Source organism: Noviherbaspirillum cavernae (assembly GCF_003590875.1).
Lineage (GTDB): Bacteria > Pseudomonadota > Gammaproteobacteria > Burkholderiales > Burkholderiaceae_D > Noviherbaspirillum > Noviherbaspirillum cavernae.
On sequence record NZ_QYUN01000002.1, the window covers coordinates 2,122,177 to 2,237,519 of the forward strand.

The 115,343-nt window shown below is 57.0% G+C and carries 106 protein-coding genes, 6 tRNA genes and 1 pseudogene (2 of these 113 only partly in view); 42 read left to right on the plus strand and 71 right to left on the minus strand.

Annotated elements, in window-relative coordinates:
* The 3 genes in view from D3870_RS09845 to D3870_RS09855 are tightly spaced (at most 2 nt apart) and all read left to right on the plus strand, a layout consistent with a single transcriptional unit that may run on beyond the window.
* Positions 1–833 carry the 3' portion of a ParB/RepB/Spo0J family partition protein gene (locus D3870_RS09845; RefSeq protein ID WP_119738701.1) on the plus strand. The gene continues 898 nt to the left of window position 1, outside the view, so the window shows 833 of its 1,731 coding nt (coding positions 899–1,731); its start codon lies beyond the left edge, outside the window; its stop codon occupies positions 831–833.
* 2 nt (positions 834–835) lie between these two features.
* Entirely contained in the window at positions 836–1,036 is a 201-nt protein-coding gene (locus D3870_RS09850) for a hypothetical protein (RefSeq protein WP_147375766.1), read from the plus strand.
* On the plus strand, positions 1,033–1,308 hold the full coding sequence (locus tag D3870_RS09855; RefSeq protein WP_119738705.1) for a hypothetical protein: 276 nt from the start codon (positions 1,033–1,035) through the stop codon (positions 1,306–1,308). The genes D3870_RS09850 and D3870_RS09855 overlap by 4 nt, the downstream gene beginning before the upstream one ends.
* A 238-nt stretch (positions 1,309–1,546) precedes the next feature.
* Here the strand turns inward: D3870_RS09855 and phaR are convergent, their stop codons facing one another.
* Positions 1,547–2,104, minus strand: coding sequence for a polyhydroxyalkanoate synthesis repressor PhaR (gene phaR, locus D3870_RS09860; RefSeq protein ID WP_119738707.1), 558 nt, complete (start codon positions 2,102–2,104; stop codon positions 1,547–1,549).
* 189 nt (positions 2,105–2,293) lie between these two features.
* Positions 2,294–4,009: a class I poly(R)-hydroxyalkanoic acid synthase gene (phaC, locus tag D3870_RS09865; protein WP_242489924.1), complete on the minus strand. Its 1,716-nt coding sequence runs from the start codon at positions 4,007–4,009 to the stop codon at positions 2,294–2,296.
* A gap of 54 nt (positions 4,010–4,063) precedes the next feature.
* On the opposite strand from phaC, the gene D3870_RS09870 reads away from it, so the two are divergent.
* On the plus strand, positions 4,064–4,300 hold the full coding sequence (locus D3870_RS09870; RefSeq protein WP_119738711.1) for a hypothetical protein: 237 nt from the start codon (positions 4,064–4,066) through the stop codon (positions 4,298–4,300).
* Positions 4,301–4,355: 55 nt separating this feature from the next.
* On the opposite strand, the gene pgeF is transcribed toward D3870_RS09870, so the two are convergent.
* Together pgeF and D3870_RS09880 are read right to left on the minus strand one after the other, a co-directional pair.
* The gene (gene pgeF / locus D3870_RS09875; protein WP_119738713.1) at positions 4,356–5,108 is read right to left on the minus strand and encodes a peptidoglycan editing factor PgeF; all 753 of its coding nucleotides are present in this window, start codon (positions 5,106–5,108) and stop codon (positions 4,356–4,358) included.
* A gap of 20 nt (positions 5,109–5,128) precedes the next feature.
* On the minus strand, positions 5,129–6,130 hold the full coding sequence (locus D3870_RS09880) for an RluA family pseudouridine synthase (RefSeq protein ID WP_242489925.1): 1,002 nt from the start codon (positions 6,128–6,130) through the stop codon (positions 5,129–5,131).
* An 80-nt stretch (positions 6,131–6,210) separates the two neighbouring features.
* On the opposite strand from D3870_RS09880, the gene D3870_RS09885 reads away from it, so the two are divergent.
* A complete protein-coding gene (locus tag D3870_RS09885) occupies positions 6,211–7,008 on the plus strand; it encodes an outer membrane protein assembly factor BamD (RefSeq protein ID WP_242490058.1) in 798 nt (265 codons plus the stop codon).
* A gap of 82 nt (positions 7,009–7,090) precedes the next feature.
* On the opposite strand, the gene yaaA is transcribed toward D3870_RS09885, so the two are convergent.
* The gene (gene yaaA, locus D3870_RS09890; RefSeq protein ID WP_119738719.1) at positions 7,091–7,867 is read right to left on the minus strand and encodes a peroxide stress protein YaaA; all 777 of its coding nucleotides are present in this window, start codon (positions 7,865–7,867) and stop codon (positions 7,091–7,093) included.
* Here yaaA and D3870_RS09895 point away from each other — a divergent pair.
* The 6 genes from D3870_RS09895 (at position 7,866) to D3870_RS09920 (ending at position 10,247) form a co-directional block, all read left to right on the plus strand.
* The gene (locus D3870_RS09895; protein WP_242489926.1) at positions 7,866–8,339 is read left to right on the plus strand and encodes a putative toxin-antitoxin system toxin component, PIN family; all 474 of its coding nucleotides are present in this window, start codon (positions 7,866–7,868) and stop codon (positions 8,337–8,339) included. The two genes, yaaA and D3870_RS09895, sit on opposite strands and share 2 nt — an antisense overlap.
* 48 nt (positions 8,340–8,387) lie before the next feature.
* Positions 8,388–9,575, plus strand: coding sequence for a pyridoxal phosphate-dependent aminotransferase (locus D3870_RS09900; RefSeq protein WP_119738721.1), 1,188 nt, complete (start codon positions 8,388–8,390; stop codon positions 9,573–9,575).
* 77 nt (positions 9,576–9,652) lie between these two features.
* Positions 9,653–9,728 (plus strand) — tRNA-Gly (locus D3870_RS09905).
* A gap of 90 nt (positions 9,729–9,818) precedes the next feature.
* A tRNA-Gly gene (locus D3870_RS09910) sits at positions 9,819–9,894 on the plus strand.
* A gap of 123 nt (positions 9,895–10,017) precedes the next feature.
* A tRNA-Cys gene (locus D3870_RS09915) sits at positions 10,018–10,091 on the plus strand.
* Positions 10,092–10,154: 63 nt separating this feature from the next.
* Positions 10,155–10,247, plus strand: a tRNA-Leu gene (locus tag D3870_RS09920).
* A gap of 230 nt (positions 10,248–10,477) precedes the next feature.
* Here the strand turns inward: D3870_RS09920 and D3870_RS09925 are convergent.
* Both D3870_RS09925 and pcaQ read right to left on the minus strand, forming a co-directional pair.
* The gene (locus tag D3870_RS09925; protein WP_119738722.1) at positions 10,478–11,725 is read right to left on the minus strand and encodes a putative Na+/H+ antiporter; all 1,248 of its coding nucleotides are present in this window, start codon (positions 11,723–11,725) and stop codon (positions 10,478–10,480) included.
* A 455-nt stretch (positions 11,726–12,180) separates the two neighbouring features.
* Positions 12,181–13,125, minus strand: coding sequence for a pca operon transcription factor PcaQ (gene pcaQ, locus D3870_RS09930; protein WP_119738724.1), 945 nt, complete (start codon positions 13,123–13,125; stop codon positions 12,181–12,183).
* A 110-nt stretch (positions 13,126–13,235) separates the two neighbouring features.
* Between pcaQ and pcaH the strand changes: the two genes are divergently transcribed.
* Positions 13,236–13,976 (plus strand): protocatechuate 3,4-dioxygenase subunit beta, encoded by a 741-nt coding sequence (gene pcaH / locus D3870_RS09935; protein WP_119738726.1) that lies wholly within the window; start codon positions 13,236–13,238, stop codon positions 13,974–13,976.
* Positions 13,976–14,611 carry a protocatechuate 3,4-dioxygenase subunit alpha gene (gene pcaG / locus D3870_RS09940; RefSeq protein ID WP_119738727.1) on the plus strand — a complete coding sequence of 212 codons (636 nt, stop codon included), beginning with the start codon at positions 13,976–13,978 and terminating at the stop codon, positions 14,609–14,611. Before pcaH ends, pcaG begins: the two co-directional genes overlap by 1 nt.
* A gap of 548 nt (positions 14,612–15,159) precedes the next feature.
* On the opposite strand, the pseudogene D3870_RS09945 reads toward pcaG, so the two are convergent.
* Both D3870_RS09945 and D3870_RS09950 read right to left on the minus strand, forming a co-directional pair.
* Positions 15,160–15,687 (minus strand): annotated as a pseudogene (locus tag D3870_RS09945) (IS630 family transposase); the annotation flags it as partial.
* 38 nt (positions 15,688–15,725) lie between these two features.
* Entirely contained in the window at positions 15,726–16,112 is a 387-nt protein-coding gene (locus D3870_RS09950) for a winged helix-turn-helix domain-containing protein (protein WP_119736216.1), read from the minus strand.
* Between D3870_RS09950 and D3870_RS09955 the strand changes: the two genes are divergently transcribed.
* The gene (locus D3870_RS09955) at positions 16,111–16,527 is read left to right on the plus strand and encodes a helix-turn-helix domain-containing protein (RefSeq protein WP_199710604.1); all 417 of its coding nucleotides are present in this window, start codon (positions 16,111–16,113) and stop codon (positions 16,525–16,527) included. The genes D3870_RS09950 and D3870_RS09955 overlap by 2 nt on opposite strands.
* 1,685 nt (positions 16,528–18,212) lie before the next feature.
* On the opposite strand, the gene D3870_RS09960 is transcribed toward D3870_RS09955, so the two are convergent.
* A complete protein-coding gene (locus tag D3870_RS09960; RefSeq protein ID WP_119738729.1) occupies positions 18,213–18,482 on the minus strand; it encodes a DUF6471 domain-containing protein in 270 nt (89 codons plus the stop codon).
* Positions 18,483–18,606: 124 nt separating this feature from the next.
* Here D3870_RS09960 and D3870_RS09965 point away from each other — a divergent pair, with 124 nt between their 5' ends.
* Genes D3870_RS09965 through D3870_RS09975 form a run of 3 tightly spaced genes read left to right on the plus strand, consistent with a single transcriptional unit; the run spans position 18,607 to position 23,715 of the window.
* On the plus strand, positions 18,607–21,309 hold the full coding sequence (locus tag D3870_RS09965; RefSeq protein WP_119741921.1) for a Mu transposase C-terminal domain-containing protein: 2,703 nt from the start codon (positions 18,607–18,609) through the stop codon (positions 21,307–21,309).
* Between the two features lie 10 nt (positions 21,310–21,319).
* A complete protein-coding gene (locus D3870_RS09970; protein WP_119738731.1) occupies positions 21,320–22,369 on the plus strand; it encodes an AAA family ATPase in 1,050 nt (349 codons plus the stop codon).
* Positions 22,366–23,715, plus strand: coding sequence for a helix-turn-helix domain-containing protein (locus D3870_RS09975; RefSeq protein ID WP_119738733.1), 1,350 nt, complete (start codon positions 22,366–22,368; stop codon positions 23,713–23,715). Before D3870_RS09970 ends, D3870_RS09975 begins: the two co-directional genes overlap by 4 nt.
* 208 nt (positions 23,716–23,923) lie before the next feature.
* Here the strand turns inward: D3870_RS09975 and D3870_RS09980 are convergent.
* The 6 genes from D3870_RS09980 to D3870_RS10005 all read right to left on the minus strand — a co-directional run bounded on the left by D3870_RS09980 (position 23,924) and on the right by D3870_RS10005 (position 28,705).
* A tRNA-Ser gene (locus tag D3870_RS09980) sits at positions 23,924–24,011 on the minus strand.
* A gap of 125 nt (positions 24,012–24,136) precedes the next feature.
* Positions 24,137–25,378, minus strand: a complete 1,242-nt coding sequence (gene hemW / locus D3870_RS09985; RefSeq protein ID WP_119738735.1) for a radical SAM family heme chaperone HemW — start codon at positions 25,376–25,378, stop codon at positions 24,137–24,139.
* Positions 25,375–25,959, minus strand: a complete 585-nt coding sequence (gene rdgB / locus D3870_RS09990; RefSeq protein WP_119738736.1) for an RdgB/HAM1 family non-canonical purine NTP pyrophosphatase — start codon at positions 25,957–25,959, stop codon at positions 25,375–25,377. Before rdgB ends, hemW begins: the two co-directional genes overlap by 4 nt.
* Positions 25,960–26,008: 49 nt before the next feature.
* A complete protein-coding gene (gene rph, locus D3870_RS09995; RefSeq protein ID WP_119738738.1) occupies positions 26,009–26,743 on the minus strand; it encodes a ribonuclease PH in 735 nt (244 codons plus the stop codon).
* Positions 26,744–26,754: 11 nt separating this feature from the next.
* Positions 26,755–27,684, minus strand: a complete 930-nt coding sequence (locus tag D3870_RS10000; protein ID WP_119738740.1) for a PP2C family protein-serine/threonine phosphatase — start codon at positions 27,682–27,684, stop codon at positions 26,755–26,757.
* Between the two features lie 13 nt (positions 27,685–27,697).
* On the minus strand, positions 27,698–28,705 hold the full coding sequence (locus tag D3870_RS10005) for a serine/threonine protein kinase (protein ID WP_119738742.1): 1,008 nt from the start codon (positions 28,703–28,705) through the stop codon (positions 27,698–27,700).
* Between the two features lie 89 nt (positions 28,706–28,794).
* Here D3870_RS10005 and D3870_RS10010 point away from each other — a divergent pair, with 89 nt between their 5' ends.
* The 4 genes from D3870_RS10010 to D3870_RS10025 are packed head-to-tail and all read left to right on the plus strand — an operon-like array spanning position 28,795 to position 32,916.
* The gene (locus tag D3870_RS10010) at positions 28,795–29,694 is read left to right on the plus strand and encodes a YicC/YloC family endoribonuclease (RefSeq protein WP_119738744.1); all 900 of its coding nucleotides are present in this window, start codon (positions 28,795–28,797) and stop codon (positions 29,692–29,694) included.
* A gap of 41 nt (positions 29,695–29,735) precedes the next feature.
* On the plus strand, positions 29,736–30,380 hold the full coding sequence (gmk, locus tag D3870_RS10015; RefSeq protein WP_119738746.1) for a guanylate kinase: 645 nt from the start codon (positions 29,736–29,738) through the stop codon (positions 30,378–30,380).
* A gap of 22 nt (positions 30,381–30,402) precedes the next feature.
* Complete coding sequence (gene rpoZ, locus D3870_RS10020) at positions 30,403–30,606, plus strand: DNA-directed RNA polymerase subunit omega (RefSeq protein ID WP_119738747.1); 204 nt, start codon at positions 30,403–30,405, stop codon at positions 30,604–30,606.
* 36 nt (positions 30,607–30,642) lie between these two features.
* Complete coding sequence (locus D3870_RS10025) at positions 30,643–32,916, plus strand: RelA/SpoT family protein (protein ID WP_119738749.1); 2,274 nt, start codon at positions 30,643–30,645, stop codon at positions 32,914–32,916.
* A 53-nt stretch (positions 32,917–32,969) separates the two neighbouring features.
* Here D3870_RS10025 and D3870_RS10030 read toward each other — a convergent pair whose 3' ends face one another.
* The 5 genes from D3870_RS10030 to cadR form a co-directional block, all read right to left on the minus strand.
* Complete coding sequence (locus tag D3870_RS10030) at positions 32,970–34,343, minus strand: DUF3422 family protein (RefSeq protein WP_119738751.1); 1,374 nt, start codon at positions 34,341–34,343, stop codon at positions 32,970–32,972.
* 159 nt (positions 34,344–34,502) lie between these two features.
* On the minus strand, positions 34,503–35,054 hold the full coding sequence (greB, locus tag D3870_RS10035) for a transcription elongation factor GreB (protein ID WP_119738753.1): 552 nt from the start codon (positions 35,052–35,054) through the stop codon (positions 34,503–34,505).
* A 57-nt stretch (positions 35,055–35,111) separates the two neighbouring features.
* A complete protein-coding gene (locus D3870_RS10040; protein ID WP_119738755.1) occupies positions 35,112–36,395 on the minus strand; it encodes an EAL and HDOD domain-containing protein in 1,284 nt (427 codons plus the stop codon).
* Positions 36,396–36,598: 203 nt separating this feature from the next.
* Positions 36,599–37,519, minus strand: coding sequence for a 23S rRNA (adenine(2030)-N(6))-methyltransferase RlmJ (locus tag D3870_RS10045; protein ID WP_119738757.1), 921 nt, complete (start codon positions 37,517–37,519; stop codon positions 36,599–36,601).
* 74 nt (positions 37,520–37,593) lie between these two features.
* A complete protein-coding gene (gene cadR, locus D3870_RS10050; RefSeq protein ID WP_119741923.1) occupies positions 37,594–38,022 on the minus strand; it encodes a Cd(II)/Pb(II)-responsive transcriptional regulator in 429 nt (142 codons plus the stop codon).
* A gap of 85 nt (positions 38,023–38,107) precedes the next feature.
* Between cadR and D3870_RS10055 the strand changes: the two genes are divergently transcribed.
* Positions 38,108–38,767 carry a cation efflux transmembrane domain-containing protein gene (locus tag D3870_RS10055; protein ID WP_119738759.1) on the plus strand — a complete coding sequence of 220 codons (660 nt, stop codon included), beginning with the start codon at positions 38,108–38,110 and terminating at the stop codon, positions 38,765–38,767.
* Positions 38,768–39,016: 249 nt separating this feature from the next.
* Here D3870_RS10055 and aceA read toward each other — a convergent pair whose 3' ends face one another.
* Positions 39,017–40,315 carry an isocitrate lyase gene (aceA, locus tag D3870_RS10060; RefSeq protein WP_119738760.1) on the minus strand — a complete coding sequence of 433 codons (1,299 nt, stop codon included), beginning with the start codon at positions 40,313–40,315 and terminating at the stop codon, positions 39,017–39,019.
* A gap of 400 nt (positions 40,316–40,715) precedes the next feature.
* Between aceA and D3870_RS10065 the strand changes: the two genes are divergently transcribed.
* Positions 40,716–41,159: a PaaI family thioesterase gene (locus D3870_RS10065; protein ID WP_199710606.1), complete on the plus strand. Its 444-nt coding sequence runs from the start codon at positions 40,716–40,718 to the stop codon at positions 41,157–41,159.
* A gap of 36 nt (positions 41,160–41,195) precedes the next feature.
* On the opposite strand, the gene metE is transcribed toward D3870_RS10065, so the two are convergent.
* Positions 41,196–43,487 carry a 5-methyltetrahydropteroyltriglutamate--homocysteine S-methyltransferase gene (metE, locus tag D3870_RS10070; protein ID WP_119738762.1) on the minus strand — a complete coding sequence of 764 codons (2,292 nt, stop codon included), beginning with the start codon at positions 43,485–43,487 and terminating at the stop codon, positions 41,196–41,198.
* A gap of 99 nt (positions 43,488–43,586) precedes the next feature.
* Between metE and D3870_RS10075 the strand changes: the two genes are divergently transcribed.
* A complete protein-coding gene (locus tag D3870_RS10075; protein ID WP_119738764.1) occupies positions 43,587–44,507 on the plus strand; it encodes a LysR family transcriptional regulator in 921 nt (306 codons plus the stop codon).
* Positions 44,508–44,728: 221 nt separating this feature from the next.
* On the opposite strand, the gene D3870_RS10080 is transcribed toward D3870_RS10075, so the two are convergent.
* Positions 44,729–45,973: an MFS transporter gene (locus tag D3870_RS10080; protein ID WP_119738766.1), complete on the minus strand. Its 1,245-nt coding sequence runs from the start codon at positions 45,971–45,973 to the stop codon at positions 44,729–44,731.
* Positions 45,974–46,076: 103 nt separating this feature from the next.
* Between D3870_RS10080 and D3870_RS10085 the strand changes: the two genes are divergently transcribed.
* Positions 46,077–46,865 carry an AraC family transcriptional regulator gene (locus D3870_RS10085; RefSeq protein WP_340638440.1) on the plus strand — a complete coding sequence of 263 codons (789 nt, stop codon included), beginning with the start codon at positions 46,077–46,079 and terminating at the stop codon, positions 46,863–46,865.
* 139 nt (positions 46,866–47,004) lie between these two features.
* Here D3870_RS10085 and D3870_RS10090 read toward each other — a convergent pair whose 3' ends face one another.
* The 9 genes from D3870_RS10090 to kbl form a co-directional block, all read right to left on the minus strand.
* Positions 47,005–48,675, minus strand: a complete 1,671-nt coding sequence (locus D3870_RS10090) for a sensor domain-containing diguanylate cyclase (protein WP_119738770.1) — start codon at positions 48,673–48,675, stop codon at positions 47,005–47,007.
* A gap of 231 nt (positions 48,676–48,906) precedes the next feature.
* Positions 48,907–51,486, minus strand: a complete 2,580-nt coding sequence (gene clpB, locus D3870_RS10095; RefSeq protein ID WP_119738772.1) for an ATP-dependent chaperone ClpB — start codon at positions 51,484–51,486, stop codon at positions 48,907–48,909.
* 131 nt (positions 51,487–51,617) lie between these two features.
* Positions 51,618–51,992, minus strand: coding sequence for a fluoride efflux transporter CrcB (gene crcB / locus D3870_RS10100; protein ID WP_119738774.1), 375 nt, complete (start codon positions 51,990–51,992; stop codon positions 51,618–51,620).
* Complete coding sequence (moaE, locus tag D3870_RS10105) at positions 51,989–52,468, minus strand: molybdopterin synthase catalytic subunit MoaE (protein WP_119738776.1); 480 nt, start codon at positions 52,466–52,468, stop codon at positions 51,989–51,991. The genes crcB and moaE overlap by 4 nt, the downstream gene beginning before the upstream one ends.
* Before the next feature lie 24 nt (positions 52,469–52,492).
* Positions 52,493–52,750: a molybdopterin converting factor subunit 1 gene (gene moaD / locus D3870_RS10110; RefSeq protein WP_119738778.1), complete on the minus strand. Its 258-nt coding sequence runs from the start codon at positions 52,748–52,750 to the stop codon at positions 52,493–52,495.
* A 22-nt stretch (positions 52,751–52,772) separates the two neighbouring features.
* Positions 52,773–54,002 (minus strand): molybdopterin molybdotransferase MoeA, encoded by a 1,230-nt coding sequence (locus tag D3870_RS10115; RefSeq protein ID WP_242489928.1) that lies wholly within the window; start codon positions 54,000–54,002, stop codon positions 52,773–52,775.
* 96 nt (positions 54,003–54,098) lie between these two features.
* Positions 54,099–55,559: a threonine synthase gene (gene thrC, locus D3870_RS10120; RefSeq protein ID WP_119738780.1), complete on the minus strand. Its 1,461-nt coding sequence runs from the start codon at positions 55,557–55,559 to the stop codon at positions 54,099–54,101.
* A 156-nt stretch (positions 55,560–55,715) separates the two neighbouring features.
* Complete coding sequence (locus D3870_RS10125) at positions 55,716–56,687, minus strand: NAD-dependent epimerase/dehydratase family protein (protein WP_119741927.1); 972 nt, start codon at positions 56,685–56,687, stop codon at positions 55,716–55,718.
* 10 nt (positions 56,688–56,697) lie between these two features.
* On the minus strand, positions 56,698–57,906 hold the full coding sequence (gene kbl, locus D3870_RS10130; RefSeq protein ID WP_119738782.1) for a glycine C-acetyltransferase: 1,209 nt from the start codon (positions 57,904–57,906) through the stop codon (positions 56,698–56,700).
* Between the two features lie 179 nt (positions 57,907–58,085).
* Between kbl and D3870_RS10135 the strand changes: the two genes are divergently transcribed.
* Positions 58,086–58,658, plus strand: coding sequence for a helix-turn-helix domain-containing protein (locus tag D3870_RS10135; protein WP_119738784.1), 573 nt, complete (start codon positions 58,086–58,088; stop codon positions 58,656–58,658).
* Between the two features lie 27 nt (positions 58,659–58,685).
* On the opposite strand, the gene D3870_RS10140 is transcribed toward D3870_RS10135, so the two are convergent.
* On the minus strand, positions 58,686–59,996 hold the full coding sequence (locus D3870_RS10140) for a homoserine dehydrogenase (RefSeq protein ID WP_119738786.1): 1,311 nt from the start codon (positions 59,994–59,996) through the stop codon (positions 58,686–58,688).
* Positions 59,997–60,061: 65 nt separating this feature from the next.
* A complete protein-coding gene (locus D3870_RS10145) occupies positions 60,062–61,294 on the minus strand; it encodes a pyridoxal phosphate-dependent aminotransferase (protein WP_119738788.1) in 1,233 nt (410 codons plus the stop codon).
* Between the two features lie 303 nt (positions 61,295–61,597).
* On the opposite strand from D3870_RS10145, the gene D3870_RS10150 reads away from it, so the two are divergent.
* The 10 genes from D3870_RS10150 to D3870_RS10195 all read left to right on the plus strand — a co-directional run bounded on the left by D3870_RS10150 (position 61,598) and on the right by D3870_RS10195 (position 71,687).
* Positions 61,598–61,978: an Mth938-like domain-containing protein gene (locus tag D3870_RS10150; RefSeq protein WP_119738790.1), complete on the plus strand. Its 381-nt coding sequence runs from the start codon at positions 61,598–61,600 to the stop codon at positions 61,976–61,978.
* A 15-nt stretch (positions 61,979–61,993) separates the two neighbouring features.
* Positions 61,994–63,655: a glycosyltransferase family 39 protein gene (locus D3870_RS10155; protein ID WP_119738792.1), complete on the plus strand. Its 1,662-nt coding sequence runs from the start codon at positions 61,994–61,996 to the stop codon at positions 63,653–63,655.
* 10 nt (positions 63,656–63,665) lie between these two features.
* Positions 63,666–64,037, plus strand: coding sequence for an EamA family transporter (locus D3870_RS10160; protein ID WP_119738794.1), 372 nt, complete (start codon positions 63,666–63,668; stop codon positions 64,035–64,037).
* 21 nt (positions 64,038–64,058) lie between these two features.
* The gene (locus D3870_RS10165) at positions 64,059–65,183 is read left to right on the plus strand and encodes a DegT/DnrJ/EryC1/StrS family aminotransferase (protein WP_119738796.1); all 1,125 of its coding nucleotides are present in this window, start codon (positions 64,059–64,061) and stop codon (positions 65,181–65,183) included.
* Positions 65,184–65,195: 12 nt separating this feature from the next.
* Positions 65,196–66,170 (plus strand): glycosyltransferase, encoded by a 975-nt coding sequence (locus D3870_RS10170; protein WP_119738798.1) that lies wholly within the window; start codon positions 65,196–65,198, stop codon positions 66,168–66,170.
* A gap of 6 nt (positions 66,171–66,176) precedes the next feature.
* Complete coding sequence (locus D3870_RS10175; protein WP_119738800.1) at positions 66,177–67,082, plus strand: formyltransferase; 906 nt, start codon at positions 66,177–66,179, stop codon at positions 67,080–67,082.
* 33 nt (positions 67,083–67,115) lie between these two features.
* Complete coding sequence (locus D3870_RS10180) at positions 67,116–68,171, plus strand: bifunctional UDP-4-keto-pentose/UDP-xylose synthase (protein ID WP_119738802.1); 1,056 nt, start codon at positions 67,116–67,118, stop codon at positions 68,169–68,171.
* Positions 68,172–68,175: 4 nt separating this feature from the next.
* Positions 68,176–69,135, plus strand: coding sequence for a polysaccharide deacetylase family protein (locus D3870_RS10185; protein ID WP_119738804.1), 960 nt, complete (start codon positions 68,176–68,178; stop codon positions 69,133–69,135).
* A gap of 208 nt (positions 69,136–69,343) precedes the next feature.
* Positions 69,344–69,820, plus strand: coding sequence for a peroxiredoxin (locus D3870_RS10190; RefSeq protein ID WP_119741929.1), 477 nt, complete (start codon positions 69,344–69,346; stop codon positions 69,818–69,820).
* 208 nt (positions 69,821–70,028) lie between these two features.
* Positions 70,029–71,687, plus strand: a complete 1,659-nt coding sequence (locus D3870_RS10195; protein ID WP_199710610.1) for a PhoH family protein — start codon at positions 70,029–70,031, stop codon at positions 71,685–71,687.
* Between the two features lie 131 nt (positions 71,688–71,818).
* Here D3870_RS10195 and D3870_RS10200 read toward each other — a convergent pair whose 3' ends face one another.
* Positions 71,819–72,466 (minus strand): PH domain-containing protein, encoded by a 648-nt coding sequence (locus D3870_RS10200; protein ID WP_242489929.1) that lies wholly within the window; start codon positions 72,464–72,466, stop codon positions 71,819–71,821.
* A gap of 200 nt (positions 72,467–72,666) precedes the next feature.
* Between D3870_RS10200 and D3870_RS10205 the strand changes: the two genes are divergently transcribed.
* Both D3870_RS10205 and ppnN read left to right on the plus strand, forming a co-directional pair.
* Positions 72,667–73,533, plus strand: coding sequence for a PhzF family phenazine biosynthesis protein (locus D3870_RS10205; RefSeq protein ID WP_119741933.1), 867 nt, complete (start codon positions 72,667–72,669; stop codon positions 73,531–73,533).
* Between the two features lie 145 nt (positions 73,534–73,678).
* Positions 73,679–75,049 (plus strand): nucleotide 5'-monophosphate nucleosidase PpnN, encoded by a 1,371-nt coding sequence (gene ppnN, locus D3870_RS10210; protein WP_119738808.1) that lies wholly within the window; start codon positions 73,679–73,681, stop codon positions 75,047–75,049.
* A gap of 367 nt (positions 75,050–75,416) precedes the next feature.
* Here the strand turns inward: ppnN and D3870_RS10215 are convergent, their stop codons facing one another.
* From D3870_RS10215 to D3870_RS10300, 18 genes are all read right to left on the minus strand, one after another.
* Positions 75,417–76,553 carry an ABC transporter substrate-binding protein gene (locus D3870_RS10215; RefSeq protein ID WP_119738810.1) on the minus strand — a complete coding sequence of 379 codons (1,137 nt, stop codon included), beginning with the start codon at positions 76,551–76,553 and terminating at the stop codon, positions 75,417–75,419.
* Between the two features lie 4 nt (positions 76,554–76,557).
* Positions 76,558–77,598, minus strand: coding sequence for a branched-chain amino acid ABC transporter permease (locus D3870_RS10220; protein ID WP_119738812.1), 1,041 nt, complete (start codon positions 77,596–77,598; stop codon positions 76,558–76,560).
* A gap of 28 nt (positions 77,599–77,626) precedes the next feature.
* A complete protein-coding gene (locus D3870_RS10225) occupies positions 77,627–78,511 on the minus strand; it encodes a branched-chain amino acid ABC transporter permease (protein ID WP_119738814.1) in 885 nt (294 codons plus the stop codon).
* Between the two features lie 165 nt (positions 78,512–78,676).
* Entirely contained in the window at positions 78,677–79,891 is a 1,215-nt protein-coding gene (locus D3870_RS10230) for an ABC transporter substrate-binding protein (RefSeq protein WP_119738815.1), read from the minus strand.
* A 49-nt stretch (positions 79,892–79,940) separates the two neighbouring features.
* Complete coding sequence (locus D3870_RS10235) at positions 79,941–80,648, minus strand: ABC transporter ATP-binding protein (RefSeq protein ID WP_119738817.1); 708 nt, start codon at positions 80,646–80,648, stop codon at positions 79,941–79,943.
* On the minus strand, positions 80,645–81,421 hold the full coding sequence (locus tag D3870_RS10240) for an ABC transporter ATP-binding protein (protein ID WP_119738819.1): 777 nt from the start codon (positions 81,419–81,421) through the stop codon (positions 80,645–80,647). Before D3870_RS10240 ends, D3870_RS10235 begins: the two co-directional genes overlap by 4 nt.
* Positions 81,422–81,516: 95 nt before the next feature.
* Positions 81,517–83,670: a 3-hydroxybutyrate oligomer hydrolase family protein gene (locus D3870_RS10245; protein ID WP_119738821.1), complete on the minus strand. Its 2,154-nt coding sequence runs from the start codon at positions 83,668–83,670 to the stop codon at positions 81,517–81,519.
* 93 nt (positions 83,671–83,763) lie between these two features.
* A complete protein-coding gene (gene fabG, locus D3870_RS10250) occupies positions 83,764–84,501 on the minus strand; it encodes a 3-oxoacyl-ACP reductase FabG (protein ID WP_119738823.1) in 738 nt (245 codons plus the stop codon).
* 292 nt (positions 84,502–84,793) lie between these two features.
* Positions 84,794–86,239, minus strand: coding sequence for a sigma-54 interaction domain-containing protein (locus D3870_RS10255; RefSeq protein ID WP_119738825.1), 1,446 nt, complete (start codon positions 86,237–86,239; stop codon positions 84,794–84,796).
* A gap of 259 nt (positions 86,240–86,498) precedes the next feature.
* Positions 86,499–86,897, minus strand: a complete 399-nt coding sequence (locus D3870_RS10260) for a MerR family transcriptional regulator (RefSeq protein ID WP_119738827.1) — start codon at positions 86,895–86,897, stop codon at positions 86,499–86,501.
* 8 nt (positions 86,898–86,905) lie between these two features.
* Complete coding sequence (locus D3870_RS10265) at positions 86,906–87,319, minus strand: integration host factor subunit alpha (protein ID WP_119738829.1); 414 nt, start codon at positions 87,317–87,319, stop codon at positions 86,906–86,908.
* Between the two features lie 32 nt (positions 87,320–87,351).
* Positions 87,352–89,778 (minus strand): phenylalanine--tRNA ligase subunit beta, encoded by a 2,427-nt coding sequence (gene pheT, locus D3870_RS10270; RefSeq protein ID WP_119738831.1) that lies wholly within the window; start codon positions 89,776–89,778, stop codon positions 87,352–87,354.
* A gap of 77 nt (positions 89,779–89,855) precedes the next feature.
* The gene (gene pheS / locus D3870_RS10275; protein ID WP_119738833.1) at positions 89,856–90,872 is read right to left on the minus strand and encodes a phenylalanine--tRNA ligase subunit alpha; all 1,017 of its coding nucleotides are present in this window, start codon (positions 90,870–90,872) and stop codon (positions 89,856–89,858) included.
* Positions 90,873–90,982: 110 nt separating this feature from the next.
* Positions 90,983–91,342 carry a 50S ribosomal protein L20 gene (gene rplT, locus D3870_RS10280; protein WP_119738834.1) on the minus strand — a complete coding sequence of 120 codons (360 nt, stop codon included), beginning with the start codon at positions 91,340–91,342 and terminating at the stop codon, positions 90,983–90,985.
* Positions 91,343–91,361: 19 nt separating this feature from the next.
* Positions 91,362–91,559 (minus strand): 50S ribosomal protein L35, encoded by a 198-nt coding sequence (rpmI, locus tag D3870_RS10285; RefSeq protein ID WP_119738836.1) that lies wholly within the window; start codon positions 91,557–91,559, stop codon positions 91,362–91,364.
* A gap of 171 nt (positions 91,560–91,730) precedes the next feature.
* Complete coding sequence (gene infC / locus D3870_RS10290) at positions 91,731–92,252, minus strand: translation initiation factor IF-3 (protein WP_119738838.1); 522 nt, start codon at positions 92,250–92,252, stop codon at positions 91,731–91,733.
* A 60-nt stretch (positions 92,253–92,312) separates the two neighbouring features.
* Complete coding sequence (gene thrS, locus D3870_RS10295) at positions 92,313–94,220, minus strand: threonine--tRNA ligase (protein WP_119738840.1); 1,908 nt, start codon at positions 94,218–94,220, stop codon at positions 92,313–92,315.
* 210 nt (positions 94,221–94,430) lie between these two features.
* Positions 94,431–94,507: transfer RNA gene (locus D3870_RS10300), tRNA-Val, on the minus strand.
* Positions 94,508–94,773: 266 nt separating this feature from the next.
* Between D3870_RS10300 and D3870_RS10305 the strand changes: the two genes are divergently transcribed.
* Positions 94,774–95,697, plus strand: a complete 924-nt coding sequence (locus D3870_RS10305; RefSeq protein WP_119741935.1) for a cation diffusion facilitator family transporter — start codon at positions 94,774–94,776, stop codon at positions 95,695–95,697.
* Between the two features lie 9 nt (positions 95,698–95,706).
* On the opposite strand, the gene D3870_RS10310 is transcribed toward D3870_RS10305, so the two are convergent.
* From D3870_RS10310 to D3870_RS10320, 3 genes are read right to left on the minus strand one after another with little or no spacing between them, the layout of a single operon-like run.
* Positions 95,707–97,971 carry a RelA/SpoT family protein gene (locus D3870_RS10310; RefSeq protein ID WP_119738842.1) on the minus strand — a complete coding sequence of 755 codons (2,265 nt, stop codon included), beginning with the start codon at positions 97,969–97,971 and terminating at the stop codon, positions 95,707–95,709.
* A gap of 7 nt (positions 97,972–97,978) precedes the next feature.
* Positions 97,979–98,329 carry a RidA family protein gene (locus D3870_RS10315; RefSeq protein ID WP_119738844.1) on the minus strand — a complete coding sequence of 117 codons (351 nt, stop codon included), beginning with the start codon at positions 98,327–98,329 and terminating at the stop codon, positions 97,979–97,981.
* A gap of 43 nt (positions 98,330–98,372) precedes the next feature.
* Complete coding sequence (locus D3870_RS10320) at positions 98,373–99,239, minus strand: alpha/beta fold hydrolase (protein WP_119738846.1); 867 nt, start codon at positions 99,237–99,239, stop codon at positions 98,373–98,375.
* A 101-nt stretch (positions 99,240–99,340) separates the two neighbouring features.
* Between D3870_RS10320 and D3870_RS10325 the strand changes: the two genes are divergently transcribed.
* A complete protein-coding gene (locus tag D3870_RS10325) occupies positions 99,341–100,135 on the plus strand; it encodes a 3-hydroxybutyrate dehydrogenase (protein WP_119738847.1) in 795 nt (264 codons plus the stop codon).
* A gap of 169 nt (positions 100,136–100,304) precedes the next feature.
* Here D3870_RS10325 and D3870_RS10330 read toward each other — a convergent pair whose 3' ends face one another.
* Positions 100,305–100,958 (minus strand): 3-oxoacid CoA-transferase subunit B, encoded by a 654-nt coding sequence (locus D3870_RS10330; protein ID WP_119738849.1) that lies wholly within the window; start codon positions 100,956–100,958, stop codon positions 100,305–100,307.
* A 13-nt stretch (positions 100,959–100,971) separates the two neighbouring features.
* A complete protein-coding gene (locus D3870_RS10335) occupies positions 100,972–101,670 on the minus strand; it encodes a CoA transferase subunit A (protein WP_119738851.1) in 699 nt (232 codons plus the stop codon).
* A 211-nt stretch (positions 101,671–101,881) separates the two neighbouring features.
* Here D3870_RS10335 and D3870_RS10340 point away from each other — a divergent pair, with 211 nt between their 5' ends.
* Positions 101,882–102,442, plus strand: a complete 561-nt coding sequence (locus D3870_RS10340) for a LuxR C-terminal-related transcriptional regulator (RefSeq protein WP_119738853.1) — start codon at positions 101,882–101,884, stop codon at positions 102,440–102,442.
* A 17-nt stretch (positions 102,443–102,459) separates the two neighbouring features.
* Here the strand turns inward: D3870_RS10340 and D3870_RS10345 are convergent, their stop codons facing one another.
* Together D3870_RS10345 and D3870_RS10350 are read right to left on the minus strand one after the other, a co-directional pair.
* On the minus strand, positions 102,460–102,876 hold the full coding sequence (locus tag D3870_RS10345; RefSeq protein WP_119738855.1) for an acyl-CoA thioesterase: 417 nt from the start codon (positions 102,874–102,876) through the stop codon (positions 102,460–102,462).
* Between the two features lie 27 nt (positions 102,877–102,903).
* Positions 102,904–103,680, minus strand: coding sequence for an SDR family oxidoreductase (locus D3870_RS10350; RefSeq protein WP_119738857.1), 777 nt, complete (start codon positions 103,678–103,680; stop codon positions 102,904–102,906).
* Positions 103,681–103,846: 166 nt separating this feature from the next.
* Here D3870_RS10350 and D3870_RS10355 point away from each other — a divergent pair, with 166 nt between their 5' ends.
* Positions 103,847–105,541, plus strand: coding sequence for an electron transfer flavoprotein-ubiquinone oxidoreductase (locus D3870_RS10355; RefSeq protein WP_119738859.1), 1,695 nt, complete (start codon positions 103,847–103,849; stop codon positions 105,539–105,541).
* 108 nt (positions 105,542–105,649) lie between these two features.
* On the opposite strand, the gene D3870_RS10360 is transcribed toward D3870_RS10355, so the two are convergent.
* The 10 genes from D3870_RS10360 to nuoG all read right to left on the minus strand — a co-directional run.
* Complete coding sequence (locus D3870_RS10360; RefSeq protein WP_119738860.1) at positions 105,650–106,204, minus strand: NUDIX domain-containing protein; 555 nt, start codon at positions 106,202–106,204, stop codon at positions 105,650–105,652.
* Positions 106,205–106,270: 66 nt separating this feature from the next.
* Positions 106,271–106,576 (minus strand): DUF2818 family protein, encoded by a 306-nt coding sequence (locus tag D3870_RS10365; protein WP_119738862.1) that lies wholly within the window; start codon positions 106,574–106,576, stop codon positions 106,271–106,273.
* Between the two features lie 9 nt (positions 106,577–106,585).
* Positions 106,586–108,070, minus strand: a complete 1,485-nt coding sequence (gene nuoN, locus D3870_RS10370) for an NADH-quinone oxidoreductase subunit NuoN (protein WP_119738864.1) — start codon at positions 108,068–108,070, stop codon at positions 106,586–106,588.
* 48 nt (positions 108,071–108,118) lie between these two features.
* A complete protein-coding gene (locus D3870_RS10375; protein ID WP_119738866.1) occupies positions 108,119–109,609 on the minus strand; it encodes an NADH-quinone oxidoreductase subunit M in 1,491 nt (496 codons plus the stop codon).
* Positions 109,610–109,635: 26 nt separating this feature from the next.
* Positions 109,636–111,681 (minus strand): NADH-quinone oxidoreductase subunit L, encoded by a 2,046-nt coding sequence (gene nuoL / locus D3870_RS10380; RefSeq protein WP_119738868.1) that lies wholly within the window; start codon positions 111,679–111,681, stop codon positions 109,636–109,638.
* Positions 111,682–111,708: 27 nt separating this feature from the next.
* Positions 111,709–112,017, minus strand: a complete 309-nt coding sequence (nuoK, locus tag D3870_RS10385; RefSeq protein WP_119738869.1) for an NADH-quinone oxidoreductase subunit NuoK — start codon at positions 112,015–112,017, stop codon at positions 111,709–111,711.
* Positions 112,018–112,029: 12 nt separating this feature from the next.
* Positions 112,030–112,674 carry an NADH-quinone oxidoreductase subunit J gene (locus tag D3870_RS10390; protein ID WP_119738871.1) on the minus strand — a complete coding sequence of 215 codons (645 nt, stop codon included), beginning with the start codon at positions 112,672–112,674 and terminating at the stop codon, positions 112,030–112,032.
* 45 nt (positions 112,675–112,719) lie between these two features.
* Positions 112,720–113,208 carry an NADH-quinone oxidoreductase subunit NuoI gene (gene nuoI / locus D3870_RS10395; protein WP_119738873.1) on the minus strand — a complete coding sequence of 163 codons (489 nt, stop codon included), beginning with the start codon at positions 113,206–113,208 and terminating at the stop codon, positions 112,720–112,722.
* A 21-nt stretch (positions 113,209–113,229) separates the two neighbouring features.
* A complete protein-coding gene (gene nuoH, locus D3870_RS10400) occupies positions 113,230–114,297 on the minus strand; it encodes an NADH-quinone oxidoreductase subunit NuoH (protein WP_119738875.1) in 1,068 nt (355 codons plus the stop codon).
* Positions 114,297–115,343, minus strand: partial view of an NADH-quinone oxidoreductase subunit NuoG gene (gene nuoG, locus D3870_RS10405; RefSeq protein ID WP_119738877.1) — the end only. Its footprint extends 1,293 nt past the window's final position; 1,047 of the gene's 2,340 nt are visible here — the last part of the coding sequence; its start codon lies beyond the right edge, outside the window — the gene reads right to left on this strand; it ends in the stop codon at positions 114,297–114,299. Before nuoG ends, nuoH begins: the two co-directional genes overlap by 1 nt.

Consider the following 115,343-nt stretch of genomic DNA (forward strand, 5'->3'; position numbering starts at 1 on the left):
CCGAGCTGGTTCCTGCCGACATCCCCGTGTGGCGCTTCGACCGCATCGCCGATCACACCATCGAATACAAGAAGGCCGAGGATGTGTTGACACAGGAGCAGCTACCAAAGCCAGCGGCCTTCGTGCGCATCGACGGCAAGGTGCAGGCCATGTACGAGGAAACCGCAATGCAAGCTGCCTTGGAGAAAGCCTGCATCTGCGAATCCCAAGAGGCCCATGATGCGCGCCTGGAGGCGGAGCGCGATCAGGTTGCAGAGGCCGAGGAAGAAGCCAAACAGCAAGCGAGCAAAGCTGCTCGCGAACGGCGTGAAAGGCTGGCCGAAGACGAAACCGCCGCGCGCATCGCCGCCTATCGCAAGGTCCGCGAGACGATGCAGCACGGATTGTCGCTCGAGGCTTGGAGGCTCATCGCCAAGGAGCTGCTTCTGGGCGATTACTACGTCTCTGTACCTGCCAACGAACTCCCGGAAATCTATACATGGACGGGGGCCGATGAGGATGCGCTAATCGCTTACGTGGAGAGCGCCACGGTTGGACAGCTCCAGCTAATGCTCATGGACATGGTTTTCGGTGAATCGCTGGCCATCAAGGCATGGGCGCTCGACGAGGATGACAAGGTCAACCTGCAAGACGAGAAACATCAATCGTTCGCCGCACTCTGCGACGCCGCGACGGTCGATATCGACGCTGTCCGATCATCCCTGCAACAAGCCTCTGAAGACAAGGTGTCGAAACCGAAGAAGGCCAAATCGAAGGACAGCGCGAAAGCCGCCGGCATCGTGCCCGCTCCCAATGTCGCTTGGCCATTTCCAACTGGAACGCGAGGAGAATGATCTTGATCAAGGAGTTCAACTTCCTGACGTCACGCACGCAGCTCGTGCAAGCTGCTGACACCCTGCGACGTCAGAACCCCGCTCGCTCCGAGGCATGGATACAGCTCAACGCCAGGCGCATCGCTTTGGATCAGGACATCACCAAAGAGCTGCGCGCGCCGGAACGCACGGCAGCCGCCAAGATGGAGGAAAAGCAAAGATGATAGGCTCGTCTCCGACAAACACTCTCGAACATGCCATCGTCAGCGGGGTGAGCCATGAGGGCCTGACAATCAAGCTCAAGGATGGACGCTCTGCACGCCTCGCCATTATTGACGACCGTGACAACATCATCGAAGTCGGCGAAGCGGTCGCGAAGGAGGCATGGAATGTCACACTTGCCGTTTATAAAAATTTCCTCATCGGCCAAGGACATCTCCGAGTGTTCAGCAGCCCACCGGGCTTGCCGATACCGCATGCGAAGATAGCCAAATAGCCCGCTGCAGCAAACAAAAAAGCCCAAGAAGACACGTGCTTCTTGGGCTTTTTTGCATCCGTCGGCTCGGTTTATTTTAAGACTCCTTCAGGCAACCAAGGGAAACGAAGCCGACTTTGGGTGCAATTTGAGAGTCTTGAGACATAAAAAAAGGGTACAAAGCGAATCCGCTATTGTACCCTCTTCATTCGTCGCCTCCTGTTCAAGCGGGCGAACCTGGCAACCGTGTATCGTCGCCTTATTTCTTGTTTATATCGTTCGTATTGAACGGGAATGTTCCAAACATGTTTTTAGTCTGGCTTTGCATCTGATCCTGCATTTGCATGAACAGATTCTTGCTCTGTTCGATGTAGTTGCTCATCATGCCTTGCATCATCGGGCCCTGCACATTCATGAATTGCGTCCACATCTCGGGGCTGAAGGGTTTGCCTTCGTAGAAACCTTTTGAATTCTCGGCCAGCTTGTTCTGGATGTCGATAAAGGCCTGGATATTCTTCTCAAGGTAGGAACCCATCATGCCCTGCATCGCATGACCGTAGTAGCGGATGATCTGCGACAAAGCGCCGCTCGAGAACATCGGCGTACCGTTCGACTCTTCTTCAAGAATGATCTGCAACAGGATGCTGCGCGTCAGATCCTCTTCGCTCTTGGCGTCAACAACGGTGAACTCTTCATTGTCGAGTACCAACTGTTTGACGTCGGAGAGCGTAATGTAGGAACTTGTCTGCGTATCGTAGAGACGGCGATTCGGATACTTCTTGATCAAGCGCTCGGAAATCTTTTTTGCACTATTCATCGAAAATCCCTGTTTATTGCGTCGCAACGCGTTCTACCTGTTTAGAAAAAAAGCGAACATCCGTTCGCCTCCCTGCATTTATTATAGTGCGAAAAATCAAAGATTTAGCACTATTCGCGCGTCCGTTCGCGTTATTGCAAGGCAGCATTGATGAGCGCTCCAATCGCCGCACACAGCGTCTTCCACAAATCATTCAGCCCTGACTTTGACATATCGCCCCGGTGCCGGCTCGATTGCCTCGTATCGTTTGTTTCCGAAAGTGCGAGGCGCCTTGATCTGCCTGCCGCCATTTTCTGCCAGAAATGCTGCCCACTCCGGCCACCAGCTGCCGGGATTCTCGGTCGCGCCCTGCATCCATTCTTCGGCACTGGAAGCGGACTCGTCGTTCACCCAGTAGCTGCGCTTCTTCTTCGTCGCCGGATTGATGACTCCCGCGATATGACCCGACGCGCCGAGAACGAACTTGTTGCGATTGCGTTTTTTGGGATTGAGCAGAGTTGTCGATTCGAAGGCAGCCCTCCATGGAACGATATGATCCTCGCGCGATCCATAAATGAACGCTGGCGCATTGATCTTCGACAGATCGATTTTTTGTCCAAGCACAGTCAGCTTGTTTCGTTTCACCAGGTGGTTTTCCAGATACAGATTGCGCAGATACCAGCAGAACATCGGACCAGGCAGATTGGTGGCATCCGCATTCCAGTACAACAGATCAAACGGCGGCGGGTCCTCGCCTTTCAGGTAATTCGACTTGACGTAATTCCAGACCAGATCATTGGGTCGCAAGCTGGAAAACGCCGCCGTGAAGTCCCGCCCCGGCATCAGGCCGCCCTTGCCGATGCTTTGCTCGCGCAGTGCGATCTGCGCTTCATCGATGAAGACCTCAATCACGCCGGCGTCGGAAAAATCCAGAAAAGTGGTCAGCAAGGTCAGGCTGGAGAGCGGTGTCTCGTCTCGCCCATAGAGCACCGCCAGCGCGGCAGCGAGCAGCGTGCCGCCGACACAAAAGCCGAGTGCATTGATCTGCTCCTGCCCGGAGATGTCCTGCACGACATCGATCGCCTTCATCACGCCATGCTCGATATAGTCGTCCCAGGTGGCATGCGCCATGGACTCATCCGGGTTGCGCCACGAAACGAGGAACACGGTATTGCCCTGCTCCACCGCGTAACGCACCAGCGAATTCTCCGGTTGCAAGTCCAGAATGTAGTATTTGTTGATGCATGGCGGCACCACGAGCAAGGGTATCTCGAAGACCGTTTTCGTCAGCGGCTTGTATTGCAATAACTGGAAGAACTCGTTTTCGAACACCACCGCGCCTTCGGTGGCGGCCACATTTCTGCCGACCTCGAACGCTTTTTCATCGCTCTGGGAAATATGGCCCTTCTGCATGTCCGCCAGCATGTTGGCGATACCCTTGGCGAGGCTTTCCCCTTTGGTTTCGACAATCTTTTGCTGCGCTTCCGGATTGGTGACCAGGAAATTGGCCGGCGACATGGCATCGACAAGCTGCTGGACCGCGAAGCGGATTTTTTGTTTTGCTTTCGGCGCAGCTTGCGTTGCATCGGCCATCGCCATCAGGAAACGCGCGTTGAGCAAATATGATGCTGCGCTGAAGGAGTGCAGGATATGCGCTTGCCATTCCGGCGCGGCGAAACGACGATCAGCCACAGCAGGCGCCTTCGACATCCAGACGTTTTGCCAAAGCTCTCCGAGTTGCTGCATGTAATCGTTCTGCAGCTGTGCGAGTGCTGCCGGATCGATGCTTGCGCCAAGCTCATTGATCGTCGCGACGACCGGTGCCGCATCGACCGGCTGCTGCTTGAGCCAAGCCTGCCAAACTGTGGCATCGGCTAACTGCAGCATCCATGGCGGCGGCGAGGCTTGGGGAGTGAACATGTTCATCCTGAGAACTCCTTTTTGGCGTATCGTTACGGTTCGTCTTGCGGATCCAATCCTATGTACATCGTCGCCATCGCATGGATATATGTCGTACTCATGATGTCCATCACCGAGCATTCCGCCGTTGCCGGCATTGTGACCTTCCTGCTCTATGGCGTATTGCCGTTGACAATCATTCTATACTTGATGGATACACCGCGGCGCAAACGCAACCGCGCAGCACGCGAGAAATCGCAAGAGAAACAAGCGGCGCCATCGGATGCCACCGATACGCCGTCCGATACGAATACGTGAAGGCCTTTGACGACACCATCCGGCGCACGGCATGTTCGCCGGATGGATGCGTGAACTACTTGAGCCAGATCAATGAGGCCATTCGTCCGGTGACCCGGTCACGCCGATAGGAATAGAAACGATCCTTGTCGTTGACCGTACAAAAACCACCGCCGTCTACCTTGCTCACCCCAACCTTGCCCAACACCATGCGAGCGAGTCTGTAGATATCCGCAAGATATTTTCCGGGCCGGGAGGGGATTGCGACAAAAGCGGAGCGCATGGCCATATCGCGCTGCGTGAATGCGGTCACCACATCCTCGCCCACTTCGAATGTCTGCGGCCCGATGGCCGGGCCGAGCCATGCAACGATATCATCGGCGCCGGCGTTGCGCATGCGGGCCACCGTGTTTTCAAGCACGCCGCCAACCAAGCCTCGCCAACCGGCATGCGCTGCGCCGACTACCCGGCCCGAGCTGTCACAAAGGAGGACCGGCAGGCAATCTGCAGTTTGAATCACGCACACCACACCGGGTTCCGTAGCGATGCTGGCATCAGCATCCGGCGAGCCGGCCGCCGTCGCGGCATCCACCACGGTAATACCATGTACTTGATTCAGCCATGCCGGCTCCGCCGGCAGCAATGTGCGCAGCAAGGCGCGGTTCAGCCGTACATCATCGGGATTGTCGCCGACGTGCGTTCCGAGGTTCATCCCGCCACTACCGGCGACGTCGTCATAAGGCGCATGACTGACGCCGCCGCGTCGAAGCGTCGAGAACGCAGCCACGTTGGCTGGGACATCAACCCAATCCGGAACAATCACATCCATGGCATCGCAGCTTGAAAAGGTTAATCCACATTGTCGGCGTCAATGCCGGCACTGACCAGCAGCGCCGACAAGTCGTCCGGCAGCGGCGCGCTCCATGCACATTCGTCGCCCGATGCTGGATGAATCAATCCCAGCCGGTACGCATGCAATGCCTGACGTCCGAACGTCGAAGCCAGATGCGGCTTGCCATACAGGGGATCACCCACCAGCGGAAAGCCCATTGACTGCATATGCACCCGGATCTGATGCGTGCGGCCCGTCTCAAGCTGGCAACGCACCAGACTGACGGCACGTCCATCGATCGATCCTGTCGCAAGGCGTTGATAGTGCGTGATTGCCGGTTTGGCACTGGGGCTTGTTGATACCGCCATCTTGATGCGGTCGCGCGGATGCCGTCCGATCGCCGCCTCGATCCTGCCCGTCACTTGCGGCAAGCCCCAGACAAGCGCCAGGTATTCGCGCTTGACGCTGCGCGCCTGCAGTTGGCGCACGAGGTCGGTCTGCGCCTCCAGCGTCCTGGCAACAACCATCAAGCCGCTGGTTTCCTTGTCGAGCCGGTGCACAATGCCTGCGCGCGGCACGCCGCCATTCGCTGGAAAACGATGCAGCAAGCCGTTGAGCAAGGTGCCGGACCAATTGCCTGCAGCCGGATGCACCACCAGGCCGGCAGGCTTGTTGATGACAATCAGCGCGGAATCTTCATGCACAATGGACAAGTCCATCGGCTCGGGCTTGTAGGCCTGTTCGTCGGGTGCGGACTGCGGCTGGATGATCAGGGTTTCGTCACCCAGCACCAGCGTCTTGGCGCGTGCCGTATCACCATCCATGGTGACATGACCGGCATCGATCCATTGCTGGATGCGGCTGCGCGAATACTGCGGGATGAGCTGCGAAAGTGCCTTGTCGAGGCGTACACCGCACATCTCCGAAGTCAGTTTCAGTACAATGGGAGCCGCTTCCAGCGAGACGGAGACGTCTTCATCCCCATCCTCAAGCTCGGTTTCAGGTAAGGTTTTGGTCAAAATCGGCGTTTCGGTTGATATCGCTGCAAGTTCCCATCGGCTATAATCGTTCTCTTGTCCAGATGCAATCTTGCAACGTCATGCAAAATAAATCGTTGAAATTCGCTGCCCTTGTTTTCGCATTGTCCCTGTCGGGATGCGGTTTGCTTCCCGATAAGGTTGATGAGACAGCAGGATGGTCAGCCTCCAAATTATACTCGGAGGCCCGCGACGAATTATCGAGCGGTAACTATGAAAAAGCAGTCCAGCACTTCGAAAAGCTGGAATCGCGCTATCCGTTCGGCACATATGCACAACAGGCGCAGATGGAAGTCGCCTATGCATACTATCGTCAAGGCGATCAGCCCCAAGCATTGGCCGCTGTCGAGCGTTTCATCAAGCTGCATCCGAATCACCCGAATGTGGATTACATGTACTACCTGCGCGGCCTCATCAACTTCAATGATCAGGCCGGTTTTCTCAGCTTTATCACCAAGCAGGATCCGAGCGAGCGGGACTCCAAGGCTGCGCGCGAAGCCTTCGATTCGTTCAAACAACTTGCCGAGCGTTTCCCGGACAGCATCTACACCAAGGATGCGATTGCGCGCATGAAGTATCTGGTCAATGCGCTGGCCAAATATGAGGTGCACGTCGCCAATTACTACTACCGGCGCGGAGCATATGTGGCTGCCGCCAATCGTGCGCAACAAGCGGTTACCGATTACCGTGAAGCACCTGCAGTCGAAGAGGCATTGTTCGTCATGATGCGTTCATACGACGCCCTTGGAATGAAGGACTTGCGCGACGACGCAGAGCGTGTGCTGAGACAGAATTTTCCGCAAAGCGTGTTCTTCAGCGGCGGCCGCGCCAGTGATAAGCCATGGTGGAAGATCTGGTGATTGCTGAGCTGCGCAAATGAACTGAAATGAAAAAGCCTCGCATTGCGAGGCTTTTTCATTATTTGCACCGGCCAAAGTTGTATCAACTTGCCAATCGCCGGCGGAATAACCAGCGTGTTTCTGTCGAACCTTGTGGTTCGAACGCATATCCGTCAATGCCGAACGCTTTCAGCTTCTCCGGCTTCGTGATGCCCTTCACCGCCGCATAACGCGCCATCAAGCCGCGCGCACGTTTTGCGTAAAACGAAATAATCTTGTATTTGCCATCCTTCCAGTCTTCGAATACCGGCGTGATGACCGGCGCATTCAACAACTTCGGTTTGACGACCTTGAAATACTCTTCTGATGCGAGATTGACCAAGGCAGTCAATTCGCGTTCCGCCATAGCATCGTTCAATGTCCTTGTGACAATTTCACCCCAAAAGGCGTACAAATCCTTGCCTCGCGGATTCGCAAGCCGTGTGCCCATTTCCAGGCGATACGGCTGCATCAGATCGAGAGGCCGCAAGACACCGTACAAGCCGGATAAAATGCGCAGATGCGACTGGGCATAGTCCAGTTGATTCTTGCTCAACGATGGTGCATCAAGTCCCTCATAGACGTCGCCATTGAAGGCCAGTACCGCCTGCTTGGCATTTTCGGTCGTGAATTGAGGCGACCAGGATGCATAACGACCAACGTTCAGTGCCGCCAATGCATCCGACACTCCCATCAGGCCGGACACTTGCACAGGCGACAGCCGTCTGAGCGTATCGATCAGCTCGGCCGAGTGCTTGATGAAATCAGGCTGGGTATGGGTATCGGTAATGGGAGGCGTGTCGTAGTCGAGCGACTTGGCAGGCGATAAAACAATCAACATGAATGAATTCACCGAGAAAAGAATTTCCGCAATGATACCCAAGCGCGTCGTATTGGACACCAATGTCTGTCTGGATTTATTCGTCTTTCGAGACCCTCGCTGGAATGCGCTGCTGGCGACGCTCAGGGCGCGCAAGATAGAGGCTGTCACACGAAGCGATTGCCGCATGGAATGGCTCGCCGTTCTCGAGTATCCGCATTTGCCGCTGGACGTCGATTCGCGCCCGCGCGTGATGCTGGAATTCGATGATCTGATCACCTGCATCGATGCGCCGGATATGCGTCCGCGCATGGATGTCCGACTTCCCCTCTGCAGTGACCCGGATGATCAAAAATTTCTTGAACTGGCACGCGATTCGGCCGCGCACGTCCTGATCACAAAAGACAAGGCATTGCTCAAGCTTGCAAGGAAGACCGCCCGTGCCGGTCTGTTCGATATCATCCGTCCCGAGGCGTGGCAACCGGACCCGTAGCAAGACGCTACAATGCAATTTTGCATTCCCTTCCTCGATCGATCCAGCATGAACAAGCCCCTCACTATTGCTTCCGACGCGCACTTGGCCACGCTCGAATCAAAGCTGCCGCATGTCGGCACCACGATTTTCACCGTCATGTCAGCGCTCGCCGTGGAAAAGGGGGCAGTCAATCTTGGCCAGGGATTCCCGGATTTCGACTGCGATCCCAAACTGATCGACGCGGTAACGGCAGCCATGAAGAGCGGCTTGAATCAATATCCGCCGATGGCGGGTGTGCCCGCATTGCGCGAGGCGATTGCCGCCAAGCTTGAAAAAATTTACGGTCACAAGTACGACGCCGCGACTGAAATCACCGTCACAGCTGGTGCGACGCAAGCACTCCTGACGGCGATTCTGTGCATTGTGCATGCCGGCGACGAAGTCATCATCATCGAGCCGGTCTACGACAGCTATGTACCGGCGATCGAACTGGCTGGCGGAAAACCTGTGCCGGTACAAATGACGATGGGAGCTGAAGGCTATTCCGTGCCTTGGGACCGGGTGGCCGCGGCAGTCACCCCCAGAACGCGACTGATCATGATCAACTCGCCGCACAATCCCACCGGCTCGGTGCTGCACGAAGCCGACATGCGCGCCCTGGAAGACATCGTGCGCGGCACCAACATCCTGATCGTGTCCGATGAGGTCTACGAGCACATGGTGTATGACGGTGCACGCCATGAGTCGGTGTGTCGCTATCCGGAGCTCGCGGGACGCTCGTTTGTCGTGTCCAGCTTCGGCAAAACATACCATGTCACCGGCTGGAAAATCGGTTACGTGGCCGCGCCTGCGCCGCTCGCGGCCGAATTCCGCAAAGTCCACCAGTTCAACGTCTTCACCGTCAACACGCCGGTACAACATGGCATCGCGACATACATGGCAGATCCAGTCCCCTACCTTGATCTGCCGCTGTTCTACCAGCGCAAACGCGACCTGTTCCGTGATGGATTGAAGAATACGCGTTTCCGCCTGCTTCCTTCGGACGGAACCTACTTCCAATGCGTCGACTACTCCGCGATTTCCGACATGCCGGAAACGGAGTTCGCAAAATGGCTGACAACGGAAATCGGCGTCGCTGCAATACCGGTGTCAGCGTTTTATAACGAGCCCAAGGAATCCGGCATTGTCCGTTTCTGCTATGCGAAGAAGGATGACACCTTGCGTCTTGCGCTGGAAAGATTGACGAAGGTCTAAGGGCGTGAAGCAATGAATACGATGCCCACTGCTTGACAAGAAATATCATTGCTCTATAATGCGTTCCTGTCGTTGATGCGGGAGTAGCTCAGTTGGTAGAGCGCAACCTTGCCAAGGTTGAGGTCGAGAGTTCGAGACTCTTCTCCCGCTCCAGATTTGCAAAAGGAAGCTGACCAAGCTTCCTTTTTTATTAAGAGACGACTGCTTCAAATGACCAGTGGCGCACTGGAGTAGTAAATACATGCGGGAGTAGCTCAGTTGGTAGAGCGCAACCTTGCCAAGGTTGAGGTCGAGAGTTCGAGACTCTTCTCCCGCTCCAGGTTCACGAAGGGAAGCTTACCCAGCTTCCTTTTTTATTGTTGAACGATTGTTTGAAAAGGTATTCGGCAGATCGGCAAGCCAGCAGCATGCTTTCGATTTTGTCGGTACAATACCGACCCATGGCGGGGTAGCAAAGTGGTTATGCAGCGGCCTGCAAAGCCGTAGACGCCGGTTCGATCCCGACCCCCGCCTCCAGATCCCGAAAAAAGCGCCGTGTGCGCTTTTTTCGCTTGTGCAGTGTTATCAAACCTGCTTCAGGCCCGAGTGGTGAAATTGGTAGACACAGCGGACTTAAAATCCGCCGCTTACCCGAGAGGGGGCGTACCGGTTCGATTCCGGTCTCGGGCACCAGTCACTTTCAATCCCGCCTCATGCCATTGCGAAGCCGCATGCTTTTCAGCACTGCGGATTCCTTGTTGTCTCCATATCGCTCGAGTGCAAGAGCTGTGAACAGCAAAGGAAAAGCGGACAGCATGTGGATGGGAGACGAATCGCCGAAGGGTCATCGGACTACAGAACAAATACGGAAAAGCCGATGCAAGCCTGCATATCCGATCCCGTTCATCCCTGACTGCCCTTTCCTACAAAAGAAAAAACACGACAGCCACCACGGTCGGCAGCAATGCCCCGAGCAGCATGCCGCCGATGCCGATCGCCCCATCGTTGAAGCCTTTCCTGAGTAACGCCACCCCGGCTGGATTCGGTGCGTTGGCAATCACGGTGAGCCCTCCTCCCGCCACTGCGCCGGCAACCAGCATGTATTTCGCCTCATCCGTCATGCCTTCGATCAGTGAGCCGAGATACGTCAGGGCGGCATTGTCGGTAATCGCGGTAAGGCCGAGAGCGCCGAAAAACAACGCGGTCGGCTCAAGGCTGGAGACAATGGGCTGCAGCCACCATTGCTGCATGCCGCCCAACACGACGAGACCTGCCAGAAAAAAACCGACCAGCAGCCCCTCTTTCAGAATCAGCGGACTCTGGTATTGCGCATAGGCCGTGGTGAATCCAAGGAAGAACAGGAACACGCCGATGAAGATCACCGGGTGATGCGCGAAGACGACCACGACAAGCAAAAACAGGAAATGTATCGCGCTGACCAGCAGCGGGACTTTCAATTCGCCACGCACGTCATGCTCCTTCTCATCATTGAGGTGCGGGCGCAGCAGGAACGTGATCACCGTAGCATTGATCAGCACGGCGATGCTTGCTCTCCAGCCGAAATTGGCCACCATGAAAGCACTGTCCCAGTTCCATGCCGCAGCGACCATCAATACCGGCGGCGCGGCAAATGAGGTCAATGTGCCGCCGATCGATACATTAACAAGCAGCGTGCCCAATGCCCCGTATTTCAACCACTCCGGCGGCCCCTGTCGAAACACCAGCGGCGCCAGCATCAGCGCAACCAGCGTCATGGCGGCGGGTTCCGTGATCAGCGAACCGATGAGTGGCACTAACGCGAAACAAAGCCACGTCCGCGCAACCACGGTCCTTGCCGGCACCAATCTGGCCAATGCAGCAACCATGCTCTTGACTGCCTCCAGCACCGGCCGCGAAGCCGCCACCACCATGACGACAAACACGAATAAAGGTTCGGTGTACTGCCTCGACTCCACATACGCGAGCGCCTCTTTACCGCCCTGCATCAGCGCCATGACGGCAATGAGAACGAACGCCCATAATCCGAACACGACTTCAATCTCACCAAGGAGATGGAACAGGCCCGCATGTTTTTCACTGCGCTCGGCGAGACGCTCGAACGATTTCGCGGCAAACGTGTGAATGAGCGCAAACGCAAAAAGAATTGCGGCAATGATGTCGATGTTGTTCATTTGTTGTTCGAGTTGTGAGACCGCGAATGTTGATTCTTGGCCGACCGCTTCATGTGAAGGCTCGTGCCGATGACACGCGTGTGCAATGGGCATCATAACCGCTTGCAGAAATTCCATTCTTGGAAAAGCGTAAGACGCCTGGCAGTCATTCGATCGGTCAAGGCACGGCACTTGCCGCATCAAAAGCCGAAACAGTGATTGCGCGGAACGACGTGTACTCGCCAAGCTTGCCGACAATTTCAGACATGCGCGAAATCCAGCACAAGCCGGAATCCGGCAGTGTGCAACGTCTGTGATGCGCGTTACGAGAGCGCCGAATCAAGAGCGTGGCTGGAACCTGGGCGGTGCACGAAGCCTGCCAACCGCTCCTTCCCCTCCTTCGCGCGCTTCGTTCGAATACCCGAAGCGGCCATGCCGACCAACACACCTTCTTGAATGAACAGCCGAATGCGCCATCAGCCACTACGCGCCGAACGGCGCGTAGCTGCCGTCTCCCGCAGCATCCTGACGAATTCCCGCGCCAGCGTTGTCAGAGTGCCTTCGCTCCGAAGCAGCAACCCCACGGGCTCTTCCGTTCCTTCTGTCGGCACTGCAAGCTGGACCAATGTGCGATCGGCGAGATCTTCCCGTGCCGCACCGGCCGGCGTGAACCACACGGCATCCGAATGTCTGGTGATCTGCCGTGCGACCGATACGGACAGGGTTTCGGTGGAATTGGCCGGGATCGCGAGGCCGCGCGACTGCAGATAGCTTTCCGCGTTATGTCTCGGAATCGTGCCCTTGGGAGAAATGACGAAGGAGTGCGCCACAATGTCGCTCAGTGAAACCGAAGGCCGCGCAGCGAGCGGATGTCCATTCCTGACCGCAAACACCAGCGGTTCGACATAGAGCAGTTCAAAAGACAGACCGGCCATCATCTGCGGGTCTGCCATCCGTCCCAGTACAAAATCCACTTCGCCCGCCGTCAGCATTTGCAGCAGGGGTGCATTCGCAGCCGTTTGTATCAGCACTTTCGCCTGCGGATGGCGTTGCCGGAATAGCGGCAGGACGGCCGGGATCAAATCGGGGGCGACGGTAGGCAGCGCGCCGATATAGATGGATTCATGTGCCGGCTTTTGCTCCTGACCGACCGCATTCGTCACGGCATCCAGCGCCTCGAGAACAGACACCGCATGGGGCAGAAATGCCTCCCCATCCCGCGTCAAGCGCGCACCGAGACGGTTCCTCTCCAGCAGTTTCACACCGACGATTTCCTCCAGTTCGGAGAGTGTTTTCGAGATGGCGGGCTGGGTCAGATGCAGCTTGTCGGCAGCCTTGCGCAAATTGCGCTCCTGGGCAGCCGCCAGAAAACAATGCAGGTGGCGCAAACGAATCCTGCTTCGGAAGAGATCTTTTTCCATAATTAAAAGTTATTGCAAAACGCATTTTATTTCAATTTACATGAATATTTTTCACATATAAAGTCCGCTCACTGACGATTCAGTACCACGACGCCATCGAGGAGAGCCCCATGTCAAATGCCATCCAACAGTTCGGCGAGTTCCTGCAGCGCGACAAAACTGTCCACCCGCCTGCCTACACGCCCAACTACAAAACCAGTGTGCTGCGTTCACCGAAGAACGCGCTGATTTCCCTGCAAAACTCGCTGTCCGAAATCACCGGTCCGATATTTCGCCCGGACGAACTCGGCCCGCTCGACAATGATCTGATCCTGAACTACGCGAAGGAAGGCTTGCCCATCGGCGAGCGCATCGTCGTGCATGGCTATGTGGTGGACGAATTCGGCCAGCCGGTGCGCAATGCGCTGGTCGAGGTTTGGCAGGCCAATGCCGGCGGCCGTTACCGTCACAAGAAAGACCAGTACATTGTGCCGATCGACCCGAACTTCGGCGGCTGCGGCCGCATGCTGACCGACGACAACGGCTACTACTATTACCGCACCATCAAGCCCGGCCCCTACCCTTGGCGCAACCAGGTCAATGACTGGCGACCGGCGCACATCCATTACGCGATCTCCGGTTCCGGCTGGGCGCAGCGCCTTATCACGCAAATGTATTTCGAAGCCGACCCGATGATTGCGGATTGCCCGATCGTGAAATCGATCAACAATGAAGAAGCCGTGCGCGGCCTGATTGCGACGCTCGACCGCGGCGCCTTCATTCAGCTCGACAGCCTCGCGTACCGCTTCGACATCGTGTTGCGCGGCGCACGCGCCACACTGTTTGAAAACAAGATTCAGGGAGGTAAGTAATGTTCAAAGGACTGAACCAGGTGACCCGCCTGAAGGAAACGGCATCGCAAACCGCCGGCCCATACGTGCACATCGGCCTCGCGCCCAAGCAGGCTGGCTTCGACATTTTTGAAAAGAATTTCACCAACGTCCTCACCACCCCGAACACGAAGGGCGAACGCATCCGCGTCGAAGGGCGCGTGATCGACGGCTCGGGCACACCATTGCGCGACGTGCTGATCGAAATCTGGCAGACCAATTCCGCCGGCCGCTACAACCATCCCGCCGACCGCCAAGACAAGCCGCTGGAGGAAGATTTTCGCGGCTGGGGCCGCGGCTCCTCCGATTTCGAAACGGGCCTGTACACCTTCGAGACAGTCAAGCCAGGACAGGTCGAGGGGCGCAGCGGCCGTGTGATGGCGCCGCACATCAACTTCTGGATCGTCGCTCGCGGCATCAACATCGGACTCAATACGCGCATGTATTTTTCCGACGAAGAGGATGCCAACGCAAAGGATCCGGTGCTGAATCTGATTGAATGGGAAGTGCGCCGCAAGACCCTGATCGCGCAGCGCTCGGAGAAGAATGGCGAGGTGGTGTACCGCTTCGACATCCGCATCCAGGGCGAGGATGAGACCGTGTTCTTCGATATCTGATTTGCCAGGCAGGAACGTGTCGGCTGTGCGATGTTCCGGCATGAAAGAAAAACGGCCCCGCAATGGGGCCGTTTTCATTTGGCGGAGACTGTGAGAAACAGCAACACATCTCTCAACGCACGTATTTATGCGGGTTTGCGGCCAATCCACCCTGAAAATGTATGCGCTTTTGTATGCGGTTCATACATCGTCATCGCGATGATTATTGCACGGTGACGCCCCACCATCAATGAGTCCTGTGGTATCACTGAAGATCATCCAACGCCCCTCCTCACCTCAACACATGACCACTCCCAAGAATCTCCCTTGCCCCTCCTGCCGACAATCCGAAGGCATTCCCTTGGCTTGGGGTGAGCCGGACGAAACGGAATGGAAGGAGTGGTCTGCTGCTGAAGAGCGCGGGGAGTTAATCGTGGCGGGATGCTGCATTGAGCATGGTGAGGATGGGAGACTGCTGACCCACCAATGTAAGTCGTGCGGGAATCGGTGGGTGGTCTGAAGGACCCGAAAATGTTTTAGTCACTACACAACCTGCGACTAGAGCGGTTTCAGCCTGACTTGCCATAGCCAGAATGGCAAATGTATCGTTCACATTCGGCGGCATTGAATTGATCGAGCAGGGCGCCGAAGGCACACCAGAGGGTATCCATCGTGCGAGCTGCAGTTTTTCTGAGGAGCGTTTTGAACTTGGCAAAGACTTGTTCGATGGGGTTGTAGTCGGGGCTGTAAGGCGGCAGATAACGCACTTGTGCACCAGCGGTCTCGATGGCAGCAGCAATGCCGACGACCTTGTGCGAGCCGAGATTGTCCATCACCACGATATCGCCCGGTTGCAGCACAGGGGCCAGTACCTGTTGTACCCAGGTGCGAAAGGCATTGCCATTGATCGGGCCATCGAACACGCAAGGCGCCACCAGGCCGCCGGTACGCAAGGCGCAGACGAAGGTGGTCGTATGCCAGTGGCCGCAAGGCGCTTGCCCGAGACAGCGAGTGCCTTTCACGGAGCGTCCTCGGGCCGGCGTCATGCTGGTGCCGGCCCAGGTCTCATCCAGAAATACCAGGTGGCGCACGTCAAAGCAGCCCTGCTCGGCGGCCCAGTCACAACGCGCCTGCGCTACGTCCGGGCGCTCCTGCTCGGCGGCATGGAGCGTCTTTTTTTAAGGCTCAGCCCAAGCCGGGCCAGCGTCTTCCACATGGTAGTCACGCTCACCTGAACGCCATGCTCGGCATGCAGCCATTGGCACAACTGTTCCAGCGTTTGATCATTGATGGCTTGTACGCGCGCGGCCAGCACGTCTTCCAGTCCGCTCAGTTTCAACGGCACATGGTTGTGCTGGACACCCGCCGTATCATCCCCGAGTCGGTGCCGCCGCGAACGGGCCCTTGCCACGTACGATTTGCTTACCCTGAAGCGGGTCGCCACCTCGGCTATGGAACCGCTCGCGTTTAGCACGCGATCCCGTAAATCTTGCCCGTAGGCTTGTCCTGGATGCCACGCCATGACCGTGTCTCCTGCCGCTGCCAATCCCATTCGATCCTGCACCGATCCCGTAGTTCAACAGCTTTGTGACGCAGGTCAGGACAAAATTGCTCTAAAGGCTCAAACGCTAGGCGAGATGGAAGTGGAGTTAGGGAGCCGATTGAAGACGCTCCGCGTGCATCGCAATCTGGACCAAGCAACGCTTTCAGCGCGCGCGGGCATCAGCGTGCGTGCCTTGCGCAATCTCGAGAGTGGCAGTGGCTCGTCATTGCGTACTCTTATCCAGGTAATTCGGGCTCTTGGGCGCGAACAATGGCTGGGAACCATTGCTCCTGTCCCGACCATCAATCCGCTCGCTGATGCTGACCAGGGCGGCCAAACCACGCCAGCGCGCGAGCAAGCCAAGACTCAAGACGTCGGGCTGAGTCAACTTTGACTCTCTGCTCGCAACATTTCGCAAGACCAGAAAATGATGGATTTCTGAACACACGCACGATTCCATCGCCGCCAAGCCGTCCCACATCAGGTGCATGCGAGAATAATATCCATCCATGGCTGCCATTGCCTGAACGAGAAATCTCCAAAGTCAGCATCATGTCTCAGTCATGCGTGAAGTGTGCGCTATACATCGATGCAAGGAGGGAGAGAACAACTTCCATCCTGCCGCTCCGTTGGACGCGCCGCAGGCACCAGCAACGGAGGGATAGCCGGACTGGGGGAAAGTTTTGAGAACCGGCAGAGGGTGGCGAAGCTAGCGCCCTCAAACGAACGGCTGGCGGGCGACGCGGCTCCGGCGGGCAGTATTGCTGATGGGCGAGTCCGAAGGCTTATCCTGAGTTATTCAGGAGGGCTGGGCTCAGCCCCACCAGCAGGCAGCCAAGCTAGTTTGGAAACGCAAACCAGCTTGGCTGAGCCTAGATGCAACGGGATAGGCATCCCAACTCCTCCAATATTGAAGCAAGGCAGTCGGCGCTCGTCTGTCAAGACATCCGAATCGAAATCCATCGACCAGCTTCGATTGGGGGCTGGGCCGCTAAGTGCTGAGACGCAACCCGCGCAGTCAAGCACGGTCTCGTAGGATATGCCGCTGCCGCGACAATGCGATGGATTTGGGAAATCGCTGCAAGATACACTACGCTGCTATCGGTTCCCTTACACTGGTCGCCATTTCCTGCGTTAACACAAGTGCTTGTTCGCGGTATTGCCGCCCTTTTTCCCATTGCGGGTGACTGGTTCTGTACGCCGGAATACCATTGGCCTTGAACGACCACAATGCCCTAGGCACAAGCCGTCGGCTGTCGGTAACACAAAAAAAACTCCTTGATTTCTTCGAAGCTGTCTGTACATCTGGTCGGGCTGCCTGACCATATGATTCAAACGGGGAATATTTGCGATTTGGCAGGGATTTATTGCTGTCATCGGCAATTCGGGACCGCCCAGCTTGAAAACCCCTCCACCATTGCCTACGGCATAGAGGCACGCCGGTGCAACGCCGGCACGTAGCACCACGATGAACCTTTATTCGTCTTGCTCGGTCGTGCCCCTATTTATGAGAGGTACGAACGCGGGAGCTGGCGATGAAAGAGGTCTGGCGTTTGCGTTGTAATACCATTTCGAATGGCGATTTCGTCTAATGGGGGAAGTATCCCCTTAAGGGAGTCAAGACTTACTGAAGTCCGAACCGCGGAACGCCCTGACTACTGAACGAGGATATGAAGAACCTCGTTTTCCATCGTCGATAGCTCGCCAGTTATCTCTTAAGTCTTGCGACGCAATCGGCCTCCCGATGTCCAGTAGTTACGATGCAATGAAAGGCGGACGTTTTCAGGCAGAAATGACGATATTATCGCTCCATTGCTTACAAGCAATCAAAATTAAGCATGATGTTGCTCATTCTTTAGCATCTTGCAATTTACATTGAAAAATAGATAATCTTTTCAAGCCGACTGGCTTCAAATTTGACACAGCAAGCTTACCTATCCTGCTTTCACGAAGGCAGGTGAGTTCTCCATTTAGTGAAGGGGTACGAATGGGGAAATCATGGATAAGCATGCACAAATTGAGCTGCGTCAACTTTCCTCTGCCAATGCAGAGCCGAGTCATTTATCTTTTTCAGTCCATCTAGTTCGTGCAGATAGGAAGAGCCGCGGTCCCCATAGCCTGAAAACAGGCCAGCATAAATGCGGCAGAGAAGCGCTTGCGATTGACCTTCCTGTTCAGCCTGTCCGGACTCTCGAAAATCCCCATTGCATCAAGTCGGCGCGAAAGCTCCTTGTAGCCGATTTTCCGCTGCTTCATTTCCTGTACCAACGCGTCCCTAGCCGCCTCTTCCCAGACGGTCCAAATCGCGGACTGCGGCCGGCCATCTACTTGTGTCGTTTTTTCTGTCATCGAGATGGTTCTAATGGCTTAAGCCTTGTCGCGACCAACAATTTCGGTCATATACGACTGAAATGGCATATTAGCGCAAATGCGCTTCCTATACGCCAGCTCAGGAATCTTTTGGAAATCGCTGATGCTGGATAAAACTCAACTCGTCGATTTGTTCGACCGTCTCGGAATGCCACGGGCTGGCCGCGACCTCGTTTTGAGAGCGCGGACCCATGCCCCGGTTCGAGACGTGAAATCGCGATGCGGCAATGTCATTACCTTATTGGCAAGCCGAAAAATGGGATGTGAAATCCGGACTGAAAGCCGCCACATCGAATTTGCTGCCGCGGTCGACAAGGAATATGACCCGAGCGTGCTCGAGTATTACGCGCAGCCCTGCGAGCTAAAGCTCGAACTGGTCGACTATGCGACTGGCGAGATTCGAAACATTCGCCATTTCCCCGACTTTTTGGATATCCGTGAGGACGGATTCACGCTGGAGGAGTGGAAAAGCAGCGATAAGCTGACCCGGCTCGCCGAAAAATACCCATACCGTTACGTGAAAGGAAACGACGGCTGCTGGCGTTCGCCGCAAATTGAGAAGCAACTGGCCGACATCGGCATCCGCTATCGCATCTGCACTGACGACGATATTCCCCGTCGCCGCGTCGAAAACCTCCTGCACCTGGCAGATTATTTTCATCCGGGTGCAGACCCCTGCCCCGAACATTTTCTAGCCCGCCTCAACGCTGCACTGCAAGAGCATGGCGCGATTTATTTTGCCGAGCTATGCGCTCGTCCTTATGACTTTTCAGCAGATGCGCTGTACAAGGCGGTTGCAGACAATCTGGTCGTTGCCGACCTGGACCGCGAGGCACTCACCAATCAACATCACGCTCGACTTTATCGAGATGTGACCCTGCGTGAATTCCTGGCCGGAGAAGTCCGACACGACGTAGTCCCCGGCCAAGAGAGGTTCGTGCAAAACATTGCGGTAGGAGCGCGATTTCAGTATGAATCGCAGGAACTGACCATCTCGCTGGTCGGGGAAAAAGAAGTCATCTGTACACAGCGCGGCGGCACAATCGTTACCTTAAGTCGTACCTGGCTGGAAGAAGCGTTTACAGCGGGACAAATCACGCCATTGACGGGACCTACTGCCCAGCAGCTCGATTTGACGCGTTACACAAAGGAAGAGCTCGATATAGCCTTGCGCCGGCATGCAATTCTGCAATCGCAGTCCACCCACGCTACTGTCAGCGAGCGTACGCAGCGACGGTGGCTCGCCAAACAGAACGCAGCCTTAGCCAATGGCGGCAATGAGGTCATCGCGCTCGTCCCTCGCACCAACGGACGAGGAAATCGCTCCGACCGCCTGAGCGACCAGCAAGAGCACCCTCTCAGCCACATCATTCAAACAAAATGGCGCAGCCATGAAGCGATTAATTACAAGGCTTGCTATCGTGAACTTCAGGCAGCCTGTACCACCGCAAACATCAAAGCGCCATCCTACCCAACGTTGATTGCGCGTATTAAGGCGGAAGAGACATCCCACGATTTGCGCATTCGACACGGCAAGCGCATGGCGTATCAGATGAGCGAGTTTGTCGATGTGCTGTATGTCGATACCCCTGTCCATGGCAGTCGCCCATTCCAGTATGTACACATCGACCATACACAGTTCGACATTGAACTGATTTCGAGCCGTACCGACAAGCCGCTGGGCCGCCCCTGGCTATCGTTCGCAGTAGACGCCTGGTCGCGCCGCATCGTCGCCTTTTACCTTACCTTCGACCCGCCGTCGTATCACTCGGTCATGATGGTCATGCGAGACATGGTCCGACGTTTCAAGCGGTTGCCGGAATTCGTTGTTGTCGACAATGGTCGTGACTTCATGTCGGCAACCTTTGAAACTTTTTTGCAGGTCATGGGCGTTCATCTTCGGTTTCGCCCCGCCGGCCAGCCACGGCACGGCGCCGTGCTGGAGAGGCTCTTCGGCCGCGTCCATACGGAATACATCCACAACCTTGCCGGCAACACCAAGGCAACAAAGAACGTTCGCATGGTCACAGGCAAGCATCTTCCGGTCAACTTCGCTGAATGGACGTTGGAGGCGCTTTACTTCGGCATCGAGCACTGGGCAACCGATTACTACGACCAAGAACGTCATCCTGCGCTCGACTGCAGTCCGCGAGACGCCTTTCTCCGCGGCCAGCGGGAGAGCGGCACCCGCGCGCACAAACAGGTTCTCTTTAACCAGGATTTTCTGATTGCGACCTGTCCTCCTGTTGACCGCGAAGGCGTCCGCCTCGTAAACAGGCAGCGCGGCGTCAAAGTGAACGGGTTGTTGTATTGGAGTCCCGAGTTTCGTGACCCGCGCGTTGCGGGACAACGCCTTCCAGTGCGCTATGACCCATGGGACGCATCTACTGTGTATGTGCGACTGAACAATAACTGGACGCATGCGCTTTGTCGGAACCTACTCGGCCTCGGGCAGCTGACCGAGCTTGAGCGTCGCGCACTGACCGAAGAATACACGCATCAAAGTGGTTTGCCGGTCGAAGACGAGCGTTCTTCTCAACGCTTGCGCGAGTTCATGCAGGTGTTTACGCCCGAGGGCGCTCTCGCCGCTGCCTTTGAACGTCAGCAGGAAAACAAGTCGCTGTACAACACATTGCAATTGGGCGCCATCTCGCAACCGGTCGCGCCATTCACCAAGTTTAGCCTCACCGAGGACACATCGAGAACCGTCAAATCGGCGGAAATCAGGCCATTGATATCGCAGTCAACCGGAACGCCATCAGAGGCAATGGCTCCGAACGCTTTACCCGATTTTGACGTCTTCTAAGGATTAATCCATGACCACAACGAACAGCCAATCGGCTGCACCACTTTCCGCACTGCCTGACTCGCCGGAAAAACTCAACCGCATGCGCATCAAGCACACGCGCATCGGCCAGATGATGGGAGAACTGGGAACGCTTATATACCCAGAGAGCCAAGATAGCATCCTGCTGGTCTGCGGGCCCTCGGGCGTCGGCAAAAGCACTCTTGCCCGGCACATGGTTGATAGCGCCCTGCAGGAGGCTGTCGCGCAAATGGACAAAAATGCGGGTCTGATTCCAGCCGTGTACGTGGAAGCGCCGGCATCAGGTGAAAGCGACTTCTCGTGGCGCCTTTTCTATCAGCGTATCTTGCACCAGCTTGAGGGAGACCTCAGCATGCCGAAGACGGCATATGGCATTGATGCTGAAACCGGGCGTTTGGTACGGCCGCGAGGCGCGACGGGAAACAGCTTGGCGGCATTGCGAACCGCCGTCGAGCGTGCTTTACGCACACGAGAAACACGATTTCTCGTCATCGATGAAGCTGCACACATCATCCGTCAGACACGGCGCAACCGCCTTGAAATCCAACTCGACACGTTGAAATCGTTGGCAAACGAGTGTGGCACCCAGATGGTTTTGGTCGGCTCGTATGACTTGTACCAATTGGTCTCGCTGTCAGGACAACTCGCTCGACGCACCCACGTCCTGCATTTCGAGCGCTACCGGCAGGACCGTGACGAGGACCTGCGAGCATTTCGCGCATGTGTTCAAAAATTTCAGGACGCACTGCCGAACTTGTGGGGACAGCAGTTGATGCAACATGCCGACGCTTTACTGGAAAACACCCTGGGCTGCATCGGCACCTTGAGCGCCGTACTGACACGTGCTGCAGTGCTTGCACAAAAGGATGGCGTCTGGTCGGTCGATGCCCTGCGCCGCGCTCTGTTGACCGAAGCGCAGCGTCATCAAATTCTTGAAGAAATTCTGGAGGGTGAAGCTGCCATCAATCCAGGACTTACTCGTACCATGCCGCACGTCTCAGGACATGGCAGCCGCCGTCAAGACCGGAGCGTCGCATGAATCAGCTGTCCGCCAATCCTCGCTCGCAGCTCCACGCGTTAACGCCGTATGGGCAAGGCACTCCTGAAATTGAAAGTCTAGTGAGCTACTTCTGCCGTCTGGCAGCTTCGCACAGCGTGTCAACTTTTACCTTGTCGAGAACGATTGCGAAGCATTTCCAGCATGAAGTGATTCCGAGTTTCGATTGGCACCATCGGCAAATTTCCGGCATTCGGGAATCAGCGCTGACCTGGTCAGCGGCATTGTCTGCGCTGACATCAGTTCAGGACTTGGATGGTTTGACCTTCCTGCCCTGGCGCGACGTGATTTCGCAGAATGGTTTGTCGATTGTCACACGCGGGCAGTTTTGCCCCGCATGCTTTGCCGAGGACGTGGCATCTGGGCGGTCCCCTTATTTCCGATTGGCGTGGGAATCCGCAGAAGTCTCTGTCTGCGCCAGACATGGTCAACCGCTGAGCCAACATTGCCCGGGATGCGGCAAGGACAATATTCGGCATGCTGCAGCATTTGTCGTACCGGGGTGGTGCACCCATTGTGGCGAGTTTCTCGGCAAGAAAGCGGAGGTGCCTTCACAGACCGTCATCGAGCCGGGTGCATTGTGGAGGGCACGGCAAGTGGGTGACTTGCTGGCAGCGCAAGCTTCGCTTTCCTCAGCGCCGAACCAAGAGGCACTGACAACGACTATCACGCAGCTTATTGCCGAGATGGACAATGGCCAAAGCGCCGCATTCGCCCGGCGTATCGGCATTGGCAAGAGCACTATCCATCACTGGCTCAAGACCGGCGGAACGCCAACACTTGAAATCAGTTTGAAGATTGCAGCGCAATGCGGGCTTAGCTTGAGGCATCTGCTTACCGGAGAGCTGAGCGGATGGCGGCCTCCTGCGAATAACGACCAGCTCGTGCTGACGCTTCCAAATCTAACTTCCGAGGTGCGACGTTCGCCTCGGACACTGGATTGGCAGCACGTTGAAGCGCAGCTCCACGCTTTCTTGGAGATGCCGACGCCGATTAGTGTTCTCGAGGCTGCGCGCCGACTCGATGTCGAGGCTCGTCAGCTTTATTTGCGGGCCAATCGGGTAACGCGGCAATTGGGAGAACGGTGGAAAGACTATGTCCGGCGGCGTCAGCAAGCATCTGTGGCCAACGCGTCGCCCTACCTCGAGGCAGCCTGTCTTGAAATTTGGGCTGAGGGAAAAGCAGTGACCCGTCGAGAGATTGCGGCACGAGTACCAGCGGAAATTCTGTCGCCAGTGGCGAACTTGCTCAATGTGCTCAAGGATGTCCACGCGTACTTGAGAAGCTCAGGAGAGGTCGCTGAAAGTACGGCTTCCGACTCCGACTAACCACTACTCTTTTTACTCCTGGAAACCGGCCCATCGTGGCCGGTTTTTTTCGCGCGGAATTTCTTTGTTACGTTGAAATAACGGGGTCTCGTAGCACAATTTCCCGATAAAGCAAAATGTGGCCTATCGAAAAATAAAGCATAAGCTGTCCAAGTGGCCACTTTATGCTTAACGGCACACTTAAGAAAATCAACAACTTATGTATTTATGGCGGAGACTGTGAGATTCGAACTCACGGACGGTTGCCCGTCGGCAGTTTTCAAGACTGCTGGTTTAAACCGCTCACCCAAGTCTCCATGATCTTTCGCGGAAGCTGTTGAAACAGCGGGAATGCATGCCCGATCTTCATTGCCCGACTTCCGGAGAGCGAATTATACCTAACTCGCCCTCTCTTGCTGCATGACCTTAGGCAAATCGGAAGCTATTCCGCCAAAAATATTTGCTGAAGGTCGTTCAGAAAGCGCGTTCCCAACTCCGTCGGCTTGATGATCTTGTGGTCCCGGTACAGCAGCCCTCTGCTTTCGGCCTCGATGAGTGGTTTTTCGATCGCATTGAGCGTCAGCCCGGTACGCTCGGCAAACTGGTTTACGTCAAAGCCCTCGTTCAGACGCAAGGCGTTGAGCATGAATTCGAAGCCAAGCTCGTCGCGCCCGATCTCGAATTCCTCCTGAATCGGATTTCCGCTTCTGGTATTTTCAAGATAAGCCTTCGGCTGCTTGTAGCGCATTTGTCGGACGATCCGATGCGGGAACGAGATCTTGGAATGCGCACCGGCACCAATCCCGAGATAGTCGCCGAACTGCCAGTAATTCAGGTTGTGCCGCGCCTGGCGTCCCGGCTGCGCATAAGCGGATACCTCGTAGTGCATGTAACCAGCAGCGGCAGCCTGCTGCTGGATCATGTCCTGCATTTCCGCGCTTGCATCATCGTCCGGCACGATCGGCGGATATTTTGCGAAGTAGGTATTCGGCTCGAGCGTCAAGTGGTACAGCGACAAGTGCGGCGGGGCAAAACCGATGGCGGTTGCGACATCCTGTTGCGCCTCCTCCAAGGTTTGCGAAGGCAGGGCATACATCAGATCGAGATTGAAGTTGTCGAAATTTGCCTGCGCAATCTCGACTGCGCGCCGCGCCTCGTCGCCATCGTGAATGCGGCCCAAGGCCTGCAAATGGCGCGGGCTGAAGCTCTGGATGCCGATCGACAGGCGATTGATGCCGCTGGCCCGATACGACTTGAATTTCTCCGCTTCGAAGGTGCCGGGATTGGCTTCCATCGTGATTTCTGCCGCGCCATCGAGCGGAAGCAAGGTGCGCACATCGGACAACAGCCTGTCGAGGCCTGCCGCCGACATCAGGCTGGGTGTACCGCCGCCGATGAAGATCGTGTAAATCTTCCGTCCCCAGATCAACGGCAGCGCATTTTCCAGATCGCTGCGCAAGGCATCCAGGTATTCCGCCTCCGGGAAGCCGTCCTTTACCTCATGCGAATTGAAATCGCAGTAAGGGCATTTGCGCACACACCATGGGAAATGGATGTACAGCGAAAGTGGCGGCAAGGCCGCAAGCTGGAGCGCTCCCGGCCGCAGGAATGCGGCGGCAGCCTGCGCCGGCGACGTCGCCTCGGCGATCTTGCTGCCCGCTGTCACGGGCTTGATGGGAATCATCGTAATTTCTCAACCAACACACGCAACGCCTGCCCGCGATGCGACAGGCGGTTCTTCTCTTCCGCAGACAATTCCGCCGCCGTCTTGCCGAGCGATGGCAGCCAGAAATAAGGATCGTAGCCAAAGCCACCCTGCCCGCGTGCTTCGGCGATGATTTCACCATCCCAGCGGCCGTCCGCGATCACCGGCTGCGGGTCGTCCGCATGCCGGACGAAGACGAGCACACAGTAATAGTAGGCCGATTTGTCCGCCTGCGCGGCGAGATCGGCGATCAGTTTCTGGTTATTGCGCGCATCCGATTTCGGCTCGCCCGCATAGCGCGCGGACAAGACACCGGGCGCGCCGCCCAGCGCGTTGGCACACACGCCGGAGTCGTCCGCCAGCGCGGGCAAGCCTGTCAATCGGGCCGCATGGCGGGCTTTTTCGAGCGCATTTTCAACGAATGTGAGATGCGGCTCTTCGGCCTCGCTCACGTTGAAGTCGCCCTGCGGACGCAGGTCGAAGCCGATAGGTGCCAGCAACTGGCTGAATTCCTTCAGCTTGCCGACATTGTTTGAAGCAAGAACGATGGTACGGGTCATGACAATTTACCGGGTGCAGTGAATGCATCGGCCTGGAACGGGGGTAAATCTACCGAGTCAGGCCGAGGGCCTTTTTCTGCAGCGTGACGATTTCGAAGATGCCTTGCTGCGCAAGGTCCAGCAGCCGGTCCATCGTGGCACGATCGAAAGCCTCGCCTTCGGCGGTTCCCTGCACTTCGACGAAATGTCCGGCATCGGTCATCACGACATTCATGTCGGTGTCGCAGTCGGAATCTTCCAGATAATCGAGGTCAAGCACCGGCGTGCCGCGATAGACGCCGACGGATATTGCCGCAACGAAGTGCTTCGCCGGAACCGCAGCAATCACCTTGCTCTCGACCAGCTCGGAAAATGCATCATAAGCAGCCACCATCGCGCCGGTAATGGCCGCAGTGCGCGTACCGCCATCGGCCTGGATCACGTCGCAATCCAGATGCAGCGTGCGCTCGCCGAATGCCTCCAGATCGAACGCTGCGCGCAGCGAACGCCCGATCAGGCGTTGAATCTCCTGCGTACGTCCGGACTGCTTTCCCTTGGCCGCTTCGCGATCCATGCGTGTGTGTGTCGAGCGCGGCAGCATGCCGTACTCGGCAGTCAGCCAGCCCTGGCCCATACCTTTCAGGAAGCCGGGTACTTTTTCTTCGATGCTTGCGGTGCAAATGACCCGCGTATCGCCAAACTCGACCAGCACCGAGCCTTCGGCATGTTTGGTGTAGTTGCGTGTCAGGCGAATGGAACGCAATGCGTCAGCGGCACGTCCGCTGGGACGGTTTTGATTTGACATGAATGGATCTGCTATTTGGAAGTCAGGCGGGACGATTTCTCGATCGCGCCGCGAATTTCTTCGATCGCTTTCTCGATCTCGGAGTCGTTGAATGCATCGGCCTGCTCAAGATCGGCATGGCGTGGCGCCTGAATCGTCGTCGTTACGCTGCCCAAGGGCAAGGTATGCGTCGTGATCGTGCTGTTGGCGTCCTGCACACTGTGGGCGTTGTCCCACATCAGTGCAAGTGCAGTGACATTGTCGCTGTTTTTTCCGGCAATGCCGGTTGCGGTTGCAAGCAATTCCGGCACGGCACGCACCACCGTGTTGTTCTGCAGTTGTTGCGCAAGTACATGATCGGGCAGGACCGCCCACAAGCCATCGGAACACAGCAGAATCACATCACCCGCCTGCAAGCTGGCACGGCGCGACAGCTCCACGATCGGCATGTTCGGCGCGCCGAGGCAATTGAACAACTTGTTGCGATCGGGATGCGTATCGCGTTCGGAAGGGTCCACCTTGCCTTGCGCAATCAGTGTCTCGATTCGCGAGTGGTCGCGAGTACGCGCAAGAATCTGGCCTTGGCGCATCCAGTACAGACGCGAATCGCCACAATGCGCCCAGTACGCACTGTTATGCTGAATCAGGCAGGCAACGATGGTAGTACGCGGTGTCTCGGGCAGGTTATTGATCGCGCGATAGCGGTGGATTTCGCGATGAGCGGCAAAGAAACTGTCTTCGAGAAACCGCTCCGGTTTCTTCACATACGGATTGGCATTCTGTTGAAACAAGGATCCGATTGTCTGCATGGCAATCGTTGCTGCCATCTCGCCTTGAATATGGCCACCCATGCCGTCAGCCAAGAGCAGCAACAGCGCATCGCGGGTAAAGCTGTACCCCATGCGGTCCTGATTGGTCTTGCGGCCACCGATATGACTTTCTTGATAAACAGAGAATCGCATGAGCAGTAATGAGTTAGCGTGTATTGTCCTGGATGGTGGTACGTACGTTTGCCGAGTCTTTTCCGATATTGCTGAACAAATTCTTCAATTTGGCAGAGACTTTTTCCAGCAGATTCGCTTCCTTCTTTGGCGGTACAGGTTCGCGCAACGCCTTCTGCAATGCAAACACGCTCTGCGGGCGCTCCAGCGGATCAATCCGCAGCGCCCAGCGAATCACCTGGATCAGCTCGCGCGAATACATGCTTTCCAGCTTGCGGTAGTGCTCCTCCATCTTGTCGTTGACCTTGCGCTGATCCGCCGGTTGCGGCGGCGCGCCGACCATGCAGGCGAACATCGATGCGCCGATGCTGTAGATATCGGTCCACGGCCCGAGATTGCCATTCTTGACATACAACTCGGGCGGCGCGAATCCCGGTGTATACATCGGATACAGCTTCGGCATATCGCTCTTGAGCGTCTGTCGCGCCGCGCCAAAATCCAGCAGGATCGGCGTGCCGTCCATGCGCAGGTAGATATTGGCGGGCTTGAGATCGAGATGCAGCAGCTTGTTGGTATGCACCTCGCGCAGACCGTTCATCACCTGATTGAACATTTTCCGGATGAAGCGTTCCGACACGAGAGGACGCTCGCCTTTGTCGCGGCGGCGCAAAATATGGTCCTGCAACGAACGTCCCGATTCGTACGCCATCACCATGTACACGGTGTCATTGGCGCGGAAGAAGTTGACGACGCTGACCACGTTCGGATGAGAGATGCGCGCCAGCGCGCGCCCCTCTTCAAAGAAACATTTCAGGCCGATGCGGAATACCGGGAGGTTGTCGGCTGAAATCGCCGGCATCAATTCGCCGGGCTGCCGCAAGGCCAGTGAACTGGGAAGATATTCCTTGATCGCGACGGCGTTGCCATCTTCATCGTATGCCAGATAGACAATACTGAACCCGCCGGACGCAATCTTCTTTACAATGCGGTATCCGGCAATTTCGAGTCCATCAGGCAACGGAGCGTTGTTTTGCGCGGCCATAGTTTCCTAAGTGAGTTCACTTGCGATTGTGTTGATAATTCCCTGCTTTGTAAAGAAGAAACCTGAGGCATATCTTGACTATAGCCAGCATGACCGGATACTCGGTCACCTCACGCGAAACCACTGCCGGAACGTTGACAATCGAGCTCAAGAGCGTCAATTCCCGCTTTCTGGATTTGCAATTTCGCATCAATGACGAACTGCGCGCCGCCGAACCTGCATTGCGCGAAGCAATCATGGGACGGGCATCGCGCGGCAAGGTCGAATGCCGCCTGAGCTTCGGGCGCAAGGCGGCCAGCGGCAGCACGCAAGCATTGAATATGACACTGCTTGCCACTTTGACCCGGCTTCAGGAAGACGTCCGCAGGCAGTTCAAGGATGCAGCAGCGATGTCGGTCAATGAATTGTTGCGGTGGCCGGGGATGCTCGAAGAAACCGAGATCACGCAGGAGACCCTGCAAGCCGACATTCTGGCGCTTGCTGCGACTGCGCTCGATGCCTTTGTCGAATCGCGCACGCGCGAAGGCGCAGCGTTGCAGGCGATGCTACTGGCTCGGGTCGATGATATGGAAGCGATTGTCACGCGCATCACACCGCTCGTGCCACAAGCCATTTCCCAGTTCCAGCAAAAAGCGATCGAGCGCTTGCAGGAAGCGCTGGGGCTGGTGTTGCAGAATGGCGCATCCGCCTCGCCTGTCGTTTCCCGCGAAGAAGCACTGGAGCGCATCCGCCAGGAAGTGACCATGTACGGCATCCGGATCGATGTCGCCGAGGAACTCTCGCGCCTATCGGCCCATTTGTCGGAAACACGCCATATCCTGAAGAAAGGCGGACAAGTCGGCAAACGCCTCGATTTCATGATGCAGGAATTGAATCGCGAAGCCAACACGATTGGCTCCAAGGCTGCGGTAAAGGAATTGGCGGATGCCTCGATGACGATGAAGCTCCTGATTGAGCAGATGCGCGAACAAGTCCAGAATCTGGAATAGATTCGTATCCCGATTGTCACGTTTCATCATTGAGAATATCTATGTCCGACGCCAAATCCTCCTCCGGCAGCCTGTTCATGGTCGTTGCGCCGTCAGGTGCCGGAAAATCCACGCTGGTCAACGCGCTGCTGGCGCAGGAACCCGCCATCAAGCTGTCGATCTCCTATACGACGCGGACGCCTCGGCCGAAGGAGCAGCACGGCTGCGAATACTATTTCACCTCGGTTGAGGATTTTCTTGTCCGACGCGAATCCGGGGAATTTTTGGAATCCGCCGAAGTCCACGGTAATTACTACGGCACATCCCGGTTGCTGATTGCGGAGCAGATGAACGCCGGTACCGACGTGCTGCTCGAAATCGATTGGCAAGGCGCGCAGCAAGTCAAAAAGCAGTTTCCGCACGCGGTCGGCATCTTCATCCTGCCGCCGTCGATCGATGCGCTGGAAGAGCGGCTGAACAAGCGCGGACAGGATGAACCGCATGTCATTACGCGCCGGATTCTGGCTGCCGGCAGCGAGATTGCGCACGCCTCCGAGTTCGAATATGTTATTATTAATCAAGAGTTTGCAACCGCTTTGTCCGAATTGACGGCAATCGTCAAAGCAACCCGTTGCCGGTTTGTGCAACAGGCTGCGCGCAACACATCCCTTTTTGCCCAACTGGGCATTCATGCCAATTTAAGCTGATACCGCATTTACAGGAGCAAACATGGCCCGCATTACCATCGAAGATTGCCTGAAGCAAATCCCGAACCGTTTTCAACTCACATTGGCAGCGACCTATCGCGCCCGCCAATTGTTGCAAGGACACACACCGAAAGTTGAAGCAAAGGACAAGCCGACGGTTGTTGCCTTGCGTGAAATCGCGGCGGGCAAGGTCGGTATGGAAATGTTGAAGAAGGTACCAAGCTAACCTCCTCAAATGCAATGCGGCTGATATCCTTTACGTATGAACCTGACACCCGCAGATTCAACATTATCAGTTGCTTCAAATAACCGGGCGGCCTTTGACCGCCCGGCGTCCAGGAACACGCCCCATCCCTCGAAAACCGATACGAATGCCGCCCAGGCCGGCGTTGCATCGGTCTCGCAACTCAACGCAAAGCTCGCAGAATACCTGACACCTTCCGAACTGAAGAAGGTCAAGGAAGCCTATCGCTTTTCTGACGAAATGCATCTGGGCCAGATGCGCAAGTCGGGGGAGCCGTACATTTCCCATCCGATCGCGGTCGCCGAGATTTGCGCTGACTGGAAGCTGGATGCGCAAGCCATCATGGCGGCGCTGCTGCACGATGTGATGGAGGATCAGGACGTCAAGAAGGAAGAGCTGATCGAGCGTTTCGGCGCGCCCGTTGCCTCCCTCGTGGACGGCCTCTCCAAGCTGGAAAAGATTGAATTCCAGAGCCAGATCGAAGCGCAGGCCGAGAACTTCCGCAAAATGCTGCTGGCGATGGCGCGCGACGTCCGCGTCATCCTGATCAAGCTGGCCGACCGGCTGCACAACATGCGCACGCTCGGTTTCATGTCGCCGGAAAAGAAGCGCCGAATTGCGCGCGAGACGATGGAAGTCTACGTGCCGATCGCGCACCGGCTCGGCCTGAACAACATCTACCGAGAACTGCAGGATCTCGCTTTTTCCCATCTGTATCCGATGCGCTATCGCACCTTGTCCAAGGCGATCAAGGCGGCACGCGGCAACCGGCGCGAGGTGGTGAGCAAGATTCTCGATTCGGTCAACAACACGTTGTCAGCGAGCGGCATTGGCGCACAGATCTACGGACGAGAGAAGACCCTGTTCGGCGTCTATCGCAAGATGCGCAACAAGCACCTGTCGTTTTCTCAGGTTCTGGACGTCTACGGCTTTCGGGTCGTGGTCGACAGTTTTGCGAGCTGCTATGTTGCGCTTGGCACCTTGCATGCGCTGTACAAGCCGATGCCGGGCAAGTTCAAGGATTACATCGCTATTCCGAAGCTGAATGGCTATCAATCACTGCACACCACGCTGATCGGACCGTACGGCACGCCGGTCGAATTCCAGATTCGCACGCAGGAAATGAACCGCGTCGCCGAATCCGGCGTTGCCGCGCATTGGCTGTACAAGAACGAAGACGCAAGTCTGTCCGATCTGCAGCAGCGCACCCATGCGTGGCTGCAATCCCTGCTCGATATTCAGAAGCAGACCGGCGATTCCGCTGAATTCCTTGAACACGTGAAGGTGGACCTGTTCCCGGATTCGGTTTACGTATTCACGCCGAAATCGAAGATCATCGCGCTGCCTCGCGGAGCGACCGTGCTCGACTTCGCCTACACGATTCACACCGACATCGGCGACCAGACGATTGCCGCCAAGATCAACCACGAGCAGGCGGCATTGCGCACAGAATTGCGCAATGGCGATATCGTTGAGATCGTCACCTCGCCCGCCTCTCGCCCCAGCCCGAACTGGCTGACATTTGTCCGCACCGGCAAGGCGCGCTCGGCGATACGCCATCATCTGCGTACGGTCAACCTTTCCGAGTCCACCGAATTGGGAAAACGCCTGCTGACGCAGGCGCTGGCAACGCTGAACATTGATCCGCTTTTGCCTGGCCCACTGACCGAAAAACTGTTGAATGAGTCCAGCGCCAAATCACTCGACGAACTCTACGCCGACATCGGTGTAGGCAAGCGCATGGCGACGCTGGTGGCGCGTCATATCCGCGGCTTGATGGTGGACGAGGAGGAAGCGGGACTGGTGCCGGCGGCCGAGAACGATGCGGGCCCAGGCAAGCTGGAACCGGTTGCCATCTACGGCACCGAAGGGGCGTCCGTACAACTCGCACCCTGCTGCCAGCCGATTCCCGGTGATGACATCATGGGTCAGCTGCGGCGCGACCAGGGCCTTATGGTGCATTCGACCGACTGCTACGTCGCAAAACGCCAGCGAGCAAAGGAACCGGAACGCTGGATCGAGGTTGTGTGGGGTTCGGAATTGAGCCGCCGCTTCGACTGCCGCATCAAGATACTGGTGCAGAATGAAAAAGGCGTGCTGGCGAGAGTTGCCGCGGAAATCGGCGAATCGGATGCCAACATCACCTATGTCGGCATGGATGACGACAAGGACCATTTGATGACGCAACTGCGATTCACGGTCCAGGTCGATGGTCGCATTCACCTGGCCCGTCTGATGCGCAACATCAGAAGAGTGCCGCGCGTGGCCCGGATACTGCGCGAACGCTCTTGATGAGCCCGGCCGCATTCTGCGGCCATGGCGGCTTGCACCACTCACTCCGCAAATCACCTCCGTCGACGCATTTCCTGATAGCGCTCAACGTGTATCCGCTTGTGCATGCGCCGCAGCCCCAGCCATACGCCAACCGCAACCACGGGTACCAACAGGCCGGTCGCGATATCGGTATTGATCGGCCAGCCTGCTGCTTTCGCCGCCTTGCCGGCATATCCGAGCAATCCCACCAGATAATAGGAAATGGCCACGACCGAGAGGCCTTCCACTGCCTGCTGCAGGCGTAGCTGCTGCGCCGCGCGCGCATTCATCGACTGCAGTATCCGCCGGTTCTGATGCTCCTGCACGATGCCAACGCGCGTGCGCAGCAAATCGTTTGTATTGGCAATGCGTCGTGCCAACGCTTCCTGGCGGCGCGCAACCGACTCGCAGGTATTCATCGCGGGAGTCAGTCTCCTGTCCATGAATTCCTCGATGGTTGGAATGCCATCGATGCGGACTTCGCGCAGTTCCTCGATGCGCGCATGGACGAGACGAAAATACGCCTGCGATGCGGAAAAACGGTAACTGTTGTCGAGCGAGAGCTTTTCAAGCCGCGCGGCCAAGGCCGTGATATTGCGCAGCAAGGCTTGTTCATCGTCTTCGTTGCGTGCCTGCTCGAGAGCGACGGTCTGATCCATCTCGACCATCGCCGTCGACAGTGCCGCGAGATCGCCTTCAATGGTGTTCATGATCGGCGTGGCCTTCTGCGCGTGAGGCAGTCCGAGCAATGCCATCATGCGGTAGGTCTCGATTTCAAGCATGCGCTGAACGAGTCGTCCTGCCTGCTGTTCGCGCAGATCAACATCGCGCACGACGAATCGGCTGAACCCATCCGACTGAATCTGGAAATCGGTCCAGATTTCACCGCCTTGCAATACGTTGCTGCCCGCCAGCAGATTGCCTTCAAAGACGCGGCGCAGTCCTTGCGCATATCTGTCAGGCGCCCCCCGCGTCTTGTCGAGCACAACGTGCGCGGCGACAATCAGCTTGCCCTGCAAACCGGCGAGCCACTCTTGCGGGAGGTGCGTGAGTGGTGCATGTGCGAACGCATCCTCGATGCTCAGGCTTTCTTCATGGCGTTCCGCGAACGTATACGTCGCGAATTCGGTATGGCATTCCCACTTCAAGCGAAAGCGACCGAAGTCATGAAAAAAATACTTCGCTTCGGTACCCGGTGCCGCCACGCCGAAATGCGTGCACAAGGCTGTCAGCAGCACATGCTGCGCCAGCGGATTGAAACAGTCGGCGGCGATGCCGTCACATGCGTACACGGCCAGATGGCTGATGCTCTCAGGGGCCTCAAGGCGCAGGAAGGGGCGCGAATGCACTTCGGCAGCCAGAGGAATGCGCAAGGCGTGGTTCAGGCTGGAATAGACGATCGACATGAATTTTTCAATGAATATCCGGAATTGGATCGTTGCAACTTTAGCAAAGTTTATGTGGCGAATGTGACTACACTTTGACACCCTGCCGACAGCCGGATTTGACTGCCCGAGTGCGGCCCTTGTCTCAAGCGAAGAGATCAGGGAATGCTGCAGGCGTATTCAAGGCGCGGGGTATTGGACCTCGAGGATGACCAATTCATCGACACCGGAAGGCGTATGAAGCACCACGGAATCTCCCTCCCGCGCCTTTGTCAGTGCCCGGGCGACGGGGGAAATCCAGCTGATCCTGCCGTTCAAGGGATCGAATTCGTCAATGCCGACGATGGTGATCGTGTGCTCTTCGCCGGCCTGGTTTTCATACAGCACCGTCGCGCCGAAGTAGACTTGATTGCTGCCGTGATGCACGCTTGGATCCACCACTTCGGCGATGTCCAGCCGTTTAGTCAGGAAGCGGATGCGGCGGTCGATTTCGCGCAACCGCCGCTTGCCGTAGATGTAGTCGCCATTCTCGGAGCGGTCGCCGTTGGAAGCGGCCCATGAGACGATGCGCACCACCTCGGGACGCTCGGTATCGATCAGGTGCAGCAACTCGTCCTTCAAGCGCTTGTGGCCTTCAGGCGTGATGTAGTTTTTGGTGCCGGCGGGAATGGCGGGGAGCGCGAGATCGGAATCGTCCTCGTCATCCGTTTCTTTGACAAATGCCTTGTTCATGGAATGTATTTTAGCAGCGCGTTTTTTCGCTGCAGATGCGCCGGCAAGGAGTTGCATTCAGCCAGTGCTGCGAGACACGCTTTCGCTCCATTGGAATGCGGTCAGCTCCAGTGCGTTGAACTCATCGCTGGACAGATGCAGTTTCTCGAGCAATTCGGCCACTTGCGAACAGTTGCTTCTTTCGACATGTTCCGTGCATTCCGCCAACTTCAACATGTCGCCGTAGATTCCGCTGCGCGACAACAACGCCTCCCTGACCTCATCCGCCACGCTGATCTGTTCGAGAAGTTCGTTCATGGATTGTCCAAGCAAAGCATCCATCAGGGACATGATGCCGATGGTAAATGCGATGTCGACGGTATTGCGGTTGCCCGGCTTGATCCGCTCGGCCATCAATTCGAGCAGTTTGCCGCGCGTCGTGGCCAAATGCAGGAGCGGCGACGCGGCGGCATTGCATCGTTTTCCAGGTTCCGCATACAAGAGGATTTGCAGCCATCGCTGAAGCTGACGGCGGCCCAGCACGATCAGCGCCTGGCCGATCGTGTCGATGCGTTGTGTCAGACCAATGCCGGCCGAGTTGACCAGCCGCAGCAAACTCAGGCCAAGCGATGCATCTCGCTTGATGGTGCGTTCAATATCGGCGGTCGCCGCATCGGACAGCAACAGCCCCATCAAATGCATGATGGTCAATTGGGAGGGGGACAGTTTCCTGCCCGTAAGGACGAGCGGCTTCGCAAAGTAATAGCCTTGAAAGTAGTCGAATCCGAGATCGAGGCAAGTCTGGAATTGCGCAACATTTTCGACCTTCTCCGCAAGCAGCTTCTTGTTTTGCGTCTTGAAATGCGCACACAACGCGCCCAGATCGCCGTGTTTCATGCCGGAGATATCGACTTTGATGATATCGACCAGCGACAACAGCTTCTGGACATTCTCGGAGTTGGCCACAACATCATCAAGCGCAAACACATATCCGGCTTGTGCCAGCTCGGCGACGCGCGCGACAAGATCATCGGTCACCTGCACGGTTTCGAGAATCTCGAGAACGACTTTTTCCTTCGGCAGGAACGGCACGATGTCGTTCATCAGCACAGCGGCATCGACATTGAGAAAACCCGGCGACGCACCGATGACATTCTCCATGCCGAGTTCGGCAGCATGCGCAATCACGGACGCAGTCGCGGCCAGATTATCGGTGACATTCGCCGGGCCGGCTGCGGCGCTGCGGAACAACAGTTCATACGCCACGATTCCCTGATCTCGATCGAGAATCGGCTGCCGCGCCAGGAAAAAGTCTCTGGCTCGTTGCGTCCGCAACACGTCATCAAGAGCAGAAGGTGCCATCAAGCAATCATCGTTGTCATTTATTGGGGCCGGGATGGCTTGCTTGCCATTGTTGAAGCGGTTGGTTCCGGTTTTTCGCTGAAATCCGGACTGATTCTACGTTCTAATTGCTCCGCCCGCCGGTGAGCTGTGCGAGCGACTCATGAGTGCGATAACAATGCCGGGCGCTCAATACGGCATTTGAGCGTCGCAGCATGCCCTCGTCACGTGCGGCGCTTCGGTGCGCCGGACGTCGTGACTGTCTCGCCGGTCTCCAGCGTGAAGCCGGCCTCGGCATCGGTTCCGAGAGCGGAAACGAGATACGGCATGACTTCCCGCAGCATCGGCTCCAGTGTCCACGGAGGATTGAGCACAAACATGCCGCTGCTGTGCAGGCCGAATCCGTCCGGTGCCGGCCCGCTGATCGAAAGGGTGACATTGAGCCAGCCGTTGGCGGGCAGGCGCTTCAATTTGCCCGCCAACTCGCGCGACTCCATACGCTGCAATACCGGATACCACACGGCATACGTGCCGGTCGCGAAACGTGTCAATGCATCGGACAGCGTGTCCTTGACGCGCCGGTAGTCCTCCTTGACTTCATACGGCGGATCGATCAGGACCAGGCCGCGGCGCGACGGCGGCGGCAGCAAGGCTTTGAGTCCGGCAAATCCGTCCCCCTTCTGAATCATCACGCGCTTGCCGCGCACGTTCGAGCGCTGGCCGTTCGCAGCGGCGTGCGCTTCCAGCTTGCGGAAATTATCCTCCAGCAGCTTGCTGTCGCTCGGATGCAGTTCGAACAATCGCATCCGGTCCTGCGATCGCAGCACTTTCTCGCCGCAATACGGCGATCCCGGGTAATAACGCATTTTTCCGTCCGGGTTCATGGCCTTGACGAGCCCTACGTATTCGGCCACCGGACCCGGCAAATCCTTGCGGTCCCACAGGCGGCTGATACCGGTCAGGTACTCGGTGCTCTTGGCCGCATAACCGGTGTCGAGCGCGTACACGCCCGCGCCGGAATGCGTGTCGATGTACATGTAAGGCGCTTCCTTTTGCCCGAGATACCGCAGCAACTGGATGAGCACGAGGTGCTTGAGCACATCGGCGTGATTGCCGGCATGGAAGGCGTGGCGATAACTCAGCATAAGAAACTTTTACCTTTGCAGCAAACGATGAAGGAACGCATTTTAATGACAATCGACGGCAAACGTGACAAACATCAATGCTCGGGATGGCAGACGCAATCATGGCTGCTGGCGGCGCTCTGCAGGTTTTGCAGGATGCCGCACTGCTGCGCGGTCAAATGCGTGTGACAGGCATCGCGCAGGATCTGTAGCTGCTTTTGCAGGCGCTCCAGCGCGGCGATCTGCGCTTCCGTCTGGCGCAGATGACGATCCAGCATCGCGTCGATCTCCTCGCAAGCCAGTTCCGGCCTGGCTTGAAAATGCTGCAAGGTGCGAATGTCTTCCAGTGACATGCCAAGCGAGCGGCAGTGCCGGATGAACATCAGCCGCTCCGCATCCTGCTCGCTGTATTGCCGATAGTTGCCATCCGTGCGCGGCGGCACCGGCAGCAAGCCTTCCCGTTCGTAATAGCGAATGGTTTCCACTTCGCAATCCGTGCGTTTGGCCAGTTCTCCGATTTTCATCGCGACCTCCATTAAAGACCCTTGACCCTATAGTAGCTACAGGGTCTTTAATAGGCAATACGCCCCTGTCAATAAGGAGAATCAAATGTCAGCTCAATGTTGCGCAAGCAATTCCTCAGCCAATGCTGCTCGGGATCCGCGTTACCGTCGCGCGTTGTGGATCGCGCTCATCGTCAATGCCGCAATGTTTCTCATCGAAATATTCGGCGGCATGCGCTCCGGTTCGACATCGCTTTTGGCGGATGCGGTGGACTTCTTTGGGGACGCCGCGAACTATGCCGTGGCGCTGGCCGTGCTGTCGATGGCAGTCGTGTGGCGCAGCCGCGCCGCGCTGGCAAAGGGGCTGTGCATGGGGGCGTTCGGCCTGTTCGTGATTGGCAAGACCGCGTGGAGCATGGCTGCGGGCGTCGTGCCGGAAGCGACGACAATGGGCACGATCGGATTTTTCGCCTTGCTCGCCAACGTCGGCGTTGCAATCCTCTTGTACACCTATCGCGCCGGTGACGCGAACATGCGCTCGGTCTGGCTATGCACGCGCAACGATGCGATCGGCAATGTGGCGGTCATGCTGGCGGCGCTGGGCGTGTTCGGCACAGGCAGCGCGTGGCCCGACTGGCTGGTCGCAAGCTTGATGGGCGTGCTGGCATTGAGCGCATCGATCAGCGTGGTGCGGGATGCAAGGCGCGAGTTGGCGGGGGCCGTGCCTGTGGGGCACGTGCATGACCATGCCGGGCACTCGCATTGACATGGTTGTCGGGGGCCGTCCTTGACTGTAGTGACAAGCCCATGCCATCGACTTGTCATGCCGAACGCAGTGAGGAATCCGTTAGCTGAAACCCGCAGCGCGCTGCGGCCCTCCCCAACGAATTCCTCACGTCCGTTTGGCAAGGCAGTTGTTCAGTGTACGAGCGTCAGATTGCTGCGCGCATAAAAAAAGCGCCAACGTTGCCGCCGGCGCTGTGAGGTTGGGAGTAGTTAACTTGCCAGTTCTGTCTTACGCGACCTTCTTGCCGTCGAAGAATTGCTCGTCTTCGGTCGAACCATGCAATGCCGTCGTCGACGACTGGCCTTGCTGAATCGTCTGCGTCACGGCGTCGAAGTAGCCAGTGCCGACTTCACGCTGGTGCTTGACGGCGGTGAAGCCCTTTTCTGCCGCCGCGAATTCGGCTTCCTGCAGTTCGACGAACGCGGACATCTGGTTGCGTGCGTAGCCGTGCGCCAGGTTGAACATCGAGTAGTTCAGCGAGTGGAAGCCGGCCAGCGTGATGAACTGGAACTTGTAGCCCATTGCGCCGAGTTCCTTCTGGAATTTGGCGATGGTGGCATCGTCCAGGTTCTTTTTCCAGTTGAAGGATGGCGAGCAGTTGTAGGACAGCAGCTTGCCCGGGAACTTCGCGTGGATCGCTTCGGCGAATTTCTTCGCGAAGGCAAGGTCCGGCTTGCCGGTTTCGCACCAAATCATGTCAGCGTACTCGGCATAGGCCAAGCCACGGGAAATCGCCTGCTCGATACCCGGCCGGGTCTTGTAGAAACCCTCGACGGTGCGCTCGCCGGTGCAGAACGGCTTGTCGTTGTCGTCCACGTCGGAAGTCAGGAGGTCGGCGGCTTCTGCATCGGTACGTGCGATCACCAGCGTCGTGGTGCCGGAAACGTCGGCAGCCAGGCGAGCGGCGTTCAGTTTTTCAACAGCTTCGCGCGTCGGGACCAGCACCTTGCCGCCCATGTGACCGCACTTCTTCACGGAGGCGAGCTGATCTTCGAAGTGCACGCCGGCAGCGCCTGCATCGATCATGGACTTCATCAGTTCGAATGCATTCAGCACACCGCCGAAACCGGCTTCCGCGTCAGCGACGATCGGAGCGAAGTAGTCGATGTCGTTCTTGCCTTCCGACCATTGGATCTGGTCAGCGCGCTGGAACGTGTTGTTGATGCGCTTGACGACCATCGGCACGGAGTTGGCCGGATACAGGGATTGGTCAGGATACATTTCGCCAGCCAGGTTGGCGTCGCCTGCGACTTGCCAGCCGGACAGATAGATCGCCTTCAAGCCGGCCTTGACTTGTTGCATGGCCTGATTGCCGGTCAATGCGCCCAGCGCGTTGACGAACGGCTCGGTATGCACGAGATTCCACAGTTTTTCGGCGCCGCGCTTGGACAGCGTGTGCTCGATCTGGACGGAGCCACGCAGACGCACCACGTCTTCCGGCGTGTAGTTGCGCTTGATACCTTTCCAGCGGGGATTTTCTGCCCAGTCTTTGGCCAATGCCTGGATTTGCTGTTCGCGAGATGTCATGGTCGTTCTCCTGTGATGAAAAGCAATGAAAGAAAAAGAAAACTCGATGACTAAATAGTAGGAGCTATTTTGCGGAGCAACAATGTCTTATATAAGACATATAAGTAAATTTTATTCGTTATTTTTCAAATAGTTATACTTAATTTTTCGCGATATGAAATAAAATTCCTTTCTGTGAAAAAATCCCGTGATGCCCCGCATCGATGAATTTCATAATGCGGAACGTACATTTCGGGTTGTGAAAAGAGCGTGCAGCCCCGATCGCAGCGGCAATAGCCGACAACGGCTTCCGCTGTGAGATGAGCCGTCATGAAAATTGGCTGAAAAGAATCACCCGCGGCAATGGTAAGCAAGGGAATCGGAAGTTCGCGCAAGGCTGGCCGCACCCGGCGTTGCATCGATGGAGACAATCAAGGAAACCAGCGGCATGGAATTCCTGCAGCGCATGTGGAATGGAGAAATTCCCGCCGCGCCGATCGGGCATACGCTGGATTTCATACCGATCGAGGGCGAGCCGGGGCGTGTTGTATTTCAAGGGACGCCCGGCCGGCAGCACTACAACCCGATTGGCAGCGTGCATGGCGGCTATTTCTGCACCCTGCTCGACTCGGCAGTCGGCTGCGCAGTGCAGTCGATGCTGCCGAAAGGGATGGGCTATACGACGCTGGAGCTGAAAGTGAATCTGATCCGCGCACTGACCGACAAGACCGGGCCGGTGCGCGCCGAAGGCAAGGTGATTCAAGTCGGCAATCGTGTCGGGATTGCCGAGGGACGCTTGTTTGATGTCGATGGAAAAATTTACGCGCACGCGACCACGACTTGCCTGGTGTTTCCAATACCGTAAACGAGACAGGGCGGGTTACCCCCGCCCTGCTACGCGCTATGCGATCGTTTGTTGTTCACTCTCCACCGCTTGCCGCAGCAGGCGTGCCGCCAGCACCATGTTGGCCAACGCTTCGCTGGTTTCAGGCCAGCCGCGCGTCTTCAGGCCGCAATCCGGGTTGACCCACAAGCGTGCATCCGGGATCACGCCGCGCGCCTTTTGCAGCAGCCGCTCCATTTCCGCCACGCGCGGCACACGCGGAGAGTGGATGTCGTAGACGCCGGGGCCGATATCGTTCGGGTAGGCAAACTCGCCGAAGCCGTCGAGCAGCTCCATGTCCGAGCGCGAGGTTTCGATCGTGATGACGTCCGCGTCCATCGCCGCAATCCACGGCAGGATGTCGTTGAACTCCGAGTAACACATGTGCGTATGGATCTGCGTCTCGTCGCCGACACCCGCCGCGCTGATCTTGAATGCGCGCACTGCCCAGTCGAGATAGTGCGGCCAGTTGCGCGCCTTCAGCGGCAGCCCTTCGCGGAATGCCGGCTCGTCGATCTGGATCATGCCGATGCCGGCCTTCTCCAGGTCGCACACTTCATCGCGCAGCGCCAGTGCGATCTGCAAGGCGGTGGTGTCGCGCGGCTGGTCATCGCGCACGAATGACCATTGCAGCATTGTGACGGGACCGGTCAGCATGCCTTTCATCGGCTTTTCGGTGAGGCTTTGCGCGAATGTGCTCCATCCGGTCGTCATCGGTTCGGGCCGGTACACGTCGCCGTAGATGAATGGCGGCTTGACGCAACGCGAGCCGTAGCTCTGCACCCAGCCGTTGACGGTAAAGCCATAACCCCACAGCTGTTCGCCGAAATATTCGACCATGTCGTTGCGCTCCGGCTCGCCGTGCACCAGCACGTCGAGGCCGAGTTCTTCCTGCCTTTCCACCGCCAGCCGAACTTCGTCGCGCATCTTGTTGAGGTAGTCGAGATGACCGATGTCACCGCGTTTATAGGCGGCGCGCGCCTGCCGGATTTCCGCGGTCTGCGGGAAGGAGCCGATCGTCGTGGTGGGGAACAGCGGCAGCTTCCAGCGCGCCTGCTGTTTGGCGATGCGCTCGCTGAAGCCGGAAGCGCGCTGCGCGTCGGCATCGGCGACCTTGGCCAGACGTTTCTGCACCAGCGCATTGTGAATCCGGGGCGAGCTTTTCCTTGCGGCCACGGCGGCGCGGGAGGCGGCAAACGCAGCATTCACCGCATCGGCGTCGCCATTGACCGCACGTTTCAACGCCACGATTTCATCGAGCTTTTGCGCGGCGAAGGCGAGCCAGCCCTTGAGTTCGTCATCGAGCTTGTTTTCGTGCGCCAGATCGACCGGCACATGCAGCAGCGAGCAGCTCGGCGCAATCCACAGACGGTCGCCCAGCACTCCGTGCAGCGTCTGCACCTTTGCCAGCGCCGCGTCGAGATCGGCGCGCCAGATATTGCGGCCATCGACGATCCCGGCCGACAGCACGCGCTCCTGCGGCCAATCGGCGATCACTTCGCCCAGTTGCCCCGCGCCGCGCACCAGGTCCAGATGCACGCCGGCCACGGGCAGTTCGCGCAGCAGCGCCGCATGTTCCCGCACTTCGTCGAAGTAGGTCGCCAGCAGCAGATGCGGCGTGGCTTTCGCCAATGCCGCATAGGTCGGTTGGAAAGCATCCCTCCATGCCGCGTCGAGTTCCAGTGCGAGGATCGGCTCGTCGATCTGCACCCACTCCACGCCAGCCTCCTGCAAGCGCTGCAAAACCCTTTGATAGCCCGCCACCACGCGCGGCAGCAAATCCAGCTTGTGCGTCAGACCCGATTTGATCTTGCCGAGATAGAGCAGCGTCAGCGGCCCGACCAGCACCGGCTTGACGCGGTGGCCGGTATTGCGCGCTTCGGCGATCTCGTCGAACAGCCAGTCGACGCCGCCGTCGAAGCCCACGTCCGCCGTCCATTCCGGCACGAGGTAGTGGTAATTGGTGTCGAACCACTTCGTCATTTCCATCGCGAAGTGCTCGCGGCTGCCGCGCGCCAGCGTGGAGTACTCGGTCAGGCTCAAGCGCTTCGGATCGAACTTGAAGCGCGACGGAATCGCGCCCAGCAATGCCAGCGTATTGAGCACCTGGTCGTACCAGGCGAAATCACCCGCCGTGACGAAGTCCATGCCGGCATCTGCCTGCATCGCCCAGTGGCGCGCGCGCAGCGCCCTGCCCGTTTCCTGCAATGCCGCCTCGCTCGACTCGCCGCGCCAGAACGATTCCAGCGCGAATTTCAATTCTCGATGTGCGCCGATGCGGGGGAATCCCAGGGTGTGCGCATGTGCCATGACTTTCTCCGATGCTGGTTTCAAGGCTTGCCATGGTGAGGCTGCGCACATTATTATTCAAACGATATATTTTAAGAATAAACTTGAATTTCATTCATAATGCAATCCATTCTCGAACTGCGGCATCTCAAGACCCTTCTCGCCCTGCGCGAAGCCGGCAACCTGCTGCGCGCCGCAACTCTGCTGAACGTCACGCAATCCGCGTTATCGCACCAGATCAAGCAGCTGGAAGACCATCACGGCACGCCCTTGTTCGAGCGCAAAACGACACCGGTGCGCTTCACGCCGGCCGGAGAGCGGCTGCTGAAACTGGCCGACGCGATCCTGCCGCAGATACAAGGCGCGGAACGCGATCTGGCGCGCATGGCGCAGGGTGCTGCCGGACAGTTGCGGATTGCAGTGGAATGCCACACCTGCTTCGATTGGCTGATGCCGGCGATGGACGTGTTCCGCAACCGCTGGCCGGAGGTGGAACTCGACATCGTCTCGGGCTTTCAGGCCGATCCGGTCGGCTTGCTGTACGGCCATCGCGCCGACGTCGCGATCGTGTCCGAAATCGATCCGGACGAAAGCGTGGACTACCACGCGCTGTTCCGCTTTGAAATCGTGGCACTGGTGGCGAAGGACCATGCACTGGCCGGGCGCGATTATCTGGTGGCGGAGGATTTTGCGACGGACACCCTGATCACCTATCCGGTGCCGGACGACATGCTGGATGTGGTGCGCCAAGTGCTGAAGCCGGCCGGCGTGCAAACGGCGCGCCGCACCACGGAACTGACGGTCGCGATGCTGCAACTGGTTGCCAGCAAGCGCGGCATCGCCACGCTGCCGGTATGGGCAGCGCAGAATTACGTTGACCGCGATTACGTCCTGGCCAAGCGGATCACCGTCGACGGCCTGACCGGACGCTTGTATGCGGCATGCCTGCCGGAACTGTCGGGCAAGCCGTTTCTTGCGGATTTCGTCAACACGACGAGAGAGAGTTGCTATCTGAATTTGCGCAGCGTCGAGCTGCTGTAACACCGCGCATCATCTTCACCCGAGTTTTTTCCGCCGCGACCGACACGGCAACATCACGGCCGCCGTGGTCTTTGCGCACGCATCGTTGCGGCGTTGCGTTGTCTTCGAATATTTTCCAGGTCCTTGCAGGCTCGGAAAACGCGTGCAAGCGAGTCCGCAAAACAAGAAAGCCACCGCAATCCGTCATGACTGCGATGGCTTTTTGGCTGATGCGATATTGCCTACACAGGCTGCGCCTTCGTCGCGTTTCTGGCGTTGTTGCTTCCCACGCCCAGCGCGGTGAAGATCGCTGCCATCTGCGCCAGTCCGATGCAGATGAACACCCATGAAGGATGGCTTGCATCCATCAATGCGCCGAACAGCAGCGGCGCGAAGGACATGCCGATATCGAGCCCGGAATAGACCACGCCATACACACGTCCGGTCGCATTCTTCGGCGCAGCCGCGCGAATCAGCAAATCGCGCGACGGGCCGGCGATGCCGGAGCCGAAGCCGATCAAGCCCATCAACACGATAGCCGCCGGCATCGATACGCTGCCCGTGGCCAGCACCAGGGCCATCAAGCCCGCGCCGGTGAATGCCAGGGCGATCGTGCGATCGTGCCGCGTGGTCTTGGCGGCCACGAAACCGCCCCAGATCATGCCGGCTGCCGAAGCCAGCATGTAAGTGGTGAAGCCGGCGGTGGCCCATGTCAAGGACATGTCATACAAGGCACGCAAGCCGGACACCGAGAAACTCTGGATGCCGCCGAGCGCAATCGCAGTGATGAAGAAGAATGCGAAGCACATCCATACGGCAGGCACGCGCATGAAGTCGAGCAGATGGCCGCGCGGCGGCTGCGCCGCTTCCTTGCGCGACGACGCCACCGCCGCCTTCACCTCATCCGTGCGAAGCAGCTGACGGTTCGCGAACAGCAGCAGCAACACGACAAACGGAATGCATGCCGCTGCCAGCAAGGCGATGCGCCAGTCATACAGTCCCGCCAGCGTCGTCAGAAAGATGGGAGCCAGCGCCCAGCCGAGATTGCCCGAAACACCGTGCACCGAGAATGCATGGCCAAGCCGGGGCGCGGACACGCGCTTGTTCAGCAGGGTGAAGTCGGCCGGATGGAACACGCTATTGCCCAGGCCCGCAAGCATCGAACCGGCCAGCAGCATTGGATAGTTTTGCGCCTGCGACAGGACCAGCGCCGAGGTGCCCAGCAATCCAAGGCCGGAAAACAGGACGATGCGCGCACCAACGCGATCCACCACAAAGCCGGCCAGCGCCTGCCCGATGCCGGAGACTACGAAGAACATCGTCATCAGGAGCCCGAGTTCCGCATAGGACAGGCTGAAAGCCTCCTTCAGCCACGGGAACAACGGCGCGAGAATCAGGTGAAAGAAATGGGACACGCCGTGGGCGATGCCGACCAGGCTGATGACCTGGGCATCCTGGCGGAAAGAAGGGACTGCAACAGACGACATGGTGCGCTCTCGAAATGAACAATGAATGCAGTGTAAGCAAAAATCGATCGTCTGCTTTAAGATAGAACGACAATTTTTATCGCACTTTTGACATACCATACCGATGCAGCCAATTACGCATACCCGCCTGAACCTGCCGGGCGTCGCGCCGACGCCCGAACGCCGGGTGCGCATGGTCGCCCGTGACCTTGAAGCATCTGAATTGCTGAGTGCGCACAAGCATGCGTGGGGCCAGGTCACCTACGCACTGGATGGCGTGGTGCGCGTGACCGTCGGCAACAGCACATGGATCGTGCCGCCAATGCGCGCAATCTGGATTCCACCGGACCAGATGCATGAAGTCGCCACACTAGAGAAGGTTCGGCTGCGCGCGCTGTACGTTCATGCGGACGCCGCGCCTTTTCACGGGAATCAATGTGAAGTGCTCGACGTTTCCGCCCTGCTGCGCGAGCTGATCGTGGCGCTGTCGCAGGTCTCGGCTGACGAGCCGCGCGAAGCGATGCTGACCGCGCTCATCCTCGATGAGGTGGCGCGTTCGGCCACGATGCCTATCCGCGTTGCCCTGCCCGACGACAAGCGACTGAAAACCCTGTGCGAAACGCTGATCGCCGATCCGGCATCGCCGCTCACGCTGGAAGAATGGGCGCAACGCGCCGGTGCATCCGGGCGCACGCTGGCGCGGCTGTTCGAGCGCGACCTGGGCATGAGCTTCAGCCAGTGGCGGCAGCAGGTGCGGCTGGCGCACGCCGCGCCGCTCATCGCGAGCGGCATGCCGATGTCGCGCGTCGCGGCAGAACTGGGCTATGCGAGCCAGTCGGCATTTTCAGCGATGTTCAAGAAGACCTTCGGGCAATCGCCGTCCTCGTTTTTCAGTCACCGGGAAGGTTCGTGATGGTGCGTTGATCCGGGGATGTGTGCAGCCATTCGCGATTCCTCCCTTGCTGGGCGCACTTGCGCTTGCTACCCGAATTCCCTGCGTCACCATTCGCCCGGAATGACATGCCACGTCGAGATGGCGTCCGGGGAAACCGTCAGGCCGTCTTGCGGTCCCGCTTCGACTCGAACATGCGCAGGTCGGCAACCCGGAACAGGGTTTCGATATCTTCGCCATCGGCCGGATAGTGCGCCGATCCGATCGATGCTCCGACATTTGCCGGTATGCCGTCGTACACGGTGATCGGCTCTTCCACCACTGCGCGAATCTTGTCGCTGATTCCCTGCACCAGCGCATCGGCATTCACGCCATGCAGATAGACGACGAATTCGTCGCCGCCGAAACGCGCGACCGCATCCTCCTTGCGCAACGCGCTCTGCAGGCGCGCGCCGATTTCGACCAGCGCGCGGTCGCCGCAGTCATGGCCGTATTCGTCATTGATCGTCTTGAAGTTATCAAGATCAATGAACAGCAGCGAAAAGTGCAGCGGATTCGCCAGCGATGCGTTCTGCCGGCGGAACTCGATCTGCGAGATGAAGGATTCGCGATTGAGCACGTGCGTCAGCCGGTCCGTGCGCAGGTTGCGCTCCATTTCCTCGAAGCTTTGCGCGAGCTGGCCGATCTCGTCGTTGCGATCGATATTGAGCGGAGCGAAGGGTTGCCCGCTGCTGATGCTCCTGGCGGCCAGCGTCAGCTTGCGAATGTCGCGCAGCGCCCATCGCAGAATCACGAAACCCAGCACCAATGCAAGGCACATCGCGATCATGCCGAGGCTCAGGCTGCGATAGAGATTTCGGGTGACGTTGCTCATGAAATCCGAACGCGGCACTGCCACCACGATGATCCAGTCAAGCCCTTTTTCATTCGGCAGCGTCATCGCGGCCAGCTGAATCTTCCCGAGTTCGCTCTTGAACGAGCGCATCATGAATGGGGCGGAACCCGGACTGACGCGCAGGGTTTCGGTGACATCGCGGTACGCCTCCCGAATCAGCGGGAAGGCACTTTCGCGCGCCATCAGGCGTGTCGGGACAGCCTTTTCGATCTTGTACGGCAACTCGAGCGCCGAGGTCGCAACCAGCCCACCCTCGCGTTCGGCGATGAATGCAATGCCATTCGGACTGATGATGAGCGATTGCAGGAACATGGTGAGCCGTTGCAGCGGCAAGTCGGTAGCCGCCACGCCGATCAGCGAGCGATCTGCGCGATACACCGGTTTTGCCAGTGTCAGCACCAGCTCGTGAGAGGAAAAGTCGTTATAGACCGGCGACCATGCCACGCCGCCGCGGACGACGGCGCTCCGGTACCACGGCCGCTCGCGCGGCTCGTATCGATCGGTACGGCTCAGGGACAAGCGGCTTCCCGGCCCGGCCATGTGGTACAGATTGCGCCATGCGCTGTTGGCCTCCTTGAGGCGCAATTCCGTCGTGTCCGGGTCGCTGCGGTTGACTCCCACGAAACGGCCGTCCGCACCGCCGAAATAGACGTGTCGATTCATATCCGGAAAAAGGTCCGACGCAACCCAGAGTCGTTCCTCGATCTTGCTCGTTTCTTCCGGAAAGGAAATGGCCCCCACGACCGGATTATTGCCGACGGAAGCCAGATCGGGCGCAACCGATTTCAGCGTGGAATGCGCACTCAGCAAATGCTGCTCGGTTCCCTGGTGAATGCGGCTGATCATGTCGACCAGCGCCTTTTGCGAGATCGCGTCGGTGGCATCCTCCCCCGCCTGGTACAAGACGCCGGTAATCGTCAAGCCCACGCATACCATCAGAAGTACGAACGGAATGATGAAAACCCGCTGTAAAGAAGACTGTTTCAGAGTCACTCTGGATCCATGCCTGAAGCCGATTGAACCATTACAAGAACCTTGCAAGGCTGCCGAATAGAGAACCGCAAATGTACGCCGGGATGAAAAACGGGCCACTTTACGCGGCCCGTTTTTCATCCCGGCAAAATGCATGGAAATCTTACAATAATTTATATGTTTCCATGCGGAAATTTATTCGAGGCTCTTCTCGAATGCCAATTTACCGTTGTTGACGCCCACCAGGATGCGGTCCTTCGGCCCGAATTTCCCTTCCAGGATCAGCCTCGACAAGGGATTCTCGATTTCCTGCTGGATCGCGCGCTTCAGCGGCCGGGCGCCATACACCGGATCGAAACCGGCTTCCGCGATCTTCTGCAAGGCTTCCTGAGAGACATCCATGCCGATGTCCATCTTCGCCAGACGCTGCTCCAGCACGTGCAGCTGGATCTTGGCAATCGCGCCGATATTCTTCTCGTCCAGCGCATGGAACACGACGATCTCGTCGATGCGGTTGATGAACTCGGGCCGGAAATGCGTTTTGACTTCTGCCATCACGGCCAGCTTCACCAGCGCCGGATCGCTGTCATCCATCGACTGGATCTTGTGCGAGCCGAGGTTGGAGGTCATCACGATCACCGTGTTCTTGAAATCGACCGTGCGCCCCTGCCCGTCCGTCATGCGGCCATCGTCCAGCACCTGCAGCAGAACATTGAAAACGTCGTGGTGCGCCTTCTCGATCTCGTCGAGCAGAATCACGCAATACGGTTTGCGCCGCACCGCTTCCGTCAGATAGCCGCCTTCCTCGTAACCCACGTATCCGGGCGGCGCACCGATCAGACGCGCCACCGAATGCTTCTCCATGAATTCGCTCATGTCGATGCGGATCAGCGATTCCTCGGTATCGAACAGGAATGAGGCGAGCGCCTTGCACAACTCGGTTTTGCCCACCCCCGTCGGCCCGAGGAACATGAACGAGCCGTAAGGCCGATTGGGGTCGGACAGACCGGCGCGCGAACGCCGGATCGCATCCGACACCGCGACGATCGCTTCATGCTGCCCGATCACGCGCTTGTGCAAGGCTTCTTCCATGTGCAGCAGCTTGTCGCGCTCACCCTGCATCATCTTCGACACCGGGATGCCGGTGGCGCGCGACACGACTTCCGCGATTTCCTCTGCGCCGACCTGCGTGCGCAGCAACTTCGGCATTACGGCTTCTTCTGTATCGGCCTGCTTGAGTTGCGCTTCCAGCTCAGGCAATTTGCCGTACTGCAGTTCCGACATCCTCTGCCAGTCGCCCTTGCGCTTAGCTTCATCCATCTGCAGCCGGACTTGCTCGATTTCCTCCTTGATATGCTGCGCGCCCTGCACGGTCGCCTTCTCCGCCTTCCACACTTCTTCAAGGTCGGCGTATTCGCGCGCGAGTTTGGCGATCTCTTCCTCGATCAGGCCGAGACGCTTTTGCGAGGCTTCATCGGTTTCCTTGCGCACCGCTTCGCGCTCGATCTTCAACTGGATCAGACGGCGGTCGAGCCTGTCCATCACTTCCGGCTTGGAATCGATTTCGATCTTGATCTTCGATGCGGCCTCGTCGATCAGGTCGATGGCCTTGTCCGGCAGGAAGCGGTCGGTGATATAGCGATGCGACAATTCGGCCGCAGCGACAATCGCCGGATCGGTGATATCCACGCCGTGGTGCAGCTCGTATTTCTCCTGCAGTCCGCGCAGGATCGCGATGGTGGCTTCGACACTTGGCTCGTCGACCAGAATCTTCTGGAAGCGACGCTCCAGCGCGGCATCCTTCTCGATGTACTTGCGATATTCATCCAGCGTGGTCGCGCCGACGCAATGCAGCTCGCCGCGCGCCAGCGCAGGTTTCAGCATGTTGCCGGCATCGATCGCGCCCTCGGCCTTGCCCGCGCCCACCATCGTATGGAGTTCATCGATGAAGACGATGGTCTGCCCTTCATCCTGCGCGATTTCCTTCAGCACTGCCTTCAGGCGCTCCTCGAATTCGCCGCGATACTTGGCACCGGCCAGCAAAGCCGCCATGTCGAGCGACAGCACGCGCTTGGATTTCAGGCTGTCCGGCACTTCGCCGTTCACGATTCGCTGCGCCAACCCTTCCACGATCGCGGTCTTGCCGACACCCGGTTCGCCGATGAGGACAGGATTGTTCTTGGTCCGGCGCTGCAATACCTGGATCGCACGGCGGATTTCATCGTCGCGGCCGATCACCGGATCGAGCTTGCCCAGACGGGCGCGTTCGGTCAGGTCGAGCGTGTATTTCTTCAATGCCTCGCGCTGCCCTTCGGCGTCCTGCGACGACACATTGCCGCCGCCGCGCACGGCCGTGATGGCCGCTTCCAGCGCTTTGCGCGTCAGGCCGCTATCGCGCGCGAGACGCCCCGCATCGGACTTGTCCTCGGTCAGCGCGAGCAACACCATTTCGCTGGCGATGAACTGGTCACCGCGCTTTTGCGCTTCCTTGTCGGCGAGATTCAGCAAGGCTGCGGATTCGCGTCCGAGCTGCACTTCGCCGCCGGTGCCCGATACTTCAGGCAATCTTTCCAGCGCGCCTTCCAGCTGTTTCTGCAAGCCGCCGACGTTCACGCCGGCACGTTGCAGCAAGGAGCGCGCACCGCCATCGTCCTGATTCAGCAAGGCGATGAGGATATGTACGGGCTCGATGTATTGATTGTCGTTACCGACCGCCAGACTTTGGGCGTCAGCCAAGGCTTCCTGCAATTTTGTTGTCAATTTGTCGAGACGCATGGTCCACTCTCCTGAAAACAATTTGACAAGGAAGTTGGGCCGTTTGACCGCATTTCAAGAATGGAATTTGATTCCGCTCATCTGCAGGGATGCGACGAGTCGACGAACAGATGCGGCGAAAGCGGAAGGTCTTAACCGGAAATCGCGCGATAAACAGCAAATCCGGCGATGCAGAATGCAATCGAGCCGAGCAGATGCAGTGCCGAATGTCCAAGCGCCCATGCATAATCGCCACGCTGCAACAAGGACATCGCTTCAGCCGAAAAAGTGGAAAAAGTGGTGAGCCCACCAAGGAAACCTGTGACCGCGAACAAGCGCCACTCCGGTGTCAGATGCGGGTTTCCGGAAAAGAATGCAACGGCAATACCGATCAGAAATCCGCCAACCCAGTTTGCCGCCAGCGTGCCGAATGCGATGCCGTGATGCAAGGCGTTGAACCAGAGTCCCAGCCCCCATCGCAACCATGCGCCGATCGCCGCGCCTGTGCCGACCGCGAGCCAGCTCATGCATCCTTCTCCGCCTTGCCCGATGCGGCATTCCATTTCGCCAATGCATGATCATCGGCGGTACGCGCATCCACCCAGCGCGCGCCCTGCGGCGTCTGTTCCTTCTTCCAGAACGGCGCCTGCGTCTTCAGATAATCCATGATGAATTCGCATGCGGCAAACGCCTCGCCCCGATGCGCTGACGTCACTGCCGCCAGCACGATCTGGTCCTGCGGCTTCAACGGTCCGACGCGATGAATCACGAGAGCATCGAAGATATCCCACCGTGCCTTGGCCTGCACGACGATATCTTCCAGCGCCTTCTCGGTCATTTCCGGATAATGCTCCAGCTCCATTTCCGCAACGCTCGCGCCGTCGTTGATGTCGCGCACCGTGCCGATGAAAGAAACGACCGCTCCCACTCGCGCATCACCGGCGCGCAAGCGGGCGACTTCGGCACTCAGGTCAAAATCCTCGGTTTGAACGCGGATGGGCATGGGCTGCTCCGGCAGTGGGGATCATTAACCGCCGGTGACCGGCGGGAAAAAAGCGACTTCGCAACCTTCGGTAATCGGCGTTGCCGGTTCGGTCATCTGATGGTTGTACGCCATGCGCAATGCTCGCCCTTCCGCCAGCGTCTCGGCCCACATACCACCGCGCTCGCGCAGGAAATCACGGACATCTCCTACGGTTCGCACATGCGCAGGCAGCATCACGGACTCATTGCTGGAACCAAGCGCCTCACGCACGCTGGCAAAGAAACGGAGTTGAATATTCATCGATGCAATCCGGCTATTCGGGTTAATGAAGCAACTGGTTGAACGGCACGAACCTCACCATATCGCCTGGAACAATCGTGCATCCCGGCGGATTGTCGATCAGGCCGTCACCCCATACTGTCGATGTCAAGACAGCCGAGCTCTGATTCGCAAACAAGTCGAGCCCGCCATCGGCATTGATCTTCGCGCGCAGGAACTCGTTGCGGCGATCCGCCTTCGGCCAGGAAAAATCGGCGCGCATCGCGAACGCTGTCGGCGCAACATCGTTCACACCCTGCAGGCGCAAAATGAATGGTCGCACGAACAGCAGGAAGGTGACGAAGCTGGAGACCGGATTGCCCGGCAGGCCGAGGAAAAAGGCCGCTCCATCGCCACCGCTGCGATTGATCTCGCCGAATGCCAGCGGCTTGCCGGGCTTGACCGCGATCTGCCACATGTTCAAGCGGCCCTCGGCTTCGACTGCCGGCTTGATGTGATCTTCCTCGCCGACCGACACACCGCCTGAAGTGATGATGAGATCGTTGTCCGCAGCAGCCCTGCGCAAGGTATCGCGCGTCGCTGCAAGCGAGTCCGGCACGATGCCGAAATCGCTGATGACACAGCCGAGATTCTCGAGCAGGCCGCGCAGCAGAAAGCGGTTGGAGTTGTAGATCGCGCCCGGCTTCAATGGCTCGCCCGGCATGGCAAGTTCATCGCCCGTGAAGAACACGGCAACACGCGGCCTGCGCACCACCGGAAGAGCGGCAAGGCCAACGGATGCGGCAAGCCCCAGCTCCTGCGCCCGCAGGCGCGTGCCCGCTGCAAGGATCACGCTGTCGGTTTGAATATCTTCGCCGGTGCGTCTGATCCATTCGCCGACCTGAGGCACATGCCTGATCGTGACACTGTCGCCATCGGCTTCGCACATTTCCTGCATCACCACCGCATCAGCGCCGTGCGGAATCATTGCACCAGTAAAGATGCGCGCCGCTGTCCCCGGCTCCAAAGCATCGGGAACATACCCGGCCGGAATGCGCTGAGAGACCTTCAACTGCGCCGCACCGTTCGTGCAATCTGCGGCACGCACCGCATAGCCGTCCATCTGCGTGTTGTCCATCGGCGGGACATTCAGCCTTGAGGTTTGCGCCGCGACGAGCACGCGGCCATTGCTCTCAAGCGTTGATACCGTTTCGACATCCTTGATCGGACGAATCGCGTCAAGCAAGAAGTCGAGAGCATCCGCAACGCTCAACATGGGTTTCTTTTCGGTCATGTCTTGCTCGATTCTGTCGTTATCGTCAGGAGGACTGTCATGCAGGAAAAGGCTCGCAGCCTGTTCAGCATGACAGAAACACCTTGCAGTCCCGTATTACAGCCCCGTATGCCTGGCAATGAATGCCTTCACCTGCACCACATCTGCCGGCATCACATCGAACCGTTGCGGCAATGCCTCGATGTTCTCGAACCCTGCCGGGCGCTCGGCATCATGTCCCAGCGCTTCCTTGATCGTTTCGTTGAATTTCGCGGGCAATGCGGTTTCCAGCACGATCATCGGTACGCCCGGCTTCACATGCTGACGTGCCACTTTCACGCCATCGGCGGTGTGCGTATCGATCGTGACACCATATTTCGCATGCACGTCACGAATGGTTTGTACGCGGTCGGCATGGGTCGATTTGCCGGACAGAAAACCGTATTGCGCGACCTTCTTGAATTCATCGCCGTCGCTGCCCGGATTGCCCGACAAGTCGAAGCCGCCATGCGTCTCGACCTTCTTGAACAAGGCGCGCACGCGCTCCGCATCGCGATCCAGCAAGTCATACACGAAGCGTTCGAAATTCGACGCCTTGCTGATATCCATGCTCGGGCTGGTGGTGTGATATGTCTCCGCCGACTTGCGCACGCGATAGATGCCGGTGCGGAAAAACTCGTCCAGCACGTCGTTCTCGTTGGTCGCCACGACGAGCCTGTCGATCGGCACGCCCATCATGCGCGCGATATGACCAGCGCAGATGTTGCCGAAGTTGCCGGACGGCACGGTGAAGGAAACCTTCTGCTCGTTGCCGGTGGTCGCGCTCAGATAGCCGCGAATGTAGTACACCACTTGCGCCACGACGCGCGCCCAGTTGATGGAATTGACCGTGCCGATCTTTTGCCGCGCCTTGAATTCGAGATCGTTGGACACCGCCTTCACCATGTCCTGGCAATCGTCGAACACGCCTTCCACCGCGATATTGAAAATGTTGGGATCCTGCAGGCTGAACATTTGCGCGGTCTGGAATGCGCTCATCTTCTTGTGCGGCGACAGCATGAAGACGCGTATGCCCTTCTTGCCGCGCATGGCGTATTCCGCCGCGCTGCCGGTATCGCCGGAGGTCGCGCCGAAAATGTTCAATTCGGCATGCTGTTTGGCCAGCGCGTACTCGAACAGATTGCCGAGCAATTGCATCGCCATGTCCTTGAACGCCAGCGTCGGGCCGTTGGACAGTGCCTGCAATATCAGCTTGCCGCCATCCTTTTCCTCGAGAACGCGCAACGGTGTGATTTGCGCGGTATCCTCGCCAGTGCGCGCATTGCGATAGACATCAGCCGTGTACGTCTTGTGCACGATAGCTTTCAAGTCCTCCTCGGGAATGTCGGTCGCGAATTTCTTCAGCACTTCCAGCGCCAGATCCGCATACGACAGCGTGCGCCAGTCGTCGAGTTCCGCACCGCTGATGCGCGGATATTCAACGGGCAGATACAGGCCTCCGTCCGGCGCCAGACCGCCTAACAGAATCTGCGAAAAAGATTGCGGCGCGGCCTGACCGCGTGTGGAAACATATTGCATAAATTGAATGGATGGGTGGCAACGGAGAGCCTCACATTATAACTGTGGAGGTCAATGCGCATCGCCGTTTCATCCCCTGAACATCCTGCGGAAATTCTCTTCGAAACAGCCGGATCAGCTGCCGGCAACACTCGCCCGAGTCATTCGGTGTCGCCCTCAGGCGACTTGAAAGAGCGGCGTGGAGCGACTTTTGGTGTTGGCCAGCATGTCCTCCACCAACTGATCCAGCCCGATGCGCGCACGCCATCCCCAATCCGCACGCGCAAAGCTGTCATCCAGACTGTGCGGCCAGGTATCCGCAATCGCCTGTCGATGATCCGGCTGATAACGGATTTCAAAATGCGGTACATGCTTTTTGATGGCTTGCGCCAATTCCCGTGGATTGAAGCTCAGGCCGGCGACGTTATAGGACGAGCGAACGCGAATCTGCCCTGCCGGCGCTTCCATCAATTCCGTGGTGGCGCGAATGGCATCGGGCATGTAGATCATGGGCAGCGTCGTGTCCGGCCCGAGATAGCAGACATAGGGCGCACCGCTGGCGGCCGCGTGGAAAATCGCAATCGCGTAATCCGTCGTTCCGCCGCCGGGCGGCGATTTGTGACTGATGATGCCGGGGTAGCGGATGCTGCGCACATCGACGCCGAAGCGCGCGAAATAGTATTCGCACAGGCGTTCGCCGGCCTGCTTGCTGATGCCGTAGATCGTGGTCGGATCCATCACCGCCAGTTGCGGCGTTTCCACCGCCGGCGTGTGCGGCCCGAAGGCGGCGATAGAGGATGGCCAGAAAACGCGCAGCGGCTTGCCGGCTTCGCCTCGCTCGCGCGCGACTTCAAGAATGTTCAGCAAGCCGTTCATGTTCAGCGTCCACGCCTTGAGCGGCGCCTGTTCGCCGGTGACCGACAGCAGCGCCGCCAGCTGGTACACCTGGGTGACGGCATAGCGGTCAATGACTTCCGCCATTCGTGCGCTGTCGAGCACATCGACGACTTCGTAACAGCTTGCACCATGCAGGCTGCGCGGACCGATGTCGGCGGCAATGACATTGCCGGCACCATGCTTTGCACTGAGCGCCTCCACCAGTTCGCTGCCGATCTGGCCGTTGGCGCCGATTACCAGTATTCGTTCCATCGTCATCTCCCTAACTCTTCAAGAGCCCGAGTTCAAGTCCCGCCTGCTTGAAGGCGGCAAGCGCATGATCAAGCTGCTCGCTCGTATGCGCCGCCGACAATTGCACCCGCACGCGCGCCTCGCCCATCGGCACCACTGGATAAAAGAACCCGGTGACAAGTACGTCAAGCTCGTACAGCCGCTGCGCGAACTGCTGCGCCACCGGCGCATCGAACAGCATCACCGGCACGATCGGATGCGCGCCGGGCTTGATCGTGAATCCGAGATCGGCAATCGCGCGACGGAAATGGACGGTGTTGGCATGCAAGCGGTCGCGCAAGTCCGTGGAAGCCGATAAACGCTCGAGTACATGGAGCGACGCGCCAGCGATGGCCGGGGCCAGGGAATTCGAGAACAGGTAGGGCCGCGATTTCTGCCGCAGCGTCTCGACCACCTCGCGGCGCGCCGCCGTGAAACCGCCCATCGCTCCGCCCAGCGCCTTGCCGAGCGTGCCAGTAATGATGTCGATGCGCCCCATGACATCGCGATATTCGTGCGTACCGCGTCCGGTCCGGCCCATGAAACCCGTCGCATGACATTCATCGATCATTACCAGCGCGCCATGGCGGTCAGCCAGATCGCAAATCATGTCCAGCTGCGCAACCGTGCCGTCCATCGAGAATACGCCGTCGGTAACGATCAGCTTGTGGCGCTTCCCTTCAGCAGCATGCAGCTGCACTTCAAGGTCGCTCATGTCGTTGTGCCGATAGCGATACCGTGCCGCCTTGCATAGACGGATGCCATCGATGATGGAAGCGTGATTCAACGCGTCCGAGATGATTGCGTCCTGCTCGTCGAACAAGGGCTCGAACACACCGCCATTCGCATCGAACGCCGCGGCGTACAGGATGGTGTCTTCCATGCCGAGAAATTCCGACAAGGCGCGTTCCAGCTTTTTGTGCACCGTTTGGGTGCCGCAGATGAAACGCACCGATGACAAGCCATAGCCGTATTCTTCCGTCGCCTCGACGGCCGCGCGCACCATCGTCTCGTCTCCCGACAAGCCCAGGTAGTTGTTCGCGCACAGGTTGATGCGCGTTTGGCCATCGTCGCAGACTACTTCGGCACCCTGTCGCGATGCGATCACACGCTCCTGCTTGTAAAGACCATCGCGGCGCAACGTGGCGAGATTTTCATCCAGTTGTGCGTAGAAGCCCTGCCTTGCTTTTGGTGTATTCATGGCACTCCCGTTTCGTTGTCCGGTTGACGCGGCTATGTGGAAGCATGTTGACGAATTACAAAATTGCCAATCCATCTGATACCATCAGATTTCAATGAATTTTTCAAATTCCATTATTTAGAACTCAAGTTCAATATAATGAATACTAGCGACGCCTGTCAAATTTTGCAAGCACCCATATGAAGCCACTTAATCCAAATGCGCCCCCCGAAGTCGGCGCGACCCTTCAGAAAATCAGACTGAAACGAGGTTTGACACTGGAAGATCTGTCGCGTGCGGCGGGGGTGTCGAAATCCATGCTGTCGCAGATTGAACGGGAGAAAGCAAACCCGACGATCGCTGTCGCCTGGCGGTTGGCCAATGCACTGGGCCTCGGCATTGATGAACTGCTTGCCAGCGGGCCAAAAGAATCCGATGCCATACGGATACTTGAGCCGTATGAAACGCCGACCTTGCCGGGCACGCATGCAGGCTATGTGCTGCGGATACTCGGTCCGATGGAACTGGCAGGGAAATACGAATGGTATGAACTCACGCTGGCACCGGAAGGTGGCTTGGTGTCCAGCTCACATGACCCGGGAACGACCGAGCATTTGACGGTGCTGCACGGTGCGGTCGAGGTGGAAGTCGACGGCGTGAAGAAGAAACTGAAGAATGGCGGAACGGCGCGTTATCAGGCAGACAAAAACCACGCCATCCGCAATGCAGGAAAAACCGAGGCGAAGGCGTTACTTGTGGTCATCCATCGATAACGCCTTCGTATTGCGGAACGTGCGAAATCAGCTCAGGTGCTCCAGGCGGATCTTGCTGACCTTGCCGACCACGGTAGGCAAGGCTTCGATCTTCGCAATCGCCGCTTCGACGTTCTTTTCCTGCGTCTGGTGCGTCAGCATGATGATGTCGGTGCAGCTCTCACCTTCCGCCGGTTCTTTCTGCAGCATTGCGTCGATGGAAATCGTCGAATCCGCCAGGATGCGCGTCACATCAGCCAGCACGCCGGTCTGGTCCTCGACCTGCATACGCAGGTAGTAGCTGGTGGTGATTTCCGACATCGGCAGAATCGGCGTGTCGGTCATGGCATCCGGCTGGAATGCGAGATGCGGTACCCGATGCTCGGGATCGGCAGTGGCCAGACGCGTAATGTCCACCAGGTCGGCAATGACCGCCGACGCGGTCGGCTCGGAACCCGCGCCCTTGCCGTAATACAACGTCGCGCCCACTGCATCGCCCTGCACCAGCACCGCGTTCATCGCGCCCTCGACATTCGCGATCAGGCGTTTTGCCGGAATCAGCGTCGGATGCACGCGCAATTCGATGCCCTTCGGGGTGCGCTTGGCGATGCCCAGCAGCTTGATGCGATAGCCCAATTGCTCTGCGTAGCGGATATCGGTCGCCTGCAGCTTGGTGATGCCTTCCACATGCGCCTTGTCGAATTGCACCGGAATGCCGAATGCAATCGCCGACATGATGGTCGCCTTGTGCGCCGCATCGACGCCTTCGATATCGAAGGTCGGATCGGCTTCGGCATAACCCAGCCGTTGTGCCTCTTTCAGCACCACGTCAAAGTCCAGCCCCTTGTCGCGCATTTCGGACAGGATGAAATTGGTCGTGCCGTTGATGATGCCGGCGATCCACTCGATGCGGTTCGCCGTCAGCCCTTCGCGCAGCGCCTTGATGATCGGGATGCCGCCGGCCACCGCCGCCTCGAACGCGACCATCACACCCTTTTCCTGCGCCGCCTTGAAAATCTCGTTGCCGTGCATTGCCAGCAAAGCCTTGTTCGCGGTAACGACGTGCTTGCCGTTCGCAATCGCCTTCAACACCAGATCCTTTGCGATCCCGTAGCCGCCGATCAGTTCGATCACGATATCGATATCGGGATGGTTCACCACCAGGTTGGCATCGTTGACAATCTCGCACTCACCATTGGTCAATTCCTTGGCGCGCGCGGTATTCAAGTCGGCAACCATCGCAATCTGAATGTCGCGCCCTGCGCGACGGGTAATTTCTTCCCGATTGCGCTTGAGTACGTTGAACGTGCCGGACCCGACGGTGCCGATGCCTAGTAAGCCTACTTTGATGGGTTTCATAAGTTAAAGAGTGGTAAATGCCGCAGGACCGCAATCCCGTCTGAAAAAATCCGTCTATCTGAGAACTATGCTGCCTGTGCGTACCGTCTGCGGTAGCCATCGAGAAAGCGCGCAATCCGGCCGACCGCCTCGGTCAAGTCATCCGAGTTGGGCAGAAACACGACACGGAAATGATCTGGAGCAATCCAGTTGAAACCTGTGCCTTGCACGATCAGCACCTTCTCTTCCGCCAGCAGCTCGTAGGCGAATTGCTGATCGTTACTGATCGGATACAGCTTGGGATCCAGCTTCGGAAACATGTACAACGCCGATCTCGGTTTCACGCAGGTGACCCCCGGAATATCCGTCAACAGCTTGTGCGCCAGATCACGCTGCTTGAGCAGCCTGCCGCCCGGGCCGACCAGGTCATCGATGCTCTGATAGCCGCCCAGCGCGGTCTGAATCGCGTACTGCCCAGGCGCATTCGCACACAGGCGCATCGAGGCCAGCATATTGAGGCCTTCTATGTAATCCTTTGCATGCTTCTTTTCGCCCGACACCACCATCCACCCTGCACGATAGCCGCAGGACCGATAGTTTTTCGACAGACCATTCAAGGTCAGGAACAGCACATCGTCGGCCAAGGCCGCAATCGATGTGTGTGTATTGCCGTCATACAGTGTCTTGTCGTAAATCTCGTCGGCAAACACGATCAGTTGATGCTGGCGCGCGAGTTCGACAATCTGCTCCAGCAGTTCGACCGGATACAGTGCTCCCGTCGGATTGTTCGGATTGATGACAACAATCGCCTTGGTATTCGGCGTGATTTTCTTCTTGATATCTTCAATATCGGGAAACCAATCAGCTGCTTCGTCGCAGATGTAATGCACCGGCTTGCCGCCCGACAGGCTCACCGCCGCAGTCCACAAGGGATAGTCCGGTGCCGGCACCAATACTTCGTCGCCGGTATTGAGCAATGCATTCATGCCCATCACGATCAGCTCGGATGCGCCATTGCCGATGTAAATATCATCGATGGTCACGCCGGAAATGCGCTTTTCCTGCGTGTAATGCATGATCGCCTTGCGCGGCGCGAACATGCCCTTGGAATCGGTATAACCCGATGCGTTGGGCATATTGATGATCATGTCGTGCACGATTTCATCCGGCGCATCAAAGCCGAACACAGCGAGATTACCGATATTCAGTTTGATGATCCTGTGGCCCTCATCTTCCATCTGCCTGGCCTTTTCCAGGACCGGGCCACGGATGTCGTAACAGACATCTGCCAGTTTTTTCGATTTCTGAATCGGTCGCATTCGAGCCATCCCCTCAGTTAATGCAAAGATATGGGATGCAATGCTGCACCGCCAAAAGGTTCATTTTGCCGAAAGCAACCCGTTTTATCAATCGGTAAGAGCCTGATTGAAACGGAAACCGGTACAATGCGCGGTGTTTTGCCGGCGATAGCTGGAATTCCACACCATAACGGCAGCCGGAAAGAGAATTCGTCGCAGCGACCGCAGCAAAAAGACGGCCCGCCGAATGATGATGACGAATGAATAACACGCCATTATTCCGCCGTTTCGTTCAACTCACTTCGTTTTCAATCCGGTAATACCATGAAGCTCCACTCCACTCCGACACAGCATTATCAGACTGTCACGGCGTACGACGAGACCGGCGTGGAGCTCAACGCCGTGCATTTCAGTCACAGCCTGATCGTCTTGCCGGAAGTTGCTCCCGTTCCGTGGTCACCCGTGTCATTCGACATGTTATCGAGCGAACATTTTGCCCAGATCGAAGCCACCGATCCCGACGTCGTGATCCTCGGAACCGGCGAACACCAACACTTCGTTCATCCGAAACTGACCGCCGCACTCGCCGCCAGACGCATCGGCGTCGAATGCATGAGCAACCAGGCCGCATGCCGCACCTACAACATCCTGATGGCGGAAGGTCGCAAGGTCGTGCTGGCCTTGATCTTTGAAAAAAACAGATAAAAACAAGCACACATAATGCGCGAACTGCATAAATCAAGATCCCTGGTCTGGAGCCTTTTCCTCCTCTTTTGCATTGTCTGGTTCTATGGGTTGGGCGCACGCACACTGATCCCCTCCGATGAAGGCCGCTACGCGGAAATGGGACGCGAAATGGCTGCAACCGGTGATTGGATCACGCTGCGTCTCAACGGCATCAAGTACTTCGAAAAGCCCCCTCTGCAAACATGGATGAATGCATTGACGTTCAAGGTCTTCGGCTTGGGTGAATGGCAGGCGCGTCTGTGGACCGGCTTGTGCGGCTTGCTCGGCATCGTGCTGGTGGCGCATACCGGCAGACGCCTGTTCGGCGAGCGTATCGGCTTCTTCGCCGGCACGGTGCTCGCGACCTGCTTCATGTGGGCCGGACTCGGCCATTTCAATTCGCTGGACATGGGATTGGCCGGCATGATGACGATCGCGCTGTGTTCCCTGCTGATTGCGCAACGCGATGACGCGACCGCCAGAGAGCGGCGCAACTGGATGCTGCTCTGCTGGGCCGGCATGGCACTGTCGGCGTTGTCCAAGGGATTGATCGGCATCGTGCTGCCCGGCGCGGCACTGGTTTTGTATACGCTCATTTCGCGGGATTGGGCAATCTGGAAACGATTGCATTTCGGAGCGGGTCTGCTCGTCTTCTTCGCTATCACGACGCCCTGGTTCGTGCTGATCTCGCTGAAAAATCCGGAGTTCCCGCATTTCTTCTTTATCCACGAACACTTCCAGCGCTTCACGAGCAAGGTGCATCATCGCGAAGGGCCGTGGCACTACTTCATTCCGTTTCTGCTCCTCGGCATTTTTCCATGGCTGGGCGTGCTCGCACAGAGTCTGTGGCATGGCCGGCGCGATTCATCGCAAACGTTCCAGCCGAAGACAATGCTGCTTGTCTGGTCCGTGTTCATTTTCTTTTTCTTCAGCATTTCCGGCTCCAAGCTGCCTGCCTACATCCTGCCGATTTTCCCCGCGCTTGCGCTACTGGTTGCATGCTATCTGGACAAAGCTTCGTTCAAGAACATCGCAGCCACGGCAGGCCTGCTTGCACTTGCCGGCGCAATCGGTCTGGCTCTCGCATCGAAGGTTCCGGCCCTCGCAAAGAACCCGTTCGAGATACCGTTGTTCCAGTCTTACATACCCTGGGTCTTCGCAGCGGCAGCGATTGGACTGATAGGAGGCCTGACTGGCATCTGGCTGGCGCGCAGGCAAAAGGAATGGGCCATCGTTGTCATCGGCGCAGCAGGCTTCGCATACAGCCAGATGCTGATGTTCGGTCACGAGCAGTTCGGCCGTTATTCCGCCGGCGTGAATTACGTGCCGGCGATTGCGGCTGAATTGACGCCGGATACCCCGATATACGCGGTAGGCCGCTATCAGCAGGCGCTGCCATTCTATTTGAGCCGTACCATGATCCTTGTCGAACACCCGGATGAGATGCTTTTCGGCGTAACGCAGGAGCCGCATTTGTGGTTGCCGACACGCGACGCATTCCTGTCCAAATGGAAGACAGATCATGCCAACGGCAAGAAGGCCATCGCCATTATTCGCCCCGACATCTTCAAGTCGTTTCAAGAGCAAGGCGTGCCGATGCGTGTCATCGCGCAAGACCCGCGGCGCGTTGTTGTCACCAACGAAGCCGGAAAATGAGTAGGGAACAATGAATTTGGCGACCTTCGGATTCATCATGACCGGCATCCTTCTGAATGCCATTGCACAATTGCTGCTCAAAGCCGGGACCAACGCTGTCGGTGCGATCCATCTCACCGCAGATAACTGGTTTGCGACCGGCATCAAGCTTGCGACGCAATTGCCGATCATTGGCGGACTGACGTGTTACGTAGTGTCCGTCGTGGTATGGATCATTGGCCTGTCCAGAGTCGACGTGACGATTGCCTATCCGATGCTTTCGCTCGGCTATATTGTCAATGCCATTGGTGCATGGTATTTCCTCGGCGAGGTTGTTTCCGCCCAAAAACTGCTCGCCATTGGCATCATCGTCGTCGGCGTCGCATTGCTGGCCCGCTCTTGACACCCCATTTCATTTCCTGCCATGACCGAACCATTTCTGCCCTTTTCCAAGCCCACCATCGATGAAGCGACCATTGCAGCTGTCTCCGACGTGCTGCGGTCCGGCTGGATCACCAGCGGTCCAAAAGTCCAGGCCTTCGAAGCGCAACTGTCCGAATACTTCGGCGGACGCCCGGTACGCACGTTCAATTCCGGCACGTGCACAATGGAAATCGCCCTGCGCGTTGCGGGCATCGGTCCGGGCGATGAAGTGATTACGACACCGATTTCGTGGGTCGCCACTGCCAACGTGATCATTGAAGTCGGCGCCACGCCGGTTTTTGCCGATATCGATCCCGTCACGCGCAACATCGATCTCGACAAGGTCGAGGCAGCAATCACCGCGCGCACCAAAGCGATCATTCCGGTCTATCTTGCGGGCCTTCCGGTGGATATGGATCGCTTGTACGCGATCGCAAGGAAACATGGTCTGCGCGTGATCGAAGATGCTGCGCAGGCGCTCGGTTCCAGCTGGAACGGCCAACGCATCGGCGCAATCGGCGATTTCGTTTCGTTCAGTTTTCAGGCCAACAAGAACATCACCACGTCCGAAGGCGGTTGCCTCGTATTGAATGATGCGGACGAAGCGCGACTTGCGGAAAAATATCGTTTGCAAGGCGTGACCCGCAGCGGATTCGACGGCATCGATGTCGATGTACTGGGCGGCAAATTCAACATGACAGATATTGCAGCCACGATTGGACTGGGGCAATTTGCACATCTTGAAGCGATTACCGCGAAGCGTCGCAACTTGGCGAAGCACTATTTCGCGACCTTTGGTACGGAATTTGAAGCACAGTATGGTGCCCAACTGCCTGTGCCGGATTTTGCAAACTCCAACTGGCACATGTTCCAGATAGTGCTTCCGGAGCGCATCACACGCGCCGAATTCATGGAGAAAATGCTGCAACGAAACATCGGCATCGGCTATCATTACCCGCCGATTCATTTGTTCAAGCTATACCTCGAGCGCGGCTTCAAGAAAGGCATGTTCCCGATCTCTGAACATGTGGGCCGACAAATTGTGACATTGCCGATGTTCTCGGTGATGACCGAGCAGGATGTCGAACGAGCCGTCGCCGCAGTAAAGGCAGTACTCCAACAATAAGCCTACCGACTGATGAAACCTGAACTATCCGTTGTCATCCCTATTTACAACGAAGAAGCGGGCCTCGCCAAGCTGTTCGCACGTCTGTATCCATCGCTGGATGCACTCGGCATCGCGTATGAAATCATCTTCATCAATGACGGCAGCCGCGACAAATCTGCCGCAATTCTCGCCGAGCAGTTCCGCGAACGGCCGGATGTCACACGGGTGGTACTGCTGAACGGCAACTACGGACAGCACATGGCCATCCTTGCCGGCTTCAAGGCAACGCGCGGCGACATCACCATCACACTCGATGCGGATCTGCAAAACCCGCCCGAAGAAATCGGCAACCTGGTTGCCAAGATTCGGGAAGGCCATGACTATGTCGGTTCGATCCGGCGCGAGCGACGCGATACCGCCTGGCGGACCTATGCCTCCCGCGCGATGAACCGACTGCGCGAAAGAATCACGCACATCAAGATGACCGATCAGGGCAACATGCTGCGCGCATACGGCCGCAACGTGATCGATCTCATCAACCAGTGCAACGAAGTCAACACCTTCATTCCCGCTCTCGCCTACACCTTCGCACGCACGCCAACCGAGATTGTTGTCGAGCATGAGGAGCGTGCAGCCGGGGAATCAAAGTACTCGCTGTACAGCCTGATTCGCCTGAATTTCGATCTTGTGACCGGCTTTTCGCTGATGCCGCTGCAGATTTTTTCCCTGCTCGGCATCGTACTGTCACTTGTCTCCGCCGCTCTGTTCGTGTTGCTGCTCGTGCGGCGGTTCGTACTCGGCGCGGAAGTTCAGGGTGTGTTCACCCTGTTCGCATTCCAGTTCTTCCTGATGGGCGTGCTGCTGTTTGGCGTGGGCCTGGTCGGCGAATATATCGGACGCATCTACCAGCAAGTCAGGGGCCGTCCGCGCTATGTTGTGCATGCGATCCTGGAGCAGACGTCTGATCAATCCGTTGAACCGGTACCCTCCAGATTGAAGGGATAGCCTGAAATGCGCGCTGTTGTATTTGCCTACCACAACGTCGGCGTTCGCTGCCTGAAAGTCTTGCTGGCGCGCGGCGTCGATGTGTCGCTGGTCGTGACTCACGAAGACAATCCTGCGGAAACAATCTGGTTCGATTCGGTGGCGACATTGTGCCGCGAAAAGGGCATCCCATTCATCACGCCACATGTGCCGACGGCGCCGGAACTGATCTCGCAGGTCAAGCAGGAACAGCCGGATTTCATCTTCAGCTTTTACTATCGCCACATGCTGCCGGTCGAACTGCTGTCCCTGGCGAGTAGAGGTGCATACAACATGCACGGCTCCCTGCTGCCGAAATATCGTGGCCGCGTGCCGGTCAACTGGGCGGTGCTGCACGGCGAGAACGAAACCGGCGCAACGCTGCATGAAATGACCATCAAACCCGACGCCGGCGCAATCGTGGCGCAAACGTCGGTGCCGATTCTGCCGGATGACACCGCCTATGAAGTATTCGGCAAAATCACTGTGGCGGCGGAACAAACGCTGTGGCGAGCATTGCCGGAAATGCTGGCAGGAAAAACACCCAGACTGCCGAACGATTTGTCCCGAGGCAGTTATTTCGGCGGGCGCAAGCCGGAAGACGGCCGCATCGACTGGTCACAATCGGCGCAGGCCATCTACAATCTGCATCGCGCGGTGGCCCCGCCCTACCCCGGCGCATGGACGACGATTGGCGAAACAACCGTCATCATCGGCAAGGCGCGCCTGTCGAACCGGGTCTTGCCGCATTCAACTCCCGGTCTGACAGTGGCGGACAATCGCATATTCGGCGTTGGTGGCGATGGCCGCGCACTTGAAATTCACGAACTGCTGTGTGATGGAAAGCCGCTGTCGCCGACCGATTTACAACGAGCGTTATCGTCGCGCATATAACGCTTCGGATATCCCAACATCAAAGAAACACAAATGAAAAAAGTCCTTATTCTCGGCGTCAACGGCTTCATCGGACACCACCTGTCCCAACGCATCCTGGAGACAACCGACTGGCATGTCTACGGCATGGATATGATGACCAACCGCATCGACGACTTGCTGACCAATGAAGCGTACAAAGACCGCATGCATTTCTTCGAGGGTGACATCACCATCAACAAGGAATGGGTCGAATACCATGTGAAGAAATGCGATGTGATTCTGCCGCTGGTCGCGATTGCAACGCCCTCCACCTACGTCAAGCAGCCGCTGCGCGTTTTCGAACTCGACTTCGAGGCGAACCTGCCGATCGTGCGCTCGGCGGCGAAGTACAAGAAGCATCTGGTGTTTCCTTCGACGTCCGAAGTGTATGGCATGTGCCACGACGAAGAATTCGATCCGGAAGAATCCGAACTGATTTGCGGCCCGATCAACAAGCCGCGCTGGATTTACTCCTGCGCAAAGCAGTTGATGGATCGCGTGATCTGGGGCTATGGCATGGAAGACGGATTGAATTTCACGCTGTTCCGCCCTTTCAACTGGATCGGGCCGGGCCTCGATTCCATCCACACGCCGAAGGAAGGCAGCTCGCGCGTGGTCACGCAGTTTTTCGGGCACATCGTGCGCGGAGAAAATATCTCGCTGGTCGATGGCGGCCATCAAAAGCGCGCCTTCACATGCATTGACGACGGCATCGATGCCCTGATGCGCATCATCGCCAACGACAACGGCATAGCCAGCGGCAAGATCTACAATATCGGCAACCCGATCAATAATTATTCCGTGCGCGACCTCGCCGGCATGATGTTGAAACTGGCCGCCGAATACCCTGAGTATGCAGAGTCCGCCAGGAAGGTGCAGCTGGTCGAAACCAATTCTGCCGCCTACTACGGCAAGGGCTATCAAGACGTGCAGAACCGCGTGCCGAAAATCACCAACACCTGCGAAGAGTTGGACTGGAAGCCGCGCACTTCGATGGACGATACGCTGCGCCTCATCTTCGATGCGTACCGCGGCCAGGTGGCGGAAGCCAAGGCTTTGATGGATTGAGCCTGTGCCGCTGCTCACCCTGAAAATCGACGTCGATACTTTTCGAGGTACGCGCGAAGGCGCATTGAATCTGGTGCGCATGCTGCAAAAGCATCGCGCCAATGCCACCTTCCTGTATTCACTCGGCCCCGACCATACCGGTTGGGCACTCAAGCGTGCATTCCGTCCCGGCTTTCTGCAAAAAGTCTCGCGGACCTCCGTGACCGAGCATTACGGACTGAAGACGCTGATGTACGGCGTTCTTCTGCCTGGTCCGGACATCGGCAGGAAGTGCTCCGCAGAGATGCGCGTCGCACGGGATGCCGGCTTTGAATGTGGCATTCATACTTGGGACCACGTCGTGTGGCAAGACAACGTCCGCACGTGCGATGACGCGTGGACCGACCGCCAGATGCGCCAGGCGTTCGATCGTTTCACCGATATTTTCGGATACGCGCCCAGGACGCATGGTGCGGCCGGCTGGCAAATGAATGCGCATGCATTTGAGCGGTTGGATGCATTCGGCATTGCCTACGCTTCAGATGGACGATCCAGGCTTACCGAGGAAGGCGCCTTGATGATGCAAACCGCCGGTCCGCACCGCATATCCGTGCCTGGCAAGACATTGTCGTGCATCCAGCTGCCGACAACCCTGCCGACGCTCGACGAACTGCTTGGAAGAACCATCACGGGCGCCGTCATCGATCACACCAACATCGCAAAGACCATTCTGCGTCTGACGGAGCAGCCGCGCGATCATGTGTTTACTTTGCATGCAGAACTTGAAGGGCAAAAACTTGCCCCCATCTTCGAGCAGTTGTTGGCTGGTTGGCGTGCGCAAGGGTATGATTTTGCGTCGATGGAAAATTACTACCAAAAAGTAAAAAGTGACACGCTGCCGACCCGCATGGTTTGTTGGGGCGAATTGCCGGGACGCTCAGGCGAGCTGATTGTCGAGTCAAATCAAGAAAATCTGACAACATGAAGTAAAGCGGTTCGGAGTCAACGCGCCGCAGCCAGTAGCGTGGTTTTGTACTGCAAGGAGGCGCAACATTCTCGGAACCATTTTGTCAGCACTCCATGTTTCAAGAGCAGCTTCGGCTTCAAACCAAACCATGGCGGCCATCCCGAACCGCCTATCGAAAATCTGATCATCGCCACAAGCGATGACGCCTATGGACCAGGAGGCCACAGTGGCAGAACGCCCATCCGCAATAGGACAAACCGTTCCCGAATTTTCCGCCGTCATGACGGGCGATCAGACATTCCGGTTGTCTGATTACAAGAACCAAACGGTGGTATTGTATTTTTATCCGAAGGACAATACTCCAGGCTGCACGACAGAGAGCCTGCAGTTTCGTGATTTGCATCCGCAATTCACGGCAGCCAACAGCGAAATTGTCGGCATCAGCCGCGACAGCCTGCGCTCGCATGACGGTTTCAAGTCAAAGCTGGAGCTGCCGTTTGAATTGATTTCCGATCCGGACGAAATCATGTGCAACATGTTTGACGTGATGAAAATGAAAAACATGTACGGGAAAAAAGTTCGCGGCGTTGAACGCAGCACCTTTGTGATTGACGGAACCGGCAAATTGGTGAAAGAATGGCGTGGAGTGAAAGTGCCCGGCCATGTTGACGATGTGCTGGAATATGTGAAGGGTCTGGTTTAATTTCTCTGAACCCATTGAATCCAAAAAAATTTTCGCTGCAAAAAAGCCGTTTGTGGAAAAGGCCTCCAGCCTTCCCAAACGGCTTTTTTGCTTTTCATTTCGCATGATTCTTGCATTTTCTTTTTTGACTTTACCCGCAGTACCGCGACCCGGCCGGTCGTGACTTGTATGAGATGTAAATCCTGTCATCTTTTAGATTGAGGTCCTGATGCCACTGCCCAAATTACCGAACAAACCCGCTGCAATACTTTCCCCGAGCGACTACCCCAAGGCAGAAAAAGGCAAGGCTGTGAAACCGGTGATGACACTGGTCGAATCAGCACCACAAGAAATCGAATCCGCGCCCAAGGCACGCGCCAGAACTGCGGAAAAGGCACCCGCAGCAAAGGAGCGCGTCTCCAAGCCAAAAGAAATAGAAAGCCTGATCAAATCCAAGGCAAGCCGCGTTGCCGACAAACTCGGCGTCACCAAGCTGTTCGTTCTCGATACCAACGTGCTGATGCATGACCCGACATCGTTGTTCCGCTTCGAGGAGCACGACGTCTATCTGCCGATGATGACGCTGGAGGAACTGGACGACCACAAGAAGGGAATGTCCGAAGTCGCGCGCAACGCCCGTCAGGTATCCCGCTCGCTGGACGCGCTGGTGGCCGGCGTGGAGGAAAACGAGATCGAGGACGGCATTGCCTTGTCCAAGCTCGGCAACAAGGATGCAAAGGGCCGCCTGTTCTTCCAGACCAGGCTGCAAGACGTTGTGCTGCCCGAAGGCCTGCCGGTCGGCAAGGCGGACAACCAGATTCTTGGCGTTGTGCGCGCGCTGGAGCAGCAACATCCGGGCCGCCCTGTCGTGCTGGTGTCCAAGGACATCAACATGCGCATCAAGGCGCGTGCGATGGGACTGCCGGCCGAAGAATACTTCAACGATCATGTACTCGAAGATACCGATCTGCTGTATTCGGGAATCATGCAATTGCCGGACGATTTCTGGAACAAGCATGGCAAGGGCATGGAGTCGTGGCAGGAGAACAAACACGGAACAGGCTACACGTTCTATCGCCTTACGGGTCCGCTCGTGCCGTCGTTCCTGGTCAATCAATTCGTCTTCCTCGAACCCCGCAACGGCGAAGCGCCCTTCTATGGTCAGGTCAAGCAGATCAACGGCAGGACGGCAGTGATCCAGACCTTGCGCGATTATGCGCATGGGAAGAACAGCGTATGGGGCGTCACGGCGCGCAACCGCGAACAGAATTTCGCGCTGAATCTGCTGATGAATCCGGAATGCGATTTCGTCACTCTGCTGGGTCAGGCCGGCACCGGGAAAACGCTGCTGGCGCTAGCCGCAGGTTTGGCGCAAGTGCTGGAGACCAAGCTGTATAACGAGATCATCGTCACACGCGTCACCGTGCCGGTGGGAGAAGACATCGGCTTCCTGCCGGGTACCGAGGAAGAAAAAATGTCGCCGTGGATGGGTGCATTCGACGACAACCTGGAAGTGCTCAACAAGTCCGACGGCGATGGCGGCGAATGGGGCCGCGCGGCGACGCAGGACCTGATCCGCTCGCGCATCAAGATCAAATCGCTCAACTTCATGCGCGGCCGCACCTTCGTGAACAAGTTCCTCATCATCGATGAGGCGCAGAATCTGACGCCCAAGCAAATCAAGACGCTCGTCACGCGCGCCGGTCCGGGAACCAAGATCATCTGCCTGGGCAATATCGCGCAGATCGATACGCCTTACCTCACCGAGGGTTCGAGCGGCCTGACCTATGTCGTCGATCGCTTCAAAGGCTGGACGCACAGCGGGCATGTCACGCTGGCGCGCGGCGAACGGTCGCGCCTGGCAGATCACGCGAGCGATGTGTTGTAACGCACTCGAAAGCCGCAAGACAAGAAGCCTGCATTCCGATGCAGGCTTTTTTTACGCCCCAGGAATGAGAAAACCGTACGAGAACGATGCGCGAGACGGGAATGCGAACGAGAGCGCCGATACAACCGCAATCAGTGCAGCGCCGGGATCAGCTGCTGCATCGCCAGATGCTGCATGTCTTCCGGCAGAAATTCGCCGATATCGCGCGGCTTGCGACGCCGTGGATGCCGGATTTCATCGATGCGCAAGGCCTTGCATGCCCGCCACAGGGAAACATCTTCCGCATATGGGCGCAATTGCGCAGTCTTTTCCCACATCACCCGCTGGTGCGTCACAAAGTCCCAGCACACGGGTGTGAGGCCGTCCAGAATGCCCTGCTCCCGCAGCTTCAAAGCCATTCCCATCACGTCGCCCGGATGGGGATTGTCAGTAGGAAAGTAAATGGAATTGGCCCATGCCCGGACATCGCAGAAATCAATGACCTGCCCCGCGATCGGCTTTTGCCAAAGATCGGGATGCGCCGTTTGACTTGGCCAGCGGCCTGCTCCTACCAATGTACCTGTCTTCAACATGCTTATCTCCCGAAGAGAAAACCTGTTCTTGCGATGACTAGCGAACACTGCATGCATCAATGGCGCAACGCATCGATGAAACCATGGCCTGCGCCAATAGAGCGAAGAATCCAATCCTCGGTAAGCCAGTGGATACTGCTCTTTTGACTTCGTGATGAGGAAGAATTCAATTACTGTGTTTTTATACAGTAACTCGATTCTAACCAATATCCATGCGGGTTACAAGCCCATCCTGATTTACCCATGCATGTATTGCCGGGCCAACGGATCATTTTTTCCCTCACTCAAGATTGTTGGCGCGATCAGCCTCAACTCTCAACTTCGTCCGACACGGATAAGCGAACATGCTTGCATGCCCCGGCCTTGCGTATCATCTGGAATCGGAACCGTTCAAAAAAGGAGTCAATATGGCGCGCCACCATTTCCGCATCGTGAACGTCTTCGCTGAAACGACCTTCGGCGGCAATCCCTTATGCGTTTTCGAAGATGCCACGGGCATGAGTGACGAGACCATGCAATCGCTGGCACGACAATTCAATCTTTCCGAAACCACCTTCGTTCTGCCGTCCGCACAGGCCGATGCGCGTATCCGCATTTTCACCACGAGTCATGAGATGCGCTTTGCCGGTCATCCGGCGCTGGGTTCGGCGCACGTCGTGCGCGATCTTCTGGGGGCTGGCGACAAGCTGACGCTGGAGTTCAAGGCCGGCATCGTTCCCGTCGCTGCATCGGGCGATGCATGGACCTTCAGCGCCCCCGTTTCCGGCGCGCCCGCAACGCGAAGCCCCGGCCTGCCGCGCGACTTCATTGCCCGGCTCGTCGGCTTGAGTGAAGGCGATTTGGCGGGCGAACCGTTGTGGGTGGATGCGGGTGCGGATCAATTGCTGATCCCGGTTGCGACAGCTGCAGCGGTGCGGCGCGCTGCACCAGCCAGCGATCTGCTGGCGCAGTGGCCGGTCAGCAGCCTGGGACGCAAGACGGCGTATGTCTTCGCATTCGACGGAGAGCAAAACGGAAAAATGCAGGTGCTGGCGCGCTACTTCTTCACAACGCAGGGTGGCGGGTTCGGCGAGGATCCGGGTACCGGTTCGGCATGCGCCAATCTCGGTGGCTGGCTGATCGCAAACCGCCTTGCGCTACCGGCGCAGCTCGAGATCCGGCAAGGCGAAGCCGTCAACCGTCCATGCCGCCTGTTGCTCGATGTGACCAACAAGTACGAAATCCGCGTCGGCGGGCGCGTCATTGAATTGGGGCGCGGCCATGTCGATATCTGACAGTTGCGGGCAAGGGAGTTCAATGCACGCTTCCAATGATTGGCGCACATGCATTTTGCTGTAGCGAAATCGCACAGGAATTGAACTGTTTGCTCCGCTTGAGCGCATAATAAAAATCATTATTCATCACACAAGATATGAATCCATGGAATATGCAGTAGTTGACGCACAAATTTCGCCGGAAGGCCGCCTCGAAGTCCTGTCCAAATCAGAAGTCAGCAAGTTGCTCGACACCACGCAAGGGGGGCTCTACAACATTTTCCGCAACTGTTCCCTCGCCGTCCTCAACTGCGGGAACGCCATGGACGACGGCAAGGAATTGCTGGAGCGCTACAAGAATTTCGACATCACCATCATCCAGCGCGAACGCGGCATCAAGCTGGATGTCAAGGGCGCACCTGCAAGCGCCTTCGTTGACGGCAAGATGATCAAGGGGATTCACGAACACATGTTCGCGGTCTTGCGCGACGTCATCTACGTCAACGACGAAATCAACGGCAACCCGAAATTCGACCTGGCAACCTCGGAAGGCCTGACCGATTCGGTGTTCCATATTCTGCGCAATGCCAATGTGCTGGAACCGATGACCAACCCCAATCTGGTGGTGTGCTGGGGCGGGCATTCGATCTCGCGCGGCGAATACGATTACTCGAAGGCCATCGGCTACGAACTCGGATTGCGCGGGCTGGACATCTGCACCGGCTGCGGTCCGGGCGCGATGAAGGGGCCGATGAAGGGCGCCACGATTGCGCATTCGAAGCAGCGCATCAGCAACGGCCGGTATCTCGGCTTTTCTGAACCGGGCATCATCGCGGCCGAATCGCCGAACCCGATCGTGAACAATCTGGTGATCCTGCCCGATATCGAAAAGCGGCTCGAGGCATTCGTCCGTGCCGGGCACGGCATCGTGGTGTTCCCGGGCGGTGCAGGCACGGCCGAAGAGATTCTGTACATCCTCGGCATCCTGCTCCATCCCGCCAATGCCGACCTGCCCTTCCCGCTGGTGTTTACCGGCCCAAAGAGCTCGGCGGATTACTTCCTGCAGATCGATCGCTTCATCGGCGAAACCCTGGGTGTCGAGGCGCAGCGTCGCTACAAGATCATCATCGACGATCCGGCGCGCGTGGCACAGGAAATGCAAACCGGAATCAAGCAGGTGCGCGAATTCCGCAAGGAGAAAACGGATGCGTACTACTTCAACTGGCTCCTGAAGATCGATCACGAATTCCAGAAACCTTTCGCGCCGACGCATGAAAACATGCGCGCATTGAAGCTGCAGAAGAATCAGCCGACGCATATGCTGGCGGCCAACCTGCGCCGCGCGTTCTCAGGCGTGGTGGCGGGCAACGTCAAGGACCAAGGAATTCGCGCGATCGAGCAGCATGGCCGCTTTGAAATTCACGGCGACGCCAGCATCATGGGACCGATGGACGAACTGCTCACCTCCTTCGTCGTGCAGCATCGGATGAAGCTGCCGGGCAAGGCGTACAACCCGTGCTATCGGATTGTGAAGTAGCGGGGATACTTGCGCGCTTCATGGAAGGGTTGCGTTATTGCAGCCCTTTTTTGTTTTCGCCGATGGTCGCACGGTAGCCGCTTCAGCATGAATTTTCCGTTGCGCTGAATGTTGCGGATCGTGGCCGAACTCCATCTCGCTGCGAATATCTGTCTCGCGCTCTGTCATTCCGAATCCGCCATGTAAACTTCAAGCGTCACATCCTGCAGTCCCTGCCCTGCCCGCATTCTTCGCGCCGATAGCGGGCATACCACGTGATGAGATCAGCGATGTGCATGAATCACCCCGGATGTTTGAAATTGAAGAAGCGGATCGGCCGGTACGGCAAGGCCGCGCAACAACGCCAGAATCATTCTGAAACGGTCTCTTAGCGCAGCAGCCTGCCGTCCCTGCCGATGACAGTCACTTCGACGAAACGCGAACCGACCCGATTGTCGGGAGAAAAGCGCAAGGTGAAGCCGCCGACGTCGTATTCGGAAAGCGTCTCCAGCGCGTGGATCACACCCTGGCGTGTCACGTTCTTCCCCGTGCGCTTCAAGCCTTCGACCAGCACCTTGGCGCCGATGAATTCTTCAAAGCTGGTGTAGGAATACTCCGCGCCAGGCGCATATTTCTTCATCGCCTGCTGATATTCCTTGACGATCGGGATGATCGGCAGGAATGGATAAGGCATGACTTGCGCGATGCCGACGCCGCGCGCATTCTCCGCGCCGATCAGGCGCACGATCTCCTTGGGATTGACGACCGAAATATTCACCAACTGCGCAACGGTCGAGACTTCGCGAATACGCTTGCTGAACGCGGCCGTGCTCTTGCCGACGGAAATCATCACAACGGCCTGCGGATTGGCTTTTGCAATTGCCTGCACCGCGTCGCTCACGTTGTCGGTGTTCTTCTCGTATGCGCCGGTTGCGGCCAACTCGAGATGGCGTTTTTTGAGTGCAGCTTCCACGCCGGCCAGACCCGCCTTGCCGAAGGGATCATCCTGATACATCACCGCGATCCGCTTCATGTTCAGCGAGATCAGCTGATTGACGATGCCTTCTGCCTCATCGGCATAACCGGCACGGATGTGGAAGATGTTCGGATTGAAAGGCGTGCGCAGCACTTCGCCGCCGGTATAGGGAGCAACCAGCGCGATGCCGGCGCCTTGCAGCACGTTCTGCTTCAGTAATTCGGCAATATTGCCCGTGCCGGCAAAGCCGATCAGCGCGACCGCACCATCCTTGCCGATGGCTTCCTTCGTCAGGCGAACGGTTTCATCGACCTTGTAGCCATCGTCCTTGACGACGTGTCGTATCTTGCGGCCGTGAACGCCGCCGTTGTCGTTGATGTAATCGAAATACACCTTCGCGCCCAGCACCATTTCCTTGCCGGTTTCTGCCAGCACACCGCTCAACGGCGCCACTTGCCCGACGACGATGTCGTCCGCTGCCGAGACACCGATCGCAAAAGACATCGCCAGACATCCCGTTACCATCTGCAGCCAGGCAAGTGCACGCATGATGCTAGCCCTCCGTTGTTTGTGCCGTCGCTGAATGTGTTGAGTGAAGTGCGGATGCAGCCGGTTTTGTCTCTTTCGGCTTCCTTGCGGATGCAAACAGCGCCCCGATCTCGCCGACGATGCCCCTGCGGAAGGCCAGCACGCAGACGATGAAGATGGCGCCGGTGACGATGGTGACGGATTCGCCGATGGTGCGGAACCATTCGACATTGGTCGTCACCGCCAGCCAGTTGCCGAGGTCGCCCAGCTTGTTCTCCAGCGCGATGATCACGATCGCGCCGACGATCGGCCCGGTCAGGGTGCCGAGGCCGCCCACCAGCGTCATCAAGACCACCAGCCCCGACATGCTCCAGTGCACGTCGGTCAGCGTCTCGAAGCCCAGCACCACCGTCTTGGTGGCCCCCGCCAGCCCCGCCAGCGCCGCCGACAGCACGAACGCCAGCAGCTTGAAGCGGTCGACGTCGTACCCCAGGGAAACGGCGCGCGGCTCGTTCTCCTTGACCGCCTTCAGCACCTGGCCGAACGGCGAATGCACGGTGCGCACGATCAGCGCGAAGCCGGCCGCCGCGATCGCCAGCACCACGTAGTACAGCGTCAGGTCGTGCCCCAGATCGATGATCCCCAGCAATTTGCCGCGTGGCACGCCCTGCAGGCCGTCCTCGCCGCCGGTGGCCGGCAGCTGCAGGCACACGAAGTACAGCATCTGCGCCAAGGCCAGCGTGATCATGGTGAAGTAGATCCCCTGGCGGCGGATCGCCAGCGCCCCCATCACGAGGCCGATGGCGGCGGCCGCCGCCGTGCCGGCCAGCAGGCCCAGCTCGAACGGCACACCCCACACCTTCAGCGCATGGCCGGCGACGTAGCCGGCGCCGCCGAAGAAGGCGGCATGGCCGAACGACAGCAGGCCGGTGAAGCCGATCAGCAGGTTGAAGGCGCACGCGAACAGCGCAAAGCACAGCACCTTCATCAGGAACACCGGGTACAGGAAGAATGGCGCCGCCACGGCGGCCGCCACTGCGATTGCATATCCGACTCTCTTGTCCATCACCAACTCCCCTTGTTTCTCTCTTTGCTCATTTCTCTTTGCCGAACAGCCCGGCCGGCCGGATCATCAGCACGATCGCCATGATGATGAACACCACCGTGGCCGACAGTTCCGGGTAGAACACCCGCGTCAGGCCCTCGATCACGCCCAGCCCGAGCCCGGTCACGATCGAGCCGAGGATCGAGCCCATGCCGCCGATCACCACCACCGCGAACACCACGATGATCAGGTTGCTGCCCATCAAGGGCGAGACCTGGATCACCGGTGCCGCCAGCACCCCGGCGAAGGCCGCCAGCGCCACCCCGAAGCCGTAGGTCAGGGTCACCATCAGCGGCACGTTGATGCCGAACGCCTCCACCAGCCGCGGGTTCTCGGTGCCGGCGCGCAGGTAGGCGCCCAGTTTCGTCTTCTCGATCACGAACCAGGTGGCGAGGCACACCGCCAGCGAGGCGACCACCACCCAGGCGCGGTACTTCGGCAGGATCATGAAGCCGAGGTTGAAGGCGCCCGAGAGCGCCTCCGGCACCGAATACGGCTGGCCGGAGACGCCGTAGAAGGAGCGGAACAGGCCTTCCACCATGAGCGTGATGCCGAACGTCAGCAGCAGGCCGTACAGGTGGTCCAGCTTGTACAGCCAGCGCAGCATGGTCTTCTCGATCACGATGCCGAAGGCCGCCACCACCAGCGGCGCCAGCAGCAGCATCGGCCAGTAGCCGATGCCGAGGTAGTTCAGCCCCATCCAGGCGAGGAACGCGCCCATCATGTACAGCGCGCCATGCGCGAAATTGATCACGTTGAGCAGGCCGAAGATCACCGCCAGCCCCAGCGACAGCATGGCGTAGAACGAGCCGTTGACCAGTCCCAGCAAGAGCTGGCTCAACATCGCTTGCAGCGGGATGCCGAAAATTTCCATAGATATCTTGAAATACGGGTGGAGACCGACGCACCTCCGCCTTGCAGCGCGAACGCTGCCCGGATCCATGCGGCACAAGGCAACTTTGCTTGATGCCGCATGAATCCCGCTGCAAGGGGAGGAACCGTCCTTGAGTTAACTTACAAAACGCGTTGCGTCAGGCGCTTATTTCCAGAGCGAGCACTTGGTCTCGGCTTTCGTCATGTAAGCCTGATCGCCGGGAATCGTCTGCACCACCTTGTAGTAATCCCATGGATACTTCGACTCCGACTGCTTCTTCACTTCCATCAGGTACATGTCGTGCACCATGCGTCCATCCGGGCGGATCACGCCGTTCTTGGCGAAGACGTCGTTGATCTTCGTCTTCTTCAACTGCGCCATCACCTTGTCGCCGTCATCCGAGCCGGTCGCCTTCACTGCGCCCAGATACTGCATCGCAGCCGAATAGTCCGCTGCCTGCAGCATCGACGGCATCTTCTTCATCTTCTCGAAGTAGCGCTTCGACCATTTGCGGCTCTCGTCGCTCTGATCCCAGTACCAGCCGTCGGTCAGGTACATGCCCTGCGTCAGGTTCAGGCCGAGCGAGTGAATGTCGTTGATGAATACCAGCAGACCGGCCATCTTCATCGACTTGTTGATGCCGAATTCATTGGCGGCCTTGATCGCATTGATGGTATCGCCGCCGGCGTTGGCCAGACCAAGGATCTTTGCCTTCGATGATTGCGCCTGCAGCAGGAAGGACGAGAAGTCCGATGCCGACAGCGGATGCTTGACTGCGCCGAGCACCTTGCCGCCGTTGCTCTTGACGACGTCGGCCGTGTCCTTCTCCAGCGATGCGCCGAACGCATAGTCAGCGGTCATGAAGTACCAGTCCTTGCCACCCTGCTTCACGATCGCGCCGCCGGTGCCGCGTGCCAGCGCAACGGTGTCATAGGCGTAGTGCACGGTGTACGGCGTGCAGTCTTCATTGGTCAGACGCGAGCTGCCTGCGCCGATCGAGATGAACGGCTTCTTCTTTTCCGCCGCGACCTTCGCCATCGACAGGTTCGCGCCGGAATTGGTACCGCCGATCAGCATGTCCACGCCCTGCTGGTCGAACCATTCGCGCGCCTTGGAGGCGGCGATGTCGGCCTTGTTCTGGTGGTCGGCAACGATGAACTCGATCTTCTTGCCGCCGATCGCGCCGCCCATGTCGGCGATCGCCATCTTCACCGCTTCCGCGCCGCCCGGGCCGTCGATGTCGGCATAGAGACCGGACATGTCGGTGATCAGACCGATCTTGATCGTGTCGCCGGAAATCTGCGCAGAAGCCGATGCGGCGAAGCCTGCAGCAAAGGTGGCAGCCACTGCAACTGTCATAGCCTTGAATTTGAGTTTCATTTTTTCTCCTCTGTTATATGAGTAGTTCATTGACGTGGTGTCAATTCGGTCAGACGCGCAGCAATTCATTCAATACCGGCATCTTGTCATTCAGTTCCGATGCAGCGAAGCTCTCGACGATCTGGCCGTGCTCCATCACGTAGAAGCGGTCGGCCAGCGGCGCGGCGAAGCGGAAGTTCTGCTCCACCATCACGATCGTGTAGCCCCGCGCCTTGAGGGTCGTGATCATGCGCGCCAGCGCCTGCACGATCACCGGCGCCAGTCCTTCCGAGATCTCGTCCAGCAGCAAGAGGCGCGCGCCGGTGCGCAGGATGCGCGCCACCGCCAGCATCTGCTGCTCGCCGCCCGACAGCCGCGTGCCCTGGCTCATGCGGCGCTCGGCCAGATTCGGGAACATGGCGTAGATTTCCTCGACCGACATGCCGCGCTCGGTCTTCGACACCGGCGGCGGCAGCAGCAGGTTTTCCTCCGCCGACAGCGAGGCGAAGATGCCGCGTTCCTCCGGGCAGTAGCCGATGCCGAGATGCGCGATCTGGTGCGTCGGCAGGTGGATCGATTCCACCCCGCCGACCTTGATCGAGCCGGTGCGCCGTCCGGTCAGGCCCATGATGGCGCGCAGCGTGGTGGTGCGGCCGGCGCCGTTCCTGCCCAGCAGGGTGACGACCTCGCCCTGGTCCACGGAAAGATTGACGTCGTGCAGGATGTGCGATTCGCCGTACCACGCCTGCAGGTTGCTGATTTCGAGTGCCTTGCTCATCCGTGCGCTCCTTCCAGCGCGCCGCTGGTGGTGCCCATGTAGGCTTCCATCACTTGCGGATTGTTCGATACTTCCTCGTAGTTGCCTTCGGCCAGCAGCGCGCCGCGCTGCAGCACCGAGATGCGGTCGCAGATACCCGACACCACGCTCATGTTGTGCTCCACCATCAGGATGGTGCGGCCTGCCGACACCTTCCGGATCAGTTCGGTCACGCGGTGCACGTCCTCGTGCCCCATGCCCTGGGTCGGTTCGTCCAGCAGCATCAGCTCCGGTTCCATCGCCAGCGTGGTGGCGATCTCGAGCGCGCGCTTGCGGCCGTACGGCAGATCGACCGTCAGGGTGTCGGCGAAGCTTTCCAGATCGACCTCGGCCAGCAGCTGCATGGCGCGGCCGTTGAGCTGATCCAGCGTGCGTTCGCTCTTCCAGAAATGGTAGGAGGTGCCGAGCGCGCGCTGCAGGCCGATGCGCACGTTCTCCAGCACGCTCAGGTGCGGGAACACGGCCGAGATCTGGAACGAGCGGATCACGCCGCGATGCGCGATCTGCTCCGGCTTCAAGGCCGTGATGTCGTCGCCGTTGTACAGGATCGAACCGGCCGTGGGCGTCAGGAACTTCGTCAGCAGATTGAAGAACGTCGTCTTGCCCGCGCCGTTCGGCCCGATCAGGGCGTGAATCGAACCGCGCCTGACCTTGAGACTGACGTCATTCACGGCGATAAAGCCCTTGAAACCCTTGGTGAGGTTTTTCGTCTCGAGTATTACTTCGCTTGCCATCCATTTTTCTCCAGTGTTGCTGTCTTGATCCGCATGGCGAACCACCTACCTGCGCCGCTCGTTGCCGGAACGGCGCAGGAGTGGTGGCTGACCGCTCAGTCCGGAACGGTGACGGTGTTGTTTGCGAATGTGATCTGGTCCGCCGCTGCCGGTGTCGCTGGGGCTGCCGGCACGTTCGCGACATTGATCGCCGGTGCTGCACCCGCTGCGCCGCCACGGGGAACAGTGCGCACCACCTGACTTGCCGGCAGTGCCGCACCATTCTTCAGATGCGCGTACATCATGTTCATCGCCTGAATGTGATAGCGGTGGATCGGGATGAGACGCGTGTCATAGCCGGCGAAGCCGAGGAACGAATCGAAATGCTGCGCATTCGTGATCTCGAGATACGACAGCTTGCTTGCCGCGCCTTCAGCCAGCTTGTTGGCCGCGAAGTAGGCACGCGAGTTGTTGTTCACCGGGATCAGCGCGTCATTGCGGCCATGCACGATGATGGCCGGCTTGCCGCGCAGATTGGCGCTGCGCTGTACTTCTGCCATGCCGGCACGAACGCGCTGCGAGTTGCTCAAGGCCGGGCCCGTCAGCGGCGCACCGGTGACGATGTCGGTACCGGTGGCCAGATTGCGCAGGCAGATTGCGCCGTCGATGTTGTAGTCCATCGCATTGGTGGATGGCGACGTCGAGAAAGCGTCCGCGACCGGCGCACCGACCGCATTGTTGTTGACCAATCCCAGCCCACCGCTCGGCGTACCATTCGCGGTCGCGAACAGCTGTGCCTCCTGCGCCGCTGTCAGCGTCGTCAACGCGCCTGTTGCCGCAACCACGGGCGCAAAGCTGTAGCCACACAGATTGTCCTTCACGCTGAACTTGCCATACATGTTGGCGTAGTACGGTGCCAGCAATGCATAGGTGCCGTAGTGCGATGCATGATACAGATCGGACTCGTTTTCGAATCCGGCATCACGCAGCTTCTGCAGCGCCTCGCCCGCCTGCGTCGCCGTCGTGTTTGCGGTCAGCAGGCCCTTTGCCTTCAACGATGCACAGCGATTGGTGCCGAGTGTCGTATTCACCAGCGCCAGCAACGGCGATGTGGCCAACTGCGCAGAAAGCGCAGCGCATGGCTGATACAGATTGCCGATCGTCAGCGTGTCATACAGGCCCAGCCCTGCCTTGCTGACCGCTGCCGCACCGCGCTTGATCGTCAAGCCCGCATTCAACGCGACCTCGGTCACCGGCTCGGACACCGCGACGCCGTCGATCAGGCCTTTCGTGTCCTGCTCCGCAGCCAGCAATGCCGCACCGCCGCCGTTGGAGGCGCTCGATGCGATCACCAATGTGTTGGACGGCTTGATCGTGTTCAACTTCGATTGACCGTCTCTGGCCGTGTCGCCGAATTTTTCATTGAGTACGTAGAACGCAAACTCCACCGCCTGCAGCGTGTATTTGCCCCAGTCCTTTTCGGAATTCTGCTGCGAATGCGCCTGCTTCAATGCGAAGCGATTCGGTGTGACGGCATTGAATGCGGTCAGTTCGACGTCGGTGAGGTTCGCGGTGAAGTTCGAATTCTTTCCGGCCGCTGCGGCAGTGGCGCGCGTGCCGTTGATCAGATTGACGGTATTGGATTGCAAGTTGTGGAAACCCATGCCGCTGCCCTTGTCGGTGTAGGCGACGGCGCACTTCTGCTTGAGCCCCCAGTCGCCCGCCGTGCCGATCGCGCCATACACGCCGCGCGACCCGGACGAAGTTGCCGTCACGATGCAAGGATTGGCCTTGTCAAACCCGGCTGGGACCTGGACCATCAGCGTGACGTTGATCTGACCCGTGCCGTCATCGGCATACGCAATGAATTCATCGCCGGCGATCTTGCCTTCGCCCAGTGTCGCATTGCCGCTGTTGTCCACATTGGGACCGAACAGCGAGCCGTAGCCGCCGTTCGTGGTCGGATCGATCAGGGCGCGGTAGTTCGAATAGATCGTGTTGCGGCGCAGTTCTGACGCCGTCGGATTCGTCGGATCGGCATAGGTCGGGAGCGCGCCCTGCATCCCGGTCTTCCCGAGGCCGGCCGTCAGCAAGTCGTCGCTGATGCCGTCGTAGGTCGATTTCTGGACGGTGCCGAGATAGCTCGGCTTGGCATTGAGGTCTTCTGGCGCGGGCGTGGTGCTTGCGCTGCTGCTGGTACCGCCGCCGCATCCGGCGAGGATGCCGGCTGCGATCAGCGACGCGAGTCCTGCTGCATTACGTATTGCCATGTTGTCTCTCTCCTTGTTGTTGCCGACCGGCTTGCGTCGGATGTGGTCACTTCTTCTTTTTTTGGAACTGCATACTGCGAGCCTGAATTTTTTCTACAGCGTCATTCCTCCACACACTTCAATCACCGCGCCGTTGATATAACTGGCTTCATCGGATGCAAGAAACGCAAAGGTGCTCGCGATTTCCTCCGGTTTGCCGAGCCGCCCCATGGGAACGCGCTCTTCCATCGAGCGAATCACTTTTTCCGGCACGTCCTGGAGGATGGATGTCTCGATGAAGCCCGGACATACCGCATTGACTCGGATGCCGTGGCGACCAAGCTCGCGCGCCCAGGTCTTCGCCATGCCGATCACCCCGAACTTGCTTGCGGCGTAATTGGTCTGGCCGAAATTGCCGTAGATGCCGACGATGGAAGAGGCATTCAGGATCACACCGGTTTTCCGTTCGAGCATGACGTCGACAACGGCCTTGGTGCAGTTGTAAGTGCCTTTGAGATTGACATCGATGACCTTGTCGAACTGCTCGTCGGTCATCTTTTTGAGCTGTGCATCCTGCACGATGCCGGCGTTGTTGACGAGGATGTCGATATGACCATAGGTGGTGAGCGCGCCCTTCACCATCGCATTGATGCTGTCGGACTTGGTGACGTCCACCTTGAAGCCGATGGCCTGACCGCCCTGCAGCTTGATTTCCGCGACCGTTTCCGCGACGGCATCGTCCAGGTCGCACACGACGACCCTGGCCCCTTCCTTCGCGAATTTGAGAGCGGTGGCCTTGCCAATGCCTTTGCTCGCGCCAGTGATCAGCGCCACCTTGTTTGAAAGCCGCACAATGTCTCCATCTTTTTTATTGATTCGATGAAGGCGGGTCGCGCGAGATTCGCTGGACCGGCCATCATTCGTATTGGGCCGGCAATTGCAAACCGTGTGCCAGGAGCGATAAGCCCTTGATTTTCAAGACCTATCCATTGGGATGCGGAATTCCAGGTGGAGCAATGCCGGTGGGGGGCGGCAAAAATCGTCTACTTAATGGACACTTTTGGGACACTTCTGGAGAAAAATCTGCGATACCGTTAAAAATCAATGGCTTGGCAGATGTCCGATTATTGGACACCTGCGTCCATTAATTGGACAGTAGCTCGAAATCCATGATCTTCTGATACAAGGTCGCCCTTGAAATCCCGAGCAAACGTGCAGCGGAGGCCTTGTTGCCGCCGGTGCTCTCGAGTGCGGACTTGATGAGGTTTTTCTCCAGATCGGCGACGGCTTCTGCAAGCGGCCTCACAGCCGGCGTCGGCCCGTCCTTCGCCAGCGGTACCGGCTCCTTCTGCTGACTCGGCTCGACCAGCGACAGAATCGACGCGAAGTCTTCCGCCTTGAGACTCACGTTATCGGTCAGCATGCCGGCCTGCTCGAGCGCATTGCGCAATTCACGTACATTGCCGGGCCAGCCGTAAGCGGCCAGCGCCTCCCGCGCGCAAGGCGCAAGCTCGCGCTGTGGCATGCCGGTACGCTTGGCAATCTGCTCGAGCAAATGCTCGCACAACGCATCGAGATCCCCGCGCCGTTCACGCAATGGCGGCAGATGGATCGGCAGCACGTTCAGCCGGTAATACAGGTCCGAGCGGAATTTACCGTCCGCCACCAATTGCTTGAGATCGTGGCTGGTTGCTGCAATCACGCGCACATCGACCTTGGTGATCTTGTTGGAGCCAAGCGGTTCGATCTCCTGCTCCTGCAGGACGCGCAGCAGCTTGGCTTGCACCTGCAGCGGCATGTCGCCGACCTCATCGAGGAACAGGGTGCCGCCGTCGGCGATCTTGAACTTGCCGTCGCGCCCTTTTCGATCAGCCCCTGTATACGCCCCCGGCGCAACGCCGAAAAATTCGGCTTCCAGCAACGTCTCCGGGACTGCGGCGATATTGATGCCGACGAAAGGACGGTCGGCTCTTCCCGAGGCGGCGTGAATGCCATGCGCCAGCAGCTCCTTGCCACTCCCGGTTTCCCCCAGCAGCAGCACGGTCGTATCGAGCTGTGCCGCGCGTCGCGCACGGTGCTTGAGTTCCAGCGAAATAGGACTGACGCCGATGAAACTGGAAATGGAGTATTTGGAATGGCGCAGCTGCGCGAGTTCCTTTTGCGTGTTGGCGAGCGCCCATTGCAGCTCGGCAAACTTGGACACCAGCGGCTTCAGCCGTTGCAGCCGGTCATACAATGCAAAGCCGATTGCACCGATAACCTTGCCATCTTCGTCCTTGAGCGGGATGCGCATCACGACCAGAGGCTGGTCGCGGATCATCATGATATCGAGCAGAATCGGTTTGCCGTTGTGCACGACCTCGCGCATGCGACTATTGGGAATGACCTCCTCGACCGCCTTGCCCAGCACATCTTCCGGTGCCTTCAGACCGAGGAAAGCCGCATACTTGTCGTTGATCCACACGATACGACTCTGATCGTCAATCGCGATCGTGCCTTCGCACGAGTCATCGAACAGAGCCAGCAGCGACTGCATACCCATCTGCTGAATACTGTCAGCATCCCACGAAGAGCCGACTGCAGATTTCATATTTCCCCCTCGCGATCAACACGTTGCGGCATTCGCTCCGCACAATACCATTGCGTCAAAGCAAGGTGTCGAGATTATAGATGCATGATGAAAAGCACGTGAGTCCATGAAGGCGGCTCGGAAAAACCCAAAATGCCGGGCAACGAGTCATATGCAGCTTGGCAAGAAAGCCCGCTGGAGCAACAAAAAAAGCCGCTGCATGCGGCTTTCCTCTCGGTCGTGATGAACTCCGCAACATCCATCACGTCTGACGTTGCAACTATCTGTCTCTCTTGGTGCTCAGAAGATCGAGAATCTCTGCCAGCTCATGACGGATCGTCTCGGTATCGACGTCCAGCGACGGCAATCCCGATGCCAAATCACTCGACACCGCCCCAGAAATCCGCGTATCGAGCTTGTTGCGCGCGCCACTGATCGTGAATCCCTGCTCGTAGAGCAGTTCACGAATACGTCGGATGAGGAGGACCTCGTGGTGTTGATAGTAGCGGCGATTGCCTCTGCGCTTGACCGGCTTCAGCTGGGTGAACTCCTGCTCCCAGTAACGCAAGACGTGCGGCTTCACGCCGCACAGATCGCTCACTTCGCCAATCGTGAAATAGCGTTTTGCCGGGATCGGCGGCAAAACAACCAACGCAGTCTTGCTGACTCGATCGTTCATTGTTCAGGTCAAGCGACGCGTGCGAGGAGATTCTTGCTGGCGACTTCCACCATGCCCTTGAGCTTCTGACTTGCATGAAACGTCACCACACGTCGCGCCGTGATGGGAATTTCTTCGCCGGTCTTGGGATTGCGACCTGGCCGTTGCGGCTTGTCGCGCAACTGGAAGTTGCCGAAGCCGGAGAGCTTCACCGACTCTCCGCGCTCAAGCGCATTGCGAATTTCATCGAAGAAAGTTTCGACCATATCCTTCGCTTCGCGCTTGTTCAAGCCGACCTGCTCGAACAGAAGTTCAGCCAGTTCCGCCTTGGTCAGTGTAGGCAAGTCCTTTTCAGCTTGGGAGCGGGCTTGTGATTCCTGCATCGCGCGATTGAGATCGGCGGCCAAAATGGATTGAAATTCGGCTGAGTTCACGTCATTCATAGTAGTTATCCCTACCCTGCCCGTTTTAACTCTTATGCACGCAATTTTGCGCCATGTTTCTTCTCGACTGACGCGACAAATGCGGCCATGGCAGCATCGACTTTCTCGTCCTGTAGGGTAGATTGAGTATCTTGCAAGGTGAAACGGAACGCAAGACTTTTTTCGTCATTTTCCAGACCCTTGCCCCGATATTCATCAAATAAAACAATGGCTTGCATGATATCACAGGCCGCATTGGCTTGCCGCTCAGCAATGAACGCATCCATCAGATCCTGCGCCGGAACAGCCTGCTTCACCACCACGGCAAGGTCGCGCACAACAGCCGGAAACTTCGAGATTTCCTGATAAGAAGGAATATCGCGCTCGCACAGCAACTGGGCATCCACCTCAAACATCACGGGTGCCTGCGGCAGATCGTATTTCTGCTGCCAGCGCGGATGCAACTCGCCGATAAAGCCGATCGTCTTGCCGTCAAGAACAATCTGCGCCGAACGCCCGGGATGCAGCGCAGGATGCTCGGCTTTCGCAAAGCGTAGTGTGCGAGGTGCAAAAAGCGCCTCCAGATCGGACTTGATATCGAAATAGTCAACATTACGGGTCGGCATACCCCACTGCTCGTCCACCACCGGACCATATGCAATCGCAGCGACGCGTTTTGGTTGATCGTAACCGGCAACCGACAAAGATCCGTCCTTTATCGCATCATTACGCAAATAAACGGCACCAATCTCGAACAAGCGCACGCGGCCAACTTTGCGATTCAAGTTGTAACGTACGTTGGCGACAAGACTGGCGACCAGCGACGAACGCATGACGCTCATCTGACTGGCGATCGGGTTGAGCAGCTTGATGGGATTGGCGTTTCCGGCGAAATCTGCTTCCCATCCTTCTTCGACAAAACTGAAGTTCACCACTTCCTGATAGTCGAGATCGGCCACCTGACGCCGGATTGCAAACAGCGAACGTGTATTTTCCGGAGCGATACGCATCGCGTTGGGAGCAACCGGAGGCAATGCAGGAATATTCTCGAATCCGTAGACACGCGCGATCTCCTCGATTAAGTCTTCTTCGATTTCGATATCGAAGCGATATGACGGCGGTGTGACGGTAAACAAGCCCGACTCTTGCGCAAACGTCAGGCCCAGGCGCGCAAAAATTTCAGCGATCTGTCCATCATCGAGCGGCACGCCGATCACCTTGACTGCGCGCGCGGTTCGCACTGCGACCGGTTTGCGCTGCGGCAGATTAACGACATGGTCGTCGACCGGCCCCACCTTCGTTTCTTTTCCACCGCAAATTTCGACGATCAACGACGTGATGCGCTCGATATGTTCCACAGTGGTCGCATAATCGACACCGCGTTCAAAACGATGTGCGGCGTCCGTTGAAAAATTGTACCGACGCGCACGCCCTTGGATCGCCTGCGGCCACCAGAACGCGGCTTCCAGATAGATATTCTGCGTATCCAGCGACACGGCCGTGGAATCACCGCCCATGATGCCGGCGAGTGATTCAATCTCGCGTTCGTCGGCAATCACTCCCACCCATTCATCGACTTCAACGGTATTGCCATTGAGAAGCTTCAGTTTTTCGCCTAATTTGCCCCAGCGCACATCCAATCCGCCATGAATCTTGTCAAGGTCGAACACATGCGACGGACGCCCCAATTCCAGCATCACGTAATTGGATATATCAACCAATGCAGAAATCGGACGCTGCCCACTACGCTCGAGACGACGCTTCATCCAGTCAGGCGTTTGCGCTTTTGCATTCAACCCACGGATAACACGCCCGGAAAAACGGCCGCACAGGTCAGGAGCAGAAACCTTGACCGGCAGCTTTTCCTGAGTCGACACTTCGACCGGCTGGAACGCAGGAACCTTGAGCGGAACCCCTGTCAAGGCCGATACTTCGCGAGCGACACCCAGCACCGACAGGCAATCGGCCTTGTTCGGCGTCAGCTTGATGGTGAACTTCAGGTCGTTCAGTTGATAGTAATCCCGGAAGTTCCGACCGACGGGCGCATCATCCGGCAAGTCCAGCAAGCCGCCGTGCTCTTCCGACAGCTTCAACTCACGTGCAGAACAGAGCATTCCTTGCGACTCCACGCCGCGTAGCTGACCGACCTTGATTTCAAACGGCTTGCCATCATCGCCCGGTGGCAGCTTCGCGCCAGCCAACGCACAAGGCACCTTCATCCCAAGGCGGACATTCGGTGCACCGCAAACGATATTCAACAGCGTCCCCGTGCCGGCATCCACCTGACACACGTTCAAACGGTCGGCATTCGGATGCTTGGCAATTTCCACCACTTTGGCCACGACCACATTGGAAAACGGCGGAGCGACAGGCTCTACTTCCTCGACCTCCAGACCGGACATCGTGAGCAAATGCGACAATTCGTCCGAAGTCATCTTCGGATCGACCAGAGTGCGGAGCCAGTTTTCGGAGAATTGCATAGTTAAAACCTTCAGGCACTGAACTCACAGAAAGCAACGCGCTCATTGATGAGCCCGCCACTTCCTGTGGCGAATTTTTAATTGAATTGTTCCAGGAAACGCAGATCGCCTTCATAAAACAGGCGCAAATCGTTGATGCCATAGCGAAGCATCGTCAGACGTTCAAGACCGGACCCGAATGCGAAGCCGATATATTGCTCGGGGTCGAGCCCCATGTTGCGCACGACCGTCGGATGTACCTGCCCCGCTCCGGAAACCTCCAGCCAACGTCCTTTCAACGGCCCGCTTCCGAACGCAATATCGATTTCGGCCGACGGCTCGGTGAACGGAAAGTAGGAGGGCCGGAAACGCACCTGGAGATCGTCCGTTTCAAAAAACGCCTTGACGAAGTTCAGATAGACACCTTTGAGGTCAGCGAAGCTGATGTCATCCGCAATCCACAACCCCTCGACCTGATGGAACATGGGCGAATGCGTCGCATCGCTGTCGACTCGATAGGTACGCCCTGGTGCAATCACCTTGATAGGCGGCTTGTTCATGCGCGCATAACGCACCTGCATCGGACTCGTGTGCGTACGCAGGAGCAGCGGTTTGCCCTGGCTATCCACTCCCTCGACATAGAACGTGTCCTGCATCGACCGCGCGGGGTGATTTTCCGGACTGTTCAATGCTGTGAAGTTGGTCCAGTCGGTTTCGATTTCAGGACCGTCCGCGACATCAAAGCCGATGGAACGAAAAATTTCCTCCACCCGCTCCCAGGTACGCATCACAGGATGAATGCCGCCAATGCCACGGCCGCGTCCCGGCAACGTGACATCGATTGCTTCCGCATTCAAGCGCGCCTGCATCTGTGCATTTGCCAGCGCATCGCGCCGCGCATTGAGCGCTGCTTCGATTTTTTCCTTGGCCGCATTGATGATCGCCCCTTGAGCCTTGCGCTCTTCCGGCGCCAGCTTGCCCAGGCCCTTCATCTGTTCGGTAATCTGCCCGGTCTTGCCCAGGTATTTGGCCTTGGCATTTTCCAGGGCTGCAGCATCTTCCGCAGCGGAGAAATCGGCTTGCGCCTGAACCACCAGTTGTTCCAGAGAATTCATACCTTCTTTCCTGCCTCATTCCGAAGCCGAAAATAAAACGGGGCACAGGTATGTGACCTCTGCCCCGCCCAATACGCGACATCGCTTGAAGACGATGCCTATAAACTTTCTTAAGCAGCGATGTTGGCCTTCACCTGATTGACAATCGCGGCAAATGCCGGCTTGTCCATCACTGCCATATCGGCCAGAACCTTGCGATCCAGTTCGATATTGGCCTTCTTCAGACCGTTCATGAATACGCTGTAAGTAACACCGTGTTCACGCGAAGCGGCGTTGATACGCGTGATCCACAGAGCGCGGAACACACGCTTCTTGTTGCGACGATCACGGTATGCATATTGACCGGCGCGCATGACCGCTTGCTTGGCAATGCGGAATACGGTACTGCGACGTCCGCGATAGCCTTTGGCTTGATCGAGAACCTTCTTATGACGGGCCCGTGCTGTGACCCCACGTTTTACTCGAGGCATGGTAGCTCCTTATGTGAGGTTAAGCGAACGGCATCATTGCGCGTACGGAATCGATGTTTGTCTCATGGACACCCACGGCTCCGCGCAACTGGCGTTTGTTCTTGGTGGTTTTCTTGGTCAGGATGTGACGCTTGAAGGCTTGACCGCGTTTGACGGTGCCGCCCGGACGTACGCGAAAACGCTTCTTCGCGCTACTCTTCGTCTTCATTTTTGGCATAGCAATATCTGTCCTTCGGACAGCTCCATTTTTAGCATGATTGCAGGTGGCAATACTACATTGCTCTTGGATGCCTGCTCTCACTTGTTTTGCAGTGATCATCAAAGCCACTGCTATTGCACAAATTGTCCGCTGCCGAACAATCTGCACGAAACCTTCTTTTGAAGAAGTCTATTTTTTCTTCTTGGGCGCCAGCACCATTACCATCTGGCGACCTTCCATCTTGGGAAACTGCTCAACCTGGCCATACTGCTCCAAGTCAGCCTTCAATCGCTCCAGCATGCGCATGCCGATATCCTGGTGTGCCATTTCACGACCGCGGAAACGCAACGTAATCTTCGTCTTATCGCCCTCATCGAGGAACTTGATCAGGTTACGCAGCTTGATGTTGTAATCGCCATCATCGGTACCCGGGCGGAATTTCACTTCCTTGACCTGAATAACCTTTTGCTTCAGTTTCGCTTCGTGAGCCTTTTTTTGCTCCTGATACTTGAACTTTCCATAGTCCATCAGGCGACATACGGGTGGCTGCGCAGTGGGCGCAATTTCCACCAAGTCCACGTTGGCTTCCTCCGCCATGCGGAACGCTTCGGCCAGACTTACGATACCAATCTGTTCGTTATTGACACCAGTCAAACGCACTTCCGGCACTGTAATCTCGCCGTTGATGCGATGCGATTTATCCGTAGCTATTGCAGTTTCCTTTAAAAATCAAATAATTAAGCCGTGCTTTTGCGCATTGGGCTTCCCCGTTCAGGCTTTGGTTTCGACCTCGCTTTTCAGGCGCTCCACCAATGCGTCGACTGGCATCACTCCCAGATCGACGTTGCCCCGCGCACGCACGGCCACTGTATTCGCATCCCGCTCCTTATCACCGATAACGACTATATAAGGCAGTTTTTGAACGGAATGCTCGCGTATTTTATAGGTTATTTTCTCATTACGCAAATCGAGGTGGACCCTAAACCCTTGTTTTTTCAGGTTTTGTGCGACGGTTTGCGCATAGTCAGATTGTGCGTCCGAGATATTCAAGACGGCAATCTGCACCGGCGCCAGCCACAACGGCAGCGCACCAGCGTGGTTTTCGATCAGAATGCCAATGAAGCGCTCGAGCGAGCCGACAATGGCTCGATGCAGCATGACCGGCACTTTGCGAGCGTTGTCGTCCGAGACATATTCCGCACCCAAACGGCCCGGCATCGAGAAATCGACCTGCATGGTGCCGACTTGCCAAGGACGACCAAGCGAGTCTTTCAGATGGTATTCGATTTTCGGTCCATAGAATGCTCCCTCACCAGGTAGCTCCTCCCATTTGACGCCACAAGCTTGCAGTGCAGCGCGCAGAGTTTCTTCGGCGCGATCCCATGTCTCGTCGGAACCAATACGGTTTTCCGGCCGCAGGGCAATCTTGATCGAGATTTCAGAGAAGCCGAAATCGGCATAGACATTCATTGCCTGCTGGTGGAATGCCTTGCATTCGTCCTGAATCTGGTCTTCAGTGCAAAAAATATGACCATCATCCTGAGTAAAACCGCGCACCCGCATCAATCCGTGCAACGCGCCCGAGGGCTCATTACGATGGCATTGCCCGAACTCGCCAAAGCGTAACGGCAGGTCACGATAGCTTCGCAGACCGGAATTGTAAATTTGCACATGCCCCGGACAATTCATCGGCTTCAACGCATAGTTGCGACTCTCCGACTCGGTCACGAACATATTTTCGCGATAGTTCTGCCAGTGACCGGTTTGCTCCCACAGGCTGCGATCGAGGATTTGCGGCGCCTTCACCTCCTGGTAGCCGCTCTCGCGATAAACGCAGCGCATATATTGCTCGACCTGCTGCCAAATCGTCCAGCCTTTGGGATGCCAGAAAATCAGACCGGGCGCCTCGTCCTGAAAATGGAACAGATCCAATGCCTTGCCGAGTTTGCGATGGTCCCGCTTTTCCGCCTCTTCCAGCATATGCAGATAGGCTTCCTGATCTTCCTTCTTCGCCCACGCTGTACCATACACGCGCTGCAGCATCTCGTTTTTGGAATCGCCGCGCCAGTACGCGCCGGCGAGCTTCATCAACTTGAATACCTTGAGCTTGCCAGTGGACGGTACGTGGGGACCTCGGCACAAATCGGTGAAATTACCCTCGGCATAGAGGGAAACGTCCTCGCCCTGCGGGATCGATTCGATGATCTCCGCTTTATAAGCCTCGCCGATCGACTTGAAATAAGTCACAGCCTCATCGCGCGGCAAGACCTTGCGCGTGACGGGCTCGTCTTTTTTGGCGAGCTCCGCCATCTTCTTTTCAATTGCCTGCAAATCGTCCGGCGTAAATGGCCGTTTGTACGCAAAGTCGTAATAAAAGCCGTTTTCAATCACAGGCCCGATCGTCACCTGAGCATCGGGAAACAACTCCTTGACCGCGTAGGCAAGCAAGTGAGCCGTCGAGTGCCGGATTACTTCCAGACCTTCGGCATCCTTGTCGGTAACAATGGCCAGATCAACATTGCGATCGACCACGAACGACGTATCAACAAGCTTGCCATCCACCTTGCCAGCCAAGGCAGCCTTGGCAAGACCAGCGCCAATACTTGCAGCAATTTGCGCGACTGTTACGGGCGCATCGAATTGACGCTCTGAACCATCTGGGAGTCGGACTGAGACCATTTTGCACTCCATGTCCGTGATTGTTGCTTCGGACGCTAGATTAGTAATCGGAAAATGAGGACGAAAAAAAACGCGGACCAGCCGCGCTTTTTCAATTTACAACCACGAAAAAGATTCCGACTAGCGTCGCTCTAGAACCATTGCGGTTTTAGTTCGCGGTGTCATAACCGGAATTGCCTTTCTCGCTCTTGCAAATGTACTGCTATTCGTTGGTAGGCTCGATTGGACTCGAACCAACGACCCCTACCATGTCAAGGTAGTGCTCTAACCAGCTGAGCTACGAGCCTAAAGAAACGAAATTATAGCGGCAATTTAGCAACTCCGCTAGTGGCTTGTGTGAATCATTTCCTTGAAGCTGGCAAAACAAGGCGATGGGCCCGCAATGGCGGCCTAACAATGCATGTTGTATTCAACAAATCAGATGCACCGGCACGCGACCAGATAATGCCGCAATCGAATCCAGTACACTCATTCATGATCTGGTTGATTATCGCTGTTGCAATTCGACAGCATTGCGCTTCCCGCACGCATGAATCCAACCTTTGCTGCATATATGAAATCGCGCCCCATTTCATCCGGCCATCTGCACGCCCACCGAGCCGGCGACGCGTCGTATCGTCATTTCATTGAAGGGCGCAGTCTTGGTGTGCTTGGATGGGCTCTTGCATTGACACTTGGCTTCGCAATCGTGGAATTGCTTGCCGGGCTCTGGTCCAATTCGCTGGCCCTCCTTTCAGACGCCGGCCATATGGCAACCGACGCGATCACGCTGGCCTTGGCGCTCATTGCGCAGATCTTTGCGAAACGCCCGCCGTCCGCCACGAAATCGTTCGGCTTCGGACGTGCCGAGGCACTCGCTGCGTTTGTCAATGCCTTCGCAATGCTGGCAATGGTTTGCTGGATCGTATTCGAAGCGGCACAACGCTTTGCCAGCCCTCAAGCCGTGCAAGGCGAAGTTGTTTTCGTCGTCGCACTGATCGGGCTGATGGTCAATCTGATCGCAGCCGGGATACTCTCGAGAGACAAGCAAAGCATCAACACGCGGGCCGCGCTGGTGAACGTCATGGGCGATTTGCTTGGCTCGATTGCTGCATTGGCAGCCGGCGCTGTTATCTACCTGACCGGCTGGCTGCCGATCGACCCTCTGCTATCGGTTTTCGTATCGTTGCTGATCCTGAAAACCATCATCAGCATACTCCGCGAGTCGTATCACATTTTGATGGAAGGCGTACCGCCGAACATCGACTACATGCAGGTCGGTGCCGATCTCGCAATGATTGATGGCGTGCTGTCCGTGCATGATCTGCATGTCTGGGATATGTCGGCAGGACAACCAGCCCTGATTGGCCACATCGAAATCCGCGATCTGCAACAATGGCCCGCCGTGCTTGACGCGATCAAGTCCCTGCTGCGCGACAAATACGATATTGACCATGTGACCTTGCAGGCGGAATTACCGCCAATGGTGAAGGAATAGCGGCGTCCGTCACTGCCGGTTGACGTCAACCACGCCAGTCACATCCCGAATGATCATCAGCGCCTTTTGCAGTTGTGCTGTGGACGCAATCTCTGCCGTGAAGGACATTCGCGCCTGCCCTTTCGCACTCTGCGTGCTGACGCCAATCACGTTGATCTTTTCACGCGAAAAAATTTCCGAAATATCTCTCAGCAACCCCTGCCTGTCATTGGCCAGCACAAAAATATCCACCGGATAAACAGTTTCCCTGCCAGGCGCACCCCATGTCGTCTGGATGACTCGCTCCTGCGACTTGAGGCGCATCTGCGCGATATTCTTGCAATTCGCTCGATGGATTGAAACTCCCTTGCCGCGCGTGATGAAGCCGACAATTTCGTCCGGCGGAGCAGGCTTGCAACATCTGGCGAGCTGCGTCATCAAACCATCGGTGCCGACCACCAGCACACCCGATCGTGCACCTTGCGCAACGCTCGATCCTCTGCTCTTGTTAGTAATAACTGCATCGCTTTCCGGTGTCTTGGCGACATTCTTGTGCATGTCGTCAGCGCGCAATGCCTGCTCGACATGCCTCAGGCTGAACTCCTCCTTGCCGACCGCAAGAAACAGATCGTCAACTTTGGCGAACCCGAGCTTGTGCGCCAGCTCTTCCAGATTGACTGCAGTCTTGCCTTCGCGTTGCAACGTCTTTTCTATCAGCCCGCGCCCATTCGACAGCGTTTCCTGCTGCTCGATCGCATTGAACCACGCACGCACTTTGGAGCGCGTGCGCGGACTGGCGACGTAACCGGGACTGAGCCAATCACGTGATGGACCGACAGCACCTGGCGCAGCCCCTCCTCTCGCCGTGATGATCTCAACTGTCTGTCCATTCTTCAATTGCGTGTTGAGCGGGACCATCGCACCGTTGATGCGGGCGCCGCGGCATCGATGACCGATATTCGTATGCAAGTGGTAGGCGAAGTCGATCGGCGTTGCGCCGTTCGGCAATTCGATCACGCGCGCCTGAGGCGTGAGCACGTAGATACGGTCGTCGAGCGAAGCCGCCTTGATCTTTTCGACCCATTCGCGTTGCATTTCCTCTTGACCGACCACGGCATTCGTCACTTCGCTTTTCCACGCCAGCAGCTGGCGCAGCCACGCAATTTTTTCATCGTATTTTTGTGCCGCGAAATTGGAGCCGCCCGTCTCCTTGTAGCGCCAATGCGCGGCGACACCGTATTCGGCAAAACGATGCATCTCTTGCGTACGAATCTGCACCTCCAGTGCGCGAGCGTCTTCCGCAATCACAACAGTGTGCAGCGATTGGTACCCGTTCTGCTTCGGTCGCGAAATATAGTCGTCAAACTCCTCTGGTATGGGCGTCCAGATGTTGTGCACCAGACCGAGGACGTCGTAACAGCTCTTGATGTCGTCGACAATCACGCGGAACGCACGCACATCGTACAACTCGGTGAAGTCGAGCGACTTGCCGCGCATCTTGTTCCAGATGCTGTAGATGTGTTTGGGCCGACCGAAAACCTCGGCCTTGATTCCCGCGGATGCGAGTTCCGATTTCAGACGCGCGATCGCAGCACCGACGAACTCCTCGCGTTCACGGCGCTTTTCTTCAAGCATCTTGGCAATGCGCTTGTAGGTCGCCGGCTCAAGAAAGCGAAACGCAAGGTCTTCAAGCTCCCATTTCAATTGCCAGATGCCAAGGCGATTGGCCAGAGGCGCATACAGATCGAGCGTCACACGCGCGTATTGATATGTCCGGTCGTCTTCGAGTTTCAACTCGGAGAAATATCGCAGGTTCGTGACGCGCGCTGCGAGCCGGACCAGAACGACGCGCATATCGGATGCCATCGCCAGCAGCATTTTGCGCAATGCTTCAAGCTGCTCGGCGGCTTGCTGTGAAGCGTTCTTGCCGCGTGCGATCTCCTGATAGCCGAAGCTCTGATCATGCAGTCGCATGAGCTGGCGTATCTCGGTTACGAAATCGAGAATCTCTGTTCCGAAACGCGGCTCGATACTGTTCGCGGCCTGCTCGTCAAGTGCCGGCAATTCGAATAGCAAGCCCGCAATACGTGCATCGACATCGGTATTGAGTTGCGCCAAAACCGTTGCCACCCCCTGCGCGAATGCGAATGCATCCTGCCCGGTATCGATAGTCTTTCCGGAATAGATCTGTTTTACGAAAGCGAATGCATCGAGCACACGTGCCCCATCCTCTGCCGTCAAGCCCGAGGTCAGTTGAGCGTGCGTATCGCGTTGTGTTGTGGCGACAGAAACCATTGGTCGATTACTTTTGCGCAGCCGTCACAACCATTTCCACCAGCCACTCCGGTTTGGCGAGCCGGGCTTCAACGGTGGCCCGCGGGGGCGCATTGCCGTCGGCGACCCATTCATTCCATACTGCATTCATGCCATCGAAATCCTTGATATCCGCCATGAAAATCTGACACATCAAAATGCGCGACTTGTCGCTTCCCGCTTCTATCAAAAGACGGTCGATGTGACCGAGAACTTCACGCGTCTGACCCGCTATGTTCTGCGTGACATCCACAGCGATCTGTCCGGCAAGGTAGACAGTGCCATTGTGAATGGCAGTCTCTGAAAGGGTTTTTCCGACGTGCAAACGTTTGATTTCCATGATGCTCGAACTCTCTTTCAATACTCAATTTTCCGGCAATGATTCAAGCGAGAAGGAATTCCTTCACCGCCGTGATCTGGTCTGCATGCATGAACGTCGGTGCATGGCCCACACCGGCAAACTCCATCAGCCTTGACTGCGGCCCGCGCTTCGTCATCGCCTGCGCAACATCGCGACTCAAGAGGTCGGACTCGGCACCGCGTGTCAGGAGCGTGGGACAGGTGATCGCATCGTATGCAGCCCATAGCATTGCCTCGTCCTGCTTTGCACTCGCGGGCGTTACCGACTTGAATGGCACTGCCAGATTCAGATCGTAGTGACGGATCCATTTTCCATCGCGATCTTGTTGCAGAACGTCAGCCGCGATTTTTCGCCATTCATCGTCCGTATGCGGTCCGAACGGCAGCGATATGCCCCGAATATAGTTGGCAGCCTCGTCGAATGTCGCAAACCGCATGTCCTGACCGATATAGCCGCCTATGCGCTCCAGTGCAGAATAATTCAAGGCAGGTCCGATATCGTTCAACACCAGTTTGCGTACCGGATTTTCAGGCAATGATGCAAGCCCCATCCCGATCAAGCCTCCCATCGAAGTGCCGACCCAATGCACTGTCGTTGCATCCAGTCGCGCCAACAGCGTGACCATATCGCTGACATATTGCGGCACGACATAATAGCGAGGATCGCGCAATCGACTGGAGCGTCCGCGTCCCACCACATCCGGGCATATGACTCGATAATCCTTGCACAATTCCTGTGCAAGATTGTCGAAATCATCGGAAACACGCGTCACCCCATGCACGCAAACCAGCACATCGGGATTGTGCGGGTCACCCCATTCCTTGTATGCCATCGTATGCAAGCCTGCAGGAGAAAGACATTGAACGGATTGGATTTTCGCTTGTGTCATTTTTATGTTTTCCGGATGATGGTTCTGACATTTTACTGTTCGTTCGGCTTAAAATCCTACATCGTTCGTTGCCAACAAAAATTTCATTCCTCGAGGACAAAATGCAAGGCACCATGCTCAAAGGTAAGACAGCTCTGATCACCGGTTCGACATCCGGCATTGGATTAGGCATCGCCAGATCATTTGCAGCGCAAGGCAGCAATATTGTTTTCAATGGCTTCGGCGACGCCAAGGAAATCGAAGCGCTGCAAGCCGATGTGCAGAAAGAGTATGGAGTGGAAACGGCATATCACGGGGCGGACATGTCCAGGCCTGCACACATTGAAGCGATGATGCAATTCGCAGCGGAGCGCTTTGGCGCGGTCGATATCCTTGTGAACAACGCGGGCATCCAGCATGTGGCAAACATCGAAGATTTTCCTGTCGAAAAATGGGATGCGATCATCGCCATCAATCTGAGTTCGGCATTTCACACGACCCGATTGGCATTGCCCGCGATGAAGGCGAAGAATTGGGGACGCATCATCAATATTGCATCGGTACATGGCTTGATCGGCTCGGCACAAAAATCGGCTTACGTTGCAGCCAAGCATGGCATTGTCGGCCTGACGAAAGTCACTGCCTTGGAAAACGCGCATAGCGGGATCACATGTAATGCGATTTGCCCTGGTTGGGTATTAACCCCGCTTGTGCAACAACAAGTCGATGCACGCGCCAGGCAGCAAGGTATTTCGAATGAAGAAGCCAAGAAGGGACTGCTGATGGAAAAGCAGCCTTCCGGTGAATTCGTGACACCGCAGCAACTGGGGGAGCTTGCAGTATTCCTGTCCAGCGATGCCGCGAGTCAAGTGCGCGGTGTTGCCTGGAATATGGATGGCGGCTGGGTTGCGCAATAATGCGGTCGAAGTATTGCGTTCGCTTGAATCGACGCGCAGGAATCTGCTTGCGCTTCGCTTTTCATGGTTGCCATGGTGATTTCCCGCCCCCACGGATTCACTAAAAAACGAAAACGGCGCTTGGTTTCAAGCGCCGTTTTTCATTGACCTTGCAGACTCTGCTATCTATTCAACGAATAGTGCTGACATCCAATTCTGCACCGGTTTTTTCGAGTACTTCTTCTTTCGTCACGCCCGGTGCCAGCTCTACGAGTTTCAGCCCGCCCGCAGCCACGTCGATCACACCCAGATCAGTGATGATGCGATTGACCACGCCAACGCCGGTAAGAGGCAGATCACACTTCTTCAATATCTTGTGCGAGGTCGTGCCATCCTTGGCCTTGGCAACATGCTCCATCAGCACCACCACGCGACCGACGCCGGCGACGAGATCCATTGCGCCGCCCATGCCCTTCACCATCTTGCCGGGAATCATCCAGTTGGCGAGATCGCCTGTTTCACTGACTTGCATCGCGCCGAGGATGGCAATGTTGATCTTGCCGCCGCGAATCATTGCAAATGAATCCGCAGAGCTGAAAAACGATGAACCGCGCAATGCCGTCACTGTCTGCTTGCCGGCATTGATCAAATCCGGATCCACTTCGTCGTCGGTCGGGAACGGTCCGATGCCGAGCAGGCCGTTTTCCGACTGCAGCCACACTTCAATGTCGTTCGGCACATAGTTGGCGACCAGCGTCGGCAGCCCAATGCCCAGGTTCACATAGAAGCCGTCTTGCAATTCCTTCGCTGCACGCGCAGCCATTTCATCACGAGTCCATGCCATGTTCGCTCTCCCCTTACTTTGCACGCGTGGTGCGTTGTTCAATACGCTTTTCCGGCGTCGCATTCACCACGATGCGATGCACGAAAATGCCCGGGGTATGGACATCGTCCGGATCGATTTCGCCTACCTCGACCAGTTTTTCGACTTCGACGACAGTGATCTTGCCGGCCATCGCGACATTCGGATTGAAGTTGCGCGCGGTCTTGCGATACACGAGGTTGCCGGACTTGTCCGCCATGTAGGCCTTGACCAGGGAAACATCCGCCACCAGCGAACGCTCCATCACATACCGCTGCCCGTCGAATTCGCGCACCTCCTTGCCATCAGCGACGATGGTGCCGACACCGGTCTTGGTGAAGAAGGCCGGGATGCCCGCACCACCGGCGCGCAGCTTTTCGGCGAGCGTTCCCTGCGGCGTGAATTCAAGCTCCAGCTCTCCAGCGAGATACTGGCGCTCGAATTCCTTGTTCTCGCCGACGTACGAGGAAATCATCTTGCTGATCTGGCGCGTCGTTAGCAACTGGCCGAGGCCGAAACCATCGACACCGGCATTGTTCGAAATCGCGGTCAGATTCCTGGCACCGGAATCACGCAGCGCCTCGATCAGCGCTTCCGGAATGCCGCACAGACCAAAGCCGCCAACGGCGATCGTCTGTCCGTCCTTGACAATGCCGGCCAGCGCGCTGGCAGCGTCGGGATAAACCTTGTTCATACCAACCCCTCTTCTCGTGGAAAGTGCCCTTCAAAGGGCTTATTTAACGTGACCGCCAGCATATGATGGTGGACTAGCGCATGCAATACAGTAAAAATACGCACTGCGATCCAATCGTCTGGAAATTCAGAAAACGGCTGGCGGTTCGCCAGCCTGCGAGCTCCCTGACAACAATACGAATCTTATACCCATAAAGCGGCGCCCCGACTCCATGAGCGCACCACCAATCATCGACTACGAGACAATCTTCCTGCGCGCGCCGGTTGGCATGTGTGTTTCCCGGAATCGCGTCATCCATGCGTGCAACGACGCATTGGCCGCGATGTTCGGGTACGCCGCAGGCGAACTGGTCGGGCAATCCTTGCTCGTCCTGTATCCGACCATGGACGAATTCGAACGCACGGGTGCCCGCATCGTGCCGATCATGAACGCCAAGGGGCATTATTCAGACGAACGGATCATGAAACGCGCCAACCAGGATCTATTCTGGTGCCATGTCACCGGTTGCGCCTTGATCCACAACGATCCTCATGCCGCGGGCATTTGGACTTTTGAGGATCTGAGTTCGAAACGCCCGGTAACGGCGGTGCTGACCCCGCGCGAACGGGAAATCGCCGCGTTGCTGGTCGAAGGCAAGACCAGTAAATTGATAGCGCGGCAAATTGGTTTGAGCCCGCGCACAGTGGAAATGCACCGGGCCAAGCTGATGAAGAAATTTGCCGCGGCCACATCGGGCGAACTGGTACACCGACTGGTCGGCGTCACCGGCTGAAAACGTCCAGCTGTCTGCTACGTCTCCGCCGAGGCCAGCAAGCTGCGAAGCCAGTCAGGCATCGGCATGGATTTTTCCGACGGGAAATTCACCCACACAACTTTGGCACCGCCCTGTGCCGCAATGATGTCCGGTTGGTCAAGCCGCCGTATCTCCTGAATTGTTTCGAAACTGGAACGCCCCGGCGGACCGACATAGGTCAGCACCTCGATTTCTCCCGGATATTTCAACTGCCGAATGAAGGTGCAATGTGCATTGATGATGACCGGACCATCACCGCCGGGATCGGGATCGCAACCGACCTCGGTGAACCATTCGATCCGCGCCTGTTCAAGGTAGCGAAAATAGGTTGCATTGTTCACGTGTCCCATCGCATCCATGTCGCCCCAACGAATGGACATCCGTGCGGAATGAACGAGTCTTTTGCTTGTCATGGTGGATATCGTCTGACGCGTTTGCCGCTACTGTACGCTCAGGCCGTCGTCTGCAGTGACGATCGAACCGTTGATGAAACGGGATTCGTCAACGGCCAGCAACAGGAGCAAGCCATCCAGGTCCTCAGGCTTGCCGACGCGTTTGCGCGGAAGCATATTGATCAACGCACTGCCCTGCTCGCTTTCGAAATGTTCCGCATTGATTTCCGTACCGATGTAGCCAGGGCAGATCGCGTTCACGTTGATGCCATATCTTCCCCACTCCACTGCCATCGATTTCGTCATATGCACTACTGCAGCCTTGCTCATGCAATAGATGCCGATCTGGGGCAGCACGCGCAAGCCTGCGACCGAGGCGATGTTGATGATGCGGTGCTGCTTTTTCGGATCACCCTTGGCACGCGCGATCATGCGCTTCGCGACTTCCTGCGCGACGAAAAATGCGCCGCGCTGGTTGGTATCCATGACAAATGCATAGTCTTCAGGAGTCACATCGACCAGCCGTTGCGTTGTCGATACGCCGGAGTTATTGACCAGGATATCGATCGGCCCCGCTTCGGTCTCGGCATGCGCAATGGCAGACTTGATACTCGCATAGTCAGTGACGTCCAGCGCCACCACATGCGCCGCCCCGCCATTGGCTTCGATTTCGGCACGCAACTCCTTGAGTCGCTCAACGCGGCGTGAAGCAAGCACGACCTGAGCGCCGGCCTGCGCCAATACCTTGGCGAACCGTGCGCCCAGTCCGCTTGACGCCCCTGTCACAAGTGCGATCTTCCCCTCTAGGTTGAATTCGATACCCATGCAATTCTCCTTGTTCTATCGGCTGTCCCTCCGCCTTCTGCAACCCGACGGTGGCGCTATCATTACATGAAAGGCAAGGGATTAGAGTGCCCTATCTAGTATTCTGCCGCAAAATCCACGACAATTAGCACACTCGTTCGATAATTTTAATTTACGGTGGAGAGACATGACGTCAAGTCAGAACCAGAGCATCCTGGAACAATATGGCCCCCGCGATTCGATGGAATATGACGTCGTGATCGTCGGCGGCGGCCCGGGTGGCCTTGCCACCGCAATTCACCTGAAGCAATTGGCTGCGGACCGCGGGATGGATATTTCAGTGTGCCTGCTTGAAAAGGGCTCGGAACCTGGCGCACACATCCTGTCGGGGGCCGTAATGGATCCGCGCGCCATTACAGAGCTGTTCCCGAACTGGAAGGAACTTGGCGCGCCACTGAACCAGCCAGTAACCGGCGACGACGTGCTTTTTCTCTCCGAGACAGGTGCAACGCGAACACCTGATTGGCTGGTTCCGCGCAATTTCCACAATGATGGCTGCTACGTCATCTCATTGAGCAATGTCGTCAAGTGGATGGCGCAACAGGCAGAAAGTCTTGGCGTTGAAATCTTCCCGGGCTTCGCGGCAGCCGAAGTGCTGTACGACGAACAGGGTCGAGTCAAGGGTGTAGCCACGGGCAACATGGGCATTGGCAAAGATGGGCAACCCACCGACCACTTCCAGCTCGGAATGGAGCTGTTGGGCAAATACACGATTTTTGCCGAAGGTGCTCGCGGCCATTTGGGCAAAGAGCTGATCGCAAAGTTCAAGCTCACCGACGGTAAAGACCCGCAGAGCTATGCCATCGGCATCAAGGAGTTGTGGGAGATCGATCCAGCCAAAGCCAGACCCGGTCTGGTTGTCCATACTGCTGGCTGGCCAATGACTGACGACACCTTTGGCGGCGGATTCCTCTATCACCTGGAAGACAACAAGGTCACGCTGGGTTTTGTCATCGGACTGGATTACCAAAATCCCTACATGAGCCCTTTCGAGGAGATGCAGCGTTGGAAGACGCACCCCTCTATCCGGGCGCATATCGAGGGTGGCAAGCGGATCGGCTACGGCGCGCGTGCGATCAACAACGGCACGCCGCAAGCGCTGCCCAAGACGGTGTTCCCCGGCGGGGCATTGGTAGGCTGCGACGCCGGCTTTCTGAATGCCGCACGCATCAAGGGTAGTCATGCTGCAATCAAATCCGGCATGATGTGCGCCGAGGCACTGGCAGATGCGCTCAAGGCTGGCCGCGCCCAAGACGAACTGGCGGCCTTCCCTGCAGCTTTCGAAAAGAGCTGGCTGAAAGAGGAGCTTGACCAGACGCGCAACTTCAAACTCTGGTTCAAGAAGGGCAAGTTGGTAGGCAATCTGATGACCGGCATCGAGCAATGGCTGCTGCCCAAGCTCGGCGTGCAAAGCCCCCCGTGGACTCTGCATGCCGTCAAGCCCGATCATGCGTACCTGAAGCCGGCAAGCCAATGCCCAAAGATCGATTACCCCAAGCCCGATGGCAAGCTTAGCTTCGACCGCCTGTCCTCTGTATTCATCAGCAACACCAACCATGAGGAAAACCAGCCGGCTCATCTCACCCTCAAGGATGAAGCAGTGCCCGTGGCGGTCAACCTAGTTACCTACGCAGGTCCCGAAAGTCGCTACTGCCCGGCCGGTGTGTACGAATTCGTTAAAACGGATGCCGGAGAAGATCGCCTGCAAATCAATGCCCAAAACTGCGTGCATTGCAAAACCTGCGATATCAAGGATCCAACCCAGAATATCGTATGGGTGACGCCGGAAGGCGGCGGCGGACCGAACTATTCAGGCATGTAGAAAAAAAGCCGCAATTGCGGCTTTTTTTACACCTGTTCCCTCTACAAAGGTCCGCTGACGGCCCCGGTCATCAAGATGATGCGGAGTTCGGCAAGGGTTCCTTTGGAACTAAAGCGGCCATTGTTCGTTTAGCATCTTGTCCAGCCAAAATGCGCCAATCACGGTTTTCACATCCGTAATCTTTCCTTCTCGGACCCACGCCAGCATTTCAGGAGCCGATGCCTTGAACGTTTCGAGGAATTCCCCATCGTCAAGTTGACGCTCACCTGCGATCAGACCACGCGCAAGAAAAATATCGAGATGCTCATTGGAATATGCGATTGCATTATGTATGGTGCAAACAAATTTCCAATCCGCCGCGATATATCCGGTTTCTTCCTGCAATTCGCGCTTTGCACAAACCAAAGGATCTTCGTCAGGATCGATTTTTCCAGCTGGAAATTCAATGAAGACCTGATCCAGTGGATAGCGGAATTGCCGCTCCAAAAGCACGGATCCATCGTCGAACAGAGGCAGAATGACAACTGCGCCGGGATGCTTGACGTATTCTCGTGTAGCACTTTTTCCGTCAGGCAGCTTTACCGTGTCGCTTTGGATTTTCAGAAAATGGCCGTTATACGTCTCGATGCTATCGACCTGTGTTTCCCTTAAATGCTTGTCCATGCATCAAATCCTGTCGAAATATGAGTTCAATCCGCCAGCCCAAGCTCCGCATGCATATCCGCTCAATCAACCATGTCGCTTGCGCAAATAGCGGAATACATAGCCCGGAAACGCAAATACAATAAAGAGACAGGCAGTGATCGCATAGAATTCCCAACGCTGTGGAAACACGTTACCGGCATGCGCTTCAAGCAAATAAGCGATACCGCGAATCACCGCGTATAGAACAAGCAGCTCAACCAGGCGCAACCAGAACGGTTTTGTCAAATGAGACAAAGGAATCACCGCAAACATCCGCTCATTCAGAAACGGCAAGTTTGCGGCAATCAGCGCCAGCAAAATCACGAACCAGCTTGAAAGGGAAACATCCACTTGAATAGGTTATCCGGCCAGCGTCTTGACGATCGACGTGGCGCAAATTGCCATCAACGGCCCCGGCAATATACCGAGCGCAAGAATGGCAAGGCCGTTGACACTAAGGGCCACGCTCATGTCTTTGCTGGTCGCGATAGGCGTCGTGTCGACTGCATCGTCGAAATACATGACTTTGACTACACGCAGATAATAGAAAGCGCCGATCAGAGACAACAGCACGGAGAATACTGCGAGCCAGACTTGGCCTGTACCCAACACGGCTTGCAACACCGACAGCTTGGCGTAGAAACCGGCAGTCGGCGGAATACCGGTCAACGAGAACATCAAGATAAGCATGACGAAGGCGAACCATGGACTACGTTGATTCAGCCCTTTGAAATCATCAATATTCTCGGCTTCGAATCCTGCACGCGCCAGCAACATGATCACGCCGAATGTCGCTAGTGTCGTCAATACATAGGTGATCGAATAGAACAGTGCGGAGCTGTATGCGTTCGCCGCAGAGTTGGCATTTCCATTGACAACGCCAGACAACAGACCAAGCAGCATGAAGCCCATTTGCGCAATGGTCGAGTACGCCAGCATGCGCTTCAGATTCGTTTGCGCAATCGCAGTGATATTGCCAATTACCATCGACAATACCGCCATGATGGTCAGCATCTGCTGCCAGTCGATTGCAAGCGGCAGCAAACCTTCCACCAACAGCCGAATGCAGATTGCGAAGGCGGCCAGTTTCGGCGCACCTCCCAGCAACAAGGTGACAGCTGTCGGTGCGCCCTGATACACGTCAGGCACCCACATGTGAAATGGCACGACGCCAAGCTTGAAGGCAAGACCCGAAACCAGAAAAACCACACCGAAAACAAGTATTGTCTTGTTAACCGTCCCCGACGCTGTGACTTTCGCAACTTCACTCAAGTCGAGCGAGCCGGTAGCGCCATACAGCATCGACATGCCATAGAGAAGAAAGCCCGACGACAATGCGCCGAGAATGAAGTACTTCATTGCTGCCTCGGTAGAAACCGCATTGCTGCGACGCAGCGCCACCAAGGCATACAAGGATAACGACATCAGTTCGAGGCCAAGGTAAATAATCAGAAAGTTATTCCCCGAAATCATGACCATTTGCCCCAGCAACGAGAACAACGCGAGAACATAGAACTCGCCGCCCAAGGTACCTCCCAGCATGCCACGGTCAGTGGCGTACTGACGAGAATAGATCAATGTCAATGCAACAGCGACATACGAAAAGACTTTTAGCAGACTCGACATCGGATCCGACACGAACATATTGCTGAAAGTGTAGACCGTTGTCCCGTTGTTCATATCCGCAAGACTCAACGCAGTACAGACAGCCAGCGTGGCAAGCGTCAGCAAATAGGTAATATTCCTTTTCGCATCGGCAAGAAACATGTCAATCAACAAGATTGCGGACGCGGCGACCAGCAGGAAGATTTCAGGATAGGTCGGTGCAAGATTTATATTGTTCATGTCGTCGTCGCTAATGAGCGCTCAGCTGTGCGTTCGCTATGTGTCTCTTCAATTGATCTTTGAAATGGCAGCATGCTTGAGCAAATCAGCCACTGAAGTCTGCATCAGATCGGTGAATGGTGCCGGATATACGCCCATTGCAATAACGGCAATAGCCAGTAATCCGAGCATGAAAAATTCGCGATTGCTCAAATCCTGCAGTTGCGCCACATGCTCATTGCCAACCGTACCAAAGATCACCCGCTTTACCAGCCACAACGAATACGCCGCTCCAAAAATGAGTGCGGTTGCTGCAAGCAGGCCGATCCAGAAATCGAACTTGACGGCACCAAGAATCACCATGAATTCGCCAACGAACCCGGATGTCGCCGGCAATCCGCAATTAGCCAATGAGAACAGAACAAAGAAGGTTGCAAACTTCGGCATCGTATTCACGACGCCACCGTAGTCTGCTATCTCACGGGAATGCATCCGATCATACAAAACACCAATGCAAAGGAACATCGCCCCCGACACAAACCCGTGGGAGATCATTTGTATGATTCCGCCCTGCATCGCCATGTCATTGAAGACAAAGAAACCGAGCGTCACAAAGCCCATGTGCGCGATGGAGGAATATGCCACCAGTTTTTTCATATCTGCCTGAACCAATGCAACCAAGCCAATATAGATCACGGCAATCAGTGACAAGGTAATGATGAATCCCGATAGCGCATGACTTGCATCGGGTGTAATCGGCAACGAGAATCGCAGAAAGCCGTACGCGCCAAGCTTCAGCATGATCGCTGCCAGCACAACAGACCCGCCGGTTGGTGCCTCGACGTGAGCATCAGGCAGCCAGGTATGCACCGGCCACATCGGCACCTTGACAGAAAAGGCCATCAGGAACGCAAGGAAAATCAGGATCTGCTCATTCAACGCCAATGGCAATTTATGCCATGTCGGAATATCGAAGCTTCCGCCGGATTTGAAATACAGATACAAAATTGCAACCAGCGTCAGCAACGAGCCAAGCAAGGTATAGAGAAAGAACTTCACCGCGGCGTATACGCGGTTTGCACCGCCCCACACGCCGATGATGATGAACATCGGTATCAGCGTCGCCTCAAAAAACACATAAAACAGCAGTCCATCCAGCGCACAGAACACACCGATCATCAAGCCGGAAAGGATCAGAAACGCGCCCATGTACTGGGCAACACGCTTTTCAATCACTTCCCAGCCGGCGATCACGACAATAATCGTGATGAATGCAGTCAGCAGGATGAACCATACCGAGATGCCATCAATCCCGAGGAAGTAGTTGACATTGAAGCGCTCGATCCAGCCTGCCTTTTCAACAAATTGAAAACCGTGCGCCGCCTTGTCAAAGTTCTGAACCAGAGGCAGTGTTACCAAAAAGCTGGCGATCGAACCGACCAATGACACGCTTCTGACCAAGCCAGGATTTTCATCACGTCCGATTGCGAGAACAAGCAGGCCAAATACGATCGGCAACCAGATCGCAAGGCTCAGATAAGGAACAGTTGACTGCATCATGTTTGTATTGGTTTTACTTGGCCAACTTATTTGGCAAACGAGGGGAAAGGCATGAAATAGATCAGGAAGCCCAAGACACCGATAATCATCACGAACGCATAGTGATAGATATAGCCGGATTGAAAATGGCGTACCACAGTTGAGAACCAACCCACCATCTTGGCACTGCCATTGACGATCAGACCATCAATCAGCGTTCTATCGCCGACTTTCCAGAGCCCCCCCCCCAGCAATCGCGCGCCACCGGCAAAGACAACTTCATTGATCCTGTCCATGTAATATTTTTGGTCGAGCAGCGTATAAATCGCGTGGAATTTGCTGTAGAACCAAGCTGGGACTTTCGGATTGACGAGATAGCAGTAATACGCCGAGACTACACCGGCCAAGGCAAGCATAAACGGCAAGGAGGTAAATCCATGCAGAGCCATCGCCACCGCACCATGGAAGTGGTGAGCCAACTCTGTCATGGCAGGATGCGACTCGCCCACAAAGATCGCGCCTTTGAAGAAATCGCCATGCAGCATTGGGCCAATGGTCAGGAAACCGATCACCACTGATGGGATCGCCAGCAAAATCAGCGGGACGGTAACAACCCACGGGGCTTCATGCGGCTTTTCGCCCGGCGCCAGTCCATGATGCTGCTCATCGCTGTGTTCGTCATGGCTGTGATCCTGATGTTCGTCGTGCGGTTTGCCAAAACGCTCCTCTCCGTGGAATACCAGGAAATACATGCGGAACGAATAAAAAGCGGTGACAAATACACCGGCCAAGACGGCAAAATTGGCGAATCCCGCGCCCGGCAAGTGAGTCTGGTGCACTGCCTCGATAATGCTGTCCTTCGAGTAGAAGCCGGAAAAGAATGGCGTGCCGATCAATGCGAGCGAACCCAGTAATGACGTGATCCAGGTAATCGGCATGTATTTGCGCAAGCCGCCCATGTTCCGAATATCCTGATCGTGATGCATGCCGATGATCACTGCACCTGCCGCCAGGAACAGCAAGGCCTTGAAGAAGGCGTGAGTCATCAAGTGAAACACGCCGATCGAATATGCGGAAGCACCCAATGCAACTGTCATATAGCCAAGCTGAGACAGGGTGGAATACGCCACTACGCGCTTGATGTCATTCTGAATGATGCCAAGGAAGCCCATGAACAGGGCAGTGATGGAACCGATGACAAGCACGAACGACAAGGCAGTGTCGGACAACTCGAAGAGAGGTGACATGCGGGCGACCATGAAAATACCTGCTGTCACCATTGTCGCGGCGTGGATCAGTGCAGAGATCGGTGTCGGACCTTCCATTGAGTCAGGCAACCACACATGCAGTGGAAACTGGGCCGATTTACCCATCGCCCCGATAAACAGGCAGATGCAGGCAACCGTCAGCAACATCCAATTCGAGCCGGGCAACAGCAGCGTGGCAAGCTGGTCCTTCCGGGCGAACACTTCCCCGTAATTCATGGAGCCGGCATATGCCAACAGCAAGCCGATTCCGAGAATGAAGCCGAAGTCGCCGACACGATTGACCAAAAATGCTTTCATGTTGGCGAAGATCGCGGTCGGTCGTGTGTACCAGAAACCAATCAACAAATAGGAAACCAGCCCGACTGCTTCCCAGCCAAAGAACAGCTGCAGGAAGTTATTGCTCATTACCAGCATGAGCATCGAGAAGGTAAAGAGCGAAATGTAGGAGAAAAAGCGGTTGTAACCCTCATCGTCGGCCATGTAGCCGATGGTATAAATGTGCACCATCAGTGACACAAAGGTCACTACGCACATCATCATCGCGGTAAGGCTGTCAACCAGGAAGCCGATTTCGAGCTTGATGCCGCCAACGTTCATCCACTCGTAGAGAGTGCCGTTATAGGTTGCGCCATCCATGACCGCCAGCAGTGTTTGGCACGAAATGATGAAGGCGATCAGCACCCCCAGTATCGTTACCGAATGTGACGCAGTGCGGCCGACCTTGTTGCCAAAGAACTTTGTACCAAACAGCCCTGCGATTGCAGAGCCCACCAGTGGTGCAAGTGGCACAGCCAAGAGAAGGTTAGGGTTGAGTTGCCCCGCCATAGTGGACCTTAACGTTATTTTTTGTAGTTAACCCTTGAGACTGTCGAGATCTTCGACATTGATGGTGTCCAGATTACGGAACAAAACCACCAGAATGGCGAGACCGATTGCGGATTCCGCAGCAGCCACAGTAAGGATGAAGAAAACGAAAATCTGCCCGGCAGCATCCCCCAGGTAATGGGAAAACGCGACGAAATTCATGTTGACAGCCAACAGCATCAATTCGATTGCCATCAACAAGATGATGATGTTCTTCCGGTTCAGAAAAATACCGACCACTGAAATGGCGAACAGGATTGCGCCGAGAATCAGATAATGTGCGAGCGACAGGACCACGTATGCTCTCCCTTATTTTTGCTCCGCTGTCGATGCAGCGGATGTTGCGTTGCCATTTGCCCGCTCGGACTCGGCCCTCATGCTGACAATGCGAATGCGGTCATTGCGTTTGACCTTGACGGCGGCGGCCGGATCAAAATACTTGATGTCCTTGCGGCGGCGCAGAGTCAGCGCGACAGCAGCAACAATCGCGACCAGCAACACGACAGCAGCGATCTCAAATGCGAACACATACTGCGTATAGATCAGCTTGCCCAGTTCCTTGGTATTGCCGATATTCGCAGACGCTGCCGGAATCTGCGCGTCGAGTGCCCAGAATCCGTGCAACAGCACGGCCGCCATCTCAAGTACGATGACTACCCCGATTGTCGCCGCAAGAGGGAAATACCCCCAGAATCCCTCACGCATCTTGTCAATATTAATATCCAGCATCATGACGACAAACAGGAACAGCACCATTACCGCTCCAACATAAACCAGTACCAGCACGATGGCGAGGAACTCGGCCTTCAGCAATAACCAGATGGCAGCCGCTGAAAAGAACGACAGCACCAGAAACAGTGCGGCATGGACCGGATTGCGATCCGTGATTACACGCGTTGCGGCGAGAACAAGAATCACCGAGAACGCGTAGAACAAGGCAGTTTTAAATTCCATAATGGACCATTAAAGACGACTGGCTGCGGACTGGATTTGGCAGAATTAGCGATACGGTGCATCAGCGGCGCGCGCAGCCGCGATTTCCTTCTCATAGCGATCGCCTACAGCCAGCAACATCTCCTTGGTGTAGTAAAGATCACCACGTTTTTCACCGTGATATTCCAGAGTATTCGTCTCGACAATCGAATCGACAGGACACGATTCCTCGCAAAACCCACAAAAAATACATTTGGTCAAATCGATGTCGTAGCGCGTCGTACGGCGAGTCCCATCATCGCGCTGCTCGGATTCGATGGTAATGGCCAATGCCGGGCAAACTGCCTCGCACAATTTGCAGGCAATGCAACGCTCTTCCCCATTCGGATAGCGACGCAGTGCATGCAGACCGCGGAAACGTGGCGACAGCGGAGTCTTTTCTTCCGGGAATTGCACTGTGATCTTGCGCGCGAACATGTACCGGCCGGTCAACGCAAGACCTTTGAGCAGCTCTCGGAGCATCAAGCTGCCGAAGAAATCTTTAATGGCTTCCATTTGCTATAAGCCTCTTTAACTTTACTTCCAAATATTCCAAGGTGTCTGAATCCAGATGGCCACGATCAGCAGATAGGCCAGCGTAAGCGGAATAAACACTTTCCAGCCCAAGCGCATGATCTGGTCATATCGATAGCGCGGGAACGAAGCACGCGCCCAGATAAACAACGACACAACAAAGAACGTCTTGATTCCCAGCCAGATCCAGCCCGGGATCCAATCAAGGAAAGCCACCGGCGCAGCCCAACCGCCAAGGAACATCAAGGACGCCAAGGCGGATATCAGAATCATGTTGGCGTACTCCGCGAGGAAGAACATCGCGAACGACATGCCGGAATACTCCACCATATGGCCAGCCACAATTTCCGACTCCCCCTCTACAACGTCGAACGGATGACGATTCGTTTCGGCAATTCCGGAGATGACGTAGATCACAAAAATTGGCAGCAAGGGCAGCCAATTCCACGACAGGAAAGTCAGGCCTATGCTCGCGAAATGGCCTGTATTTTGTGCCATGACGATATCCGTGAGATTGAGGCTGCCCGATACCATCAGCACAATCACCAGAGCGAAACCCATCGCGATTTCATAAGAAACCATCTGAGCCGATGCGCGCATCGCTCCCAGAAATGCATATTTCGAGTTCGACGCCCAACCGGCAATGATCACGCCATAGACTTCCATCGAGGTGATCGCCATCACGAACAGCAAGCCGGCATTGACATTGGCCAGCACCCGGTCGGGTCCGAAAGGCACGACAGCCCACGCCGCAAGTGCTGGCATGATCGTCATGATCGGAGCGATAACGAACAAGGCTTTGTTGGCGCGCGCCGGTATAACAATTTCCTTCAGCAGCAACTTCAATGCATCGGCAACCGGCTGCAGCAAGCCGGCTGGACCCACGCGATTCGGCCCGAGACGAATATGCATCCAACCAATCATCTTGCGTTCCCACAGCGTCAGGTATGCAACGCACCCCATCAATGGCAACACGACGGCGACAATCTTTACCAGATTCCAGACCAGTGGCCAGAGAAAACCGAACCAGCTTTGTCCGGTTGCATGTATCGTCGCAAACATTTGGTCCATCATGCTTTCTCCACACTGATTGGACCAAACATCGCGCCCAGGCTTGCTGTCGAAGCATGAGCTGCCGCCAGGCGAACCACATTCTCAGGCAATTGGCTATCGACAGCAGCGATCAGGATCGCCTTGCCCTGCCCTTGTGACACGCTTACTGAAACGCCGTCAGCGACGCCAAGCCTTTCCGCCAAGACTGAGGACATCCAGACTTTCGGTGCCTGCGCATCGACTGTCTGCTGCAAGGCATCTGCACGTCGGACAATGGCATCGCTGGCGTAGATTGGAACGTCCGCAAGGCGTTCCAAGGCGCCGTCGTTCGCAATCATCGAAACCGCCTGCGGGTGAATATCGACAATGTTGTTCAAATGGCCGGTGAGATCGAAATCCGTGATGGATTGGGTGCCAAGCACTTCGTTGCGAATGGCTTCCGAGGTTTCGAAATCAAAACCTTCCAAGCCAAGCAGATTTCCAAGCACGCGAAGCACTTTCCACGCGGGACGCGTTTCAGCCAAGGGCTTGACGCTGCCGTTAAAGCTCTGAATGCGTCCCTCTGCATTAACAAACGTGCCGGAAGTCTCCGAGAATGGCGCGATCGGCAACAAGACATCCGCGTAATCCAACCCGTGTTTGAAAGGTGAAAGCGCTACTACCATCTCGGCCTGATCGAGGGCAGCGCGTGCTACCGCCGGATTGAACGTATCCAACTCCGGTTCCGCATGGAGCAAAAGGTATGCTTTGCGAGGTTGAGCAAATGCCGCCAACGCATTGGCACCCGTATGGGGAATTGCATTCGCCATATAACCGCCGACCGCATTCGCGCCTTCGGTGAGATAACCGAACTTGGCATCCGTGTTCTGCGCAATCCATTGAGCAGCAGCATGCAGCTGCGATGCCTGTGGATGCCGGGCTGCAGCATTACCGAGCAAAACAGCTTTGGTACCACCGGAAAGCAGATTTGCCGCGACCTGCCCGGCTTCCACAGATGGTTCGATGTGTTCAAAGCCTGCCGGCACCGACATCCCTTTTGCCCGCGCCACGGCAACTATCACTTG

Excerpts from the sequence above, each read along its gene's own strand:
- D3870_RS09855 (WP_119738705.1), top strand. The coding sequence starts at position 1,033 with ATGATAGGCTCGTCTCCGACAAACACTCTCGAACATGCCATCGTCAGC.
- phaR (WP_119738707.1), bottom strand. The coding sequence starts at position 2,104 with ATGAATAGTGCAAAAAAGATTTCCGAGCGCTTGATCAAGAAGTATCCG.
- phaC (WP_242489924.1), bottom strand. The coding sequence starts at position 4,009 with ATGAACATGTTCACTCCCCAAGCCTCGCCGCCGCCATGGATGCTGCAG.
- D3870_RS09870 (WP_119738711.1), top strand. The coding sequence starts at position 4,064 with ATGTACATCGTCGCCATCGCATGGATATATGTCGTACTCATGATGTCC.
- pgeF (WP_119738713.1), bottom strand. The coding sequence starts at position 5,108 with ATGGATGTGATTGTTCCGGATTGGGTTGATGTCCCAGCCAACGTGGCT.
- D3870_RS09885 (WP_242490058.1), top strand. The coding sequence starts at position 6,211 with ATGCAAAATAAATCGTTGAAATTCGCTGCCCTTGTTTTCGCATTGTCC.
- D3870_RS09895 (WP_242489926.1), top strand. The coding sequence starts at position 7,866 with ATGAATGAATTCACCGAGAAAAGAATTTCCGCAATGATACCCAAGCGC.
- yaaA (WP_119738719.1), bottom strand. The coding sequence starts at position 7,867 with ATGTTGATTGTTTTATCGCCTGCCAAGTCGCTCGACTACGACACGCCT.
- D3870_RS09900 (WP_119738721.1), top strand. The coding sequence starts at position 8,388 with ATGAACAAGCCCCTCACTATTGCTTCCGACGCGCACTTGGCCACGCTC.
- D3870_RS09925 (WP_119738722.1), bottom strand. The coding sequence starts at position 11,725 with ATGAACAACATCGACATCATTGCCGCAATTCTTTTTGCGTTTGCGCTC.
- pcaQ (WP_119738724.1), bottom strand. The coding sequence starts at position 13,125 with ATGGAAAAAGATCTCTTCCGAAGCAGGATTCGTTTGCGCCACCTGCAT.
- pcaH (WP_119738726.1), top strand. The coding sequence starts at position 13,236 with ATGTCAAATGCCATCCAACAGTTCGGCGAGTTCCTGCAGCGCGACAAA.
- pcaG (WP_119738727.1), top strand. The coding sequence starts at position 13,976 with ATGTTCAAAGGACTGAACCAGGTGACCCGCCTGAAGGAAACGGCATCG.
- D3870_RS09955 (WP_199710604.1), top strand. The coding sequence starts at position 16,111 with ATGACCGTGTCTCCTGCCGCTGCCAATCCCATTCGATCCTGCACCGAT.
- D3870_RS09950 (WP_119736216.1), bottom strand. The coding sequence starts at position 16,112 with ATGGCGTGGCATCCAGGACAAGCCTACGGGCAAGATTTACGGGATCGC.
- D3870_RS09960 (WP_119738729.1), bottom strand. The coding sequence starts at position 18,482 with ATGACAGAAAAAACGACACAAGTAGATGGCCGGCCGCAGTCCGCGATT.
- D3870_RS09965 (WP_119741921.1), top strand. The coding sequence starts at position 18,607 with ATGCTGGATAAAACTCAACTCGTCGATTTGTTCGACCGTCTCGGAATG.
- D3870_RS09970 (WP_119738731.1), top strand. The coding sequence starts at position 21,320 with ATGACCACAACGAACAGCCAATCGGCTGCACCACTTTCCGCACTGCCT.
- D3870_RS09975 (WP_119738733.1), top strand. The coding sequence starts at position 22,366 with ATGAATCAGCTGTCCGCCAATCCTCGCTCGCAGCTCCACGCGTTAACG.
- hemW (WP_119738735.1), bottom strand. The coding sequence starts at position 25,378 with ATGATTCCCATCAAGCCCGTGACAGCGGGCAGCAAGATCGCCGAGGCG.
- rdgB (WP_119738736.1), bottom strand. The coding sequence starts at position 25,959 with ATGACCCGTACCATCGTTCTTGCTTCAAACAATGTCGGCAAGCTGAAG.
- rph (WP_119738738.1), bottom strand. The coding sequence starts at position 26,743 with ATGTCAAATCAAAACCGTCCCAGCGGACGTGCCGCTGACGCATTGCGT.
- D3870_RS10000 (WP_119738740.1), bottom strand. The coding sequence starts at position 27,684 with ATGCGATTCTCTGTTTATCAAGAAAGTCATATCGGTGGCCGCAAGACC.
- D3870_RS10005 (WP_119738742.1), bottom strand. The coding sequence starts at position 28,705 with ATGGCCGCGCAAAACAACGCTCCGTTGCCTGATGGACTCGAAATTGCC.
- D3870_RS10010 (WP_119738744.1), top strand. The coding sequence starts at position 28,795 with ATGACCGGATACTCGGTCACCTCACGCGAAACCACTGCCGGAACGTTG.
- gmk (WP_119738746.1), top strand. The coding sequence starts at position 29,736 with ATGTCCGACGCCAAATCCTCCTCCGGCAGCCTGTTCATGGTCGTTGCG.
- rpoZ (WP_119738747.1), top strand. The coding sequence starts at position 30,403 with ATGGCCCGCATTACCATCGAAGATTGCCTGAAGCAAATCCCGAACCGT.
- D3870_RS10025 (WP_119738749.1), top strand. The coding sequence starts at position 30,643 with ATGAACCTGACACCCGCAGATTCAACATTATCAGTTGCTTCAAATAAC.
- D3870_RS10030 (WP_119738751.1), bottom strand. The coding sequence starts at position 34,343 with ATGTCGATCGTCTATTCCAGCCTGAACCACGCCTTGCGCATTCCTCTG.
- greB (WP_119738753.1), bottom strand. The coding sequence starts at position 35,054 with ATGAACAAGGCATTTGTCAAAGAAACGGATGACGAGGACGATTCCGAT.
- D3870_RS10040 (WP_119738755.1), bottom strand. The coding sequence starts at position 36,395 with ATGGCACCTTCTGCTCTTGATGACGTGTTGCGGACGCAACGAGCCAGA.
- D3870_RS10045 (WP_119738757.1), bottom strand. The coding sequence starts at position 37,519 with ATGCTGAGTTATCGCCACGCCTTCCATGCCGGCAATCACGCCGATGTG.
- cadR (WP_119741923.1), bottom strand. The coding sequence starts at position 38,022 with ATGAAAATCGGAGAACTGGCCAAACGCACGGATTGCGAAGTGGAAACC.
- D3870_RS10055 (WP_119738759.1), top strand. The coding sequence starts at position 38,108 with ATGTCAGCTCAATGTTGCGCAAGCAATTCCTCAGCCAATGCTGCTCGG.
- aceA (WP_119738760.1), bottom strand. The coding sequence starts at position 40,315 with ATGACATCTCGCGAACAGCAAATCCAGGCATTGGCCAAAGACTGGGCA.
- D3870_RS10065 (WP_199710606.1), top strand. The coding sequence starts at position 40,716 with ATGGAGACAATCAAGGAAACCAGCGGCATGGAATTCCTGCAGCGCATG.
- metE (WP_119738762.1), bottom strand. The coding sequence starts at position 43,487 with ATGGCACATGCGCACACCCTGGGATTCCCCCGCATCGGCGCACATCGA.
- D3870_RS10075 (WP_119738764.1), top strand. The coding sequence starts at position 43,587 with ATGCAATCCATTCTCGAACTGCGGCATCTCAAGACCCTTCTCGCCCTG.
- D3870_RS10080 (WP_119738766.1), bottom strand. The coding sequence starts at position 45,973 with ATGTCGTCTGTTGCAGTCCCTTCTTTCCGCCAGGATGCCCAGGTCATC.
- D3870_RS10085 (WP_340638440.1), top strand. The coding sequence starts at position 46,077 with ATGCAGCCAATTACGCATACCCGCCTGAACCTGCCGGGCGTCGCGCCG.
- D3870_RS10090 (WP_119738770.1), bottom strand. The coding sequence starts at position 48,675 with ATGGTATGCGTGGGCTTGACGATTACCGGCGTCTTGTACCAGGCGGGG.
- clpB (WP_119738772.1), bottom strand. The coding sequence starts at position 51,486 with ATGCGTCTCGACAAATTGACAACAAAATTGCAGGAAGCCTTGGCTGAC.
- crcB (WP_119738774.1), bottom strand. The coding sequence starts at position 51,992 with ATGAGCTGGCTCGCGGTCGGCACAGGCGCGGCGATCGGCGCATGGTTG.
- moaE (WP_119738776.1), bottom strand. The coding sequence starts at position 52,468 with ATGCCCATCCGCGTTCAAACCGAGGATTTTGACCTGAGTGCCGAAGTC.
- moaD (WP_119738778.1), bottom strand. The coding sequence starts at position 52,750 with ATGAATATTCAACTCCGTTTCTTTGCCAGCGTGCGTGAGGCGCTTGGT.
- D3870_RS10115 (WP_242489928.1), bottom strand. The coding sequence starts at position 54,002 with ATGACCGAAAAGAAACCCATGTTGAGCGTTGCGGATGCTCTCGACTTC.
- thrC (WP_119738780.1), bottom strand. The coding sequence starts at position 55,559 with ATGCAATATGTTTCCACACGCGGTCAGGCCGCGCCGCAATCTTTTTCG.
- D3870_RS10125 (WP_119741927.1), bottom strand. The coding sequence starts at position 56,687 with ATGGAACGAATACTGGTAATCGGCGCCAACGGCCAGATCGGCAGCGAA.
- kbl (WP_119738782.1), bottom strand. The coding sequence starts at position 57,906 with ATGAATACACCAAAAGCAAGGCAGGGCTTCTACGCACAACTGGATGAA.
- D3870_RS10135 (WP_119738784.1), top strand. The coding sequence starts at position 58,086 with ATGAAGCCACTTAATCCAAATGCGCCCCCCGAAGTCGGCGCGACCCTT.
- D3870_RS10140 (WP_119738786.1), bottom strand. The coding sequence starts at position 59,996 with ATGAAACCCATCAAAGTAGGCTTACTAGGCATCGGCACCGTCGGGTCC.
- D3870_RS10145 (WP_119738788.1), bottom strand. The coding sequence starts at position 61,294 with ATGCGACCGATTCAGAAATCGAAAAAACTGGCAGATGTCTGTTACGAC.
- D3870_RS10150 (WP_119738790.1), top strand. The coding sequence starts at position 61,598 with ATGAAGCTCCACTCCACTCCGACACAGCATTATCAGACTGTCACGGCG.
- D3870_RS10155 (WP_119738792.1), top strand. The coding sequence starts at position 61,994 with ATGCGCGAACTGCATAAATCAAGATCCCTGGTCTGGAGCCTTTTCCTC.
- D3870_RS10160 (WP_119738794.1), top strand. The coding sequence starts at position 63,666 with ATGAATTTGGCGACCTTCGGATTCATCATGACCGGCATCCTTCTGAAT.
- D3870_RS10165 (WP_119738796.1), top strand. The coding sequence starts at position 64,059 with ATGACCGAACCATTTCTGCCCTTTTCCAAGCCCACCATCGATGAAGCG.
- D3870_RS10170 (WP_119738798.1), top strand. The coding sequence starts at position 65,196 with ATGAAACCTGAACTATCCGTTGTCATCCCTATTTACAACGAAGAAGCG.
- D3870_RS10175 (WP_119738800.1), top strand. The coding sequence starts at position 66,177 with ATGCGCGCTGTTGTATTTGCCTACCACAACGTCGGCGTTCGCTGCCTG.
- D3870_RS10180 (WP_119738802.1), top strand. The coding sequence starts at position 67,116 with ATGAAAAAAGTCCTTATTCTCGGCGTCAACGGCTTCATCGGACACCAC.
- D3870_RS10195 (WP_199710610.1), top strand. The coding sequence starts at position 70,029 with ATGCCACTGCCCAAATTACCGAACAAACCCGCTGCAATACTTTCCCCG.
- D3870_RS10205 (WP_119741933.1), top strand. The coding sequence starts at position 72,667 with ATGGCGCGCCACCATTTCCGCATCGTGAACGTCTTCGCTGAAACGACC.
- ppnN (WP_119738808.1), top strand. The coding sequence starts at position 73,679 with ATGGAATATGCAGTAGTTGACGCACAAATTTCGCCGGAAGGCCGCCTC.
- D3870_RS10215 (WP_119738810.1), bottom strand. The coding sequence starts at position 76,553 with ATGCGTGCACTTGCCTGGCTGCAGATGGTAACGGGATGTCTGGCGATG.
- D3870_RS10220 (WP_119738812.1), bottom strand. The coding sequence starts at position 77,598 with ATGGACAAGAGAGTCGGATATGCAATCGCAGTGGCGGCCGCCGTGGCG.
- D3870_RS10225 (WP_119738814.1), bottom strand. The coding sequence starts at position 78,511 with ATGGAAATTTTCGGCATCCCGCTGCAAGCGATGTTGAGCCAGCTCTTG.
- D3870_RS10230 (WP_119738815.1), bottom strand. The coding sequence starts at position 79,891 with ATGAAACTCAAATTCAAGGCTATGACAGTTGCAGTGGCTGCCACCTTT.
- D3870_RS10235 (WP_119738817.1), bottom strand. The coding sequence starts at position 80,648 with ATGAGCAAGGCACTCGAAATCAGCAACCTGCAGGCGTGGTACGGCGAA.
- D3870_RS10240 (WP_119738819.1), bottom strand. The coding sequence starts at position 81,421 with ATGGCAAGCGAAGTAATACTCGAGACGAAAAACCTCACCAAGGGTTTC.
- D3870_RS10245 (WP_119738821.1), bottom strand. The coding sequence starts at position 83,670 with ATGGCAATACGTAATGCAGCAGGACTCGCGTCGCTGATCGCAGCCGGC.
- D3870_RS10255 (WP_119738825.1), bottom strand. The coding sequence starts at position 86,239 with ATGAAATCTGCAGTCGGCTCTTCGTGGGATGCTGACAGTATTCAGCAG.
- D3870_RS10260 (WP_119738827.1), bottom strand. The coding sequence starts at position 86,897 with ATGAACGATCGAGTCAGCAAGACTGCGTTGGTTGTTTTGCCGCCGATC.
- D3870_RS10265 (WP_119738829.1), bottom strand. The coding sequence starts at position 87,319 with ATGAATGACGTGAACTCAGCCGAATTTCAATCCATTTTGGCCGCCGAT.
- pheT (WP_119738831.1), bottom strand. The coding sequence starts at position 89,778 with ATGCAATTCTCCGAAAACTGGCTCCGCACTCTGGTCGATCCGAAGATG.
- pheS (WP_119738833.1), bottom strand. The coding sequence starts at position 90,872 with ATGAATTCTCTGGAACAACTGGTGGTTCAGGCGCAAGCCGATTTCTCC.
- rplT (WP_119738834.1), bottom strand. The coding sequence starts at position 91,342 with ATGCCTCGAGTAAAACGTGGGGTCACAGCACGGGCCCGTCATAAGAAG.
- rpmI (WP_119738836.1), bottom strand. The coding sequence starts at position 91,559 with ATGCCAAAAATGAAGACGAAGAGTAGCGCGAAGAAGCGTTTTCGCGTA.
- thrS (WP_119738840.1), bottom strand. The coding sequence starts at position 94,220 with ATGGTCTCAGTCCGACTCCCAGATGGTTCAGAGCGTCAATTCGATGCG.
- D3870_RS10305 (WP_119741935.1), top strand. The coding sequence starts at position 94,774 with ATGAAATCGCGCCCCATTTCATCCGGCCATCTGCACGCCCACCGAGCC.
- D3870_RS10310 (WP_119738842.1), bottom strand. The coding sequence starts at position 97,971 with ATGGTTTCTGTCGCCACAACACAACGCGATACGCACGCTCAACTGACC.
- D3870_RS10315 (WP_119738844.1), bottom strand. The coding sequence starts at position 98,329 with ATGGAAATCAAACGTTTGCACGTCGGAAAAACCCTTTCAGAGACTGCC.
- D3870_RS10320 (WP_119738846.1), bottom strand. The coding sequence starts at position 99,239 with ATGACACAAGCGAAAATCCAATCCGTTCAATGTCTTTCTCCTGCAGGC.
- D3870_RS10325 (WP_119738847.1), top strand. The coding sequence starts at position 99,341 with ATGCAAGGCACCATGCTCAAAGGTAAGACAGCTCTGATCACCGGTTCG.
- D3870_RS10330 (WP_119738849.1), bottom strand. The coding sequence starts at position 100,958 with ATGGCATGGACTCGTGATGAAATGGCTGCGCGTGCAGCGAAGGAATTG.
- D3870_RS10335 (WP_119738851.1), bottom strand. The coding sequence starts at position 101,670 with ATGAACAAGGTTTATCCCGACGCTGCCAGCGCGCTGGCCGGCATTGTC.
- D3870_RS10340 (WP_119738853.1), top strand. The coding sequence starts at position 101,882 with ATGAGCGCACCACCAATCATCGACTACGAGACAATCTTCCTGCGCGCG.
- D3870_RS10345 (WP_119738855.1), bottom strand. The coding sequence starts at position 102,876 with ATGACAAGCAAAAGACTCGTTCATTCCGCACGGATGTCCATTCGTTGG.
- D3870_RS10350 (WP_119738857.1), bottom strand. The coding sequence starts at position 103,680 with ATGGGTATCGAATTCAACCTAGAGGGGAAGATCGCACTTGTGACAGGG.
- D3870_RS10355 (WP_119738859.1), top strand. The coding sequence starts at position 103,847 with ATGACGTCAAGTCAGAACCAGAGCATCCTGGAACAATATGGCCCCCGC.
- D3870_RS10360 (WP_119738860.1), bottom strand. The coding sequence starts at position 106,204 with ATGGACAAGCATTTAAGGGAAACACAGGTCGATAGCATCGAGACGTAT.
- nuoN (WP_119738864.1), bottom strand. The coding sequence starts at position 108,070 with ATGAACAATATAAATCTTGCACCGACCTATCCTGAAATCTTCCTGCTG.
- D3870_RS10375 (WP_119738866.1), bottom strand. The coding sequence starts at position 109,609 with ATGATGCAGTCAACTGTTCCTTATCTGAGCCTTGCGATCTGGTTGCCG.
- nuoL (WP_119738868.1), bottom strand. The coding sequence starts at position 111,681 with ATGGCGGGGCAACTCAACCCTAACCTTCTCTTGGCTGTGCCACTTGCA.
- D3870_RS10390 (WP_119738871.1), bottom strand. The coding sequence starts at position 112,674 with ATGGAATTTAAAACTGCCTTGTTCTACGCGTTCTCGGTGATTCTTGTT.
- nuoI (WP_119738873.1), bottom strand. The coding sequence starts at position 113,208 with ATGGAAGCCATTAAAGATTTCTTCGGCAGCTTGATGCTCCGAGAGCTG.
- nuoH (WP_119738875.1), bottom strand. The coding sequence starts at position 114,297 with ATGGACCAAATGTTTGCGACGATACATGCAACCGGACAAAGCTGGTTC.